This is a genomic window from Pirellulales bacterium, from assembly GCA_036267355.1.
Lineage (GTDB): Bacteria > Planctomycetota > Planctomycetia > Pirellulales > DATAWG01 > DATAWG01.
Genome location: DATAWG010000098.1, coordinates 1 through 115,343, shown reverse-complemented (window position 1 = coordinate 115,343; position 115,343 = coordinate 1). Strand labels below are relative to the sequence as shown.

103 protein-coding genes are annotated in these 115,343 nt (G+C 61.2%); 72 read left to right on the top strand and 31 right to left on the bottom strand.

Annotated features, from left to right (window positions below; all coding sequences use genetic code 11):
* Window positions 1-162: 162 nt before the first annotated feature.
* The 32 genes from VHX65_15415 to fba all read left to right on the top strand — a co-directional run bounded on the left by VHX65_15415 (window position 163) and on the right by fba (window position 21,839).
* Window positions 163-606, top strand: coding sequence for a hypothetical protein (locus VHX65_15415; GenBank protein ID HEX3999939.1), 444 nt, complete (start codon window positions 163-165; stop codon window positions 604-606).
* A 389-nt stretch (window positions 607-995) separates the two neighbouring features.
* Complete coding sequence (gene rpsJ, locus VHX65_15410; GenBank protein HEX3999938.1) at window positions 996-1,304, top strand: 30S ribosomal protein S10; 309 nt, start codon at window positions 996-998, stop codon at window positions 1,302-1,304.
* 250 nt (window positions 1,305-1,554) lie between these two features.
* Complete coding sequence (rplC, locus tag VHX65_15405) at window positions 1,555-2,208, top strand: 50S ribosomal protein L3 (protein ID HEX3999937.1); 654 nt, start codon at window positions 1,555-1,557, stop codon at window positions 2,206-2,208.
* A gap of 111 nt (window positions 2,209-2,319) precedes the next feature.
* Complete coding sequence (gene rplD / locus VHX65_15400) at window positions 2,320-2,985, top strand: 50S ribosomal protein L4 (protein HEX3999936.1); 666 nt, start codon at window positions 2,320-2,322, stop codon at window positions 2,983-2,985.
* A 74-nt stretch (window positions 2,986-3,059) separates the two neighbouring features.
* Entirely contained in the window at window positions 3,060-3,395 is a 336-nt protein-coding gene (gene rplW / locus VHX65_15395) for a 50S ribosomal protein L23 (GenBank protein ID HEX3999935.1), read from the top strand.
* 116 nt (window positions 3,396-3,511) lie between these two features.
* Window positions 3,512-4,369, top strand: coding sequence for a 50S ribosomal protein L2 (gene rplB / locus VHX65_15390; GenBank protein HEX3999934.1), 858 nt, complete (start codon window positions 3,512-3,514; stop codon window positions 4,367-4,369).
* A gap of 129 nt (window positions 4,370-4,498) precedes the next feature.
* A complete protein-coding gene (gene rpsS, locus VHX65_15385) occupies window positions 4,499-4,792 on the top strand; it encodes a 30S ribosomal protein S19 (GenBank protein ID HEX3999933.1) in 294 nt (97 codons plus the stop codon).
* A gap of 137 nt (window positions 4,793-4,929) precedes the next feature.
* The gene (rplV, locus tag VHX65_15380; protein ID HEX3999932.1) at window positions 4,930-5,265 is read left to right on the top strand and encodes a 50S ribosomal protein L22; all 336 of its coding nucleotides are present in this window, start codon (window positions 4,930-4,932) and stop codon (window positions 5,263-5,265) included.
* 78 nt (window positions 5,266-5,343) lie between these two features.
* Window positions 5,344-6,039, top strand: a complete 696-nt coding sequence (gene rpsC, locus VHX65_15375; protein HEX3999931.1) for a 30S ribosomal protein S3 — start codon at window positions 5,344-5,346, stop codon at window positions 6,037-6,039.
* Window positions 5,978-6,394: a 50S ribosomal protein L16 gene (gene rplP / locus VHX65_15370; GenBank protein HEX3999930.1), complete on the top strand. Its 417-nt coding sequence runs from the start codon at window positions 5,978-5,980 to the stop codon at window positions 6,392-6,394. Before rpsC ends, rplP begins: the two co-directional genes overlap by 62 nt.
* 123 nt (window positions 6,395-6,517) lie before the next feature.
* Window positions 6,518-6,736, top strand: a complete 219-nt coding sequence (gene rpmC / locus VHX65_15365; protein ID HEX3999929.1) for a 50S ribosomal protein L29 — start codon at window positions 6,518-6,520, stop codon at window positions 6,734-6,736.
* 30 nt (window positions 6,737-6,766) lie between these two features.
* Complete coding sequence (gene rpsQ / locus VHX65_15360) at window positions 6,767-7,078, top strand: 30S ribosomal protein S17 (GenBank protein ID HEX3999928.1); 312 nt, start codon at window positions 6,767-6,769, stop codon at window positions 7,076-7,078.
* Window positions 7,079-7,214: 136 nt separating this feature from the next.
* Window positions 7,215-7,583: a 50S ribosomal protein L14 gene (gene rplN, locus VHX65_15355; protein HEX3999927.1), complete on the top strand. Its 369-nt coding sequence runs from the start codon at window positions 7,215-7,217 to the stop codon at window positions 7,581-7,583.
* Window positions 7,583-7,942 carry a 50S ribosomal protein L24 gene (gene rplX / locus VHX65_15350; protein ID HEX3999926.1) on the top strand — a complete coding sequence of 120 codons (360 nt, stop codon included), beginning with the start codon at window positions 7,583-7,585 and terminating at the stop codon, window positions 7,940-7,942. Before rplN ends, rplX begins: the two co-directional genes overlap by 1 nt.
* Before the next feature lie 137 nt (window positions 7,943-8,079).
* Window positions 8,080-8,721 carry a 50S ribosomal protein L5 gene (gene rplE / locus VHX65_15345; GenBank protein ID HEX3999925.1) on the top strand — a complete coding sequence of 214 codons (642 nt, stop codon included), beginning with the start codon at window positions 8,080-8,082 and terminating at the stop codon, window positions 8,719-8,721.
* A 255-nt stretch (window positions 8,722-8,976) separates the two neighbouring features.
* Window positions 8,977-9,162 (top strand): type Z 30S ribosomal protein S14, encoded by a 186-nt coding sequence (locus tag VHX65_15340; protein ID HEX3999924.1) that lies wholly within the window; start codon window positions 8,977-8,979, stop codon window positions 9,160-9,162.
* Window positions 9,163-9,433: 271 nt separating this feature from the next.
* Window positions 9,434-9,829 carry a 30S ribosomal protein S8 gene (gene rpsH / locus VHX65_15335; GenBank protein ID HEX3999923.1) on the top strand — a complete coding sequence of 132 codons (396 nt, stop codon included), beginning with the start codon at window positions 9,434-9,436 and terminating at the stop codon, window positions 9,827-9,829.
* Window positions 9,830-9,941: 112 nt separating this feature from the next.
* The gene (rplF, locus tag VHX65_15330; GenBank protein HEX3999922.1) at window positions 9,942-10,490 is read left to right on the top strand and encodes a 50S ribosomal protein L6; all 549 of its coding nucleotides are present in this window, start codon (window positions 9,942-9,944) and stop codon (window positions 10,488-10,490) included.
* 154 nt (window positions 10,491-10,644) lie between these two features.
* The gene (gene rplR, locus VHX65_15325) at window positions 10,645-11,013 is read left to right on the top strand and encodes a 50S ribosomal protein L18 (GenBank protein HEX3999921.1); all 369 of its coding nucleotides are present in this window, start codon (window positions 10,645-10,647) and stop codon (window positions 11,011-11,013) included.
* 173 nt (window positions 11,014-11,186) lie between these two features.
* Window positions 11,187-11,675, top strand: a complete 489-nt coding sequence (rpsE, locus tag VHX65_15320) for a 30S ribosomal protein S5 (GenBank protein HEX3999920.1) — start codon at window positions 11,187-11,189, stop codon at window positions 11,673-11,675.
* A gap of 10 nt (window positions 11,676-11,685) precedes the next feature.
* Window positions 11,686-12,183 carry a 50S ribosomal protein L15 gene (rplO, locus tag VHX65_15315; GenBank protein HEX3999919.1) on the top strand — a complete coding sequence of 166 codons (498 nt, stop codon included), beginning with the start codon at window positions 11,686-11,688 and terminating at the stop codon, window positions 12,181-12,183.
* A 78-nt stretch (window positions 12,184-12,261) separates the two neighbouring features.
* Window positions 12,262-13,650: a preprotein translocase subunit SecY gene (gene secY / locus VHX65_15310; protein ID HEX3999918.1), complete on the top strand. Its 1,389-nt coding sequence runs from the start codon at window positions 12,262-12,264 to the stop codon at window positions 13,648-13,650.
* Between the two features lie 165 nt (window positions 13,651-13,815).
* Window positions 13,816-14,376, top strand: a complete 561-nt coding sequence (locus tag VHX65_15305) for an adenylate kinase (GenBank protein HEX3999917.1) — start codon at window positions 13,816-13,818, stop codon at window positions 14,374-14,376.
* Window positions 14,377-14,387: 11 nt separating this feature from the next.
* Complete coding sequence (gene map / locus VHX65_15300) at window positions 14,388-15,203, top strand: type I methionyl aminopeptidase (protein HEX3999916.1); 816 nt, start codon at window positions 14,388-14,390, stop codon at window positions 15,201-15,203.
* A 175-nt stretch (window positions 15,204-15,378) separates the two neighbouring features.
* A complete protein-coding gene (gene rpmJ / locus VHX65_15295) occupies window positions 15,379-15,495 on the top strand; it encodes a 50S ribosomal protein L36 (GenBank protein HEX3999915.1) in 117 nt (38 codons plus the stop codon).
* Between the two features lie 88 nt (window positions 15,496-15,583).
* A complete protein-coding gene (gene rpsM / locus VHX65_15290; GenBank protein HEX3999914.1) occupies window positions 15,584-15,967 on the top strand; it encodes a 30S ribosomal protein S13 in 384 nt (127 codons plus the stop codon).
* A gap of 143 nt (window positions 15,968-16,110) precedes the next feature.
* Window positions 16,111-16,497: a 30S ribosomal protein S11 gene (rpsK, locus tag VHX65_15285; protein HEX3999913.1), complete on the top strand. Its 387-nt coding sequence runs from the start codon at window positions 16,111-16,113 to the stop codon at window positions 16,495-16,497.
* A gap of 69 nt (window positions 16,498-16,566) precedes the next feature.
* The gene (rpsD, locus tag VHX65_15280; protein ID HEX3999912.1) at window positions 16,567-17,193 is read left to right on the top strand and encodes a 30S ribosomal protein S4; all 627 of its coding nucleotides are present in this window, start codon (window positions 16,567-16,569) and stop codon (window positions 17,191-17,193) included.
* 130 nt (window positions 17,194-17,323) lie between these two features.
* A complete protein-coding gene (locus VHX65_15275; GenBank protein ID HEX3999911.1) occupies window positions 17,324-18,313 on the top strand; it encodes a DNA-directed RNA polymerase subunit alpha in 990 nt (329 codons plus the stop codon).
* Between the two features lie 84 nt (window positions 18,314-18,397).
* Window positions 18,398-19,021 (top strand): L17 family ribosomal protein, encoded by a 624-nt coding sequence (locus VHX65_15270; GenBank protein ID HEX3999910.1) that lies wholly within the window; start codon window positions 18,398-18,400, stop codon window positions 19,019-19,021.
* A 463-nt stretch (window positions 19,022-19,484) separates the two neighbouring features.
* Entirely contained in the window at window positions 19,485-20,408 is a 924-nt protein-coding gene (locus tag VHX65_15265) for a hypothetical protein (protein HEX3999909.1), read from the top strand.
* A 384-nt stretch (window positions 20,409-20,792) separates the two neighbouring features.
* Complete coding sequence (fba, locus tag VHX65_15260) at window positions 20,793-21,839, top strand: class II fructose-bisphosphate aldolase (protein ID HEX3999908.1); 1,047 nt, start codon at window positions 20,793-20,795, stop codon at window positions 21,837-21,839.
* A 340-nt stretch (window positions 21,840-22,179) separates the two neighbouring features.
* On the opposite strand, the gene VHX65_15255 is transcribed toward fba, so the two are convergent.
* Together VHX65_15255 and VHX65_15250 are read right to left on the bottom strand one after the other, a co-directional pair.
* The gene (locus VHX65_15255) at window positions 22,180-23,151 is read right to left on the bottom strand and encodes a hypothetical protein (protein ID HEX3999907.1); all 972 of its coding nucleotides are present in this window, start codon (window positions 23,149-23,151) and stop codon (window positions 22,180-22,182) included.
* 240 nt (window positions 23,152-23,391) lie between these two features.
* The gene (locus VHX65_15250; protein ID HEX3999906.1) at window positions 23,392-26,574 is read right to left on the bottom strand and encodes a YCF48-related protein; all 3,183 of its coding nucleotides are present in this window, start codon (window positions 26,572-26,574) and stop codon (window positions 23,392-23,394) included.
* A gap of 257 nt (window positions 26,575-26,831) precedes the next feature.
* Between VHX65_15250 and VHX65_15245 the strand changes: the two genes are divergently transcribed.
* On the top strand, window positions 26,832-27,629 hold the full coding sequence (locus VHX65_15245) for a sulfite exporter TauE/SafE family protein (protein ID HEX3999905.1): 798 nt from the start codon (window positions 26,832-26,834) through the stop codon (window positions 27,627-27,629).
* A 68-nt stretch (window positions 27,630-27,697) separates the two neighbouring features.
* Here the strand turns inward: VHX65_15245 and VHX65_15240 are convergent, their stop codons facing one another.
* From VHX65_15240 to VHX65_15230, 3 genes are all read right to left on the bottom strand, one after another.
* Window positions 27,698-28,582, bottom strand: coding sequence for a mechanosensitive ion channel domain-containing protein (locus tag VHX65_15240; protein ID HEX3999904.1), 885 nt, complete (start codon window positions 28,580-28,582; stop codon window positions 27,698-27,700).
* 76 nt (window positions 28,583-28,658) lie between these two features.
* Window positions 28,659-28,907, bottom strand: coding sequence for a hypothetical protein (locus VHX65_15235; protein HEX3999903.1), 249 nt, complete (start codon window positions 28,905-28,907; stop codon window positions 28,659-28,661).
* 121 nt (window positions 28,908-29,028) lie between these two features.
* Window positions 29,029-29,574, bottom strand: coding sequence for a sigma-70 family RNA polymerase sigma factor (locus tag VHX65_15230; GenBank protein ID HEX3999902.1), 546 nt, complete (start codon window positions 29,572-29,574; stop codon window positions 29,029-29,031).
* Between the two features lie 425 nt (window positions 29,575-29,999).
* Between VHX65_15230 and VHX65_15225 the strand changes: the two genes are divergently transcribed.
* Window positions 30,000-30,890, top strand: a complete 891-nt coding sequence (locus VHX65_15225) for a class I SAM-dependent methyltransferase (GenBank protein ID HEX3999901.1) — start codon at window positions 30,000-30,002, stop codon at window positions 30,888-30,890.
* A 348-nt stretch (window positions 30,891-31,238) separates the two neighbouring features.
* Here VHX65_15225 and VHX65_15220 read toward each other — a convergent pair whose 3' ends face one another.
* The 4 genes from VHX65_15220 to VHX65_15205 form a co-directional block, all read right to left on the bottom strand.
* Entirely contained in the window at window positions 31,239-32,333 is a 1,095-nt protein-coding gene (locus tag VHX65_15220) for a tRNA-dihydrouridine synthase (protein HEX3999900.1), read from the bottom strand.
* A gap of 159 nt (window positions 32,334-32,492) precedes the next feature.
* Window positions 32,493-33,713, bottom strand: coding sequence for a DUF1501 domain-containing protein (locus tag VHX65_15215; protein ID HEX3999899.1), 1,221 nt, complete (start codon window positions 33,711-33,713; stop codon window positions 32,493-32,495).
* A gap of 37 nt (window positions 33,714-33,750) precedes the next feature.
* A complete protein-coding gene (locus tag VHX65_15210; protein ID HEX3999898.1) occupies window positions 33,751-35,334 on the bottom strand; it encodes a DUF1800 domain-containing protein in 1,584 nt (527 codons plus the stop codon).
* Complete coding sequence (locus VHX65_15205; GenBank protein HEX3999897.1) at window positions 35,331-35,951, bottom strand: hypothetical protein; 621 nt, start codon at window positions 35,949-35,951, stop codon at window positions 35,331-35,333. Before VHX65_15205 ends, VHX65_15210 begins: the two co-directional genes overlap by 4 nt.
* 536 nt (window positions 35,952-36,487) lie before the next feature.
* On the opposite strand from VHX65_15205, the gene VHX65_15200 reads away from it, so the two are divergent.
* On the top strand, window positions 36,488-37,264 hold the full coding sequence (locus VHX65_15200) for a hypothetical protein (GenBank protein ID HEX3999896.1): 777 nt from the start codon (window positions 36,488-36,490) through the stop codon (window positions 37,262-37,264).
* A 783-nt stretch (window positions 37,265-38,047) separates the two neighbouring features.
* Here VHX65_15200 and VHX65_15195 read toward each other — a convergent pair.
* Window positions 38,048-39,466 carry a S1 RNA-binding domain-containing protein gene (locus VHX65_15195; protein ID HEX3999895.1) on the bottom strand — a complete coding sequence of 473 codons (1,419 nt, stop codon included), beginning with the start codon at window positions 39,464-39,466 and terminating at the stop codon, window positions 38,048-38,050.
* Window positions 39,467-39,539: 73 nt separating this feature from the next.
* On the opposite strand from VHX65_15195, the gene VHX65_15190 reads away from it, so the two are divergent.
* The 3 genes from VHX65_15190 (at window position 39,540) to xylA (ending at window position 42,613) form a co-directional block, all read left to right on the top strand.
* Window positions 39,540-39,746, top strand: a complete 207-nt coding sequence (locus VHX65_15190) for a hypothetical protein (GenBank protein HEX3999894.1) — start codon at window positions 39,540-39,542, stop codon at window positions 39,744-39,746.
* Between the two features lie 247 nt (window positions 39,747-39,993).
* Complete coding sequence (locus VHX65_15185; protein ID HEX3999893.1) at window positions 39,994-40,599, top strand: DNA-3-methyladenine glycosylase I; 606 nt, start codon at window positions 39,994-39,996, stop codon at window positions 40,597-40,599.
* Between the two features lie 703 nt (window positions 40,600-41,302).
* Complete coding sequence (xylA, locus tag VHX65_15180) at window positions 41,303-42,613, top strand: xylose isomerase (protein HEX3999892.1); 1,311 nt, start codon at window positions 41,303-41,305, stop codon at window positions 42,611-42,613.
* A gap of 253 nt (window positions 42,614-42,866) precedes the next feature.
* Here xylA and VHX65_15175 read toward each other — a convergent pair whose 3' ends face one another.
* Entirely contained in the window at window positions 42,867-43,391 is a 525-nt protein-coding gene (locus VHX65_15175; protein HEX3999891.1) for a hypothetical protein, read from the bottom strand.
* Between the two features lie 422 nt (window positions 43,392-43,813).
* On the opposite strand from VHX65_15175, the gene VHX65_15170 reads away from it, so the two are divergent.
* From VHX65_15170 to VHX65_15160, 3 genes are all read left to right on the top strand, one after another.
* Window positions 43,814-45,499: a DUF1559 domain-containing protein gene (locus VHX65_15170; protein ID HEX3999890.1), complete on the top strand. Its 1,686-nt coding sequence runs from the start codon at window positions 43,814-43,816 to the stop codon at window positions 45,497-45,499.
* Window positions 45,500-45,552: 53 nt separating this feature from the next.
* Window positions 45,553-47,220 (top strand): DUF1559 domain-containing protein, encoded by a 1,668-nt coding sequence (locus VHX65_15165; GenBank protein ID HEX3999889.1) that lies wholly within the window; start codon window positions 45,553-45,555, stop codon window positions 47,218-47,220.
* 158 nt (window positions 47,221-47,378) lie between these two features.
* Window positions 47,379-47,945 carry a hypothetical protein gene (locus VHX65_15160; GenBank protein ID HEX3999888.1) on the top strand — a complete coding sequence of 189 codons (567 nt, stop codon included), beginning with the start codon at window positions 47,379-47,381 and terminating at the stop codon, window positions 47,943-47,945.
* Between the two features lie 72 nt (window positions 47,946-48,017).
* On the opposite strand, the gene VHX65_15155 is transcribed toward VHX65_15160, so the two are convergent.
* From VHX65_15155 to VHX65_15145, 3 genes are all read right to left on the bottom strand, one after another.
* Window positions 48,018-51,332: a multidrug efflux RND transporter permease subunit gene (locus VHX65_15155; protein ID HEX3999887.1), complete on the bottom strand. Its 3,315-nt coding sequence runs from the start codon at window positions 51,330-51,332 to the stop codon at window positions 48,018-48,020.
* A 74-nt stretch (window positions 51,333-51,406) separates the two neighbouring features.
* Window positions 51,407-55,222, bottom strand: a complete 3,816-nt coding sequence (locus VHX65_15150; GenBank protein ID HEX3999886.1) for an efflux RND transporter permease subunit — start codon at window positions 55,220-55,222, stop codon at window positions 51,407-51,409.
* A 79-nt stretch (window positions 55,223-55,301) separates the two neighbouring features.
* Window positions 55,302-56,672, bottom strand: coding sequence for an efflux RND transporter periplasmic adaptor subunit (locus VHX65_15145; protein ID HEX3999885.1), 1,371 nt, complete (start codon window positions 56,670-56,672; stop codon window positions 55,302-55,304).
* A 203-nt stretch (window positions 56,673-56,875) separates the two neighbouring features.
* Here VHX65_15145 and VHX65_15140 point away from each other — a divergent pair, with 203 nt between their 5' ends.
* The 6 genes from VHX65_15140 to VHX65_15115 all read left to right on the top strand — a co-directional run bounded on the left by VHX65_15140 (window position 56,876) and on the right by VHX65_15115 (window position 61,654).
* Window positions 56,876-57,463 (top strand): TetR/AcrR family transcriptional regulator, encoded by a 588-nt coding sequence (locus tag VHX65_15140; GenBank protein HEX3999884.1) that lies wholly within the window; start codon window positions 56,876-56,878, stop codon window positions 57,461-57,463.
* Window positions 57,464-57,664: 201 nt separating this feature from the next.
* Window positions 57,665-59,104, top strand: coding sequence for a DUF1501 domain-containing protein (locus VHX65_15135; protein HEX3999883.1), 1,440 nt, complete (start codon window positions 57,665-57,667; stop codon window positions 59,102-59,104).
* A 157-nt stretch (window positions 59,105-59,261) separates the two neighbouring features.
* Entirely contained in the window at window positions 59,262-59,525 is a 264-nt protein-coding gene (locus VHX65_15130) for a hypothetical protein (protein ID HEX3999882.1), read from the top strand.
* A gap of 125 nt (window positions 59,526-59,650) precedes the next feature.
* Window positions 59,651-60,577 carry an FAD-dependent thymidylate synthase gene (thyX, locus tag VHX65_15125; GenBank protein ID HEX3999881.1) on the top strand — a complete coding sequence of 309 codons (927 nt, stop codon included), beginning with the start codon at window positions 59,651-59,653 and terminating at the stop codon, window positions 60,575-60,577.
* A 103-nt stretch (window positions 60,578-60,680) separates the two neighbouring features.
* Window positions 60,681-61,070, top strand: a complete 390-nt coding sequence (locus VHX65_15120; GenBank protein ID HEX3999880.1) for a nuclear transport factor 2 family protein — start codon at window positions 60,681-60,683, stop codon at window positions 61,068-61,070.
* Window positions 61,071-61,390: 320 nt separating this feature from the next.
* Window positions 61,391-61,654, top strand: coding sequence for a PIN domain-containing protein (locus tag VHX65_15115; protein HEX3999879.1), 264 nt, complete (start codon window positions 61,391-61,393; stop codon window positions 61,652-61,654).
* A 153-nt stretch (window positions 61,655-61,807) separates the two neighbouring features.
* Here VHX65_15115 and VHX65_15110 read toward each other — a convergent pair whose 3' ends face one another.
* On the bottom strand, window positions 61,808-64,801 hold the full coding sequence (locus VHX65_15110) for a 2-oxoglutarate dehydrogenase E1 component (GenBank protein HEX3999878.1): 2,994 nt from the start codon (window positions 64,799-64,801) through the stop codon (window positions 61,808-61,810).
* A gap of 489 nt (window positions 64,802-65,290) precedes the next feature.
* Here VHX65_15110 and VHX65_15105 point away from each other — a divergent pair, with 489 nt between their 5' ends.
* Window positions 65,291-66,205, top strand: coding sequence for a YihY/virulence factor BrkB family protein (locus VHX65_15105; GenBank protein ID HEX3999877.1), 915 nt, complete (start codon window positions 65,291-65,293; stop codon window positions 66,203-66,205).
* 156 nt (window positions 66,206-66,361) lie between these two features.
* Window positions 66,362-66,952 carry a hypothetical protein gene (locus tag VHX65_15100; protein HEX3999876.1) on the top strand — a complete coding sequence of 197 codons (591 nt, stop codon included), beginning with the start codon at window positions 66,362-66,364 and terminating at the stop codon, window positions 66,950-66,952.
* A gap of 58 nt (window positions 66,953-67,010) precedes the next feature.
* Here VHX65_15100 and VHX65_15095 read toward each other — a convergent pair whose 3' ends face one another.
* Window positions 67,011-67,718, bottom strand: a complete 708-nt coding sequence (locus VHX65_15095) for a hypothetical protein (GenBank protein HEX3999875.1) — start codon at window positions 67,716-67,718, stop codon at window positions 67,011-67,013.
* Window positions 67,719-67,981: 263 nt separating this feature from the next.
* On the opposite strand from VHX65_15095, the gene VHX65_15090 reads away from it, so the two are divergent.
* From VHX65_15090 to VHX65_15070, 5 genes are all read left to right on the top strand, one after another.
* Window positions 67,982-69,850 carry an ABC transporter substrate-binding protein gene (locus VHX65_15090; protein ID HEX3999874.1) on the top strand — a complete coding sequence of 623 codons (1,869 nt, stop codon included), beginning with the start codon at window positions 67,982-67,984 and terminating at the stop codon, window positions 69,848-69,850.
* Window positions 69,851-70,033: 183 nt separating this feature from the next.
* Complete coding sequence (locus tag VHX65_15085) at window positions 70,034-71,839, top strand: ABC transporter permease subunit (protein HEX3999873.1); 1,806 nt, start codon at window positions 70,034-70,036, stop codon at window positions 71,837-71,839.
* Complete coding sequence (locus VHX65_15080) at window positions 71,836-73,107, top strand: ABC transporter permease (protein HEX3999872.1); 1,272 nt, start codon at window positions 71,836-71,838, stop codon at window positions 73,105-73,107. The genes VHX65_15085 and VHX65_15080 overlap by 4 nt, the downstream gene beginning before the upstream one ends.
* Window positions 73,108-73,251: 144 nt before the next feature.
* Window positions 73,252-74,283: an ABC transporter ATP-binding protein gene (locus VHX65_15075; GenBank protein ID HEX3999871.1), complete on the top strand. Its 1,032-nt coding sequence runs from the start codon at window positions 73,252-73,254 to the stop codon at window positions 74,281-74,283.
* A 160-nt stretch (window positions 74,284-74,443) separates the two neighbouring features.
* Window positions 74,444-75,508: a dipeptide ABC transporter ATP-binding protein gene (locus tag VHX65_15070; protein ID HEX3999870.1), complete on the top strand. Its 1,065-nt coding sequence runs from the start codon at window positions 74,444-74,446 to the stop codon at window positions 75,506-75,508.
* A gap of 177 nt (window positions 75,509-75,685) precedes the next feature.
* Here the strand turns inward: VHX65_15070 and VHX65_15065 are convergent, their stop codons facing one another.
* Window positions 75,686-76,660, bottom strand: a complete 975-nt coding sequence (locus VHX65_15065; protein HEX3999869.1) for a formate/nitrite transporter family protein — start codon at window positions 76,658-76,660, stop codon at window positions 75,686-75,688.
* 501 nt (window positions 76,661-77,161) lie between these two features.
* Between VHX65_15065 and VHX65_15060 the strand changes: the two genes are divergently transcribed.
* Complete coding sequence (locus VHX65_15060; GenBank protein HEX3999868.1) at window positions 77,162-77,653, top strand: acetolactate synthase; 492 nt, start codon at window positions 77,162-77,164, stop codon at window positions 77,651-77,653.
* A gap of 62 nt (window positions 77,654-77,715) precedes the next feature.
* Here the strand turns inward: VHX65_15060 and VHX65_15055 are convergent, their stop codons facing one another.
* Window positions 77,716-78,633 carry a hypothetical protein gene (locus VHX65_15055; GenBank protein HEX3999867.1) on the bottom strand — a complete coding sequence of 306 codons (918 nt, stop codon included), beginning with the start codon at window positions 78,631-78,633 and terminating at the stop codon, window positions 77,716-77,718.
* Between the two features lie 188 nt (window positions 78,634-78,821).
* Between VHX65_15055 and VHX65_15050 the strand changes: the two genes are divergently transcribed.
* Window positions 78,822-79,892 carry an FAD:protein FMN transferase gene (locus tag VHX65_15050; GenBank protein ID HEX3999866.1) on the top strand — a complete coding sequence of 357 codons (1,071 nt, stop codon included), beginning with the start codon at window positions 78,822-78,824 and terminating at the stop codon, window positions 79,890-79,892.
* Between the two features lie 178 nt (window positions 79,893-80,070).
* Here VHX65_15050 and VHX65_15045 read toward each other — a convergent pair whose 3' ends face one another.
* Complete coding sequence (locus VHX65_15045) at window positions 80,071-80,982, bottom strand: Ku protein (GenBank protein HEX3999865.1); 912 nt, start codon at window positions 80,980-80,982, stop codon at window positions 80,071-80,073.
* Between the two features lie 179 nt (window positions 80,983-81,161).
* Between VHX65_15045 and VHX65_15040 the strand changes: the two genes are divergently transcribed.
* From VHX65_15040 to VHX65_15030, 3 genes are all read left to right on the top strand, one after another.
* Complete coding sequence (locus VHX65_15040) at window positions 81,162-82,283, top strand: hypothetical protein (protein HEX3999864.1); 1,122 nt, start codon at window positions 81,162-81,164, stop codon at window positions 82,281-82,283.
* Window positions 82,280-83,542, top strand: a complete 1,263-nt coding sequence (locus tag VHX65_15035; GenBank protein ID HEX3999863.1) for a divalent metal cation transporter — start codon at window positions 82,280-82,282, stop codon at window positions 83,540-83,542. Before VHX65_15040 ends, VHX65_15035 begins: the two co-directional genes overlap by 4 nt.
* A 70-nt stretch (window positions 83,543-83,612) precedes the next feature.
* A complete protein-coding gene (locus VHX65_15030; GenBank protein HEX3999862.1) occupies window positions 83,613-84,812 on the top strand; it encodes an FAD-dependent oxidoreductase in 1,200 nt (399 codons plus the stop codon).
* Between the two features lie 270 nt (window positions 84,813-85,082).
* Here VHX65_15030 and VHX65_15025 read toward each other — a convergent pair whose 3' ends face one another.
* Window positions 85,083-86,648: an FAD-dependent oxidoreductase gene (locus tag VHX65_15025; protein ID HEX3999861.1), complete on the bottom strand. Its 1,566-nt coding sequence runs from the start codon at window positions 86,646-86,648 to the stop codon at window positions 85,083-85,085.
* Between the two features lie 144 nt (window positions 86,649-86,792).
* Here VHX65_15025 and VHX65_15020 point away from each other — a divergent pair, with 144 nt between their 5' ends.
* Window positions 86,793-87,881 carry a PA0069 family radical SAM protein gene (locus VHX65_15020; GenBank protein HEX3999860.1) on the top strand — a complete coding sequence of 363 codons (1,089 nt, stop codon included), beginning with the start codon at window positions 86,793-86,795 and terminating at the stop codon, window positions 87,879-87,881.
* Between the two features lie 213 nt (window positions 87,882-88,094).
* Window positions 88,095-89,456, top strand: coding sequence for a replication-associated recombination protein A (locus tag VHX65_15015; GenBank protein ID HEX3999859.1), 1,362 nt, complete (start codon window positions 88,095-88,097; stop codon window positions 89,454-89,456).
* 102 nt (window positions 89,457-89,558) lie between these two features.
* Here VHX65_15015 and VHX65_15010 read toward each other — a convergent pair whose 3' ends face one another.
* Complete coding sequence (locus VHX65_15010; GenBank protein ID HEX3999858.1) at window positions 89,559-91,013, bottom strand: hypothetical protein; 1,455 nt, start codon at window positions 91,011-91,013, stop codon at window positions 89,559-89,561.
* A 363-nt stretch (window positions 91,014-91,376) separates the two neighbouring features.
* Between VHX65_15010 and VHX65_15005 the strand changes: the two genes are divergently transcribed.
* Window positions 91,377-91,820: an organic hydroperoxide resistance protein gene (locus tag VHX65_15005; GenBank protein HEX3999857.1), complete on the top strand. Its 444-nt coding sequence runs from the start codon at window positions 91,377-91,379 to the stop codon at window positions 91,818-91,820.
* 99 nt (window positions 91,821-91,919) lie between these two features.
* Here the strand turns inward: VHX65_15005 and VHX65_15000 are convergent, their stop codons facing one another.
* The gene (locus VHX65_15000; protein HEX3999856.1) at window positions 91,920-93,257 is read right to left on the bottom strand and encodes a Gfo/Idh/MocA family oxidoreductase; all 1,338 of its coding nucleotides are present in this window, start codon (window positions 93,255-93,257) and stop codon (window positions 91,920-91,922) included.
* 431 nt (window positions 93,258-93,688) lie between these two features.
* Between VHX65_15000 and floA the strand changes: the two genes are divergently transcribed.
* Window positions 93,689-94,702, top strand: a complete 1,014-nt coding sequence (gene floA / locus VHX65_14995; protein ID HEX3999855.1) for a flotillin-like protein FloA — start codon at window positions 93,689-93,691, stop codon at window positions 94,700-94,702.
* Between the two features lie 79 nt (window positions 94,703-94,781).
* Here the strand turns inward: floA and VHX65_14990 are convergent, their stop codons facing one another.
* Together VHX65_14990 and VHX65_14985 are read right to left on the bottom strand one after the other, a co-directional pair.
* On the bottom strand, window positions 94,782-95,483 hold the full coding sequence (locus VHX65_14990; protein ID HEX3999854.1) for a metallophosphoesterase: 702 nt from the start codon (window positions 95,481-95,483) through the stop codon (window positions 94,782-94,784).
* 119 nt (window positions 95,484-95,602) lie between these two features.
* Entirely contained in the window at window positions 95,603-96,607 is a 1,005-nt protein-coding gene (locus VHX65_14985; GenBank protein HEX3999853.1) for an oxidoreductase, read from the bottom strand.
* Window positions 96,608-96,909: 302 nt separating this feature from the next.
* Here VHX65_14985 and trxA point away from each other — a divergent pair, with 302 nt between their 5' ends.
* Window positions 96,910-97,239: a thioredoxin gene (gene trxA / locus VHX65_14980; protein HEX3999852.1), complete on the top strand. Its 330-nt coding sequence runs from the start codon at window positions 96,910-96,912 to the stop codon at window positions 97,237-97,239.
* A 402-nt stretch (window positions 97,240-97,641) separates the two neighbouring features.
* Window positions 97,642-99,330 carry a hypothetical protein gene (locus VHX65_14975; protein HEX3999851.1) on the top strand — a complete coding sequence of 563 codons (1,689 nt, stop codon included), beginning with the start codon at window positions 97,642-97,644 and terminating at the stop codon, window positions 99,328-99,330.
* 339 nt (window positions 99,331-99,669) lie between these two features.
* Here VHX65_14975 and VHX65_14970 read toward each other — a convergent pair whose 3' ends face one another.
* Window positions 99,670-100,488: a hypothetical protein gene (locus tag VHX65_14970; protein ID HEX3999850.1), complete on the bottom strand. Its 819-nt coding sequence runs from the start codon at window positions 100,486-100,488 to the stop codon at window positions 99,670-99,672.
* 211 nt (window positions 100,489-100,699) lie between these two features.
* Between VHX65_14970 and bshB1 the strand changes: the two genes are divergently transcribed.
* On the top strand, window positions 100,700-101,389 hold the full coding sequence (gene bshB1 / locus VHX65_14965; protein HEX3999849.1) for a bacillithiol biosynthesis deacetylase BshB1: 690 nt from the start codon (window positions 100,700-100,702) through the stop codon (window positions 101,387-101,389).
* A gap of 91 nt (window positions 101,390-101,480) precedes the next feature.
* Here bshB1 and VHX65_14960 read toward each other — a convergent pair whose 3' ends face one another.
* Window positions 101,481-102,731 carry a DegT/DnrJ/EryC1/StrS family aminotransferase gene (locus VHX65_14960; protein HEX3999848.1) on the bottom strand — a complete coding sequence of 417 codons (1,251 nt, stop codon included), beginning with the start codon at window positions 102,729-102,731 and terminating at the stop codon, window positions 101,481-101,483.
* Between the two features lie 512 nt (window positions 102,732-103,243).
* On the opposite strand from VHX65_14960, the gene VHX65_14955 reads away from it, so the two are divergent.
* The 3 genes from VHX65_14955 to xerC all read left to right on the top strand — a co-directional run bounded on the left by VHX65_14955 (window position 103,244) and on the right by xerC (window position 105,901).
* The gene (locus tag VHX65_14955; GenBank protein ID HEX3999847.1) at window positions 103,244-104,452 is read left to right on the top strand and encodes a hypothetical protein; all 1,209 of its coding nucleotides are present in this window, start codon (window positions 103,244-103,246) and stop codon (window positions 104,450-104,452) included.
* 88 nt (window positions 104,453-104,540) lie between these two features.
* Window positions 104,541-104,804: a hypothetical protein gene (locus VHX65_14950; protein HEX3999846.1), complete on the top strand. Its 264-nt coding sequence runs from the start codon at window positions 104,541-104,543 to the stop codon at window positions 104,802-104,804.
* Window positions 104,805-104,923: 119 nt separating this feature from the next.
* Window positions 104,924-105,901 (top strand): tyrosine recombinase XerC, encoded by a 978-nt coding sequence (xerC, locus tag VHX65_14945; protein HEX3999845.1) that lies wholly within the window; start codon window positions 104,924-104,926, stop codon window positions 105,899-105,901.
* A gap of 145 nt (window positions 105,902-106,046) precedes the next feature.
* Here xerC and VHX65_14940 read toward each other — a convergent pair whose 3' ends face one another.
* The 3 genes from VHX65_14940 to VHX65_14930 all read right to left on the bottom strand — a co-directional run bounded on the left by VHX65_14940 (window position 106,047) and on the right by VHX65_14930 (window position 108,949).
* Window positions 106,047-106,679, bottom strand: a complete 633-nt coding sequence (locus VHX65_14940; protein HEX3999844.1) for a response regulator transcription factor — start codon at window positions 106,677-106,679, stop codon at window positions 106,047-106,049.
* A gap of 324 nt (window positions 106,680-107,003) precedes the next feature.
* Window positions 107,004-107,972 carry a hydroxymethylbilane synthase gene (hemC, locus tag VHX65_14935; protein HEX3999843.1) on the bottom strand — a complete coding sequence of 323 codons (969 nt, stop codon included), beginning with the start codon at window positions 107,970-107,972 and terminating at the stop codon, window positions 107,004-107,006.
* On the bottom strand, window positions 107,969-108,949 hold the full coding sequence (locus VHX65_14930; protein ID HEX3999842.1) for a DUF502 domain-containing protein: 981 nt from the start codon (window positions 108,947-108,949) through the stop codon (window positions 107,969-107,971). Before VHX65_14930 ends, hemC begins: the two co-directional genes overlap by 4 nt.
* A gap of 294 nt (window positions 108,950-109,243) precedes the next feature.
* On the opposite strand from VHX65_14930, the gene VHX65_14925 reads away from it, so the two are divergent.
* The 3 genes from VHX65_14925 to VHX65_14915 all read left to right on the top strand — a co-directional run bounded on the left by VHX65_14925 (window position 109,244) and on the right by VHX65_14915 (window position 113,572).
* Window positions 109,244-110,281, top strand: coding sequence for a DUF1559 domain-containing protein (locus VHX65_14925; GenBank protein HEX3999841.1), 1,038 nt, complete (start codon window positions 109,244-109,246; stop codon window positions 110,279-110,281).
* Window positions 110,282-110,972: 691 nt separating this feature from the next.
* Complete coding sequence (recA, locus tag VHX65_14920) at window positions 110,973-112,001, top strand: recombinase RecA (protein HEX3999840.1); 1,029 nt, start codon at window positions 110,973-110,975, stop codon at window positions 111,999-112,001.
* A gap of 38 nt (window positions 112,002-112,039) precedes the next feature.
* A complete protein-coding gene (locus tag VHX65_14915; protein HEX3999839.1) occupies window positions 112,040-113,572 on the top strand; it encodes a trypsin-like peptidase domain-containing protein in 1,533 nt (510 codons plus the stop codon).
* Window positions 113,573-114,056: 484 nt separating this feature from the next.
* Here VHX65_14915 and VHX65_14910 read toward each other — a convergent pair whose 3' ends face one another.
* A complete protein-coding gene (locus tag VHX65_14910) occupies window positions 114,057-114,722 on the bottom strand; it encodes an MOSC domain-containing protein (protein ID HEX3999838.1) in 666 nt (221 codons plus the stop codon).
* A gap of 359 nt (window positions 114,723-115,081) precedes the next feature.
* The coding region (locus VHX65_14905) for a transporter substrate-binding protein (protein ID HEX3999837.1) at window positions 115,082-115,343 on the bottom strand (262 nt) is incomplete at its 5' end.

Below are 115,343 nucleotides of genomic sequence, written 5' to 3'. Positions count from 1 at the left end.
CTGGCCGAAATTGAGAGAGTAGAACCTTTTCCTGAACGGCTGCCCGAACGGATCCTGCCCGCCGTGAATTCACTCGAATCTATTTGGTTGGCCTATCTTTCCCAACCTTCCGGCGAACGCGTTTTGTTTCGCGCTATTCGGAAGACGAAAGTGCGGCGAATCATGGAGATCGGCATCGGCGATTTGCGGCGTGGGTTGCGAATGATCCGCCTTGCTCGGCGATACCATGCGGCGTCCGAAATTCGCTACATCGGCGTCGATTTGTTCGAAGCCGGACCAAGATCGGAAACCGCGGCGGTTTCGCTTAAGCAAGCGTATCGAATGCTGCGCGCCACCGGCGCCCGGGTGCACCTGATTCCCGGCGACGCCGTGCAGTCGCTGGTTCGCTCGGCCAACGCTCTGCCGGGCAATGAATTGGTGCTCGTCTCTGCGGAACGTGTGGTCGAGCGACTTGGCGAAGCCTGGCACTATATTCCGCGTATGCTGTCGCCCGCGGCAATGCTCTACGCGGCCGAAGCCAACGGTGCAAAAACCGTATGGCGCAAATTGCCGCCCAGCACGTTGCCATCGCTCGCCCCAGCCGCATCTCACCGCCGCGCGGCTTGATCGCCGCAGTTCGCGTCGAGCATTGCGCCGGGTGGCATGGCCACGACTTTGCGTGGGCATGTTGGCCCCATCAAGATTGCGCATGCCCGCTGAAGGCAGCGGGACGTGGCAGCCATCCATCGCGCCACTCGATCCCTTTATCCAAATCGCGTGAGCGGGAAATGGTTGCGCCGAAAAGAAATTTCGCCGTATCGGCCGTTGACAGGCTGCGGCCGAGGTTTTAAGATTGCTGGCTTCCCTAACGGGGGCTTGGTTAGCGTGGGGTGCGTGATGCGTGGCGATATGGTTTCCATGAGAGACCGGATTTGCCCGCGTTCGCCGCGTGCCCAGGCGGTGTGCCGGATTCAAATCCTGAGCGGAGAACGACGGTGGCTGGACACTCGCACGAAATGATTCGCATCCGGATGGAGGCGTACGACCACTCCGTGCTCGATCAAAGCGCGGCGGAAATCGTCGACACCGCCAAGCGGACGAATTCGGAAGTGCATGGTCCGATTCCGTTGCCCACTCGGATCGAGCGCTACACGGTGCTTTCCAGTCCACACGTGGACAAGAAGGCCCGGCAGCAGTTCGAGATTCGCACACACAAGCGGCTGATCGATATCGTGCAGGCGACAGCCAAAACGATCGAAGCGTTGAACAAGTTGAGTTTGCCGGCGGGGGTGGATATCAAGATCAAGGCCAGCGGCCGACATTAGAAAGTAGAAGGCATACTCCGTATGCCGTAGCCCATACTACCGCGGACGGCATACGGAATATGCCTGCCGCGGAACGGGCGGACGACGCGGAGCGAGCCAACTACTCAACATCGGAAGCATTTATGCCACGGAAGCTTTGCGGGTAAGTCGGGGCCGGTTCTAAGAACCTTTGGTCCCCGAGCCTCCCGCGGGCGAGAGCGAGCAGGGAATTCGAGCGATGCCCATTGGATTACTCGGCCGTAAGGTCGGGATGACTCAGATTTTTGACGAAGCCGGAGCCGCCATTCCGGTGACCGTGGTCGAGGCCGGGCCGTGCCACGTGCTGCAATTGCGCACGAAGGACCGAGACGGATACGAAGCGGTGCAGTTGGGCTATCTCGACAAACCCCGCCGCCTTGCCAGCCGCGCCCAGCGTGGCCAAGTCGCCCGCTTGGATAGCAAGCGTGCCAAGGCTCAAGCCAAAGCTGGCGTCGAGCCTCTCGCCAAAGCGGATTGCGAGCCGAAACGGTTTGTCGGCGAGCTGCGCGGTCCGATCGAGGGCTTTTCCGTCGGCCAATTGCTGAAGGTCGACATTTTCAAAGAAATCACGGCGGTCGACGTCACCGGCACGAGCAAAGGCCGCGGCACGTCGGGCGTCATGCGGCGGCACAATTTCAAAGGCCAGCGAGCCACCCACGGCGTGAAAAAGGTGCACCGCCACGGCGGCGGAACCAGCATGAACACGTTTCCCGCGCGTGTGTTCAAGGGCAAACGCATGGCCGGCCGCTACGGCAACGAACGGACCACGAATCGCAATTTGAAGCTGGTGCGGATCGACTCCGAGCACAATCTGCTATTGATTCGCGGCGCCGTGCCCGGCCCCAACGGCGGATACGTATTCGTGAAGCAATCGAACAAGATGTAGGGTGAGGGCGAGGGGATAGGGTGAGGAACTGAATTGCCGCCTTGATCCCAAACGAGAGCCAAATTACCCCCCTAGCCCTAGCCCTAGCCCCTAACCCTAATCCCCCATCGCATGGCCAGCTTGACAGTTTACGATCGAACGGGCAAAGAAGTCGGAACCTACGACATCGATCCGACGGATCTCGCTCCGCGCATCAATAAGCAGTTGCTGCACGATGCCGTGGTGATGTATCAGTCGAATTTGCGGCTGGGGACGGCGCAGACCAAGAGCCGCGGGATGGTGGCCGGCACGACGAAAAAGATGTATCGCCAGAAGGGGACGGGCAATGCCCGGGCGGGCTCGCGTCGCAGCGGCATCCGTCGGGGCGGCGGCCACATTTTCGCCAAATCGCCCCGCGATTGGAGCTACCGCCTCCCGCGCAAGGCCTTGCAACTGGCCACACGCATGGCGCTGGCGTCGAAGCTTCGCGACGGACAGATCACGGTGGTCGATGAATTGAAGTTCGACGCCCCGAAAACTCGCGACATGACGGCCATCATCGGCGCCTTGAAGCACGAGGGCCGCTCGCTGCTGGTGGCCACCGCGGCGCACGATGCGAATGTTTACAAATCGGCCCGGAATATTCCGAATGTCAGCGTCGTTCCGGTCGGCGATTTGAATGCCTGGCTCGTGCTTCGGCCATCGCAATTGCTGGTGACCAAGACCGCGCTGGACAAGATCAAAGAGCAAGCCAAAGCCCTGAACGGCGCCCGGCAAGCCGAGACCGAAAGTGCATGATGCGTCGGCCCCGCCGCTGGACGGCGGGTTTCGCGGCGAATGATATTCGATACACGATTGGAAGCTTACCGACGATGACACACCAATTGACGCCGGCGATGCATGAGACGGCCGCCGAAGGCAAGCTGCACTTGGTGCCGCATCAGATCATCCTTCGTCCGCTGGTGACCGAGAAGGGCGTGCATCGCTCGACACGGCACAATGCGTATGCGTTCGAGGTGAATAAGCTGGCGAACAAGCGCGACGTGCATCGGGCCGTCGAGGAATTGTTCAACGTCAAGGTGGTTCGAGTGAATATTCAAAACCGCCGCGGCAAGCCCCGCCGCAGCCGTTTTCATGCCGGCCGAACCAACGACTGGAAGAAAGCGGTGGTAACGCTCGATTCGGAATCGCGGATCAATTTCTTTTAAGAAGGCTGAAGGCGACAGGCTACAGACGACAGGGACGGCATTTGTTGCCGAACTCGAACTAGACCAAGAACTTTGGAACCTACAGCCTGTAGCCTACAGCCTGTAGCCTAAGAAACATGGGAATTCGCCGTTACAATCCGACTACGCCTGGCCGCCGCGGGGCGAGCGTCAGCGACTTTGCCGATCTGACCAAGGGCGCCAAGCCGCTCAAAGGGCTGACGGTGCGCAAGAAGATGACTGGCGGGCGAAACAACCAAGGCGTGATCACCGCCCGGCATCGCGGCGGCGGTCATAAACGGCGGTATCGCTTGATCGATTTCCGCCGTAATAAAGATGGCGTGGTGGCGCGGGTCGATTCGATTCAATACGACCCGAACCGCAGTTCGCGAATCGCGCAATTGAACTACGTCGATGGCGAAAAGCGTTATATTCTGGCTCCCGACGGGCTGACGGCGGGCGCTCAGGTAGCGAGCGGGCCGGATGCTCCGCCGGCGGTCGGCAATTGCTTGCCGCTAAAGAACATTCCGCTGGGGATGATGGTTCACAATATCGAATTGCAGCCGGGCCGCGGCGGGCGATTGTGCCGCTCGGCCGGATCCGGTGCGACGCTGGTTGCCCGCGAGGCGGATTGGGCGCAGCTCACGCTCCCCAGCGGCGAAATTCGCCGCGTGCCGGCAGCGTGCCGGGCGACGATCGGCTCGATCGGCAATGCCGACCACATGAATGTTTCGCTTGGCAAGGCCGGGCGCAAACGTTGGATGGGCCGCCGCCCGCATGTTCGCGGCACCGCCATGAACCCGATCGATCATCCGCACGGTGGTGGTGAAGGGCGCACGAAGGGTGGCCGGCATCCGGTGAGCCCGACGGGAAAGAGCGCCAAGGGGGGCGGAACGCGAAAGCATCGCAAGCCGTCGAACTCGGCGATCATCCGCCGTCGCAAATCGCGGCGCTACGGACAATTGAAGATTATTTAGCGGTAAACACTCGCCCGTGCTGAACACGAGCCCGAAGCGTAACCGAGGGTGCAGCGGCGTTGGCGCAGCCTCGCCAGTGTTCCGCAAGTAACGTGGCTACACTAATCGAAAAGCAGAGCAGAGCACGGCATGGGAAGATCGTTAAAAAAGGGCCCTTACGTCGATCCGAAGCTGTTCGCCAAAGTGGAAAAGCAGCAGACGACCGGACAGCGCGAGCCGATCAAGACCTGGGCGCGAGCTTGCACCATTATCCCCGAATTCGTCGGCCAGACGTTTTTGGTCCACAACGGCAAATTGCATTTGAAGGTGTTTGTAACCGAAGACATGGTCGGCCATAAGTTGGGAGAGTTCGCTCCGACGCGCACCTTCCGCGGCCACGGCGGCAAGGCATCGAAGGCCAAAGCCGAGCCGGCCGCTAAGTGAGGCGGGGGCTGGCTCGTTTGTCGGCGGGTTGGACGTTGGAATTGCCGCCAAGCGTAATGCCGAAAAATGTGCCCGACCCCTTGAGCCGCAAGTTGAATTAGCGCTTTCACATTCGAGTTGTTCGAGAGTTCATTGCCATGGCCTACACCGCCACCCATCGCTTCGCCCAGATCAGCGCCCGCAAGGTGCGTCCGCTGGCCAATCTGATCCGCGGCAAGCATGCCGACGAAGCGCTCGACATCCTGAAATACATGCCGCACCGCGGAGCACGGATGTTGGAGAAAGTGTTGAAAAGCGCGCTGGGCAACGCGGAAGATCGGCGCTCGGTGAACATCAGCAACCTGGTAGTGGTCGATGCCCGGGTCGACGGCGGCCCGATCGTCAAGCGCATTCAGCCACATGCCCGAGGAATGGCGTTCATGATCAAGAAGCGGATGTCGCACATTCGCGTGTCGCTGGATTCGCTGTACTAATCGCAACCGATCAATTGAGCTTATCGCGGAGATCATGTCAGGCTGGAAAGCCTGACCTACGGAAGGCGAAGAACGAATATGGGCCAAAAAGTCAATCCGGTCGGATTCCGTGTCGGCATCATGGAAGGCTGGAAAAGCCGCTGGTATGCCTCGAAGCAGGAGTTCAAGGAACTGCTGATCGAAGATCACAGGATCCGGGCCTTCATCCACGATAAATACAAGTTCGCCGGCATTCCGAAAGTGGAGATTGAACGAACCCGCGACGAAGTGAAAGTGATTTTGCACACCGCGCGGCCGGGCGTGATCATCGGCCGCAAGGGCCAGGAAGTCGAGCGATTGCAGGGCGAATTGCAGGAACTGTTGGGGCGGCGGATCAACATCAAGATCGAAGAAATCGGCCGCCCGGAAATTTATGCCCAACTGGTGGCCGAAGACATTGCCGAGCAGTTGGCCAAACGGGCCAGCTTTCGGCGCACGATGAAGCGAGCGGTTGAAACGACGATGGAAGCCGGCGCCAAGGGGATCAAGATCCAGTTGGCCGGCCGGTTGGGCGGGGCCGAAATGGCCCGCCGCGAAAAGCAGATCGCCGGCTCGATGCCGCTGTCGACCCTGCGGGCCAAGATCGACTACGGCCTGACGGAAGCCAAAACCGCGCAGGGGCATATCGGGGTTCAAGTTTGGATCAATCAAGGCACGTACGAGGAAGTTGGCCATGGCGCTGATGCCCAAGAGAGTCAAGCACCGAAAAAGCCAAAGAGGACGTATAAGAGGTGATGCGACGCGCGGCAACCGCGTCGTGTTCGGCGATTTCGGTCTCCAGGCTTCGCAGGCCGGTTGGCTCAGCGCGGCAACGATCGAGGCCGGGCGGATCGCGGCCCAGCAGTATCTGCGCAGCGAAGGCCGATTGTACGTGCGCGTGTTTCCACACAAGTCGGTAACCTCGATTCCCTTGGAAACCCGGATGGGAAAGGGAAAAGGGGAGCCCGAGTTTTGGGCGGCGGTGATCAAGCCGGGAACGGTGTTGTACGAGATCAGCGGCGTGACGGAAGAAGCGGCCCGGCTTTGTTTTGCCCGGCTTGCGCATAAGATGCCCGTCCGGGTGCGGTTTTTGCGGCGCCGAGCGAGTTGACAAGACGGCCGAACTGTAATTGGAAAACGAATGATTGCCGGCGATTCCCTCGCTAACGCTTCGGGCTAGTATGCACGACACTAGCCCGAAGCGTTAGCGAGGGACGACTGGCGGAGAGATGACATGGCGAAAGCAGCCGACTTACGCGAAATGAGCGACGAGCAGATCGTGTTGACCTGGAAAGAGTCGGCGGAGCAATTGTTCCGCCTCCGCTTGCAGGCCCAAACCGAGCGGCTCGACGCCCCCAGCGAGCTGCGCCGCCAGCGCCGCCTGATCGCCCGCTGCCAAACAATCCTGAACGAACGCAAAGCCAAAACCGCCGCCGCTGCGTCTGCGTCCTAACCCCTCACCCTCACCCTCACCCTAACTGTCATGCCCAAGCGAGTCGAAATCGGCGTGGTGAAATCGGACCGAGCGAGCAAGACGCGGCGGGTGGAAATCCCGCGGCTGGTGCGCCATAAGAAGTACGGCAAGATCCTGCATCACCGAACCGTGTGCCACGTACACGACGAGAAGAACGAATCCCACGAAGGCGACACGGTCGAAATCATGGAAAGCCGTCCTCGCTCGCGGTTGAAGCGCTGGGAATTGGTGCGGATCGTGACCAAGAGCCGCTTGGTCGACCTGGCGGCAATGAAGGCCGCTTCGAAGTCGGAGAAGACCAGCGAGCCTGGAGCCGGTTGATTCGGAAAGAAACTTCCGCGTGCCCTGACTTTGCGGGTGCCTGCGGATCGATTGACGAAGCACTGGCAAAGCCAGTGAGACGCACGAAGATTGTCGGGCCAGAAAGCCTGAGTGAACGAACAACGGACGATCGATCATGATTCAAATGCAAACTCGGCTCGTCGTGGCCGACAACACCGGCGCCAAGGAAGTGATGTGCTTCAAGGTGCTCGGCGGCAGCAAGCGGCGCGTGGCCGGTCTGGGCGATATCATCGTTTGCAGCGTTAAGACGGTGATTCCCGGCAGTGAAGTGAAAAAGAAGGCCGTGGTGAAGGCCGTCATCGTGCGGTGCAAGCGGCCGACGCGCCGTGTCGATGGCAGCTATATCCGCTTCGACAGCAACGCGGTGGTGTTGATCGACAATGAAAAGAATCCCCGCGGCACGCGCATTTTCGGCGCCGTTGCCCGGGAGTTGCGAGATCGGAATTTCATGAAAATCGTCAGTCTCGCAAGTGAGGTGGTGTGATGCACATCCGCTCGAACGATCAAGTGGAAGTCATTGCCGGGGCCGATAAAGGGACGCGCGCCAAGGTGCTGCGCATTCTCGGCAGCCGGAATAAGGTGGTCGTCGAAGGCGTCGCCCGGGTGCAGAAGCACATGCGCCGCAGCCAACAGAACCCGCGCGGCGGCCGGTTGTCCAAGGAAATGCCGATCGCGATCTCGAACATCATGCTTGTCTGCCCCGTGTGCGGCAAGCGCACCCGGACGGGCGTGCGTACCGAGCAAGACGGCAGCAAGCACCGTTATTGCAAACGGGCCAATTGCGGCAAGAACATCGGCCCGCTTTCGCCCGCCCGAAAGAAAAAAGAAACGACTGCCACGTAGGCCGGGCTTTCCAGCCTGATTTGTGCCCAACTGAAGTCATGCGGCATCAAGCGACCCCGGCAACTTAAAGCAATCCCGCAGCAGCGGTGAGCAAACATCCTTGAAGTCGTCAGGCTGGAAAGCCTGACCTACAATCCATGGACAAGAAACCACCCAAAAAGCCATCCAAGAAAGCCGAAGCCGCTCCCGAAGCGCCGGCCGGAAAGCCGCCGGTTCCCCGGTTGCTGGAAAAATACGAGAAAGAACTCCTGCCGGCCCTGGCCCAGAAGTTCGGCCGCAACAATCGCCTGGCCCTGCCGCGATTGCAGAAGATCATTATCAACATGGGCGTCGGCGACGCGATCACGGAAAAGAAATTTCTGGAAGATGCGGTTGCCGCCTTGGCTCAAATCGCCGGGCAAAAGCCGGTGGTCACCAAAAGCCGCTATTCGATCGCGAATTTCAAGCTTCGCGAAGGAATGCCGATCGGCTGCAAAGTGACGCTCCGCGGTTTGCGGATGTACGAGTTTCTCGATCGGCTGGTGGCGTTGGCCCTGCCGCGCGTGCGCGACTTCCGCGGGCTGAGCCCGGACGGCTTCGATGGCCGGGGAAACTACAGCCTCGGCCTGTCGGAGCAGCTCGTGTTTCCGGAGTTGAATCCGGATAAGTTCACGCGTCCGCAAGGGATGAATATTACGATCGTGATTTCCGGCCACAGCAACGACGAATCGCGCGAACTGTTGCGCGGCTTCGGAATGCCGTTCAAAGTGCCGGAAGCGAAGGGCAAAGGAGCGGCGTGAGACGGCAGATTTGAGGCGACGATTGTCAGTTGTGCCGCTGCTTTGCCGGTGTGCTGGTACGACCGAGGGCGCGGAAGCACTGGCATAGCCAGTGGCACACGGCGCGCGGTTGAAATGGAAGATTTGTTTGGAGTTCACCCTCGCTGACGCTTCGGGCTGGTATTTTTGGCGGCGGAGCGGCGGACACCAGCCCGAAGCGTTAGCGAGGACGAGCGGCGAGTTCACTATCGTACAGAATCGTTGTAAGGGCTCCCCATGGCGAGCAAGTCGAAGATTGCAAAGGCCTTGAAGAAGCCGAAATATTCCACCCGGCTGAACCGGCGCTGTCTGCTTTGCGGACGGCCGCGGGCCGTGTATCGGAAGTTTGGCGTGTGCCGGATTTGTTTCCGCAAGTTGGCGGACCAGGGACACATTCCCGGCGTTCGCAAGGCGAGTTGGTAAACGCGGCGGGGTCTGGCTCATTTTTCGGCCGCTAGAGCCGAAAATCGGCAGGTAACCGCTCCGCCGAAAAATGTGCCTGACCCCTTTGGGGACCCCTCTCCCGCAAGGGGAGAAGGGAGAATGACTGTCCTCTCCCGCAAGGGGAGAGGGGAGAATGACCGTCCGGCCCCTCCAGCAAATGGAGAGGGGAGGATGAGGTGGGTGGCGGCGTGTTGTAGGCAAGTGTGAATTATGTTTTTGAGCGCTGGTCTTGCAAGGGACAATAACCCCCATGATGACTGATCCTATCGCCGACATGCTTACCCGCATCCGTAATGCGGTGCGTGTCGAACGGCCGAGCGTCGATATGCCGATTTCAAAGGTCAAGCGCGGCCTGGCCGAGGTGCTCAAGCGCGAAGGCTACATCTGGGACTGGAAAGAAGTCGAGAGCCAGCCGGTCAATCAATTGCAGATCGAATTGAAATACGGGCCGAACGGCGAGCGCGTCATCCGGCATTTGAAGCGCGTCAGCAAGCCGGGCCGCCGCGTCTTCGCCGGCGCCGCGAGATTGAAACCGATCCTCAACGGCCTGGGCATTTCGATTCTTAGCACGAACCGTGGAGTGATCAGCGACCGCGAGGCCCGCCAGCGGAATCTGGGCGGCGAAGTGCTCTGCGAATTGTGGTAGAAGAAAAAGGTGTCAGGAACCGATTTGCGCCAAGCGAGTCGCGATTCGAAACGAATTTATGCAAATCGGTTCCTGACACCTTTTTAGGGCCCCAGAAAAGAAAGTCACTCGGATGTCGCGGATTGGAAAAGTTCCTGTGGCCGTTCCGGCCGGCGTGAAAGTCGCCGTCGCCGATGGGGCTGTTGCCGTCGAAGGGCCGTTGGGCAAGCTCAACCAAACGTATCTGCCGAACGTCGAAGTGAAGTTCGACGAGCCGGGCAAGCGCGTGCTGGTCACGCGGAAAGACGAAACCCGCCAGGCCCGCGCGGTGCAAGGGCTCACGCGAGCGCTGGTGCGCAATATGGTGATCGGCGTAACGCAAGGCTATGAAAAGAAGCTCGAGATCGTCGGCGTCGGTTATTTGGCCGCGGTACTGAAAGACGTGTTGCAGCTTCGCGTCGGGTATGCCAACGAAGTGCAATTGCCGATTCCTCCGGGTTTGAAAGTCACGTGCCCCGATCAGACACACGTGGTGATCAAGGGGATCGACAAGCAAATGGTCGGCCAATTCGCCGCCGAGGCTCGAGCCGTTCGCAAGCCGGAGCCCTACAAGGGCAAGGGCGTGCGTTACGACGGCGAAGTCGTTCGCCGCAAGGCGGGCAAGGCTGTTACCGGGAAGTAGGGGCACGAGTTGGCGGTTGGATTGTTCCAAGAGGTGTGTGCCGCTGGCAAGCGCAGTCTGCCAGTGTTGGCGTTGGGCTGGCTGTGTATCGGTGGGAGTCGCCAGTGCCACGCGTTGCAAAGAATTCGCTGGATTTATCGAATAGCAAATTGCCATGAATCACGAAAAGGCCATCAATCGCCAACGGACGCGTCGCAGCTTTCGGGTGCGGAAGCGCGTGCGGGGCTCGACCGAGCGTCCGCGGCTGTCGGTGTTTCGCAGCCACAAGCACATCTATGCCCAGGTGATCGACGACGCGCTAGGCCGCACATTGGCCTCCGCGAGCACGAGCGATACGCAACTGCGCGATGGCCTGAAGTATGGCGGCAACAAAGGCGCGGCGGAAGCGGTCGGCAAGGCCGTCGCCGAGCGGGCGGTTGCGGCCGGGATCACGAAGGTTTGTTTCGACCGCGGCAGCGCCCAATTCCATGGCCGAGTGGCCGCATTGGCCGAAGCCGCCAGAAAAGCCGGTTTGCAGTTTTAGATACCTCGATTCGTAGGAATCGATTGGGTGCGGTCGTGCACCCTCGCTAACGCTTCGGGCTAGTATAGGGACACTAGCCCGAAGCGTTAGCGAGGGACACCCAGGCAACAATTCCCATTCATACCTTCGGCCTACAGTCTCAAGCCTGTAGCCTTCCACCCAGCGAGTTTACCGTGGCGAAAGATTCGAGTCGTGGCGGCGAGTTGATTGACAAGGTGATCAAGATCAAGCGTTGCGCCGCGGTGGTCAAAGGCGGCCGGCGATTCAGCTTTGCCGCGATGGTCGTGGTGGGCAATGGCAAGGGGAAAGTCGGCTGGGGCTATGGCAAGGCCAACGAAGTGCCCCCCAGCGTGGAAAAGGCCGTCAAAGACGGCAGCCGCAGCATGTTCGAGTTCCCGATCGAGTCGGGCACGATCCCGCATCGGGTGCTCGGGCAATTTGGCGCCGCCAATGTCGTGCTGATCCCGGCCAGCCCCGGCACCGGCGTGATCGCGGGGGCTGCGGTGCGGGCGGTTTGCGAGGCGTCGGGCATTCACGACGTTTTGACGAAGTGCTACGGCTCGACCAACCCGGTGAACCTGGTGAAAGCAACGGTCGACGCCTTACAAAAATTGCGCACGCGCCATGAAGTCGAGCGCCTGCGAGGAGTTTCGCTGACATGAGATTACTGACATGAAATTGAACGACGTCAATCGCGGTATTCACAAGCACAAGAAGCGTCTGCGGATCGGCCGTGGGCCTGGTTCGGGGCGCGGCAAAACGTCGGGCCGCGGACACAAAGGCCAGGGCCAGTTGGCGGGCTGGTCGGCCAACCCGGTTTTCGAAGGCGCCCGCATGCCGCTGGTGCGGCGAGTGCCGAAGCGCGGGTTTCACAACCAATGGGGCCGCGACGTGGTGTCGGTCAATCTCGGCCGCATCGATGCCGTGTTTGCCGACGGCGAAGCGGTCACTCCCGAATCGCTCAAGGCCAAGGGCGTGCTTAAAGGCCGATTCGAGTTGCTGAAAGTGCTGGCGGATGGTCAACTAACCAAGCCGCTGAAGATCTCGGCACATCGATTTAGCGAAGCCGCGCTGGCGAAGATTCAGCAAGCCGGCGGCGAGGCGATCGTGTTGCCGGAACCGGCCCCGGTGCAAAAGAACAAGATGGCCGCGAAAAAGGACGCGCGGTAATCCGGAAGTGATCTTCCCGGCGAACGAATGCGTCGGGCGGTTTTTCGGTGACTTGGCAGCTAGGGATGGAGCGCAATCATGTTTGATAAAATCCGCTCGATTTTCACGATCCCCGAGCTGCGGAAGAAAATTCTGCTGACGCTCGCGCTATTGGCCATCTATCGGATCGGCTTCGCGGTGCCGCTGCCGATCGTCAATCAGGCCGAGATGCGGCGCGTCTCGGAGCAAGGCGCCGGCACCGGCGGCGTCACCGATTTATTCAACGCCGTGGCCATCTTCAGCGCCAGCCAGTTGAACGTGGTGACGATCTTCGGCCTCGGGATCATGCCGTATATCTCGGCATCGATTATCTTCCAGCTTTTGGGAAGCGTCTGGGAGCCGCTCGAGAAGCTCCGCAAGGAGGGCGAAAGCGGGCAAAAGAAAATCAACGAATACACGCGGTATCTCACCGTTTTCATCTGCCTGGTGCAAACCTGGGGCTACGTGAAGTTTTATCTCCTCGGCAACAACGGCCGATTGGTGAATCCCTATTTCTTCGACCAAGCGACGCAGTCGGTCCATTTCGGCTGGATCGTGGTGACGATTCTCACCATGACCGCCGGCACGATCTTCTTGATGTGGCTCGGCGAACAGATCGACGAATTCGGCATCGGCAACGGCATCAGCTTGTTGATCATGGCCGGCATCTTGGCCCGCATGCCGACCGCGGGCCTTGAAATGCTTAAGGTCACTCGCTTCGAGCTCGGCAGCAGCGGCGGCAAGAAAGGGATCGAGGTGCTGATCGGGCTGATACTGCTGTTTATCGGCGTCGTGGCGGGGGTGGTGTATATCGAGCGCGCGCAGCGGCGCATCCCCACGCAACATGCCAAGCACGTGCGCGGCCGGCGCGTGTTCGGCGGCACGCGCGAATATCTGCCGCTGCGAGTGAATCAATCGGGCGTCATGCCGATCATTTTTGCCAGCAGCTTGCTGTTGTTTCCGCAGATGATTTTCGGCTGGCTCGAAAATGTCAGCTCGGCGACCAAAGGAGAGCCGTCGATTTGGCACGGGATCTGGGAGGGCCTGCACGATTCGTTGCAGCGCGGCAGCTCGTTCTCCTACAACGTCCTTTACATCGTGTTGATTTATTTCTTCTGCTATTTCTGGACGGCGATCACCTTCAATCCGAAGGAGATGGCCGACAATATGAAAGACCACGGCACGTTTATCCCCGGCTATCGGCCCGGACGGCGCACGTCGGACCATTTGGAACGTGTCATGGTGCGGATTACGTATGTCGGGGCCGGCTTTTTGGCAGTCGTCGCTATCATCCCGACGATCGTTGGAAGCCTGATGGGCGTGCCGCCGAATGTGTCCAGCTTTTTCGGCGGAACGGGGCTGTTGATCATCGTCAGTGTTGCCTTCGACCTGGTGCAGCAAATCGACAGTCACCTCATCATGCGAAATTACAAGGGATTGCTGGAATAGAAGCGCGGCTGCGGAGAGTTTAGGCGGGAGCGATGCGCAAAACCGTAAGCGAGTTTCCCTACCGAGCGTGGTCGGAGGCTCGCTTGCGGCTTCGCGCGTGCGGTGCCGAACCGGTCATCGCCGTAAAATTAAACGTTACCCGTGCCGCCTAACCCCCACCCTCGCATGCGAATCATATTTATCGGTCCGCCGGGAGCGGGCAAGGGAACCCAGGCCGAGCGATTGCTGGCCTACCTGAAGATCCCGCACCTTTCGACGGGCGACATGCTGCGGGAAGCGGTTCGCAAACAAACGCCCGAGGGACTGTCGGCGCAGGAATACATGAGTCGCGGCGACTTGGTGCCCGATTCGCTGGTGGTGGCAATCGTCGCTCGGCGGCTGTCGGACGCCGATTGTGCGGCTGGATGTTTGTTGGACGGCTTTCCCCGCACGGTCGCTCAAGCGGAATCGCTCGACGAAATGCTGACGGTTAGGAAGCAGCCACTAGACGGCGTCATAGAATTGCGGGTAGACGAAGAGGCGCTTGTGAAGCGGCTGGCGGCCCGCGGCCGGGCCGACGATCAGCCCGAGGTGATTCGCCAGCGGCTCGTGGCTTATCGCAAGCAGACCGAGCCGCTGTTGGATTTTTATCGGAAACAAGGATTGCTGCACTCGGTCGACGGCCTAGGACAACCGGATGAGGTGTTCGCCCGCATCCAGGCCGTTTTGGACGAGTTGCGGCGGTAGTGAGGTTGGGCGTGGTTACGTTACGGTCGCATCGCGAACTTCTGCAAATGCGCCGCGCAGGCCTCGTGGTCTGGGAGGCGCTGCAATTGGCGGGCGAAGCCGTTCGGCCGGGCGCTACCACCGCCGCGATCGATGAAGTGGTCGATCGCTTCTTTGAATCGCGGCAGGCGACTCCGCTTTTCAAGGGCGTGCCAGGCCGGGTGCCGTTCCCGGCAAGCACCTGCATCTCGGTCAACGAAGAGGTGGTGCACGGGATTCCCGGCCGCCGGGCGCTGAAAGAGGGAGACGTGGTGAGCGTCGACACCGGCTGCCGGCTCAACGGCTGGTGCGGCGATTCGGCGATCACGTTTCCGGTCGGACGCGTGACGGCGGATGTGCAGAAGCTGCTCGACATCACCAGCGGCGTGTTGAATCTGGCGATTGAATTGATGGCCAGCAAGACGCGCTGGAGCGAAGTGGCCCGCGAAATGGCCAGCTACGTGCGCGACAACGGGTTTTCGGTCGTCGAGAATTTCGTAGGCCATGGCATCGGCCAGAAGATGCACGAAGAGCCGCAGGTGCCGAATTTCGTCAGCCCGCAATTGCGGCGAAACAACGATTTTCGCCTCGAATCGGGCTTGGTGATCGCGGTCGAGCCGATGGTGAACATGGGCACAAAGAAAACCAAGGAAATGCCCGACCATTGGACGCAATCGACGGCCGATGGCAAGCCGAGCGCCCATTTCGAGCACACGATCGCGATAACGGCCGATGGCCCGTGGGTGCTCACCGGCCCGCCGACCGCGGAAGAATTGCAGGAGCTGAAATCGGAATCGTCGCGGGCTTAGCGTCGCGAGGGTGCGGTTCGGCGTCGCCGGGGATGTGAAAACAATATCGATTTGGCACGCATTTTGTCGGCCGAAAGCGAAATTCAAAATAAAGGCCCTTGAAGGGTAGAGGGCCAGCGGCGTATATTGAGTCGCTTTGGACCATGACTCGGTTGCGAGGGGAAGGTGAGCGTTTATGAAGGTCCGCGCCAGCATTAAGCGAATTTGCGAGAAGTGCAAGATCGTGCGCCGCCGGGGCGTGGTGTTCGTTGTCTGCAAGAGCGACCCCCGCCACAAACAGCGCCAAGGATAAACCCAGGATAAATCGGGGGCCAACCGCGTTTACGCGTAGCCCCCCGCTTTCTAACCCCTCACCCTCACCCTCACCCCCCTCCGCCCCCATGCCACGTTTGTTGGGCGTCGACATTCCGAGCGACAAGAAGACGGTCTTCTCGCTGCAATATCTGTATGGCGTCGGCCCGCAGATTGCCCGCGAGTTGTGCCATAAGGCGGGCGTCGATCCGCTCGGCCAGGCTCGCGATCTGCACGAAGACGAATTGGCCCGCCTGGCGGCGCTGATGGATAAAGACTATGTCGTCGAAGGTCAGCTTCGCCGGCAATTGTCGCAAAATATTTCGCGGCTTCGCGACATCAATTGCTACCGGGGAATTCGCCATCGTCGCGGATTGCCGGTTCGCGGCCAGCGGACCCGCACCAACGCCCGCACCCGCAAGGGCCCGAAGAAAACCGTGGCCGGCAAGAAGGGCGTCAAGGACATGAAGTAGCAAGGGCAAATGCCGAAGGACGAATGTCGAACGGCAATGCGGAAAAGCGGGTTTAGGGCGACACAACGAACAGAGCTGCAAGACACGCTGAAAGAATATCGATAGCAGGCACGCGCGAGCGATTGCAAAGGTGAGGATCGAATATGGCAGTAGCAAAGAGTAAACGGCGCAAGGCGCGGCGCAATGTCACCGTCGGCATCGCCCATATCAAGGCGAGCTTCAACAACACGACCGTCACGATTACCGACACGAAGGGCGATGCCCTGTGTTGGGCCAGCGGTGGAACCTGTGGCTTCAAGGGAAGCCGTAAGAGCACTCCGTTCGCCGGCCAATGTGCCGCCCAGCAATGTGCCGAGAAGGCGGCGAAATTCGGCGTCAAGGAGTTGGAAGTGCGCGTGAAAGGGCCCGGCGGCGGACGCGAAAGCGCCATTACGGCCCTGCAATCCGCCGGCCTGACCATCAAATCGATCGAAGACGTGACCCCGCTGCCGCACAACGGTTGCCGCCCGCCGAAGAAACGCCGCGTATAGCAACGCAGCAAGCGCACCCTGTGTGCCTCGTCCTAACCCCTCACCCTAACCCCTGACCCTACTTCCCGCATGGCTCGGACTACTGGCCCCGTTTGCCGTTTGTGCCGTCGCGACGGCCTGAAATTGTTTTTGAAGGGATCGCGCTGCGATACGCCCAAATGCGCGATCGAGCGCCGCGATACGCCCCCGGGCATGAATCAGGCCCGCCGCGGCAAGCTCACCGACTACGGCGTGCATCTTCGCGAAAAGCAGAAGGTCAAGCATTACTACGGCGTTCTTGAACGGCAATTCCGGGGGTATTTTGCCCGGGCCGAAAAGGGAAAGGGCAACACCGGCGAAGCCCTGATGATGCTGCTCGAGCGGCGGCTGGATAATATCGTCCACCGGCTCGGCTTCGGCCAATCGCGGGCACAGGCCCGGCAGTTGATCGCTCATGGGCATATCACCGTCAATGGCCATCGTGTCGACATCCCCAGCTACCTGGTGAAGGCCAACGATTTGATCCGCGTCAAGAATCGGGCCAAGAGTCTGCAATCGGTGTTGGCTAACATGTCGGACTTTAATCGTGATGTGCCCGACTTCCTTTCGCGCACCGATGGCCCGGTGCCCGAGGGGCGCGTAAGCCGGTTGCCGACGGCCGAGGATGTTTCGATTCCGGTGCAGCCGAATTTGATCGTCGAATTGTGTTCGAAGTAGAGATTTTTTCGGCTCGGCAAGCGTCTCCGAGCCGCCGCAGCCGAATGCTGCCTGCCGCACCGCCCCGCGTGGGTCCGGTTCGGCGCTCATCGTGCGATTCTTTTACCATTGCCTTCTTGGGAGGCCCGAAATGCATATCCGCTGGCGAGGGCTGGAACTGCCCAGCACTGTCGATTGCGACACGAAAACTCTCTCGCCGACCTACGGCAAGTTCGTCGTCGAACCGTTCGAGCGCGGCTTCGGCGTGACGATCGGCAATAGCCTCCGACGCATCCTTCTCTCCAGCCTGGAAGGAAGCGCCGTCACGCAAATCAACATCCACAACGTCAAGCACGAATTCACCACGCTTCCCGGCATCGTCGAAGACATGACCGATGTCGTGCTGAACGTGAAGGCCCTCGTGGTCAAGAACTACAGCGAAACGACCAAAGTCATCCGCTTGGAGAAGAACAAGCGCGGCGTGATCACCGGGGCCGATATCCAAACCGACGACTCGGTCGAAGTGATCAACAAGCACCATATCATCGCCACGCTTACCGACGATGTGCCGTTCGTGATGGAAATGGTCGTGGAAAACGGCCGCGGCTACGTGGCCTCGACCGACCACAGCCCGAATGTCCAGGAAATCGGCATTATCCCCATCGATGCCTCGTTCAGCCCGGTGGTTCGCGTGCGTTATGAAATCGAGGAAACGCGCGTCGGCCAAAAGACCAACTACGACAAGCTGACGCTCGAAATCTGGACCAACGGATCGATCGGTCCCGAAATGGCGCTCGTGGAATCGGCCAAGATTCTCCGCAAGCATTTGAACCCGTTCGTGCAATACAACGAGCTCGGCTCGCGCGTCAGCGCGGTTGGCCGTGGGGCCGGCGTACTCGGCGAGCCCGCCAGCGAAGCGAAGCTGAACATGAGCCTTGCCGAGTTGAAGCTCTCCGTCCGGGCCACGAATTGCTTGGAAAACGAGAATATCCACACCGTCCGCGAGTTGGTCAGCCGCACGGAAGACCAACTGATGGACGTGCGCAATTTCGGCGATACGACGTTGCGCGAGGTTCGCGACAAGTTGACCGAAATGGGCCTGCGGCTCGGCATGCGCATGCCTGCCACCAGCGGCGCTTGATCCGCGTGTCTGGTCTGCTCGCTGCAAGTTGAAGCAAATTCGAACTGCCCCGATTTTTATCACCGCTTTCCCCCTGAAACTGCCATGCGACATCGCAAAAAAGGCCGCGTTCTAGGCCGTTCTCCGAGCCATCGTGTGGCGCTCTTGCGCAATCTGGCCTCCGCGCTGATCCTCACCGAGCGTGAAGTTCCGCTTGCCGTGTTGCGGTTATCGAACACGCGCAAGAAGGCGCGCGATTTCAGCCCGGACGATAACGAGCCAAAGGTCAAGGGGCGCATCATCACAACGCTCGAAAAGGCGAAGGAAGTTCGGCCCTTCGTCGAGCGCTGCATCACGATGGCCAAGCGCGGCTTGCTGGCCGCAGAGGAAGCACGCCCCTTCGCCACGACGGCCGCCCGCAACACGGACGCATGGCTGGCATGGCGCAAGGGGGAGGAATGGCAGAAGTGGAACCGGGCGATCGCCCCGCTGGTGAACGCTCGCCGCCGCGTGCTCGCGATCCTGCGCGACAAGCAAGCGGTTCGCGTGCTGTTCGAAACCGTGGCGCCGCGATTCACCGATCGTCCCGGCGGCTACACGCGGATCATGCGGCTGGCCAAGCCCCGCTTGGGCGACGCCGGCACCCGGGCGATTCTCGAATTCGTCGGCGTACGCGACCGCGAAACCCAGCGCTCGCAGGCCCCGAAAATCGAATCCGCCGCGACGTAAGTCCTCTCCATCGATCGTCTTTTCGCGATCTCGGGTTTCTTCCGCGTGCCCGGGGCCCCACCGTTGGTTCTAGCACGATCGCGCGATTTACATGTCCGGCCGCCCGCGATCCGTGGCGTCAACAACAAACCCGCAAAGCTGGCGTTGACGGCCATCTCGCTTGCCGATCGCCGCGTGCTTTGGCAAACCACGATCGATCGATCCGGCCTTGACCCGAATTCTTTTGCCGCCGTCACAAGGCTCGGAGGTTGCTCGTCAGAAGGATCTGGAGAACAGCCATGCGCGGCATCAGGCGATTGGGTCGTCAGCGTCGCCAAAATGATCGTGCTAGCTAGGCATCACACATCGATCCCGATCTGCCATTGACCGCTTTGGTCCTCGCATTTACTCTTTGCGACCTAATCCTTTCCGCGGATTTTCGCCCCGCGAGGCATTCGGTTCGACCAAACTCTTCTCGGGTTTCATGCGCAATCTGCTCCTCTGGCGGCTGCTGGCGGTCGTCTGGTCGTGCGCGCCGTTTTTGGCGGGCTGCCGGTGGATCACGCCTGCGCCGGCGGGAAAACCGCTGCTTACGCCCCTGACGCTCGCCACCGATGCCGCCGATCTGGAAGTCGTGCTGTTTCGCGTTCCTGCCGGCGATTCGGAATTGGGCGACACGCTTTGGAACCAGGTGGACGAGCAGGGCTTCTCCGCCGATTTGCGCCGCGAGTTGTCGGCCAACGGCTTGCGCGCCGGCTTGATCGGCGGGCAATTGCCCGAAGTGCTATCGCGCCGGCTCTCGGCCGGCGAGGATCCGACCTCCCCGGCCGCCACCGCCGCTAAAATGCAAGGCGAAGCGCCGGTGCGCCGCTCGCGCATGCAGCTCCACCGCGGCCGGCCGGGAAAAATCGTCACCTCCGGAATCTACGATCAAATCTCGCTGCTGACGCTCGACGACGGCCAACTGCATGGGAAAACCTATCCCAAGGCCCAGGGGCTATTGGTCGTGCAAGTCGATCCGCAGGCCGACGGACGCGTGCGCCTTTCGCTGACTCCGAATTTGGAATATGGCGAGCCTCGCCAGCAATGGGTCGGCGACGATGGCATGTTCCGCCTCGAATCCGGCAGGCCGAAACAAGTGTTCGAACGGCTCAAAACCGACATCGTACTGGCCCCGAACCAAACGCTCCTGCTCAGCAGCATTCCGCAGCGCTCGGGCAGCCTGGGGCATTATCTGTTCACCGAGCCGGGGTCCGGCCGCGTGGAGCAAAAACTGCTGATGATCCGCTTGGCGAAATCCAAATTCGACGATCTCTTCGCCCAAGCCGTCGCTCCGGCCGAACCCAAGCCCGGCAACCCGCCGGCCGATGGGCAAAAGCCGACCGCGATCCCTGTCTCGGTTAAGTAATACCACGAAGCATCTCACGCGGAGTCGCGGAGGACACGGAGAAATAAAGATAATCGGCTTGTCGCACCGTCAGATCGGAAGCGCCCGCTGCGCCACGTATGTCATCCGTCTGCGGAAATAACTTCCCTCCGTTCTTCCTTTCTCCGCGTCCCCCGCGTCTCCGCGTGAGCTGCCTTCGTCTGCCTTCACATGCCTTCGTCTGCCTACGCCTGCCTTCGTCTGCCTACGCCTGCCTTCGTTGCCTGCTCTTGCCGTCTCCCCGGTCCATTGTCGAAGCGGATGCCGGTTGCTTAAAATATGCCGCGGCGGCCCGTTGACGCCGAGCGCGGTGATGCGGAGTCGAGGTTTAGGCTCGGCGATTTTTTGCTTAAGGAGTGATCCGTTATGCCATTGGTTCCCATGCGGTTGCTTTTGGATCATGCGGCCGAGCACAACTACGGCCTGGCCGCCTTCAACGTGAACGACATGGAGCAGATCCAGGCCATCATGGAAGCCGCCGCCGAAACCGATTCGCCCGTGATCGTGCAGGCGTCGCGCGGGGCTCGCAAGTTTTCGCAAGACAATTATCTTCGCCACCTGATGCTCGCTGCCGCCGAGCTGTATCCGAAAATTCCGATTGCCATGCATCAGGACCACGGCAATAGCCCGGCCACCTGCCGCAGCGCCATCGAAAACGGCTTCACCAGCGTGATGATGGACGGCTCGCTGAAAGACGACGGCAAATCGCCCGCCGACTACGACTACAACGTTCGCGTCACGCGCGAAGTCGTCGAACTGGCGCATCGCGTGGGCGTGTCGGTGGAAGGCGAGCTCGGCTGTCTCGGTTCGCTCGAAAGCGGCAAGGGCGAAGCTGAAGATGGCCACGGAGCCGAGGGGACGCTGTCGCACGATCAATTGCTGACCGATCCGGATGAAGCCGAGCGGTTCGTCGCCGACACCGGAGTCGATGCCTTGGCCGTGGCGATCGGCACCAGCCATGGCGCCTATAAATTCACGCGCAAGCCCGACGGCGCCGTTCTGGCAATGGATCGCATCGAGGCCATTCATCGCCGGTTGCCGAATTGCCATCTGGTGATGCACGGCTCGTCGTCGGTACCGCAGGAATTGCAAGATGTGATCAATAAATACGGCGGCCGCATGCCGCAGACGTGGGGCGTCCCGGTCGAGGAGATTCAGCGCGGCATTGCCCACGGCGTGCGGAAAATCAATGTCGACACCGATAATCGCATGGCCATCACCGGCGCGATCCGCAAGGTGCTGGCCGAGCATCCGGAAGAGTTCGACCCCCGGGCGTATCTCAAGCCGGCTCGCGACGCGATGAAAAAAGTTTGTGCCGCTCGCATGATCGCATTCGGCCAGGCCGGCAACGGCGCCAAGATCCAACCGATTTCGTTGGAAGACATGGCCGATCGCTACGCGGTGTTGACCTGATCTCGAAAACACTAGCCCGAAGCGTCAGCGAGGGGCGCCGCTAACAGACGTTCCCTTTCTTCGGTGGTGTCGACTCGGTGTGCCACTGGCAAGCGAAGTCTGCCAGTGGAAGCGCCGCGGGTGGTTGACCTGCATGAGGATCGTCGCCGGCTGGGATCGCAACCGAGTTTGTGAGCAAGCGAATGCGAACTCGCGGCGCCGCACTGGCAGACTGCGCTTGCCAGTGGCACACGGTAGTCGCCAGTGGCACACGGTAGTCGCGAGTGGCACACGGTGCAAGAATACGTCCTGCGAAAGTTCTTCCTCGCTGACGCTTCGGGCTAGTATTCGGACGGCGTGGTTAGCAATTCCGCCAAAGCATGCGGTCGTGGAGGCCGAGAGCACGCTGGGCCGGTTCGATCTCGGTTTTGAAACGCCGAGCATCGAGCGGATAGCCTGCCGTCGGCCGGAGTTCGGGCACTTTTGCGCACCAGAAGCGGTTGAAGGCGAGCATCGCCGCTTCGCGCAGATATTTCGACGCCATCGATGCTACGGCCACCGGCAAATATGTTTCGCCTTGCACTTGGAAGCGAACGTCCACGCGGTTCTCGGCCGTGCCCCACGTGTAGGTGCTCTCGGTGGCGCTTTCCTGGCAAACCTGCACAAGATTGTCGGCAAACTGTTGCTGCAAGAGGGACCGATAGCGAGCCCGTCCGCCATGCCGATCGCAGATCACGCGCACCGGCCGACGCGGCTCGCTCGGCAATTGTGCCATCGCTGCCGCGATCAGTTCGAGGGTGGAGCGCGAAAGCAACTCGGCCTTGTTGCCATGCGACTCGGCCAGATGGTTGAACCGTTCGGGAAACACGGCCCGACTGTAAACTGCCAGCAGCCGCACGCCCGCCTTCGCCAACCCGGCATTCACGGCAGGAACAAGCGATTCCAAGTCCTCCAGCGCGGTGGCGAGCGGCAACGGCGAATTGAAACCGATGTGCCAAGGCAATGCATCCAATTCGCCGGCCAAATGCGGATCGAGCGCATGCCATAATTGCCGCCAATCGGCCGGCGTTCGGGCGCAAAGCGCAAGCGCCGCGAGCACGCCGCGCTCCAAAACGCTCAAGCCGATCGCCGGCGAATAGATCGCTTTGGAATCGGCCCAAGCCACGCGCTTCGCATTGGCCCGATCGGCGCAATTGCACACCACTTTTCGGAGCGGCTTGTACAGTCGATCGTCGGCACAATCGTCGGCCACTTCCCAAACCGTGGCCGATATCACGAGCGGCCCGAGATTCGGTGCGTAACCGGCTTCATCAGTGCCGATGAGAAAGGGCATGGGGAGGAAGGCTGCAGGCTACAGGCTTTGAGGACGGCACGGCAGACCGAGATCACAACGGCCGCATTATAGCCAGGGCCGATGAAACTTGGCGAGGCAATTTCGCCCTCGTGTGCCGTGGGCATGGCGCCCAGCGGTTGCGGCAGGAGCCCGCCGCGCTAGCAAGGGAATCGGACTCACGCTGCCTTGCTGGCGCTGCGGGCTCCTGTTTTTTCGCATGGTCGACTCGCAGTCTGAAAATTATCGCGCGGTGCTCGGGGCGCTTGGTTTCGCGGCGGCGCTGGGCTCAAAGGTCAGAATGCCCATGCCTTCCGGGCGAATCTGTACCGACGCCGGATTCGACCAACTTTGGAAGCCGACCGCGGGTATCGTGCGCTGAAGATTGACGGCCCACGGCTCGTAGCGCGCTCCGGCGCCGGCCGGCGGACGCGCGATCAATTGGTCCCAGGGAATCGCGGCTTCAATGGTCCAGCTTCGCTCGTCGGCAGCATTCGCGACATAACACGTCGGCTGCCACGGCGCGCCGTTCCAGCAACCGCTGCTCACCCAGCCGCGATGATCGATCGACAAGCGATAATAGCTCGTATAGTCGCGATCCGGCGAAAGCAGCAAATCGATTCGATCGTGCGCCGAGAGATCCGCTTGCCGCGGCCGCGGAGATTGGGGCGAATCGTAATGGACCGTCGCCGATTTCTGACACTTCACGGCCAAATAGAGAAATTGAGCGTCGCAAGCCAGCCGGGCCGTGGCATGCCAATCGGTGTCGTCGGCCAGCGGACTGTGCAGTTCGACCGGCTCGGTCCGCTGCCACATCGGGTCGTCGAGCGATCCGTCGAGCCGCGGCCGAGCGTCGACCCTCGCGCAATGCCACACGCGTTTGGGCGCCGGGCCGCGCGGCTCGGCGAGCCAATTTTCCGCCTCGGCACACGACCACCAGGCGTCGTGCGGCCCGGAGCGTATGCCGGCCAAGACGCGCTCCGCTTCGCGCGGCGCGCCGAGCCGACGAAACGCCGCAGCCAGCGGAAATCGCACCGTGGGCTCCGCATACAGCGCGGGGGAAAATCGCTCGATTTGCCGAGCGATTTCGAGCGCCTTCTGCGGTCGGCTTTTTGGCGGTGCACCCGGCTGGCCGCCGGCCGCAACGTCGACAGCATCGGCGTGCGGCGGCGATTGATGCTCGGCCACGCTCGAGGCATACGCCTGCAAAAGCCAGCGTTCGGCGGGGAGGGCGAGCGGATGGCGCGGGTATTGATTCACGAGCAGTTCAAACAATTGCGTGGCCGACTCCCATTGGCCGCCATTCGCATCGTGTTCGGCAAGTTGAAACAACGTTTCGCCGGCGCTCGTGGCATCCATTGCGGCGGTGAGGTCGCCGACTTGCGCGAGCCAGCCGGGGGGCGCGATCTCGGCGGTGCGTTTGAGAATTCCCTGTGCGTTGCGACGTTGCTGTGCGGACCGACGCAACGCGGCGACGACTTCGAGCGCCGGTTGTGGCAACTCGCGGCGAGCTTCGCTGCCCGGCCGCAAGCCCAGCCCGCCAAAGAAATCGCCGAGTCCGGTGCCGGGCCCGGCATCGATGCCCGCCATGTTTTCCAGCGATTGAAACGCCGTCGACGCCGGGGCAGCCGAATAACGCTCGAAGATCAATCCCCGCGGCTGCCAGGTCAATTCAGCCAGCGATTGTCCGAGCCGCGGCGACAGTTGCGAGCTGCCGATATTCACGGAACCAACCGCCCCGGGAGCCAAGGCCGCGAACATCCGTGCGACGGTCCAGGAGAGCGTGCGCTTGTCGAACGCCGGATCGGCGGCGTGTTGAACCGCCTGCACCACCGCGCGTTGCAAAAGCCATTCGCCGGTGCGCGACAGATCATTGTGATCCGATGTCACGACCACGCTCGGCCGCCACATGCGAATCTGCCGCACGAGATACGCGTCGAGCGCTGCCATTCCATCGGCGTCGACGGCCTGATCCCAAACCGCCGTCGTTGCGGGCCGCGGTAGATCGATGCCGGGCTGGCGGAGTGGAAACTGCCACGCGATTTTCGTCCGGGCAATGCCTAGCGACGCGAGCGCTTCTTGCATTCGATCTTGCTGCGAAGCTTCACTCGGCCCATGCGTTTCCACATCGCGGCGATTGATCACTTCGACCGCGCAGAGATAGCCGTCGGCGGCCGATTGGCGAGCGAAGAGCTCGAGCGGCACGTCGCTCGGTTCGCTGAAGATGCCCAAAAGCGCGACGCGCTCGCCCCCGGCTCGCTGCCGCCGCCATGTCCGGCCGCCGTCGTCGCTGGTTTCGATCGTGCCGAGCGCGCCCGCGCACCAGCCGTGAAGATCGTCGAGGAATGTAATCGCGCCGATCGGGACCGACTGTTGCGTGTCGGCCGCGAGCCACGTTCGGCCGCCGTCGGGCGAATGAAACACTCGGTCGCCCGGCGAGCCGGCAATCCAGACTTGCGAACCGCGGACGGCGACCGCGGCGAAATCGAACTGCTGCCGAATATCCCCTGCTGGTGTGCCACTGGCAAGCGCCGTCTGCCAGTGAGACGCTTGCCAAGTCTGTCCGCCATCGCTGGTTCTTTGCACGAGCCCACCATCGCCAACCAGCCAACCGACCATCGGCCCTGAGAATTGCATCTGCCGCACGGTGGTCAATCCGAGCGCCGGGCAATCGATCGCCCGGATCCGACCGTCTCGCACGACCGCCAGCCGGCCGTCGGCAAGTGCGACAGCCCCTTGGCCGACATTCGAAAAACTTCCGGCAACGCAATCGGCCGCATCAGCGGTCGGAAGCGGCGACCATTGCCGGCCGCCGTCGTCGGTAAAGAACAATCCGCAGGGATACAGGGCCGATGCCGGGCCGATCGCGCAGCCACGCGTCGCCGAAAAGAACTGGATGCGCCGCAAGGCCGGCAGCAGAAGCTTGTCGCCCGGCATCCAATGCTCGCCGCCGTCGCGAGTGCGGAGCAGAACACCGCTGGTGACATGGGTGTAGGGATCGGTTCGTCCGCCGGCAGCCCAGCCTGTCTTGGCGTCGGCGAACTCGACGGATTGAAGGCGACAGGCAACCCCCGAGGCTTGCTGCTGCCACAGTCGGCCGCCGTCGGTGGTGTGCCAAATGACGCCCGCATCGCCGACGGCCCAACCATTCTTCGCGTCGGCGAATTCAAGATCGTTGATCGTCGCGTCGTTGCGGTATGAGGCGGCCAGCAGTTCATGGCGCGCTCGATCGTCGTCGGGTGGCGTAGCGGCGGATTGAATGGTCCCCGGCGGAGAATCCGGCAGCGCGACGGGCGCGAGATCGCGCAGCGTGCCGAACGATTCGCCCCGCGGCGAATGGCGCACATCGATCTGGCCAAAGGCCACGCTTGCCAGGGCAGCCAGCAGGCACGCAGCCGCGATCGGCAGCCATCCGTGATGCCGCATAGCGAGTCGCCTTACACGAACCAATCGGGTTGGTTATAGTCGGAGCGCGCGAATTCTATCGGATCGCGGAGAATCGCCCTAGACGAAGTAGCGGGTATCTGCCCGGACGTGTGGCACTGGCAAGCAATCTCACGAACGTGTGCCACTGGCAACCGCAGTCTGCCGGTGTTGAGTGGCGAGTGGTCTCGTCCATCGTGCCGCCGCACTGGCAGACTGCGCTTGCCAGCGGCACACCGTGACCTAACCGACGAGCCGACATGACGTGGAACGATGTCTTGCTGTGTGCCACCGCGATGGCGGCGGGGATGATCAACGCGGTCGCCGGCGGCGGGACGCTGCTGACGTTTCCAGCGCTGTACACCGCGCTCGGCCCGAAATTCGGCACGGCCGAGGCAAGCGTGATCGCCAACGGCACGAGCACCATGGCCCTTTGGCCCGGCTCGCTGGGCTCATTTTGGGGCTATCGCCACGAATTCCGCCAGGCGGGAAACTGGGTGTGGTGGCTGTTGATTCCCTGCCTGGTCGGCGGGCTGATCGGCGTGCTGCTGGTTACCCAGTTGCCGGCGAAAGTGTTCGATGCGCTGGTGCCGTGGCTGATCTTTTCGGCGGCGATGCTCTTCGCGTTGCAGCCACAAATCGCCCGGCTCACCGGAATCGGCAAACCGCACGCTCGGCCTACGCGAATGCGGATGGCCGCGATCCTGTTCTTCCAGTTGCTGGTGTCGATCTATGGCGGCTACTTTGGCGCCGGGGCCGGCATTCTGATGCTCGCAGCGCTGGCGTTGATGGGGCTGCCCGACATCCATGTGATGAACGCCGTCAAGACACTTTACGGAACGACGATCAACATCATGGCCTCGATCGTGTTCATCGTGCGGGGCAAGGTCGATTGGCGGCTGGCGGTGCCAATGCTCGTGTTCGGCACGATCGGCGGCTACGTCGGGGCGAGAATCGCTCGGCGAATCGATCCGGCACGGGTTCGCGGCGCGGTAGTCGTAATCGGTTTCGTGCTCGCGGGCTATTATTTTTACAAACGATTTTTCGGCAGTGGTTAGTGGTTAGTGGTTAGTGGGGCAGACGCTTGCGCGTTCTAACCACTAACCACTACGCAGTAACCACTTCCTCAGCGAATCGCTTCGTTCAGCATTTTCGTGTTCGGAACGCTATGGCGGTTTAGCAATCCGTCTTCATCGGTTTCGATGATTGTTGCGACGGGGCCGACTTCGCGCACGGTGCCTTCCATCCGACCGATGCTCACACGGTCGCCCGCTTGCAGCCGTTGGCGAACGTAGTAGCCGGCCAGGATGCCACCGATCACTTCCCGGCCGCCGAGGCCGAAGGCCAAGCCGAAGCCGATGGCCATGCCGGCAAAACCGATCAGAATCAAGTCGTTCAACAGCTCGAACTTCATGCCGAGTTGCGTCAGGGCGGTGTAGAACGTGAGCACGGCCAGAACGTAGTAGCAGCCGGCCGCCAGATATTCGGCATAGCTGAGGCCCACCCGGTCGGCGCTCGTGGCGACCACGCCGCGCAGAAAGCTGGCAATCAGCAGGCCGCCCACCACGACGACCGTCGCAACCAGGAGCTTCGGAATGTAGATCGCCACGGCCCCCATCGCCGCGGAAACCGCGGGCAGGTCCAAAATCTCGAACGCAGCCATCAAGAACACGCACATCAACAGCCAGAACACGATCGTTCCGACGATCGCCGACACGGTGCGCTTGATGCCCATATGCTGCATCGATTGCGTCAGCCCGCTGCGGTCGGCGGCATGTTGCAAGCCGATTTTTTCGCACAGCAGTGCAATCACTCGGGCCACGAGCCGGGCAATGATATAACCAACCACGAGAACGACCATCATCGCCACCACCCGCGGTGCGAAATCGATCACCTTTTGCCAGGCTTGCTGGAAGCTCGTCAGCAAAGCGTGATTGGATTGTTCGACCGTTTTGGAGACGCCGTCGAACGTTTGTTGGCCTGGAGCCGCATCCGCCAAGAGTTGGAACATATCGGGATCCCTTTCATCAAGTTGCCCGGCCTTCTGGGAGGCCGGAGCGATCGCGCCACGAATTTGGATCGGAAGTTCAAGGCGCAGGCCGCGGCCCGTCGTCGGGCCCCGGCTCGAACTTTCCGGTTAACGTCAGTTTCAAAAGTCCGCCGGCCGCATGGGCCATATTCCACATCGCAAAGCCAAACCCGCGCACCGCCAAATCGGCCAACTGCCCCGCCAACAACCGCTTGTTCAACCGCTGATGCACTTCCGCACTGAATCGCGGCGCCGGCGGCGCCGGCGGAACCGGCAGCTCGGCGAGTTGCTGGAAGAGGCGTTGCATTAGGGTGAGGGGCTAGGGTGAGGGATTAGGGTGAGGGATTAGCGACGCGCGAAACCGCATGCGCGGTGCAAGCGCAAACGGTGTTGATGCGCACTTGCGGATTCGCGCGTGGATTCATTCGTCATTTATCGGGATACATGCGTTGCACTTTGTCGCACGCTCGGCTGATTCGCATCTTGCAGGCACTCACCGACAGGCCAAAGATTTCCGCGAGTTCCTCGTGGCTGTAACCTTCGGCATATTTCAGGATCAATAGGGCCCGGTCTTCTTCATCGAGTACTTCGAGCATCTGCATCAGGTCGAGCGACAGACCGGCATCGGAGGTTTTTCGGGCTGGGGTTTGTTGTTCGATCGTGTCGTCGGCCGCGGGATTTTCGTGGCGGCGGCGGCGAGTCCGGCCACGGCGGATCGTCAGGCACGTGCGAACCGCCAGACCGTGGACCCAGGTGGAGTATTTCGAGCGTCCTTCGAACTTTCCCCGGTTCATGAAGAGCCGGACGAAAACTTCTTGGGCCGCGTCGTTGGCGTCGGTTTCGTTGTCCAAAAGACGAAAGCAGATTTGCCACACGCGGCTGCGAAACCGCTCGACGAGTTCGACGAAGGCCGGCCCATCCGAGCCTTCGCGAGCGGCGGTTGCGGCAAGTTGCTCATCGCTTAGCTCGGTCACGTTCACAACCGCTGCTCCGGTCCGCAACTGCGGCAGATGCCGATCCGTCGGCGATCCGGCATGTTAGTTGCCGAGGCGAGGCGTCCGAGTCACAAAAATCGGCCCGCGGCCTCGTGCCAATTCGCAAACGCTTCGCGTGAAACCATATACAGCCAGAGGGCTGCTGCTATCGCGGGGGCGTATCGAACCAGAATCGCCCAGACGGGTCAAGAGCGGCAAGGCCGGGGGGGAAAGCACGAAACCACGACGAATGACGAAGAAAGACACGGAACCACGGATTACGCGGATGACACGAATGACGAAGGCAGAGAGGTCGTCTTGCCAGCATTGAGTATGATCTGCCGTGGCGGTAGCATCACCATCCGACCGCGGTGAGCCGCGCGATCTGTTCTCGTCCTGCAACCTGTAGCCTTCAGCCTTTTCCAATGCTTCCTCCCGCATCCAGCCTGCCGCCTCCGGCCTCTTTCACCGACGAAGTGCGGCGGGGCGAGCGATTTGCCTTCGGCGAAAATTGGCGAGCATTCTTAGCCACCGTCGACGAGCGGCGGATTGCGCAGGCCGAGCGGTCGCTGGTGACCATGCTGGAATTGAGCACGCTGGAAGGCAAAACATTTGTCGATGCCGGCTGCGGCAGCGGACTCTTTTCCCTGGCGGCACGCCGCTTAGGAGCCCGCGTGCATTCGTTGGACTACGACCCGTCGTCGGTGGAGTGCGCGATGGAACTGCGCCGCCGCTTCTCGCCCGATGAGACCGCGTGGACAATCGAACGCGGCTCCGTGCTCGACGAAGCCTGTCTGCGGCGGCTGGGCGAATTCGACGTTGTCTATAGCTGGGGCGTCGTCCAGCACACGGGCGATATGCACACGGCCATGAAACGGATCGCGATGCTGGTCAAACCCGGCGGCAAGTTGTTCATCGCGGTCTACAACGACCAAGGCCGCCGCAGCCGCATCTGGCGGCGAGTAAAGCAGGCCTATTGCCGATTGCCGCGCCTGCTGAAGCCGCTCGTGACGATTCCGGCCGGGGTATGGCTTTGGGCGCCGTCGCTGATGCTCGATTGCCTGAAGTTGCAGCCGCTACGTTCGTGGCACGATTACTCAAGCGAACGCGGGATGAACCCGTGGCGCGATCTGATCGATTGGGTCGGCGGCCTGCCGTTCGAAGTGGCGAAGCCGGAAGAAGTGTTCGATCTCTACCGCAGCCTCGGTTTTTCGCTCTGCAAGCTAATCACCGTCGGCGGCCGATTGGGAAACAATCAATTCGTGTTCGAACGCCGTTCATGGGACCCGATTGCAAACGATGTTGGCGAAGGCTGATTCGGTGCGTGTGCCACCGGCAAGCGCAGTTTGCCAGTGCGAGCGATCGACTTGCCGCTGCGGCGGCCAATCTACCGGCGCGTGCCACTGGCAAGCGCACTCTGCCAGTGCGAGCGACGCTAGGCAATAATTGCCTTGTGACGTGGCCGTTCGGATAACGCTGGACGATGGGCAAGATGGTTGGTGGTCAACTCGCGGGGCACACTGGCCGACTTCGCTGGCCAGTGGCACACCAATCTGGCCCTGGCCAGTGGCATACCAATCTGGCCGCTGGCCAGTGGCACACCAAATCTGGCCGCTGGCTACCGGCACACATGCAATCTGGTCGGTGGCCGGCTTGCATAAAGGTCACGCCGCTTCGCAGTCGGCGGTTTCGTCGGCTTCCAGCGCCGGATGCTTGCCCGGGAGGTCTTCGGCATACCAGATGTCGAGCACCGATTGCCATTGGCCCGGGCGGCGCAACGCGACGAATGCATCGCGAACTTCCTGCGAGCACGGGTGCAGCTTCGAGTATTTAATGCCGAACTTGCGCATCTGCCGGCCGCACACCTCCGGGCCGTAGATCTGCTCCGCCAGCCGATAATGCTCGGCGATCACCTCGCGCTGCTCGAAAAGCGAGGGCGGTTCGGGAAGCGGCCGGCCGGCAGCCAATGCCCGCGCTTGGGCGAAAATCCAGGGATTGCCTATTGCCCCGCGAGCGACCGTGACGCCGTCGACGCCGGTGGTGCGCATCATGTCGAGGCAGGCCGCGGCGGTGAACAGATCGCCGCTTCCCAACACGATGCGACTGCCGGCGTGCCGCTTTAGTTCGGTCAAAAATTCCCATTTGCTCGGGCCGATGTAGCGCTGTTCGACCGTTCGGCCATGCACAGTGGCGGCGGCAATGCCGCGGGCGAAAGCACCGTCGAAGATCGCGAAGAATCGATCGCGGCTTTCGGCCGAGTCGTCCAGGCCGCGGCGCATCTTGACGGTGACCGGAATCCGCGGCGGCACGGCATCACGCACCCGGCCGACGATTTCCAGGGCCGTATCGACTTGCGAGAGCAAATATCCGCCGCGGCATCGGCCGAGCACTTTTTTCACCGGGCAGCCGAAATTGATATCGATGCTGTCGAAGCCGGCCTCGACCAGCCGCAGCGCCGCGGGGCCGAAATCCTCGGGATTCGCCCCCATCAATTGCCCTCCGACCGGATGTTCTTCGTCGCTGACGCGCAGCCGGCGACGATTCTTCGCCGTGTGCGAGGCTTCGATCAAAAACTGATCGAGCATCACTTCGCAGAGCGTGTAGGGCGCGCCCAACCGCCGCGCGATCACGCGCATGGCCCAATCGCTATAGCCCGAGAGCGCCGCCTGCACGACGGGAAAATCGATCGCAACCGAGCCGATGGCCATCGGACGGACGAAGGCTGGTAAGGAAGCGTTTTCACTGAGGGCGGACGACATGCAATCGATTGTTTCCTAATCGCTCGGCAGCGGTCAACCCCGGCGGACGGCCCGGACAAAGATATCTCACGCGGCGGACGCGGCGGGCTCGTGGTCGCCGCGCCTTCAACCGGCGCCGCGATTGGCATTCCTCAATCCCTCGCCGCAGCTTCGCGTGAGCTACGTCGCCGTGAAATTCAGGTACTTTGGTTTCAGGCCGGGAAAGACGCGGTCGATGGCGGGGTTTTTGAGCCGGCGGTCGACGATTTCCGCGAGAACGTCGCGGTAATCGGTCGTGACGCGAAGATTGCCCTGCACGTCGAGATCGTGGGCCGCCAAGCCGGGCCAGCGACCGTAAACTTTGCCGCCGTGAACGCCCCCGCCGACCACGAGCATGGCCGAGCCCCGGCCATGATCGGTGCCGGCCGAGTCGTTTGGCTGCACGCGACGTCCGAATTCCGACATCGCCACGACCAGCACGCGCCGCATCTGCTCCCCCATGTCTTGCGCGAATGCTTGCAAGCCCAGGGCGAGGCTTTGCATGGGGGGAACGAGAAAATCGATTTGCGATGCGTGGCTGTCCCAATCCGACAGGTCGAGTACCGCGGCTTCCAATCCAACGTCGGCCTTGATCAACTGCGCGACTTGGCTCAGGTGGTTGCCGAAGGTGTCGAAGGGGTAAATGGCCGAATTGGCAGATTGATATCTCGATTTTGCCAACCGCTGGAGCACGGCGATGGTGTCGAACGTTTGGCGTCCGGCTGTCGAAGCCAAATCGGCGCCGCCGGCATACAACGTCCGCAACACGCGCGAAAAGCCAGGATCCCAGCCGGCGGGCACTTCCAGCCGATAATCGCCCAGCGAGTCGAGCGATTGGGCCTCTGCGCCGTGCAAGGCCAACGGAATTCCATGCCCCATCGCAACGGCGCGCAAGGGAGAAGGATTCGAGCCGGGAGCCGTGGATGAAATTCCGGCTGCGTCCGCGGCAAGATGGCGGCCGATCCAGCCGGTGGCAATCTGTTTGCCGGTGGCCCCGCGCTCGATGGCCCGGCTGGCATCGAAATGCGACAGAATCGGCTCTTCCAATCCGACGGCATGAACAATCGCCATCAGTTTTTGACGGTAGAGCGATTCAAGCGGGGCGAAATGGGGATGCAGACCGAAATAATCATCGAGATTGATTAAACCGTTCGCCGAGTGTTTGGACCCCGGCTCCAACGGGCCAAAGCCATGCCGCTGCAATTGAAAAGCGCGATCGCCGAAGGGCGGGATCGTGTAAATCGCATCCATGCCGCCGCGCAAAAAAACTGCCACCAACACATCGCCTGCGGGCCCGGCCGTCGGCCGGAATATCAGGCGGTCGGCGCTGGCGGCGTTCGGCGCTGGCGTATGGAGGGGCATGGGGACTGGTTAGTGGTTAGTGGTTAGTGGGAAGGTGTTAGCACCATTGGAATTGGGGGCTCATCAGCAACAGGGCCAGGCATTGCGACAAGGCGTCGGGCGATAGCGCTCCGGAAGCGCCGGTCGGCGCGTTTAGCGTCGCCAGGGCATCGAGGTTTTCGGCCGCGAGCGGCGTCGGCAAAAGTCCTTCGGAAAGGCGGCGGCAAATGTCGGCCGGCTTCTTGCCGCGCGTCGCGCGCTGCAAGGCGTCGAGATTGATCCACGTTTCGCCGATCTGATTTCGCGCCAGATCGATGGCAAACGTCCACCGCGAAAGAAGGCCGGTGGCCCAATAATTTGCCGCGAGCGGATAGCCGTTCGGCTGCAACCAGGCAAACGGGCGCTGCCCCATCGATTCGAGATATTGAATGATCCCGCTGCCGGAGGTGCGAGCGCCGAGGATCCGCACCGCGGAGATCGTGAATTCGAATGGCCGCTTGAAGATCGGTTGGTCGCCGCGTTGAAATTCGTCGCTGCGCACCAGTTCGCCGACCACTTGGCGGATGTCTCCCTGAGTGCGCAAGAAGGTCGTCGCCAGCCGATCGCGCAATTGGGGCGCCGCGGCACTGAGAAATCGATTGCATAGCTTGCCCGCCACGAAGTGGGCCGTCAGCGGATGGGCGGCGAGAAAATCGAGCAATTGCTCGCCATCGCGCTGGCCCTGCCCGGCAGGAAATCGTTGGCCAAGCACGACTTTTTCGCCGTCGTCGTGCTCGGCCGCGCGAAAGACGAATTGCCCCTCGGAACTGCTGCCGGGCGAGCCGACTGTCCAACCGCTCAGGATGCGCGCGACTTCTTGAATGTCGTGCAGCGAATAGGCCGACGTGTCGCCGAGCGTGTGCAATTCGAGCAACTCACGGGCGTAGTTCTCGTTGAAATGCGGGTCGAGCGGGTCGCGTGAGTTGCGATTATCGACGTTGTCGAGATAAAACAGCATTGCCGGGCTGTGCGACGACGCACCGAGCAGCTCGCGGAACTTGCCCAGCACCAGCGGCCGCATCTGCCGATCGTCGGTCGTTTTCAACCAGCGGCATTCGCCTTTGCCCTGGTTGATGCTGAAATGGTCGCTCCAAAACTCGACCATCACCTCTTGCAGCGAGCGATTGCTGAAAGCGGCGCGGAGCACGGTGGCTTGAACGAGCTCTTGCCGGGTAAGACCGGGACGCGGATCGCGCGTTTTGCCGAGTTTCAGCACCTTGCCGACGATCGGCGAAATCGCCGTTTCCGGCTCCCAGTCCAGTTCGCGATCGTGGGCTTCCTCGGGCGAAGCGTCGAGTGTGTCGAGCCGTGCTAGCGCCGCTTCAAGATCGGTCGATTCGGGAATCGACTCCGGATGAAGCTGCCGCTCGATCCAATCTTGGATCCCCTCGGCCCGCAACCGGGAAACATCGCCCGGGCGCGGCCCGAAGCCCAAGCGATTGAGCACGCGCCATTCGGCGGGCGTTGGAGCGGGCTCGCTCGTCAAGCGATTGAGCCCGTGCTGCGGGTCAGCCCATTCCCAAGGGGCGCAGCCCCCCAGCGACATGGCCCCGAAGGCCAGGGCCGTCCAATGGCCGAATTGTCTGCGAGTAAGTCGTGTCATCGACCCGTGAACAGGGGTTCTTGGCGGCGAGCGGAAGCCGTGCGGGATTCGCCAACGCGAGCCGAACCGAACCCCAGCATACCGCAAATGCCGGCTCCAACGGAAATTAGCCCGACGATCGGCAAGAAGACAAACCACCCGATTAACGGCAGAAAATACGAAACGCTGGTGCAAGACGCGCCATACGTCAGGCACAGCAGCGGCCGATCGTCGCGCATCATCCCGCGGGCGCGGATAGCGAAGATTTGGGAAAAGCCGGCCTCGCCGAAGATAAAGGCCGCAAAGAACGGAATCATCAACAGCCAAAAAAACGCGTTGGTCAGAATCCAAGCGTCGTTATACGTGCGCGTAAACTGGAGATGCACCGACAGATATTCGAGCCAGTCGTCGACTCGCGGCACCAGCCTGGCGCGCAGCAGCGAAAAGCCACCCCACAAGCAAACGGCTGTCAAGAAGCACACCAGCCCCACAAGAAAACTCGTCAGCGGCCGAAGTTCGATCCGCCGCCGGGCACGGTCGACCGGACCAGGAAGCAGAAGCGCAGTCCATACCAGAAGACAGCAATGGGCGACCACAACGCCGAGCACGGTATAGGCAATCGAGTAGACATTAGCCATGAACGGCGGCACCTCAACGTTGAAGATCGCAAACCGCGGGTCGCCGCAAACAGCCAGCTCACGCAGGATCTGGCCGATCGCTTCCAAATGTTGCGGCGAGAAAACGACGCAAGGTACAGCACTTATGATAGTTTCGGTCGAGAAACCTGTCCAGGAATCGGCAGGGAAGTTTGGAGCACGGCCGCATCAGGAAGACCGATTGATAGCTGCTGAACCGGTGATTTTCCCTCTAAAGCGGACCGTCGCACTCGACGCTGCAATACAACAGGACCCCGCCTTAGACGCTTGCCGAATTTCCTTCGTGATGCGGGGAGGCGTCGTCGCCTCGGTAACGCAGTACGCTAAAACGAGAACGCGAGCGGGCGATCCTTGCTTGCTAGCAACGGCCTGCCTAGCATGGACACTTTGTTGCCGCCCTTCGGTCGGGTGGCGGTGGGCTAGGTGGACCGAAGCAATCGCGGATTGCGGTTCGTTGCGGGCTCGCCGGTAAGCTCATTTTGCGCCCAGATCAAATCCGTCCCATCAGAGCCAATCCCATGAACATGCGATTCCTCGCCGTGCCGTTGCTTTTCTGCACTGCCGCCGCCGTTGCCAGCGCCTTTGCCAGCGCCCTTGCCGCCGAACCGCCGGCGATCCCAGCCAAATCGATCGCCGAGAAGCAGGGGCTATTGTTCGAAGACGATTTTAAGGGCAACAGCACCGCAAATCTTTGGCACGACGTTGTCCCGAAATTCGTGGTCGAAGACGGCATGCTCAAAGGTTCGCAGGTGCGCGATAAGAATGTGCCGGCGACCAACGGCAAGCCGGCCATCATGGCCCATGCGGCGGTGTATGGCCTCGAGGTGCCCACCAAAGACAGCGTCGTCGAGGTGAAAATTCGCTTCGCCGGCGCGACGATGATGGATGTGGAATTCGACGATCGCAAATACACCGGCTCGCACTACGGCCACCTCTGCCGGGCCCAGGTGCGGCTCAACGGAGTGACGATCATCGACGAGCGCGACGGCACCATGCGCAACGACATCTACAAGATGAGCGGCGATCCGACCAAAAAGGCCGAGCGCGCCAAGCTGCTCCAAGGCCGCAGCGCCACCTTCCCTACCAAGCTCGAAGCCGAAAAATGGTATACGCTGGTGGTCGAAACCGTGGGCGACGAGATGCGGGTCACCATCGACGGCAAGCCCGCCGGTTTCCTCAAGTCCTCGGGCATCGGCCACGAAACGAAATCCAAGATCGAACTCGGCGTCGCCGGCAAGGACGGATTTTTCAAAGACATCAAGGTCTGGAACGCCGTTCCAGCAGCCGCGCAATAAATCGGCCGACGGCGAGTGCGGCAATCGTCGAACTCGCGGCAGTGCGCAAGAGCAACGGCGATCGAATCCGGCCCATCAGGCCTCGGGGTCGTTTCACCGACAAACAAGTTGGATAATGGCGTTAGCTTTTGCCCAGGCGAAGTGATACCGATGCTAATGCAAAGGTCGCAAAGATGACAGACACATGTCACTGGACGAACCCCAATGCTCGATTCGGAATTGCATTCGCTTTACTGGTATCTCTGCTGATGAGGACGAAAGCAAGCAACGACCGAGAGCTCTATTTCAGGAAAGGGTAGCTATGGCAAAAAGAACTGGCACAATTGAACTGGCAAGCGGCAAGCGTGTTTACATCAGTAAGAATGGACTTTTCGTCGCTTTGCCAGACCAAGAGCGACGAGAGTGGGAACACCCATAATTGGCCCCTGGGCTCATGATTTGCAGTTCCGCGATTGGCAAATTGGCCCCACGCAGCCACGGCTTGGATCGCCGTCCAAGCCTCACGCCCTTGGCTTCTTCGGTCGCTTGCCGTTGCTGCCGCCTTTCGGCAAACAGTCGAGAGAGACGATCAGGAGCGGTTCAATAATCGACCAGGAATCGTCCTCGCCGCCGACGATTACGCGGCGCGATGTTAATGCCACGAAATCTGGGTGCGGAGCAGGCAGCGAGCGACCATCGGCCAATCGGATGGCAAATGGCTCAAACGGTTGCCGATGGAGCGCTTCGCGAACACCGGCCAGATCCATTTTCGTCCCTTTCAGAAGGGCAACATCGAAACAGCGCCTACCACTTCAACCCAAAGGCACCGCCGGTTCCGCGGCCGAGGCCGCCTTTGAGCGGGACCGAGCGCTTCGAGGGCGACGGGAGTGGTGGGGCTTCTTCCTGCTCCGGCTCGGCTTTTTTCTTCGGCTCCGGCCGGGCTTGCAGGGCCTTGAGCGAGAGGCTGATCCGCTGGGCATCCGGATCGACCGACAACACCTTCACCTCGACCTCCTGCCCTTCCGACACGATATCGCTGGCGCGGAACACGCGCTGGTGGGCCAGTTCGCTGATGTGAATCAAGCCCTCGACGCCGGCCTCGAGCCGCACGAACGCGCCGAAGTCCATCAGCTTCGACACCGTGCCTCGCACGATCGACGTGACGGCGTATTTGCTCGCCGCGGTTTTCCAGGGATTCTCCATCAGATCGCGGTAGGAGAGGCTGATCTTGTGCGTTTCGGGATTGATCTTGTCGATCTTCACCCGGATTTTTTGGCCTTCCTTAAGCACTTCATTGGGATGCTTGATGCGGTCCCAACTGATTTGGCTGACGTGCAACAGGCCGTCGACGCCGCCGATATCGACGAACGCTCCGAAATCGCGCAGGCTGCGGACGATCCCCTCGCGAATCTGGCCCGGGGCCAATTCGGCGAGCATTTTTTCCTTCGCCTCGGCTTGCTCGCGCTCGATCATCGAGCGGCGGCTGAGCACCAGCTTGCGGCGCTCCGGATCGACTTCGGTCACGAGGCAAACCATGGCTTGCCCGACAAACTGTTCTGGATGCTCGACCCGATAGGGCGCGATCTGGCTCATGGGAATAAAGCCGCGGAGCTTGCTCACGTCGCACTCCAGGCCGCCCTTGTTGTGCCCCGTGATCCGGGCCTCGACGATCATTCCCTCGGCCACCTGCGACCAATCGCCGACATCGACCGCCCCGCCTACGACCGAAAGCTCGTATAAACTCTCCTCGGCATTGAAGCGAACGACAACGCCTTCCACCACCGTGCCCACCTCGGGCGGAGTAGCGAATTGCCGCGACGGCAACACGCCTTGGTTCGGGCCGCCAAGATCGACGAACACGCTGTCGCGATGCACGTGGATCACCTTGCCGCGCACTCGCGATTCGGGCTCGAGCTGCTCGGCCGTGGCCGAGGATTTGGGCTCGCTTTCGATCAATTCGTCGATCGACATGCCCCCGAGCGACGCTTCAAGTTCGTCGGCCAGCTCTGGAGGCAGTTCGGCGCGGAGATTGGGGACGGCCACTTTTTCCTCTGGCCGCAGCGGCCGCTCGAGCTTGCGCACCGTTTTGCCGGGCGTAAGCTGCATTGGCTTCGGGGCCAGCTCGGGCTGAGCGGTGGCCTGGGATTCGGGCGCCTGCGGTTCAACGACCGGAGTGTCGGTGGCCGGCGCGGCTGCGGTCGTCGTTTCGAGAGCGGTTACCAATGCTGAAGTTGGTTCAGTCGACGGTGTTTCAGCCGCATGCGACTCAGACTGAGGCGGAGCGGCGGGGCGAGGCATGGCTGGAGCGGCCGAAAGTTTGCTCGCCGGCGGCGGACTGCCCGGGTCCGGCGTGCTGAAGACGGTCGTCACGCGCGGCGGAATCCGCGGCGCCGCGACTCCTTCGCGCTGCGTGCCGATCTTGATCCGCGGGCGCAACGGTTGCACGGGTTGCGCCGGCCGCGGCGATGCTGCGGAGGGCGCGGCCGGCGCGATCGCCGGTTGACGCGCCGGCGCTTGTGCGGTTGCTTCGGCCGGGGCGTGGGGGGCGGTGGGGGATGCGCTGCCGGCTCGGGGTGCCGGAACTGCGGAAGGAGTCTCGGCCGGTGCAGGCGAGGTTGCCTGCTCATCGCTGGTCATAAACGTTTTGACTCGTAATGGCGTCGTTGCTTGTGAGATCGAGCGGGGGCGGGTAGTTTACCGAGCAGAACGCCGCCGCGAAAGCGACGGGTTCCGTCCATTCCCTAAACTCTATGACGACGCTCGATCAAATGCAACGCTGTCCCTGGGCCCAAAGCGATTTGATGATCGAATATCACGATCGCGAATGGGGCGTGCCGTTGCGCGATGATCGCGGGCTGTTCGAGTTTCTGATTCTCGAAGGCGCCCAGGCCGGCTTGAGCTGGGAAACAATTCTCAAAAAACGCCCCGCGTATCGTGCCGCGTTCGCCGATTTCGACGCCGAGAAAGTCGCCCGCTTTGGCACGCGAGATCAGGCCCGGCTGCTGGCCGATGCGGGGATCGTGCGGAACCGGTTGAAAATCGCCGCCGCGATTCGCAATGCGCAGGCCATGCTCGAAGTGCGCCGCGAGTTCGGCGCCTTCGATCGTTATCTGTGGCAATTTGCGACTGCCGTAGAGCCGGCTGGCCGGCTGCGGCAAAACGCCTGGCGCGGGATGAAAGACATCCCCGCGCGTTCGCCGGAATCCGAGGCGATGAGCAAGGACCTGTTGCGCCGCGGCTTCAAATTCGTCGGCCCGACGATTTGCTACGCCTTCATGCAAGCGGTCGGCATGGTAAACGATCATCTGGTCGATTGCTTTCGCCATGCGGAGCTTCAGACAGCCGTTCGTGGATGACTTCGTCGCGCCAATTGCCTTCGCGCGAAAAGCGGAGGACTAGTCCGTAAGATCGGCTCGTCGAATTGCGTCTTGAGCGCCGTGCCGGACCCGCAGAATACGCACGGACTGGCCAGCAGCCTCGAAAAGTGCCCATGGAAACTTTCCACGCCTTCGACCGAACAGCCGTTCTCGAATTTTGAAGACCCAACTCCTGCGCGCGAACACGCTAACCGCCGGTACAGCAATGGCCGGATGTGTGCCACTGGCAAGCGCGGTCTGCCAGTGTGATGTGCGAGTTGCTTGGCCCATGCAACGCGGCGATGCACGCCCAGCCGTATCGCGTTTCGGCCGGCTACGATCATTGGGCCATCCGGCACTGCCGCAGCGCTCGCACTGGCCGACTGCGCTGGCCAGTGGCACAGCGGCGAACGCCCCCTCGCCCACGGCCCCTCTCCCGCATGGAGCGAGGGGAAATTGGCGTTGCGCTGGGCCGGTTCGGTTGGTGCCGCGGCCGGCAATTCTAGCAGTGAGTGCCGTCCCGGTTCCCATCCTTGCGTTCGGCATCTTTTTTTGCCACGATAATGCCCGTTCGGGGGTTGTGGGATCACCAAATCGAGCCGCACCGCCCGACGGCAGGTCGCCTGTATCGGTTGTCGGAGGGCAGCAATTCAATTCTCAATCGGTTGCCAATAAGAATCATTTTCTGTCGACGGGAATCCACATGACCGCTTTTGCCGACGTTCAAAAAATTCGCTTCGAAGGGCCAAAATCCAAGAATCCGCTCGCCTTCCACCACTACGACGAAAACGAAGTCGTCGAAGGCAAGCCGATGAAAGACCATCTTCGCTTCGCCGTGTCGTATTGGCACACGTTCCGCGGAACCGGCAGCGATCCGTTTGGCCCCGGCACGATGCAGCGCCCGTGGGAAGGGGCGCAAGACTCGGTCGACAACGCGCTCAACCGGGTTCGCGTCGCTTTCGAGTTCATGGAAAAGCTCGGCAATCGCTTCTATTGCTTCCACGACCGCGATGTCGCTCCCGAGGGAAAAACGCTCGCCGATTCGAACAAGAATCTCGACGCCGTCGCGCGCGTCTTGAAGGAAGAGCAGCAGCGCACCGGAATTTCGCTCCTCTGGGGCACGGCCAACCTGTTCAGCAACCCGCGGTACATGCACGGCGCCGCAACCAGCCCGAATGCCGATGCGTTTGCCTATGCCGCAGCGCAGGTGAAAAAAGCGCTCGAGGTGACCAAGGAACTCGGCGGCTCGGGCTACACATTCTGGGGCGGCCGCGAGGGCTACCAGAACCTTTGGAACACGGACATGAAGCGTGAGCTCGACCATCTGGCCCGCTTCATGCACATGGCGGTCGACTACGCCAAGCAAATCGGCTTCACCGGCCAATTCTATTTCGAGCCGAAGCCGAAGGAGCCGACGAAGCACCAATACGATTTCGACGCGGCCGCCTGCATCAATTTCCTCCGCGCCTACGATCTCACCAAGCACATCAAGCTGAATCTGGAAACCAACCACGCTACGCTCGCCGGCCACACGATGCAGCACGAGCTTGAATATGCCGGTAGCCAAGGCTTTTTGGGCTCGATCGACGCCAACACCGGCGATCTGTTGCTCGGCTGGGACACCGACCAATTCCCGACCGACATCTACCTGACGACGACGTGCATGCTGTCGGTGATGAAATACGGCGGCCTGGCTCCCGGCGGCGTGAATTTCGACGCCAAGGTGCGGCGCGAAAGCTTCGAGCCGGTCGATCTATTCCACGCTCATATCGGCGGAATGGACGCCTTCGCCCGCGGCCTGAAGATTGCCGCCGCGATCCGGGCCGAGGGGGCGCTCGAAAAATTCGTCCGCGAGCGCTACGCCTCGTGGGGAGCCGGCATCGGCGGCGAAATCGAAAGCGGCAAAGCCACGTTTGCCTCGCTCGAGCGATACATGCTCGAAAAAGGCGACATTACGCCGAACACCAGCGGCCGCCAAGAAATGCTGGAAAATTTAATCAACACTTACGTGTGAGGCTTGCGGCTTGAGGCTGTGAGGCTGTGAGGTGAGGTGCGGAAGACCGAACGCATGCGGCCGGTGGCCGCACCAGCCAATCGATGGCGTGTCCGGTCGCCGACGGAATACTAGCCCGATGCGTTGGCAAGGAATTCTAGGCGAAACGCGGAGTCATTCTCCGCCGGCGTCAAAACAAAAAAGGATCAGTCCTTTCCGGCGTGGAAAAGACCGATCCGAAATACGAGGCGTTCGCCCGAATTTAGCCGAACGACTACAGCGCCCGGAAGAAGTTTCGCACCGGCTCGCCCGGCACATAAGCTCGCGGCCGATAGTAAACCGGCACTCCGACGCTTACGCCCACACCGACCGACGGACCATAATAGGCCGCATACGGAGCCGGCGCATAATAGGCCGTCACCGAGGGAGCGTAATAGGACGTCACCGGGGCTGGAGCGTAGTACGACGTGACCGGGGCGGCATAGTAGGCTGGCGTCACTTCGGGTGCATAATAGGCCGTCGTCGCCGGGGCATAGTACGCGGTGCTCGCAGGCGCATAGTACGCGGTGGTCGCAGGGGCATAGTACGCCGTTGTCGCGGGAGCATAGTACGCCGTTGTCGCGGGAGCGTAGTATGCCGTCGTCGCGGGAGCGTAATAGGCCGTCGTCGCGGGGGCATAGTACGTCGCCGCTGGGGCCGCATAGTAGGTCGAGTAGACCACCTGTGCTTTGGCTTCGCTTGCCGCCAGCGCCGCCATGCCGATTCCAAACGCCAGAACTCCACTCAGCAGTCGTCTCATAGAATCCTCCTCCCCCCGAATTCCTTGAAGCGGTAAACGAAGTCCACAATTCAATTATGTCACTCGAATGCTCCGCAGGCAAGCGGCGGCCAAATGCAAGCCAGTAAATTGCATTCGCCCGCGTGGACAGGTTATAAATTGGAAACTCGCGGGGCGCGCCCCGTTTACCAAATGCCACGACTGCGCCGCTATTTGCATACGCGGGCCGGATCTTTAGCCACGCGGAACAGTTGCGAAATGTGAATGCTGTTGCGTGCTAGCATCGGATGGTTGGAGCCCACGCTTTAGCGTGTTGCTCGCGGCACGCTGCAGCGTGAACTCCAACAGGGGGCAACACGCTGCAGCGTGAACTCCAACAGGATCGTCGCCGCTTCTCGACAGAATCTTTTCTCATCTCAAACGGGCACATTGGAGAATCTCAGATGTCTATTCGACGCAGGATCGCTTGCGGCCTGTTCGTTTGCGGGGCACTTGCATTGGCAGTCTGGCAGGCTCACGCTTCGAACCAGGGCCTGACACGGGGCGAAGCGGCATTGCAAGCCGGCCTGGTGCCCGACGACGCCTTCTTTGCCATGTCGGTGCATCCGCGGCGGGTGCTCATGGACAAGCGGCTGGCCAAGTTCGATTTGAAGGACAAGCTCGATTTTGCCGACATGGCCCGGGATGGATTTAATCCCTGGCAAGTGGAAGAAATGGTCTTTTTCATAGGGCCGCCGCAAGCGCCGCAGAAACCGAATTTGCGCAATGACGTGCAGCACGCAATGGTCATCCGGCTCGCAACGGCGACGCCCAAGACCGAGCTGGCCGGAAAAATCCTCAGGCACTCGAAAGTGGAAGAAGCGGAGATCGCCGGGCACAAATATTTCCGCGCCGCGAAAGATCCCGCCAACCCGCAGCGATTCAACCGCGAGCCGGTGATCTGCTTTCTCAGCGACCAGGTTTTCATCGTTGCCGACGAGCCATGGCTGGAAAAGATTCTCACGGCCAAGAATGCCACGTCGCCATTGATCACCGCGCTGGCGACGGTCGATCCCGATGCCGAAGGGACGATTCTTTATGCCAACACCGACGGCGCCAAACAATCGCTTTTGAACGAACTTCCGCCGATCGGCGGCGCGATGCAACCGATTGTCGAGGCGCTTGGCGCGCTGGAATCGGCCAGGTTGTCCGTCTACACCGATCCGCAAATTTCCTTCCGGCTCTCGCTCAGCGGCGCCGACGAGGCCGCTGCCGACAAGTTGGCGCAAGGGGTCAAAGACCTGCAACAGCGCGTCAAGCAGCAATTGCTGCCGATATTGCAAATGGCGCCGCCGCCCGGCGCTCCGGAGGAAACGCGGCAGGCGCAAGAATTGGGCGCGAAAGTCGTCGCCAAAATTGCCGATGGCCTTGTGCCGCAAAAATCGGGCAAGCATGTGACCGTGAAAATCGACGACGTGTGCAGCGTCGAATCGGTGGTCGAGAAACTCATCTTGCCCCAGGCCGCCGCCGAGCGGAAAACTGCGGAACGCTATCGAAAAACGAACAACCTCCGCCAACTCGGCCTCGCGCTATTGAATTGCGAAAGCGCCGACGGCCATTTTCCTCCACACGCGATCTTTTCCAAAGCCGGCAAGCCGCTGCTGAGTTGGCGCGTGTATGCGCTGCAGTATTTGGACGAAGGCGAGTTGTTCAAGCAATTCCATCTCGATGAGCCGTGGGACAGCGAGCACAACAAGCCGCTGATCGCGAAAATGCCCGAGGTTTTCAAAACCATTGGCAGCAAGCCGCTCGCCGAGGGGCACACGCGCTATGTCGTGCCGGTCGGCAAAGACACGATTTTCGACGGCGATAAAGGAGTCTCAGTCTCACAGATCACCGATGGCACGTGGCACACGGTGCTGATTCTCGCGGTCGGCGAGGATAAATCGGTCGTGTGGACCAAGCCCGACGATTTGGATTTCGACCCGCAAAAGCCGCTGGCCGGCCTGGGCAAGATCGACGACGGCGGCATCCCGGCTTGCTTTGCCGATTGCCACGTGCAAAACCTCCGCAAGACGATCGACGCCGAAACCTTCCGCCGCCTCATCCTCCGCAACGACGGCAAATCGATCGACCAGAGCAAGCTTTGATCTTGGCGATCACCTCGCGTTGCCCTACGCCCCTTTCACAACGAGAAATTCAAATGAAGATTTGTCGCTTGCTCCCGCCAAGTCTGATTGTTCTGGCCGCCGTTGGTCTGAGCAGCCTGTACGCTCGCGCGGCTGACGAGCCGCCGGGGCCGACGACCGCACCCATCTGGACGGGCTTGATTCCCGACGACGCCTTTGCCGCGGCGGTGCTTTATCCAAAGCGCGTGTTGACGAGCGAGGCGTTGGCGAAATTCGATATGAAGGGTTTTGCCGAGCAGATGGGGCGCCGGTTCGGCTGCTCGCCGCTCGATGTCGAAGAGGCGGTCGTGCTCATGGCGCCGCCGGCCGAAAGCGGCCATCGAGAGCCGCAGGGGGGCGGCATATTTCGATTGTCCAAACCGATCGACAAAGCCGAACTGCTCGCCGCAATCTGGGGTCCGCGAAAAGCCGAGGAAGCGGAAATCGAGGGCCACAAGTATTACCGGTCGGAGGGCTCCCCGGCGAATTCGGCCCCCGGCGGCGACTTCGGTATCTACTTCCTTGATGAGCGAACGTTCATTTCCGCAGACCTTTCGTGGCTACCCAAGGTCTTCGCCGCGAAGGGGGCCAAATCGCTGTTGATCTCCGCGCTCGCGGGCGTCGAACCCGCCGCCGATGCCACGATCATTTTCACCAACACGGATGCGGCGAAAGCAATGATTACGGGGAATTTGCCTCCACAGGCCTTTCCCGGCCCGCTGAAGCCGGTGAGCGAATTACCCGATCTGCTGCGGGCCGCGAAACTGAGCGTCCGCACGAACCCGGAAATCTCGTTGAAGCTGATGCTCATCGGCAACGACGAAGCGGCAGCCGAAAAAATCGCCGCGATGATCAAAGCATTTCAGCAATTGGGCCAAGCATTTTTGCCGGCCCTGAAAGGCGCGCCCGATGAAACCATGCCGGCCGAACAACGGGAATCGCGCGAGTACGCGACTGCCTTGGCCGCCAAGCTCGTCGATGGGCTCGTGCCACATCAAAGCGGCAAGCAGGTGACCGTCGAAATCGGCAACCTCGGCACGCTCGATGCGCTCGCGGGAAAAGTCGTGATGCCGGCGATCAATGCCGCGAAGGGGACCTCGTTTCGCATGCAGAGCATCACCAATCTCAAGCAACTCGCATTGGCGATGTTCTCGCGCGAGGTCCAGGACCAGCACTTCCCGGCCCATGCCATTTATTCGAAAGACGGCAAACCGCTGCTCAGCTGGCGCGTGTACCTGCTCCCGCAACTGGATCAGATGGATCTGTTCAGGCAGTTTCATCTCGACGAACCCTGGGATAGCGAGCACAACAAGCCGCTCATCGCGAAAATGCCGGCGGTTTTCAAAGATCCCGATAGCAAGCTGGCCGGAGGCCAAACGCGCTACGTCGTGCCGGTCGGCAAAGACACGATCTTCGATGGCGCGAAGGAAATCACGTTCGCAGAAATTCGCGACGGCACGTCGAACACGCTCTTGATTCTCGAAGTCGGCGAAGACAAAGCCGTCATCTGGACCAAGCCCGACGACATGGACTTCGACCCGCAAAAGCCGCTGGCCGGATTGGGAACGATCGGCCCCGATGGCTTTGCGGCGGCACTCGCCGACGGCAGCGTGCATACGATCAGGAAGAATATCGATGCTGAAATGTTCCGCTGGCTGATTCTAAGAAACGACGGGCACCCGATCGATTGGAGCAAATTGTAATCGCGGGCGATGGCCGCTCCCTCAAATGGCTCGCAAAACCCAGGGAAGGCGGGCGAGGCGTTTTCCATTGGAACGGAGAAAGCCCAGGGAAGGCGGGCGGGGCGTTTTCCATTGGAACGGGCGTGGGCCGCCTTCCCTGGGCTTGGAGAATGATTGTTATGGGTGCGATCCTGCCGCCGGATGCGCGAGTTTGGTATCACATCGTGGTTACCACCTACGGCGCTTGGTTGCGCGGCGACGCGCGGGGTTTTCGCACTCGCCACCATCGAGAACATGTCGTCGGCGATTACAAGAATCCGCCACCACCAAGCGAGTTCGCCGAGCTGGAACGGCTCAGCCGCAAACTACTCGTGCAGCAGCCGGTCGTTCTGACGCCGAGGTGGCGGCCGCTTGTCGGGCGATCGCTGTGGCAGGAATTGACACGCTCGGGTGCGTGGCTATTGGCGGCCGCGGTCGCGTCTCAGCACGCGCATCTGTTGGTGAAGCTTCCGCGCGGCCGGCAGCGGCAATTGACAGGTCGAGCCAAGCGATATGCAACACTACTGCTCCACGATCGTGGCTGGAAGGGAAGACTTTGGGCCGTTCGAAGCAAGGCCGTGGAGATTCGCGACCGCGAACATCAGTTGAATACGTTTCGCTATATCATTCGTCACGCCGAGGAGGGCGCCTGGCTTGGCGTTTGGAAAACGGAGGGAGTGGATGAAGGTCCGCCGGCCGCGCCATAAGCCCAGGGAAGGCGGGCCGGGCATTCTCCAATCGAGCGGTCGTGGGCCGCCTTCCCTGGGCTTGGGGCGCCCTCAATCGTCGCGGCGCGATTCGGCCGGCGATTCGCGCAGGTCTTTCATCCACTGCAATACGTAGAAGAACACCGGCGTCAGGAAGATGCCGAATAGCGTGACGCCCAGCATCCCGGCAAACACGGCCGTGCCGAGCGTGCGCCGCATTTCGGCCCCGGCCCCCTCGGCCAACACCAACGGCACCACGCCCAAGATAAACGCGAAGCTGGTCATCATGATCGGCCGCAATCGCAGCTTGCAGGCTTCGAGCGTGGCCTGATGCCGCGGCACGCCCGCCTCACGCTGGGCCTTGGCGAATTCGACGATCAAAATCGCGTTCTTGCACGCCAACCCCACGAGCACCACGAAGCCGATCTGCGTGAAAATGTTGATATCCATGTGGGCGATAATCACGCCCGCAATCGAACACAGCAAACACATCGGCACGACCAGAATCACCGCCAGCGGCAGCGTCCAGCTTTCGTATTGCGCGGCCAGCACGAGGAACACCAGCACTACCGCGAGCACGAACACCAGCATCGCCGTGTTGCCGGTTTCAAGCTGCAGCATCGCCAACTCGGTCCATTCGCTGCGCATGGCCGGATAATCTTCGAGCCCCTTGCGGACGACGTTTTCCGCGCGCGCGATCGCCTGGCCGGAGCTGGTGCCGGGCGCCGGCGAGCCATTGATGGCGGCCGCCGGATACATGTTGTAGCGCACGATCATCACCGGGCCATCGACTTCGTGGGTCGTCAGCAGCGTGTTGAGCGGCACCATGCCGCCGGTCGCATTGCGGATCTTGAGTTGCTTGATGTCGTCGAGCTGCTTGCGAAATTTGGAGTCGCCCTGCAGATTCACCTGCCACGTGCGGCCGAAGCGGTTGAAGTCGTTGACATACAGCGACGCCAGATAGACCTCGAGCGTGTTGAACACTTCGCCCATCGAGACGCCCATCGTCTCGGCCTCGGCCCGATCGATGCCGAGAAACAGCCAGGGAGTATTGGCGCGGAAGCTGGTGAAAAAGCCCTGCAAGCCGCGCGTGCCGTTGCCCTGCTCGACGACATTGTCGGCGATGTGTTGCAAGGCGGGCAAACCGCTGTCGCCGCGATCTTCGACGATGATCTTGAAACCGCCGGCGGTGCCGAGCCCGTCGACCGGCGGAGCGCCGAACACGTTGACCACCGCCCCCGGAATCTCATCCTGCACTTTCTTTTCCAGCCGCGCGGCGATGGCATCGCCCGAGAGCGACGGATCGGTGCGATCGTGGAAATCGTCGAGCATCAGATAGAGGGCGCCGAAATTCGGCGAATTGGCGTTGAGCAGGATCGATTGGCCGGCGATGGCCACGCGATCGCGCACGCCCTTTTCGTTCTTGGCGATCGCCTCGACGCGCCGCATCACCGCTTCGGTTCGCTCGACCGACGCCGAGTCGGGCAATTGCACGTTGACCAGCAAGTAGCCCTTGTCTTGGCTGGGAATGAACCCGGTCGGAGTGTTTACGAAACCGACATAGGTCAGCCAGAGCAAGCCACCGTAGAGCAACAGCACGATCGCGCTGACGCGCAGCGACATGCCCACGACGCGAGTGTAAATGCCGGTGGAATAATCGAAGCCCCGGTTGAACAGCGCAAACGACCAGCCGAGAATTCGATTGAGCGGCGCGGTGAGCGGCCAACCGAGCGCGACGCCGGCCAGCGCGGCACCGACGTGCATCTCCATCCAATCGCTGGAACCGGCCAGCTTGAGCAGCCAAGGGGCCAGAAACTGCCAGCCCGCCCAGCCTCCGAGAGCCAGAAAGGCGATCCGCGGCAACGCCTGATACACGCCCTTTTCCCGCGGCCGCAGCAAAATGGCCGCGAGCGCCGGGCTGAGCGTCAGCGAATTGAAAGCCGAAATCACCGTCGACACGGCGATCGTCAGCGCGAATTGCCGGAAGAATTGCCCCGTGATTCCCGTGATAAATGCACACGGGATGAACACGGCGCTGAGCACCAGTCCGACCGCGATCACCGGCCCGGAAACTTGCTCCATCGCGCGGATCGTCGCCTCGCGCGGCGCGAGGCCGTGCTCGATGTGATGCTCCACCGCTTCGACGACCACGATCGCGTCGTCGACGACGATTCCGATCGCCAGCACCAGGCCGAACAACGTGAGATTGTTCAAGCTGAACCCGATTGCCGCCATGGCCGCGAAGGTGCCGACGATGGCCACGGGCACGGCCACGAGGGGAATGATGGCCGACCGCCAGTTTTGCAGGAACACCAATACGACCAGCGCGACCAGCACGACGGCGTCGAGCAGCGTCTTAAAAACCTCGTTGATCGATTCGTTGATGAAGGGGGTGGTGTCGTAGACGATGCTGTAGTCGATGCCGTGAGGAAATCGCCGCTTGAGCTCGTCCATCTTCGTGCGCACCAGCTTGGCCGTCTGCAGCGCGTTCGAGCCGGGAAGTTGGTAGAGCGAGAGAGCGACCGACGGATGTCCGTTCAGCGTGCAGGTTTGGTCGTAGCCTTGCGCGCCGAGTTCGATCTTGGCCACGTCGCGCATGCGGACGATCCGGCCATCGGCGCCGGTCTTGATGATCATCGCGCCGAATTGATTGGCGTCGGCCAAGCGTCCGAGGGTGGTCATCGTGTATTGAAAAACCTGCCCGTTGGGCACCGGCGGCTGGCCGATTTCGCCGGCGGCGACTTGCACATTCTGCTGCTGCACGGCATTGATCACGTCGGAGGCGGTGATATTGCGCGAGGCCAGCTTGTCGCGATCGAGCCAAAGCCGCATGCTGTAGTCGCGCTGGCCGAGATAGGTGATGTCGCCGACGCCCGGCAAGCGGGCCAATTCGTCGCGAATCTGGATCGTGGCGTAATTGCTCAGATCGAGATTGTTGCGGCTGCCGTCGGGCGAAAACAGATTGATGATCATCAGCACCGCCGGCGATTTCTTCTTCACGAGCACGCCGCGGCGCTGCACCAAGTCGGGCAGCACCGGATTGGCCAGCGACACGCGATTCTGCACCAGCACCTGCGCGATATTCAGGTCCGTGCCCACTTTGAACGTGATCGTCAACGTGTACATGCCGTCGTTGGTGCATTGCGACGACATGTAGATCATGTTCTCGACGCCGTTCACCTGCTGCTCGATCGGCGCGGCCACGGTGTCGGCGACCACTTGGGCATTCGCCCCGGGGTAAATGGCCGAAACTTCGACCGTCGGCGGAGTGATGTCGGGATATTGCGCGATCGGGAGCGTAAACAGCGCGATCGAGCCGCCCAGCGTGACGATGATCGAACACACGGAGGCGAAGATCGGCCGATCGATGAAAAAGCGGGAAAACATGAGACAGGGGCGAGGGGCTAGGGACGAGGGGCGAGTGACAAAGAACTGGGAAGTTGGGGTTAGCCGCGGTTCAGCTAGCTTGCAGTCGGATCCGGATCGGGGTCGGGGTCGACGTCGGAAAACGGGTCGGGGTGGCCGTTGGTGGCCTCACCGTTTCGCTGCGCCTGATGAGAATCGTTGCCGTTCGAAGAATGACCATTCGACGATTGGCCGTTGGAAGGGTGGCCGTTGGAAGGGTGGCCGTTGGAAGGATGGCCGTTCGTGCCGGATGCGGGGGCATGGGCGGTCGCATGGCCGGTCTGCCCGATCGGCGCGAAATGTCCGTTTTGCGCGGATTGCTCGGACCCATTGCCGTCGGCAATCGCGATCGGCGCATCCGCGGCAACGCCATTGCGACCATGCCGTCTTTCCTCGCCCCTCGCTCCGCGCCCCTCGGCTCTCGCCCCTAACCTCTCGCCCTTGGCCCCTACCGTCCGTCGTGTCCAGCGGCCGAATTGGCGAACATAGCCGAGCGCGAACACGCCGAGCAAGACATGATTGATCTTGTGGGCCATGTGCGAATGGAGCGCCGGCGTCGTGCCGACCCAATCGATCACCGAAAAGAACACGGGGGTGAGGAAGATGCCGAAAAAAGTCACGCCCAACATGCCGCTGAACACGGCCACGCCCAGCGCCCGCCGCATTTCGAAGCCCGCCCCCGTCGACCACACCAACGGCACCACGCCGAGGATGAATGCGAAGCTGGTCATCAAGATCGGCCGCAACCGCAGGCGGCAGGCTTCGAGCGTCGCCTCGCGGCGCGACATGCCGTGCTCGCGCTTGTGCTTGGCGAATTCGACGATCAACACCGCATTCTTGCACGCCAGCCCAACCAGCACGACGAACCCGATCTGCGTGAAGATGTTGATGTCGGAATGCTTGATCCACACGCCGATGATCGCGCTCAGGATGCACATCGGCACGACCATGATGATCGCCAGCGGCAGCGACCAGCTTTCGTATTGCGCCGCCAGCACCAGAAACACCAGCAGCACGGCCAGCGTGAAGATGATCATGCCGGTGTTTTCGGCGATCAATTGCAGGAACGTGATCTCGGTCCATTCGCATTTCATCTTCTTCGGCAACACGGCGTCGGATAGATTCTCGAGCGCGGAAATGGCCTCGCCGGAGCTGACGCCCGGCGGCCAATCGCCTTGAATCGTCGAGGCCGGATAGAGATTGTAACGCGTCACGACCAGCGGGCCGCTGGTCAGACGGATGCTGTCGGTCGAACCGAGCGGAACCATCTTGCCGTAGGAATTGCGGACTTCCAGCCGCCGCACGTCGTCGACGCGGTTGCGAAATCTGGCGTCGGCCTCCACGATCACTTCCCAGGTGTGGTCGAAGCGATTGAAGTCGTTGATATATTGCGCGCTGAGATAGGATTGCAGCGTGCCGTTCACGTCGGACATATTCAGGCCCATTGCCTGGCATTGATCGCGGTCCGGCTCGGCGAACAATTGCGGGTAGTTCACGCTGAAGATCGTGAACGTGCTCCGCAGCTTCTTATGGGCAATGTCGATCAGCCGCTGCTCCTCGTCGGAGACCGGCGGCTTCGGCGGATCGGCTTTCGAGGATTGCTCGGCGACGGCCGGCTTGACGGCCGGTTTGACCGCAGCGCTTGTGGCGGCGGAAGCGGCGTCCGGTTGCTTGCCCCCCGCGGATCCAGCGCCGGCGGGATGAGCTGCCGGTGGCGCCGGCGCGGCGACGGCCACCAAATGCTTGGTTTCTTTCTCCAGCACGTTCAAGCCGAGATCCCCGCGGTCTTCGACCATGATGCGGAAACCGCTGGCGTTGCCCAGACCCTGCAACGGCGGCGGACCGAAAAGCATCGCCTTGGCTTCGGGCACTTGCTCGGCAATCAGCTTGGTGAGCCGCTCCTTCACCGCCTCGTAATAGTATTTCGGATCCTGCCGCTGGTCGAACGGCTTGAACATGATGAAAAACTGGCCGGCGTTCGGAGCAGCCACGTTGAGCGTAAACGACATCCCGGAAATCGTGATGATGTGGTCGATGCAGTCTTTCTCGGTCGATTCGACCAGCGCGCGGATATGCCGCACGGCCGCCGACGTGCGCTCGACCGAGGCCGCGTCGGGCAACTGCACCGAGATCAGCAAATAGCCCTTGTCTTGATTGGGAAGATAGCCGGTCGGCATCCGGTTGAAACCCCATTGCGTCAGCAGCAGCAGCCCGCCGTACAACACCAGCACGATCACGCTGCTGCGCAGCATCATGCCGACGATGCGGAGATAAGCGTTGGTCGCGCGGGTAAAGCTCCAGTTGAACAGATGGAAAAACCAGCCGAACGTGAAGTCCAACGCGCGCGCGGGGAGGTCTTTCTTGGCGTCGATCGGCTTCAAAAGTATGGCCGCCAATGCCGGACTGAGCGTCAGCGAATTGAACGCGGAAATAACCGTCGAAACCGACACCGTCACGGCGAACTGCTTGAAAAACGAGCCGGTGATTCCCGAGATGAACGTACACGGCATGAACACGGCCGTGAGCACCAGGGCCACGGCGATCACGGGGCCGGACACTTCGCGCATGGCTTGCACCGTGGCGTCGTGGGGCGACATCCCTTCTTCAATGTGATGCTCGACCGCCTCGACCACCACGATCGCGTCGTCCACCACGATGCCGATCGCCAGCACCAATCCGAACAGCGTCAGATTGTTCAGGCTGAATCCCACCGCGGCCATCACCGCAAACGTGCCGATGATCGCCACGGGCACGGCCACGAGCGGAATGATGGCCGAGCGCCAACTTTGCAGAAACACGAGCACGACGATCGCCACGAGCACCACCGCGGCGAAGAGCGTCCGCACCACTTCGTCGATCGAATCGCGAATGAAGGGGGTCGTGTCGAAGCACAAGTCGTAGCGCACGCCCTGGGGAAAGCTCGCCGCGAGGTCCTTCATCTTCGCGCGCACGCGGTCGGCCGTTTCCAATGCGTTGGCGTAGGGCAACTGAAAGATGCCCATGTTGGCGCAGGGCCGGCCGTCGAGTTCCTCTTCGAGGTCCTCGTTTTGCGGGCCCAGCTCGACGCGGCCGATGTCTTTGATCCGCACGAGCCGGCCATCGGCGCCCCGCTTGACGATGATCTCGGCGAACTGCTCCGGCTCCTTCAGCCGGCCGAGCGTGCTGAGCGTGATCTGCGTTTGCTGGCCCTTGCGAATCGGCGCTTGCCCGATCTGGCCGCAAGCGACTTGCGCGTTTTGCTCGCGGACGGCATTGGTCACGTCGCTGGCGTTCAGGCCCATCGCGGCCAGGCGCTCGGGATCGACCCAGATCCGCATGCTGTAGTTTTCGGTGCCGAAGGGAATCACGTCCCCCACGCCATCGACGCGGCTCAACTCATCCTTCAGATGAATCAAGTTGTAGTTCGACAAGTACAAGCGGCTGTAGCGATTGTCGGGCGACGTGAGCGTGACGATCATCAGGATGTCGGGCGAGCGCTTGCGCGTCGTCACGCCGACCTGGTTCACCACGGCGGGCAACAGCGGCAGCGCCAGATTCACCCGGTTCTGCACCAAAACCTGCGCGAAATTCAATTCCACGCCCGGCTTGAACGTCACCGCCAGCTTATACGATCCGTCGTTGCTGCAACTGCTCGACATGTAGAGCATGTCTTGCACGCCGTTGACGAACTGTTCGATCGGCGCAGCGACCGACTCGGCCACCACTTGCGCGCTGGCGCCGGGATAACTGCATTGCACCTGAATCGTCGGCGGCACGATCGGCGGATACTGCGCGATCGGCAACGTGAACAGCGCCACCCCGCCGGCCAACGTGATCACGATCGACAGCACGGAGGCGAAGATCGGCCGCGAGATGAAGAATCGGGATAGCACGGCAAGGCTACAGGCTTAAGGCTACAGACTGAAGGAACGAGCCGGGGCAACCGGCGAACGGCCCGCAATGCCACGAATGCTACTTCCGCGGCTTCGCCGGCTCCGGATTCGACGATGCGGCTTTGACCGGTTCGGATTTCGATCCACCTATGGTCCGCGCAGTCGGCGCCGCTTGAGCCGGCATCGGAGTATGCGGCTCAGCCGGTGGGGCCGCGCCGCCGGTCAACGACGTGGAATGGGCCGCCTCGGCCTTCGCCGGGGCGGGCTTCGGCGTGACGGGATTTCCGGCTCGAACCCGTTGCAATCCGTTCACCACAACCCGTTCACCCGGGTTCAGTCCTTCGGCAATCACCTGCATCCCTTCGCCATAGGCCTGGCCAACCTCGACCTTCCGATACTGGGCCACGTCGTGGTCGTCGATCACGTACAAGAATTTTTGCCCTTGATCGGTGCCCAAGGCTTCTTCGGGAACGACCAGTGCGTCGTGCGGCTCGCCGATCGGCAAGCGGATGCGAACGAACAAGCCAGGCGAAAGCAGCCGGTCGGCGTTGGGAAAGATGCCCCGCAACCGTAGCGTGCCGGTTTGCTGGTCGACCTGATTGTCTTCGAAATCGATTTTTCCCTTGTGCGGAAAATCGGTTTCGTCGGTCAGTCCCAATTGCACTTCCGGCCGCGTGTCTTGCATCGACTTGACTTTGTTCCTCTCGTTCAAGCGGCGAACCCGGAGCAGCGTGTGCTCGTCGACGAAGAAATAGGCGTAGATCGGGTCTTCGGTGACGATCGTGGTCAGCGGCGTTGTGTCGGCGATGACCAGATTGCCCGGATCGACCATGCGAGCGCTGATTCGGCCGCTGAAGGGAGCGACGACTTTGGTGAACGCCAGATTCAGCTTGGCGGTGGCCATGTTGGCCTTCGAGGTTTCGATCTGCGCCATGCCCTGCTCTTCCGTGGCTTCGTATTTATCGCGATCTTGCTGGCTGATGGCGCCGGGGGTGCCGGCAAGCCCTTTGGCCCGAGCGTTGTCGGCCTTGGCTTGCTTCAGAGCGGCTTCCGTCAGATGCACCTGACCGACCGCGCTGTCGTAGGCAGCCTGATAGGGCCGCGGATCGACTTCGCAAAGCACGTCCCCCTCGTGCACCATCGCGCCTTCGACGAAATTCACCTTGTCGAGATACCCCGACACGCGAGCCCTGATCTGCACGGTGCGAATAGCCTGGGTGAAGCCCGTGAAATCTTCATGGTCGGTGACCTGATGGACCTCGGGAAGGGCGAAGAACACCTCCGGCGGCTTCGGCTTAGCCGCAATATCCTGCGATTGCGCTCGCTCGCAACCGACCAATCCGGCCAGCGGCAAAAGAAGAGCGGCCGATAGAATCGCGGCGGTAAGCCGCAATGCCGAAGTGTTCGGCGGCCGATTATTCGATACCGAATTATTCCCGACCCGTTGCATAGGTTGCATGCTTCGCAATCCAAAAAGTCCGCGGCAATTGGGGCGCGGATCAAGAAAAAACCCGCTCGCGTTGGGGCGGGAACCGTGGTATACTTTTTTAACAAGACTGACCGGTCAGTCACATTATAGCTTCTGCATAGGCCGCGTCTAGCGCAGTATGCTCCCCAAACCGCAACTCTTCTCAACTTCCGTTTGAGCGACGCATGCGAACCCTTACGGCCGGCACTCGGCAGCGAATTGTCGATGCGGCGGCGCGGCTGTTTGCCGAGCAGCGATTCCACGAAGTGCGGATGGAAGACTTGGCCGCCGTGGCCGAGGTCGGCAAAGGGACCATCTACCGTTATTTCAACGACAAGGAAGATCTCTATCGCGGGCTGATCGCGACGGCGGCCGAGCAGATTCTGCAAGAAGTGGATCGCCGGCTTGCGGATGTCGAGCAGCCGCAGGCCAAGCTCGAAGCGATTTTGCAGGCCGCGTTTGATTTTTTCGAATCGCATCCGTATCTCTCGGATCTCTTGCAGCGCGTCGAGGCGTTGAATCCCAGCGACGAAACGTTTGCTTGGACGCCCGTGCGCAAGGAGTTTTCGCGGAGGATTGAAACGATTCTTTCCGACAAGAGCCTGGCAGTGGCCGATCCGTCTTCGTCGGCATTGATGCTGTTGGGCGCGCTGCGGCAAGTGCACCGCTTCGGCAAGCGCCCGCTCTCGCCGAATGTGGTCGAACAAGTGGTGTCGACCTTTCTCTACGGCGCCGCGAACCACCCGCAACGCAAGCCGCGATCCACGCGTTGACCGCGTTTTGCGATGGACTTGTCGGTAGCGCCGCTTATGGAGACCGGCGGCTAGCGCCTTGCCGCTCATGCATTGCCAGCCCAGTTAGCGGCAAGGCGCTAGCCGCCGGTTTCAGTAGATGCAACTTGGCTCCAACGCGGACGTAAGTGATAATGGCGTGAAATCGATTCCGTCGAACCGTTTGACCGCCGAGGCATTGCCATGAATTGCCAATTTCGCCAGATGCTTGGCCACGATCCGGTGCAGGTTTCGCGGCGCTGGTTTTTCCGCGATTGCGGCGTGGGGCTCGGCGCGATCGCGCTGGCTCAACTGCTCGAAGCCGAGGGCCTGGCTTCGACCTCGACGGCGCCCGGCGATCCGCTCGCGCCGAAAAAGCCGCCGCTGCCGGCGAAAGCGAAGCGGGTCGTTTATTTGTTCATGGCCGGCGCGCCCAGCCATTTGGAACTGTTCGACTACAAGCCGCAATTGGCGAAATTCGACGGCACGCTGCCGTCCAAGGAGCTTTTGGCCGGTTATCGCGCGGCGTTCATCAGCCCGACCGCCAGGTTGCTGGGGCCGAAATTCAAATTCGGTCCGAAGGGAAAATGCGGCGCCGAGCTATCGGAGTTGCTGCCCGGGCTGGCCCAGGTCGCCGATCAGATCGCGATCGTCAAATCGATGGTGACCGACGCGTTTAACCATGCTCCGGCGCAGATATTGATGAACACGGGTTCGCAGCAATTTGGCCGTCCGAGCTTCGGCGCCTGGACGAATTATGGCTTGGGAAGCGAATCGCGCGATCTGCCGGGCTTTGTCGTGCTGAATTCGGGCAAGAAGGGCCCGAGCGGCGGCAATTCGAATTTTGGCAGCGGATTCCTGCCCACCGTGTACAACGGCGTGCAATTCCGCAGCGGCCGCGAACCGGTTTTGTATCTCTCCAATCCGCGCGGCGTCGATGCGGCCGTGCAGCGCGACACGCTCGACGCCGTGAAGTCGCTCAATATCGAGCGGCTCGATGTCGTCGGCGATCCTGAAATCGCCACGCGAATCAGTTCGTTCGAAATGGCCTATCGCATGCAAGCGAGCGGCCCGGAATTGGCCGATCTATCGCAGGAGCCGAAAGCGATATTGGAGATGTATGGAGCGGCGCCGGGCAAGCCCTCGTTTGCCAACAACTGCTTGATGGCCCGCCGGCTGCTGGAGCGCGGCGTGCGCTTCGTGCAATTGTTTCACGAAGCTTGGGACCAGCACGGCAACCTGACGCACGATCTGAAACAAAACTGCCAGGACACGGACCGGCCCAGCGCGGCATTGGTCAAGGATTTGAAGCAGCGCGGTTTGCTCGACGACACGATCGTGCTCTGGGGGGGCGAATTCGGCCGCACTCCGATGGCTCAAGGCGGCACCGACGGCCGCGACCACCATCCCAATGCGTTCAGCTACTGGATGGCGGGCGGCGGCATCAAGCCGGGCCTGACGCTCGGACGCAGCGACGATCTGGGCTTCAACGTGGTCGAAGATCGCGTCCACGTGCATGATTTGCACGCCACGCTGTTGCGTCTGTTGGGTTTCGATCACACGAAGCTCACCTACCGTTTTCAGGGCCGCGACTTCCGACTGACCGATGTCAGCGGTACGGTGATTCAAAAACTGTTGGCATAGCCCACAGCCCGCCGCGAGGAATCTTCGGTTTGTTCCTGTGGCATGCTTGGCACCGAGTCTGATAGACCGCCGGGGGCGGTTTTGGTACGCTGGGCGGCGAAAATTGGTTTCCCCACCCGACGGATGCCCAGCATTTCTCTTCACGGACGGCCGCGCCATGCCCGAGTTTTCGAAATACCAGCAGAAAGTCATCAAGCGCTACTACGACAATCAAGGGGCCATTCTGCTGCAAAAGCTCGGCGAGCATGTCACCGAGTTGTATCTGGCCGAGGGAAAGGCCCGCGATCGGCGGTGGAAACTGATTGTCGCCGTGCTCGAGAAGCTCAAAATTCCCGCGAGCCGGATCGAGCATCTGCGGAAGGCCGACAACCCGGCTTTGCTGGCCAAGCTGTTGGAAGAATTGTTGGCGAAGCAAAAGTGATTTTGCATGTCACTCGTGGCGAGGCAGGGGTCAGGCACATTTTTCGGCGGCGACGCCGATCGGTGGCTTTTTCCTCGTGCTGCCGAAAAATGAGCCAGACCCCGAGTCGTTCGAAAGTGATGCGCATGAATTCCAACGCGGCCCAAGCCGATGCCCTGCGGTGGCAGAAATTTCCGGTGCTCGACGACGGGTTCGTCACGTTGGTCGACGTGATGGGCGACGATCAGGCCGTCGTGCAGGCCGCCCGGGTGAGCTATGGCGAAGGGACCCGCAAAGTGTCCGACGATCGGGCCTTGATCCGCTATCTGCTTCGCCATCAGCACACCACGCCGTTCGAGATGGCCGAGCTGAAGCTGTTGGTGCGCGTGCCGATGGATTGCTGGCGGCAATGGATTCGGCATCGCACGGCGAATGTGAATGAATACAGCACCCGCTATTCGCTGGCGATCGAGGCCACTCAAACCACGTCGCCCGACGCGTGGCGATCGCAAGCCGCGACGAATCGGCAAGGAAGCGGCGATCCGCTCGACGTCGAACTCGGCGCCCGGCTATCGGCGAGCGAGGCCGAATTCCAAAGCCAGGCCCGGCAGTTGTATGAACAGCGCATCGCCGCCGGCGTGGCCCGGGAACAGGCGCGAAAGGATCTGCCGCTATCGACCTACACCGAAGCGTATTGGAAGGTCGACTTGCACAATTTGCTGCATTTTCTCGCTTTGCGGATGGATGCGCATGCCCAATTCGAGATTCGCAGCTATGCCACGACGATCGGCGAACGGGTCGTGCAACCGTTGTTTCCGCTCGTGTGGGAAGCGTTTGTGGATTATCGCTTGCGGGCGATGATGCTCACGCGATCGGAGCAAGACGTGATTCGCCGGCTGGTCGAGCAACTCGCCGCCAAAGACAAAACGACGGCCGATGAAGCTGATTTTCTGGCGGCGCAAGATTCGGCGTGGGCCGGCATGACGCGCTGTCGCGAACGCGACGAATGCCGCGAGAAGTTAGTTCGGCTCGGACTGGTGCCGGGCAAGGGTGAGGGCGAGGGGACAGGGTGAAAGACGCGCAACGCGCGAAACCGCAAGCGAGCTGCCAGCCGACGTCTGACAATTTCGCTCGCTTGCGGTTTCACGCGTCCGGCCACCAACCACGAGTTACAAAATGAGCACTACCGACGAACTTCTGGCCATTAACCAACGGCTCTTGGACGCCATCGCCCGGGCGGATTGGCCCGCGTATCAAGAACTTTGCGATCCCGCGCTGACCTGCTTCGAGCCGGAGTCGCGCGGCCAATTGGTCGAGGGGATGGCGTTTCACAAGTTCTATTTCGATCTCGGCGCGGATGGCCGGCCGGTGCAGAACACGATGGCCTCGCCGCGCGTTCGGCTGTTGGGCGACGACGCGGCATTGATCGCCTACGTGCGGCTGGTGCAGCGCCTGGGGGCGGATGAAGCGCCGAAAACTGTCGCGGTTGAAGAGACTCGGCTATGGCAGCGCACCGCGGGAAAGTGGCGGCATGTCCATCTCCATCGCTCGCTGCCGGGCGGATGAGCGGCGGTTTGCCCGATGCTTCTTTGACGGCGCCACGCCGGCACGATATTCTTAGGGCATGGACGAGACAATTCAAGCCGTTTTCGAAAATGGCGTCTTGCGACCGCTAGTTCCGCTGCATTTGCGCGAGCACGAAGTTGTCTCGTTATCGATCGTATCGACGCCGGCGCCCGATACCGCGGGGCCAATCGATCGAATCACAGACGATGAGAAGCAAGCAATAATCGCGTTGCTCGATCAAATGGAGCGGATGCCGGAGAGAAGCCCAGCCGACAGCTTTTCTCACTGCGATCACGACCGAGTCATTTACGGCCTCACGAATGATCTTTGTCGACACCGGCGCCTGGTTTGCGGCCCTCGTGCCGGACGATGCTTATCACTCGGCCGCGGCCGAATTCTTGAGGTCAAATGATGAGGCGCTGGTTACCACCGACTACATCCTTGACGAATTGCTGACGCTTCTTAAAGCACGTGGCCAATTGGCGCGGGCCGAGTTCTTCATCCCGCAGGCCCTAAGCAACAGTTCTCAGTGTGGCGAGGGCTCGAATGGGTCGCGACAGAGGATGTTGTCGCTGCATGGCTAATTTTCCAGCGCCATCGCGACAAAGCGTGGAGCTTCACGGATTGTGTCAGCCTTGCCGTAATTCAACGGCTGGGCGTCAAACGGGCATTTGCGTTCGACGACCATTTTCGGCAATTCGGATCGGTGACCGTCGTCCCATGACGGTCCGCCGGCCTCAGCCTTCTCCGAATGCGGCCATCAGCAGTTGCTCTTGTTCGAGGCGATGGCTGCTGGCGCTGCCGGTGGCGGGGCTGGCGGCGCTTTGACGGTAGATGCCGGCCAAGGGAAGACGGTCGAAAAGGTGATCGCCGAAATTGCCGCGCAAGAATCGCCACGCGCCCATGTTCTCCGGCTCTTCTTGCACCCAGAAGACCGGCGTGCGATCGGCGCAGTTGGCCAGCGCCGCCTTGAGCGGTTCCTTGGGAATTGGATAAAGCTGCTCGATCCGCACGATCGCAACGTCGTCGCGCTTCAGATCCGTCCGCTTCTGCTCCAACTCGTAATAAATCTTGCCGGAGCAGAGCAGCACGCGGTTGATCTTCCGGCCGGCCGGCGCGGCGTCGGGGATCACGCGCAAAAAACTTCCTTCAGCGCATTCCTGCAGCGTGGAAACAACTTTCGGATTCCGCAACAGGCTCTTGGGCGTCATAACGACCAGCGGCTTCCGCCAAACCCGCAGCACCTGGCGGCGCAACAGGTGGAAAAATTGAGCCGGCGTCGTCGGATTCACGACCTGAATGTTGTCCTTCGCGCTCAGCGACAAAAAGCGTTCGAGCCGGGCGCTCGAGTGTTCCGGCCCTTGTCCTTCGAAACTGTGCGGCAATAGCAGCACGAGCCCGCTCAGCCGATTCCACTTGTCTTCGGCGCTGACGATGAACTGATCGATGATCACCTGGGCAGCGTTGCAAAAGTCGCCGAACTGCGCTTCCCACACCACCAGGCCGTCGGGGCAATCGAGGCTATAGCCGTATTCGAAGCCCAGCACACCCGCTTCCGAGAGCGGGCTGTTGTAGATTTCGACCGGCGCCTGGTCGGCCGCGAGATGACGTAGCGGCATGTAGGTGTGGCCATCGTAAACGTCGTGGAGCACCGCGTGGCGATGGCTGAACGTGCCGCGCTGGCTGTCTTGCCCGCTGATGCGGATGCGCAGTCCTTGCACGGAGAGGCTGGCGAGCGCGAGCGCTTCGCCGGCGGCCCAATCGAGCGGCTTGCTGCCGGTGGCCATTTCATGCCGCAGATCGAGCAAGCGGCGAATCTTGGGATGGGGATGGAAATCGGCCGGCGCCCGGGCTTGCTTTTCCAGCAGTTCGCGGAGCATCGATTCTTTCAAGCCCGTATCGCACTCCGCCGCCTCGCGCTCGCGGCCGCCGATATAAAACGCCCAAAATCCGGCGATATCGCTCCGCGGCACATAAGCATCGCTCTTGGCCACCGACAGTTCTTTTTCCAGCCTTTCGCGCTGCAAATTGCTGACATGCTCCGCCTCTTCGCGCGAGATGCCGCCCAGCTCGAGCATCCGATCGAGATAGCTTTCATGCACCGACTTATGCTTCTCGATCGCCCGGTAGAGCTCCGGCTGCGTGAACGCCGGTTCGTCGCCCTCGTTATGCCCGCGGCGGCGATAGCAATACATGTCGATCACCACGTCGCGCTGAAACTCGCGGCGGAAATCCATCGCCAGCCGAACCACTTGCGCCACCGCCTCGGGGTCTTCGCCGTTGACGTGGAAGATCGGAATCTGCAGCATCTTGGCCACGTCGGTGGCATAGGTGCTCGAACGGGCTTCCGACGGGCTGGTGGTGAATCCGATCTGGTTGTTCACGACGACGTGCAGCGTTCCGCCGATCGTATAGGCCTGCAATTGGCTGAGATTGAGCGTCTCCTGAATGATGCCCTCGCCGGCAAATGCCGCATCGCCGTGGATCAACAAGCAAAGCCCGCGGCGGCGCCGCAAATCGTCGACTCGGTCTTGCTTCGCCCGCACCCGGCCGATGGCCACCGGATCGACGAATTCCAAATGGCTGGGGTTGAAGCAAAGCGAGAGGTGCACCTTCTTGCCGCCGGACGTGACCCAGTCGGTGCTATGGCCGAGATGATATTTCACGTCGCCGCGGCCGATATGCAGCTCGGGATCGATATCGGCGAATTCGCGGAAGATTTGTTGCGGGCTCTTGCCCATGATATTGGCCAACACATTCAATCGCCCGCGATGGGCCATCGCCAACACGATTTCATCGGTCCGCTGTTCGCCGGCCCGCTCGATGGCCATTTCCAAGAGGGGGATCAGGGTTTCCGCCCCTTCGAGGGAAAAGCTTTTGGCCCCCAAGAATCGCTTTTGGATGAACTCCTCGAACACGGCCGCATTCGTGAGATGCATCAAAATGCGATACTGCTCGCGGCGGCTCAGCGTGAGCCGATTTTCCGAGCCTTCCATCCGCACTTGCAGCCATTGCCGCACGGCGAAATCGTCCATGTGCATGAACTGCACGCCGATCGACCGGCAATAGGTGTTCCACAGCCGCTCGAGGATCCGCCGCAACGTCATCACCTGCGGGCCTTCGATCGTGTCGGTCGAAAACGTGCGATTCATGTCGGCTTCCGTGAAGCCGTACGTGCGCGGGTCCAATTCGGGCAATTCGGGGCGCGGGCGGCCCAACGGATCGATGTTGGCAACCATGTGGCCACGGACGCGATAGGCACGGATCAACTGATCGACGCGATCCTGCAGGATGGCCACATCGTCGGGCGCGGAAGCGGCGAGCGGTGTGCCCGGCAGGCCGCCGCTTGGTTTTGATAGAGCCGTTGCCGCGCCGGCAGCGCGGACGGCGACCGGCGGAGAAGCAGCAGGCGGCTGGCCGATGCTGGCACGCTTCCGCGGCGGCGCGGCGAACAAGCTGCCGGGCCGGAATTGCGGACCGAGTCGCAGCTTGTGACCATTGCCCGCCAATGCTGAATCGCCATTCGCAACGGCACCATTTTCACCGTGGCCGTTCGCGTCTTCGCGACCGTTGGAACCGGCGCCGTTTGCCAAGCGGTCGCCGCGGCTCAGCTCCTCGAAGTATTGCCTCCAGTCGGGCGAGACGCTATCCGGGTCGCGCACGTAATTGGCATAAAGCGCCTCCTCGAAGGAGAGGCTGAGGCTGTTTACCGGCTGATCGACGTCGTTCATCGGGGGCTCAGTGGGAAATGGGCGAAAATAGCTGCGAACTGGGATCGCTTCTTGTCAGGCGGGAACGCAGCCAATGATTCGCCGCGCCTGGGCGAAGCGCTCGCGGTGGGCATCGAATCTTGCCCGTGGTTCTGGGAACCCGGGGCTCGGGGCTGCGTAGGTTTGACACGGGCTTGCGCCAAATTATATGCCGCGCAAACCGGCCGAGGCGGCGTATTCTCACCACCCCATTGGCATCGATAATCTTAGCGTCTGTAAGATTTTCGTGTAATGCGGAAATTTCCGCAGACGCGTCCAATGCCCCCAGGTATTGGCAAAAGGAGGCACGGGACCACGCGGGCGGATTTCAGCGACCGTCGATCGCAGTTTCACGCTCGTAGGCCTAATCGCTATAAAGACTAGCGTCGTCGGTACAGAATCTGCTATCGCTGAGATGCGTCTTTGTATTTGTCGACTTCTTCACACGCCTCTTTCCCGCTTTCCGCCTCTATGTTGCTCCGTTGGATTACACGCCGATTCTGGCCGAGGCTTTGGGCCGCGGCGAGTAAATGGGTCGAGGACGATGGGCCGACTTGGGCGGCCTCACTCGGCTATTATGCCGCGTTTTCCTTTTTCCCCCTCATCTTGATGCTGATTTCCATCGCCGGTTTCGCGATGAAGTTTTCGCATCAGGCCCAATTAAGGGAAATGCAATTCGTTGAAATCATCGGGCAACAAACCTCGAAGCAGTTGGCCGAGCAGGTCGGCAAATTGCTCAGCGGCGTGAAATCGAATGCCCCCGTCAGCGGGCCGCTCGGCTTGGCCACCTTGGTGTTCGCGGCGATCGGCATCTTTACTCAATTGGAGTCGGCCTTTGGACGCATTTGGCATGTCGAAAATGATCCGAATCAAAAGACCGGCGTTTGGGCCGTCGTCGTCAATGCTCTTTACGTCCGCCTGCGGGCTTTTCTCATGCTGCTGGCGACGGGCGGCTTGGTGTTGCTCGCCTTCATCGCCTCGATCGTCGTTTCGGCCATTGGGCATCATGCCAGCGAAGTGCCAATGGGGCCGACACTCTTTCGCCTTGTCCCGATCGCGGTCGGAGCCGGGTTGAATACGCTTTGCTTCACGCTGCTCTATCGCTTTCTGCCGAAGCGACGAGTGCTCTGGCGGCATGCCGTTAGCGGAGCCCTGGTGGCCGGCATTGCTTGGGAAATCGGCCGGCAATTGCTGTCCCTGTTTCTCATCGGCGGCAGTTATTCGGCGTATGGCGTCGTCGGTTCGTTGATCGTGCTGATGCTGTGGTGCAATTACGGCAGCATCGTGCTTCTGCTGGGGGCCGAATATGTCGAAATCAGTGGGCGCGAAGCCAAAACCGCCGGCGACCGCAGCCAGATGCCCGCAGCGCCAGCTGGGAAGTCTTGAGATAAAATCTGCCTTGCCAGCGCTGCGGGCTCCAAGGGCGGCAGACGGGAGGGTGAGGGTTCGAAAAGCGGAAGTTATTTTTCGGCCGAGCCTTACCAACCGTCGATAGCGACGCCGCCGCGGATTAAACCTTACTCGCGTTCGAGGAGAACGGCCTTGGCCACGATAGAACGGCAATCGTTCCGATTATCCGGATCCTGCCGAAGCTGCGCCAGTTTCTGCATTGCGGCGCTGCTCATGGTGGCGGGATGCGGCGGCGGAACGGCGGCGTGGAAGACGTTTCACGACTCGAAGGCCGGATTCTCAGCCGATTTTCCCGGCAACGTAACGCAGCCCCAGGGTATCGAAAAAGGTGGCGCTGGCGCACCCCAAACCTATCATTTCGAATGCCGAAGTTCGAATGGGCTTACCTACCAAGTCACGTTCACGGCGCAGCACAATTCTTCCAGTGAAATCGCCGCGCGGCTCGATTCGCTGGAAAAACAGATCCTGCCGGTCGACTCGCGATACACCAGTCTGAAAACCAAACGCATCGCGCTAGCCGACGCCAAAGGGATCGAGCAAGTCTATCAGAAAGACACGAAGGACGCCGGCAAGGCTTTTATGCGCGTGCGGACCTTCATCGTGCCCGACGGCGACTACTACGTGACGGTCGATTCCGAAACGAGCGCCGACGCTTATTCGGCCGACGCCGAACGATTCTTGAATTCGTTCAAGCTCGACGCCTCGAGCGATAAGGCGAAGTGATCTCGTGGCTGGGCGACGTGCTGCTTCGCGCAACCCACCCGAGGGCCGAACTCGACCTTCAGCGACCTTTGCCTTGCGAAGCGGGCGCCAGTTTCTTCGAAAGCGTGTCGAGGGCTTGATCGAGATCGACGCCGAAGATGCCGGGAATTGCCGCGTTTGCCGCTGCATTCGGACCGCCGGCTTTTTCCTTGGGCGACCCGAGAATGGTCGCTTTCACCGCTTTGATGCCCGATTTCGCAGCTTGAGATTTTACCATCGGCACCGTCGAGGAGGCAGCGGCTGACTTCGATTGCCAATGCGCATCGTGTTTCACCGTGTCAGCTTCACCGGCCGGCGTCTTGGCGCCTGTTTCGGCGACCGCGCTATCGTCATTTTGCTTCGGGGGTTTGGCGACGAATGTCGGCAGTGGCGGCAACTGGGCGGCCATATCGGTCGCCAGCGACGTGCGAGCGGTCGCCTGCTCGAACCATTCGATCAACTTAGGTTGGTCGTCCTGTTCGCTTCCTGCGGCTTCCCAGTCCTGTTGCAATTTGGCGGCCTGCGCCTGCCGACGATCATACTCGGCGCGATCGGTGCGAAACGTCTGATAGGTTCGGATTCTGAAATCGCGCGCGGCCCGTTCCATATGCCGCTCGCCCTCGGTCGTCGGCGTGGGGAGCTTTTCCGTGGCCGTTGTCGGCTTGGCGTCGGATTCTGCTCGGGCCGAAGCCGAAATTCCGATCCCCATCCCGCCGACCAACACAATCGCCAAGAGATGCTTTGTCATCCGAATGTCCTCGACCGTTGGTAGTCAAGCGAGCCGTGGCCTGTCGCGAATCGAAATCCGTCGGTCGCGCAGTCCGTCGTTGCAAACCTACGTCACAATTCGGCAAGCGCCAAACGCAAGCGAGCAAACAACTTGTCGCTTGACGCTCTGGGGCGCACGGCATAGCATTGGTTTTCGACTCGGCGAAGCAGCAGCGGCGGGCGATCCCGACAAGGTTTGTTAAGGCAACCGGCGACCTGACTTCACTCCGGAGGTTCTTCGACATGAACATTCGCCTTTGGCTGGCCGGCGGCACGCTGGCAATCGCTATCATCGCGGCCGTTGGCTTCTTCTCGTCGACGGATCGCTCCGTTGCCATCGCCGATGAGCCGAGCGCCGCTGCGGCATCACTAAAGCCGGGCAACGGGTTCATGAACCAATCGCCCGTGCCGGCGCCGAACCGGGAGATCGCGCCCGGCGGAAGGGCTCCGGTCGACGACGACACATTGCTGCTGGCTTATCCTGACGACCCGGACACGGTCAACCCGATCACCGCCAACGACACGGTCAGCGAGGCGCTCATGCGCGAGGTCTACGAATCGCTGGCCGAACGCGAATACAGCAATCCCGACGTGTTCAAGCCGATGCTGGCCGAATCATGGGAATACGACGCCGCGAACCGTGAATACACGATCCATCTTCGCAAGGGGGTGAAATGGCAGCCGATCACGCTGCCCAGCGGCAAGGAATTGCCGCCGACCGAGGTGACCGCCCGCGACGTGAAATTCACGTTCGACGTGATTCTTAACAAATACATCGAAGACGCCTCCCAGCGCAGCTACTACGAAGACCACGATGCCGCGGACAAGGAGCATCCGTACAAGATCAAGGTGTCGCTTGTGCCGGGTGACAAATATGCGGTGAAAATCAAATGGCTAAAACCCTATTTTCAAGCCGACGAATTCACGCTCGGCGTCGCCATCATTCCACGGCACGTGTTCTCCGTCGATCGCAACGGCGATCGGATCTCGCTCGATGTCTCGTCGGAGGAATTCGCCAAGGGATTCAATCATCATTGGTGCAATCAGCAGATGTGCGGCACCGGTCCGCTGATCTTCAAGCAATGGAAAAAGAACGAGCGCGTCGTGCTCGAGCGGAATCCCAACTATTGGGGCGCACCATTCTATTTCAGCAAGTTGGTCTATCGCTGCATCAGCAACCCGAACACATCGCTCCAGGAAATGTTGCAGAATCGCTTGGACTGGTCGGCCATTTCGGAAAAGGATTTGTATTTCCAGAGTCTGGATAATCCGAATGTCGTCGCCGGCAAGGTCAAGCCCGTCGCCTACGATTATCCGGCCTACCGTTATATCGGTTACAACGAAAAACGCGAATTCTTCAAAGACAAACGGGTTCGCTGGGCCATGAGCCATGCCGTGCCCGTCGATGAAATCATTCAAACGATCTATCATGGCCTGGCCACGCGAATCTCGGGTCCGTTCTTGCCTGGAAGCCCGAGCAACGATCCCGCGCTGAAGCCGATCGATTTCGATTTGGACAAGGCGCGTGCCTTGTTGGACGAGGCGGGCTGGAAAGTGCCCGAAGGGGAATCGATCCGCAAGAAAACGATCGATGGTTCGCCTGTCGATGCGGCGTTTCAGCTCCTGATTATTGCCGACAGCCCCAGCTTCGAAAGCATCGCCACGATCTTCAAGGATAATTGCCGCAGGATCGGCGTGCGTGTCGAGATTATGCCGGCCAAGTGGTCGCTGATGCTGGACAAGATGAACAAGAAGGACTTTGACGCAGTCATCCTCGGCTGGGCCATGGCATGGAAGGACGATCCCTATCAGATTTGGGATAGCAGCCAGGCCGAGGTGCCCAACAGCTCGAATTCGATCGGCTATCAGAACACGGAAGCGGATAAGATCATCGCCGACTTGCGCGTGACGATGGATCCCGCCAAGCAAACCGATTTGTATCGCAGGTTCGATCGAATCATCTACGACGATCAACCGTACACGTTTCTGTTCGAGGACAAGGCGACGGCCGGCTACGACGCTCGGCTCAAGAACGTCAACTTCTACAAGATTCGACCCTGCATCGACATCCGAGAATGGTATTCGACGAAGCCGCGAATGCTGGGCGAATGAAGCGCGGGGTCTGGCTCATTTTTCGGCCACACTGAGTTCCGAACCTGAATTGATCGTTCCGCCGAAAAATGTGCCCGACCCCTTTGGACCACGGATCGGCCTCGCGCGGCCCGTGAATCGCGATTGACTTTTTGGGCGCCGAGTCCCCGCATGGGCACGTATCTCGTACACCGCTTGCTAGCCATGATTCCGACCTTGTTCGGAATCACGATCGTTTCGTTCTGCATCATGCAACTGGCCCCCGGCGATCCGGTGGCGAACCAGTTGAGCAGCGGCAATGCCCCGCAAGGGGGCGAAACCTCCGAGATGTATGAGCTTCGCAAGCGCGAGCTGCATCTCGACAAACCGCTGGTGTTGAATTTCCGCTACTTCCGCAATTATCGCGATAGCGTCCGCGCCGCCGCGTTCTACGAAGCGCGCTCCAACGAACAGGTTCGCGCCGATTTGAAAGACCTTGCCGCGGCGGAAAAGGATCCGGCCGCGAATCCCCCGGCCGCCGAGCGCTTGAGATTTCTACGGTCGCTGAAGATTCCCGATTTCAAATCGCGGCTCGCGCACCCCGATCAATGGGAACGGCTGCCGCCGCTCATCGAGCATTTTGTCAGCACCTTTTGCAGCGATATCGGATCGGTCGGCGTCGGCCCGGCGATCGCGATCCTCGACGATCCCCAATCGGATATGACGCTGCGAATCGGCGCCGTGCGTTGCCTGGCGCGGATGGTATCGCGGCCATTTGCCTTTACCTATCCGATCCATCCGGTCGAGGAAGAATCGCAGCCGATCATGGATGCTTGGCGCATCTGGTGGAATCGCCATCGAGCGTCGTTGCCCAAGCCGGACGCCGAGGCAACAAAATATTTCGATGAAGCGATGAAGCAGATGGTGATCTCGCGCGACAATCTGTTCGCCCAGATCGACCAGATCGCCGACAGCGATTATTTGCCGGTCGCGCCGGCTTATTTTGCCGAACGGCTGTTGGGCCAGGGCACGCTCGCCGACAAAGTCGCGGCTTCGACGATTCTCAAGCAGCTTGTCCCCGAGCCGCTCAAATACGATTTGCCGATCGACGCGTCGGCGAAAGACGTCGACGAAGCGACGGCCGTCTGGTTGGAGCATTACAAGCTGCACCAAGCCGAATACGAGCCCAGCCTGGGAAAGAAGCTTTGGGCCATCGTAGCCGACACGCAATATGCCTACATGGTCGTTCGGCTAGTCACGTTTCACTTCGGCGAATCGGCGCTAAAAACTCGCGAACCGGTCGGCGGCAAGATTTGGGAAGCCTTTATCGTTTCCGCGCCGCTGATGTTCATGTCGGGATTTCTGATTTATCTGATTGCCGTGCCGCTGGGAATCCTTTGCGGCGTGTATCGCGGCCGAGCGCTCGACAAGGGAATTTCGCTCGGACTGTTCATCCTCTATTCGATTCCGGCATTCGTGGCCGGCATGATGTTCCTGGTGTTTTTCTGCTACGGCGATTATCTGAAATGGTTTCCGGCGCTCGACCTGCATTCGGAAAACGCCGATGCGATGTCGTTCGTGCCCTACATGCTCGACTATTTCTGGCATGCGTTCTTGCCGGTCGTGTGCTTGTCGCTTTTCAGCCTGGCGGCCATGGCCATGTATGCCCGCTCGAGCGTGCTGGACGTGATCAATCAAGACTACGTGCGCACGGCGCGGGCCAAGGGCGTGTCGGGGCCGAAGGTGATCGTCAAGCATGTGATGCGCAATGCGATGATCCCGATTCTCACGCTGTTCTCGAATTTCTTGCCGGAATTGCTCGGCGGCAGTGTGCTCGTCGAATTTTTGTTCAATATTCCCGGCATGGGTCGCCTCGGGCTGACATCGATCGAACAGAAAGATATTCCGACGCTGATGGCCCTGCTCTACATCGAAGCGATCGTCACGTTGATTAGCTTCCTGATTACCGATTTTCTCTATGTCGTCGTCGATCCGCGGATCAGCTTCGGCGGCAAGGGAGACGCGGCATGAGGGAAGGAGAAGCCTATCTCGATATCGTCTGGCGGCAATTCAAGAAGAATCGGCTGGCCTACGTTTGCCTGTGGCTGGTCGGCGGCTTGATGCTGCAGGCGATTTTTGCCCCGCTGATCGCCTCGAATGTGCCGTTCGTGTTCCACGACGGCCAAAAGACGATTTACCCGTGGTTCTACCACATCTTCCATCCGTCGCAGGCCATCGACACCGTGTTCAACATGGCGATGGTGGGATTTCTGCCATGGCTCCTGGTGGCGATTCTCAGCAATTGGTCGGCGTGGCTGGGCGGATGGTCGGGGCGTAAACGGCTGGCGCTGGTGGCGATCGAAGCCTTCGTCGTCTGGGCCGCGATGATGACCGTGGCCTACACCCCAGGGCTGCATCCGGGCGATCCGTATGGCGAACGGGATTTTCCCACCGACGTGTCGCAGAACCCGCAGCAATACCACGGGCTGTTCGCGCCGTTGCCGTTCGGTCCGGCCGAAATCGATTTGCCCTCGCGGCTCCAGCCGCCCCATTTGTCGCCGCATCCGCCCGAGAAAATCACGAAATTCAACGAGCAATATACGCACTGGCTCGGCACGAATTTCAACGGCGAAGATGTGCTGACCGAAATGCTCTACGGCACGCGGATTTCAATGACGGTCGGGGTGGTAGCCGTCAGCATTTATCTGACGATCGGCATCATCATCGGTTCGGTGGCGGGCTATTTCGGCGGCCTGATGGATTTGGTCCTGTCGCGGATCATCGAAATCGTGCTCTTGTTTCCCACGCTGTTTCTCATTCTGACGCTCGTCGCATTGCTCGGCCAAAGCGCGCAAGCCAGCGAGCAAGGTGGCAAGCGGATTTATATCGCGATGGTGGTGATCGGCATCACGGGCTGGACCGGCATCGCGCGCCTGACGCGCGGCGAAGTGCTCAAGCAGCGCTCGCTTGATTACACGCTGGCCGCCCGAGCGCTCGGAGCGTCGCATTGGCGCGTGCTGTTCCGACACATCTTGCCCAATTCGCTTTCGCCGGCCTTGGTGTCGATCCCCTTCGGCATTTCAGGGGCCATCGTCACCGAGGCGACGCTCAGCCTGCTCGGTTTCGGCGCCGAACCGGGTCAGCCAAGTTGGGGCGCGCTGCTGCGCGTGGCTTACGACAACAACCATTCCTGGTGGATGGCCGTGTTCCCCTCGCTGGCCATCTTTTTCACGCTCACGGTCTTCAATCTTGTCGGCAACGGCCTGCGCGACGCCATGGACCCCCGCCTGCGAATATGATTGACAAACTGGTTCCCGGCCCGCCGCTCGCTTGCGGTTTCGCGCGTTGGAACCGCGAAACCGCAAGCGAGCCAGCAACCGTCTTTTGAATTCCGACCTCCCGACCTCCCGACCTCCGTCCTCTCACCCTCACGCTTCCCCCGCATGTCCGACGCCTTGATCGAAATCGAGCATCTCAAAACCTATTTCCACACCGACGAAGGCGTGGTGAAGGCGGTTGATGATGTTTCGCTGCGCATCCCACGCGGCAAGACGCTGGGCGTGGTCGGCGAAAGCGGCAGCGGAAAATCGGTCACCGCGCTTTCGGTCATTCGGCTCGTGGCGTTTCCCGGCCGGATTGCCGGCGGTCGGATCACGATGTATGCCGACGGCCGCCCGCTCGTGCTATCGCAAATGGACGAGCCGGAAATGCGCAAGATTCGCGGTGCCCGGATCGCCATGATCTTTCAAGAGCCGATGACCTCGCTGAATCCCGTGTTCACCGTCGGGCAGCAGATTGCCGAAGCCGTGCGGCTGCATCAAGGCGTCGGGCGGCATGAAGCGCGCAAGCGAGCGGTCGAAATGCTCCGCCAGGTGAAAATTCCCGCCCCCGAGCGGCGCATCGATGAATATCCGCACCAGCTTTCGGGCGGAATGCGGCAACGCGTGATGATCGCCATGGCGCTCTCCTGCCATCCGGCATTATTGATCGCCGACGAGCCGACGACGGCCCTCGATGTGACCATCCAGGCCCAAATCCTCGATCTCTTGCGGCAATTGCAGAGCGAGCTGGGCATGTCGATTTTGATGATCACGCACGATCTCGGCATCATCGCTGAAATGGCTGATGAAGTGGCCGTGATGTATGCATCGAAGGTCGTCGAGCGGGCAGCGGTGAAAGAGTTGTTCGCCCGGCCGTTGCACCCGTATACGGTCGGTCTGTTTCAATCGCGTCCGGAGCCTGGAAAATCCAAGCACGAGCGGCTCAACACGATTCCGGGCATGGTGCCCAGTCCGCTGCACTTTCCCTCCGGCTGCAAATTCCACACGCGCTGCCCCTATCGCCAGGACATTTGCCGCACGGAAGAGCCGGAGCTGCGCGAGATCACGCCCGGCCAGTTCGCGCGCTGCCATTTCGCCGGCGAGATCGATTTTGAAAGCACCAAAGACAAATGGCGTACCATCCCGGCTGAATGATTATAGCAGGCACACTCCGTGTGCCGTTGCCCCAACGTAGCAGGCACACTCCGTGTGCCGTCTGCGGCGTGTTGTGCGCAACGCACCGCGGAGCGCAGACGGCATACGGAGTATGCCTGCTACGTTGACGAACTCTCTCGCCTGAATAGCTCATCCAAAAATGCCGACACCGCTGGTTGAAGCGATCCACCTGAAGCAATACTTTCCCGTGCGCCGCGGCGTGTTGTCGCGCACCGTCGGATACGTTCAGGCGGTCGATGATATTTCCTTTCAGATCGCCGAGGGTGAAACGCTTGGCCTGGTCGGCGAAACCGGCTGCGGCAAAACGACCGCCGGCCGCACGCTTTTGCGGCTCTTGCAGCCGTCGGCCGGGGCGATCCGCTTCGAAGGGCACGATGTCACCCATCTGCGAGGCCGCAACCTGCGCGACCTGCGGCGGAACCTGCAAATCGTTTTTCAGGATCCGTTCGGTTCGCTCAATCCACGCATGACGGTGCAAAGCATCGTCGAAGAAGGGCTGGTGGTGCACGGCGTGGGCAATCGAGCCGACCGCGCCGAGAAAGTGCGGCAAACGCTCGAGCAAGTCGGCCTCGACCCGCGCTACATGAACCGCTACCCGCACGAGTTTTCCGGCGGCCAACGGCAGCGGCTCAGTGTCGCCCGGGCACTGGCGTTGCATCCCCGATTCTTGGTGCTCGACGAACCGATTTCGGCCTTGGATGTTTCGATTCAATCGCAGATTATCAACTTGCTCGTCGATTTGCGCGAGCGGTTCAAGCTGACGTATCTGTTCATTTCGCACGATTTGTCGGTCGTGCAATATATTTCCGACCGCGTCGCAGTGATGTATCTGGGGGAAATTGTCGAGACCGCTCCGAGCAGTCGGCTTTATGGCCAGCCGCTGCATCCCTATACGCAAGCGCTGCTCTCGGCGATACCCACGATGGATCCGGCGCGGCGGCGGAAGCGAATCGTGTTGCAAGGCGATGTTCCCAGCCCGATCAATCCGCCCTCGGGCTGCCGTTTCCATCCTCGTTGCCCGTTGGCGATGGACATCTGCCGCACGACGCCTCCGAGGGAACTGGATTTCGCGGGCCACAAGGTGCGCTGCCACGCCGTCGAGCAACTCGCCTCCAGCACATCCGATCCGGCCGCTCTTTCCGCGGCGATTTCGCAGCAGATGGCTGAAACTCAGAAAAAAGAGCCGAGCCCGGTCGGCGGATGAGCATCTCGACCGGCATTACTCTTCAGGAGTTTAGGCCCAACGGCGCTCGCACTGGCCGACTTCGCCGGCCAGTGGCACACCGACGCGCGTGTGCCACTGGCAAGCGCAGTTTGCCGGTGAGAAGCGCGAACCAATTTTGCAACGCTTGTACGCCCGCCGGAGGCAGCGATAGCCTCGTCAAACACCGGCGGTCTCGGAAGATTCGCTTCCGCGGGTCGAGTGGCTGTATTTCAGGCCGGCCACGAAGATGATGCCGCCGAGTCCGTTGCCGATGGTGGTCCAAAGCAGGAATGGAAAAAATTCGCCCCACGTCGTGTCTTGTCCGGCGAACACGCTCACAAGCACCTCGCCGGCCCCGACAATTGCGTGCGGCAAGCCCACCAATCCGATTGCGGAGGTCACGATCCACACGATCACGATCTGGCTTACCGTGTCGCGGCAGGCGGAAACCAGCCACGCCAGCAGCCCCATCAGCCAACCGGCAAGCCCCGCGGCGATCAGCGTCAAAAGCCACGTTCGTTCGAGCAGGGGTCGAGACATCGCGGCGAAGCCGACTGAATCGATGATCTTGAGCGGCGGCCCGGCGTAGGCCAGCAAGGCCGAAAACGCCATCACGCCCGCCATATTTCCGAGATACACCAACGTCCACAACCGGGCGAGCGATCCCCATCCGGCATAGCCGCTCATCACGGGAAACATCGCCCGCGATGTATGTTCGGTGAACAGTTCCGACCGCCCGACTACGACGAAGATGAATCCGATCGCATACATATTCGCGACCAGCAGGGTCGTCAGGGCTTGGGAAAAATCGTGCCGCACGACGGTCCGCATTGCCGCCATCAACAGCAGGCTAAAGCTGACATCCAGCCCGCCCGACAACGAAGAGAGAAGCAAGCCCAGCGACGGGCGGTGAAATTCTTCCAAGCCGGTGTTCAGTTCATTGAGGAGGATTTGGCGATACGGCTTTTGCGGTTCTTCCAGGGGTTCTTCGGGCAATTCCGAGGCGGCGCGGACTTCAGGATCTGCTTCGTCTTTTGGATCGCGGTCGCTGGGGCGCTCGGGCATTTCGACGATTTTGTTCGTCGGTTCGGGGCGCCTGCGATTATCCGGCTCGTCGGATGTTCGCGGCGGAGCCTCTGGTTTAGGGCTCATCGTTTGCGTGCCCGAAAGGGAAGGGAGTGGCGTTCACGTTTCGCTGGCCGCGGGATGGATGCGATCTGGCCAGCATGAGTGAAGGGAAATCGGAAGTTCAGAGCGCACGAGGGATCGAATCGTTGATGCGAGTCCGTTTTGGGCGAATAAGGGTTTTGGCGCAGGAATTGCATTTTCCGGGCCAAGTCTTGATGGCTTTCGTATAGAATGATTTTGCCCGCGGTTTTTCTTGACAGAAGGAGTTTGCAATATGACTCGGATAATTGGATTCATGTGTTTGGGCTTCTTGGCATTTCTTGGCGTTACGATGCTTCCCGATCTGGCTCGCTACATCAAGATCAGCACGATGTAATTGGAACCGGCTCGCAGGCGGCTCGCTAGGGATGATCCGGCAGAGGGGCCGCCGATTATGTTGACGGCAAAGCGCTGGCCGCCATACAATCAGGCCGTCGTTAGTAACTGGCCCGATTCGATTTTGCTCTCCCGAGGTTACCCGCAGTCATGAGTATTGGCGAAGGAACGGGAACCGGCTTTGCGACAATGCGCGGGCGCAATTATCCGTCGATTCGTCAATTCACTGTTTTTCTCGAAAATCGTGTGGGCCGGCTGCTCGAGGTGATCCGCCGCTTCGAAGGTAGCAAAGTGCGGATCGTGGCTCTCTCGATCACCGACTCCGCCGAGTGTGCATTCGTTCGTTTCCTGCTCAGCCACCCCGAACAGGGGCGGGAAATTCTCGAACGGGCCGGCTTGGCGCTCATCGAAAGCGACCTGATCGGCGTCGAACTTCCGGCCGGCGATCAGGCCCTATTGCATGTTTGCACCGCGCTGCTGCAAGCCGAGGTGAATATTATCCAGGCCTATCCGATTCTGGTTCGACCGCACGGTCGGCCCGCCGTTGCCCTGATGGTCGACAATATCGAGATGGGGCAAGACACGCTCGCCGACAAAGGCTTCTCGATGATTTCAGAAGCCGATCTGACGCAAGACGAATGAGCGCTCGAAGAGGCGCTGCGAAGAGGCGCTGCGAAAAGGCGCTGCGAAGGCTCCCTGGCGATCTATTCGAACAGCCCGTCGGGTAGGCCGATCACGCCGCGCACCACGACGCGCTGCACCGAATCCCACGCAACGATCGTCATCGTCACGGAGCCGTCGGCCGCTTGAACGGCGAAAAGCCCATGGCTGTCGTGCGACAGCTTCATGTCGAACCATTCGGGCACGAGCAGCGCGCCCCCGGTCAGATGCAGCTCGACGATTCCGCCATGCTCCCGCTCGCTCCAAAGCCGAGCGACGAGCCGGGCAAGCGGATGGGCGCCAGCGGGAATCGCTTCGTTGCGGCCAATCAATGACCCGCCGGCTGCCGGCGGGTCGGACAATACCGCGCTCAGCATATCATAGCCTTCCGCGGCATGCCCATTGTCGCCCGAAGCTTCGAGCAATCCTTTTTCAAAGGCGGCGAATTCGTCGATTTCGCTCGGGCCGCCGGCTCTTTCGGCGGCCGGAGCTTCATCGACCATTGGAATGCGGAATGTGGCCTTGCAATGCGGGCACTGCCCGGCGTGGCCTTGCAGCGACTTGGGGGCATTCAGCTTATGCCCGTTTGGGCAGAGAAACATGATTTGTTCGTCGCCGGCGGCGGATTTCGCGGTGGCCGTGCCCGGGGAGTTAGCGGACGCTGCCTCGCCGTTGGCCGCCTCTCGCGCCTGCCGTTTTAGGGCCGATTCGGAAGCGACTCCGGCAGCTGCTTTTGCGGAATCCGATGCGGCCGTTCCGCTTCCCTTGCCGCTTCCCTTGCCGCTCCCTTTGCCGCTGCCGCCGGCCTGGGACGCATCGCCTGCGAGAACATTTTTTCCGGATCCGCCGGGCTTCGGCACGAGCGTGGCCGCGCCACAACGGGGACATTTCGCCATCCGTCCGCCGTTTTCATCCGGGCTGCTTAGTTTGTGACCGTTCGGACACGCGAATTCAATTGCCATCGTCATGCTCGGAGAATTGCGATCGGCAGCCGCCCCAAAGATCGCCGTGCGGCATCCAGGCCTGCCAAATAAGATGGTAGTCGTCTGCTGCTCGGCAGACAACTCCCGCGCGGCGCGTTTGGCTGCCGCGTGCCGCGGAGGCTACGATGGATATTTCGCCGCTTCCGTCTAGATCGCCCCACGATTCTATGAAATCCATCCTTCCACTCGCGGTTCTGGCATTGGCCAGTCTGACGTTCTCCGTCGCTGCTGATTTGGTTGCCCAACCGCCGGCGTCGCGGTCGGCGCCGCGGCCGTCGCTCCAGCGGTTCGAGTTCACGGAAATGCACATGGCCGTGAATTTTCGGATCGTGATGTACGCACCGGACGAAGCTGCGGCCAAGCAAGCCGCCGGCGCGGCGTTTGCGCGGGTCAAACAGATCGACGGCATCATGAGCGATTACGACTCGGGCAGCGAATTGTGCCGCTTGAGCGACACCGCTCCCGCGGCAAAGGGCGTTGCGGTGAGCGATGACCTGTGGCGCGTGCTCGTGCGCGCCCGAGCGAAATCGGAAGCCACCGACGGGGCGTTCGATGTTACGGTCGGCCCGCTCACACGGCTGTGGCGCCGTGCGCGACGCAGCGGCAAGCTTCCTCCGCCCGACGATCTGGCCGCCGCCCGCGAAGCGGTGGGCTACAAGAATCTCGACATGGATTCCGCCCATCACACCGTGCGGCTTGTGAAGCCGAATATGAGCCTCGATCTAGGGGCGATCGCGAAGGGCTATGCGGCCGATGCCGCGCTGGCCGTGTTGCGAGCCCGGCGAATCAATCGAGCGCTTGTGGCCGGCAGCGGCGATATCAGCATCGGTGATCCGCCGCCCGGAAAAGCCGGCTGGATCATCGCGGTCGCTCCGCTCGATGCGACGGGGCCCGCGAGCCGGCATTTGCTGGTGAGCAACGTCGGCGTGTCCACCTCGGGCGATGAATTGCAGCATGCCGTGATCGACGGCAAGCGCTATTCACACGTCGTCAACCCACATACCGGGATCGCCCTGACCGTTCACAGTTCGACGACGATCGTCGGTCCCGATTGCACCGCAACCGACGGCATGGGCACGGCCCTCGGCGTGATGGGGCCGAAGGCAGGAATCGCGCTCGTCGACCGCTTGCCGGGCATGGCCGCCTACGTGGCTCGGCAGGAGGGCGACAAACTGGCCGCCTACGAATCGCATCGCTTCCACGACTTCGAAGTGCCCGATGCGTCGCGAGCAAAGTGATCGACGGGGCTTTGTCTCAAGACATCGACCGGCGGCGTTAGTCGGGCGTAGCCTGCTTCGTCTGTCAAAAAAAACCCTCGCTAACGCTTCGGGCTAGTGTTTCGAGATCAAGCGTGGCAAGGGAAAGCCGCAGCTTCCAGCCTGCCGACACTTAGCCTCAAGCTTCACGGCGTCCCGCTCATGCTCGCCGGCGACGCGGCGTGCGCGATTTGCGTTTGGGCTCGGCCGATTTCGAGCCGCCCGACGATTTCTTCGCATGGCCGCCAGCGCGGGCGACGCTCTGCTTTAGCGCATCCATGAGATTGATCACCTCGCGGGGCTCTTCCTCGGGCGGGCGGATTTCTTCTCCTTTGCGCTTGGCCTCGATGGCCTGTTTGATTTTTTCGCGATAGCGGTCGTGATATTGGCTGAAATCGAAATCGCCCGTCTGCCATTCGCTCACAAGTTCGTCGGCCAGCTTCAATTTTCGCGGTTCCGTTTTGGCTTGGGTGAATTCGCCTTTAATTTCCGACGGTTTGCGGATTTCGGCGTCGTAGTTGAGCATCGCCATCGTGAGCACTCCGCCATACGGCCGGACGAGCGCCAATTGTTCGCGGCCCGAAAACACGACCTGTCCGACACCCCAGCGTTTCTTGCGTTCCATCGCTGCTTCGAGCAGTGCGTATGGCTCGCCCGCGCCGCCGCCGGCGGGCATGAGGTAGTACATCCGTCCGTCGAAATAGATCGGATCGATTTCGTCCGTGGCCACGAAGGCGTCGATCGTCAGCGCTTTTTCGCGATCGGTTCGCAGGGCATCGAGTTCTTCCTTGTCGAACTCGACATACTGGCCTTTGGCAATCTCATAGCCTTCCACGATTTCCTTGTTGGCGACTTCGCCGTGTTCCGGACAGATTTTCGCGTAGTGGATCCGCTGCCGGTCGGGGGCATGGAGCAGGTGGAAATGGACCTCCGCGTTTTCCTTGATTTCGGCATTGATGGCTTGCACCTCGAACGACACAAGGCCGAACCGCAATTGCCCTCGCCAACTCGCGCGAAACTTGGATTTCGGAGCGGACTTCTTCAATTTTCGTCGTTTGCTGACGGCGACCATGATTTCGTTCCCCCTGGGCGTTTTTTCCATCGGCTTCGCAATCCAAAGCAATTTTTGCGCCCGATGCCACAGGTTTCTAGCCTCTCAAACGCACGCGGCATAAGAGTTGCCACCAAGGGATCGCACCAGCTCGGCGACAATTGGCGGCGTTCTCAATGGCTTACCGGTAATGAAATCGAATGGCGAAACAGCGTGGCAACCGCGGTCGTTCACCGGCGCTCGATCTGCTCGAACAGCCCCAACAGGCTGCCAGCGCCGCGTCGCTCGAATATGTTAGCGACGAGCGGCCCGGCATTCAAAGAAAGCGCGCCGGGGCGGGCTTTCATTACTTCAGCCCGACCGGCCACCCTATCCGCAGTTCTACCACACTGGCTCGAATTCAATCGCTGGTGATCCCGCCGGCATGGAATGAGGTCTGGATTTGTCCCTCGGCGCGCGGACACATCCAGGCGACCGGCCGCGACGCACGCGGACGAAAGCAATACATCTACCATCCGCGCTGGCGAACGGTGCGCGACGAAGCCAAGTTCGCGCACATGATTCTATTCGGCTCCGCGCTTCCCTGCATTCGCAGACGGGTCGGCCGCGATTTGGCCCTGCCGGGCATGCCGCGGCAGAAAGTGCAAGCCGCATTGGTGCGCTTGCTGGAAACCACGCTGATTCGAGTCGGCAACGACGAGTATGCCCGCTCGAACGGATCATTCGGCCTGACGACGTTTCGCAATCGCCACGCGGAGGTGGATGGCTCGATGATTCGCTTCCGCTTTCGAGGGAAAAGCGGAAAGGAACATGAAGTCGACATCTCCAATCCCCGCTTGGCGCGGCTCGTGAAGCGCTGTCAGGATTTGCCCGGCCAAGAATTGTTCGAGTATCTCGACGACGACGGCAAGCCGCGGCCGATCGGTTCCGCCGACGTGAACGAATACCTGCACGAGATTACCGGCGAACATTTTACGGCCAAGGATTTTCGCACTTGGGCCGCCACGATTCTCGCCTCCCGAGGCTTGGAGTGCGAAGGGCCGTGTGCGTCGCCCGCGCGGGCCGACCGTGCGGTCGTGGCCGTGGTGAAATCGGTTGCCGCGCGGCTCGGCAACACCGCAAGCGTCTGCCGCAAATGTTATATCCATCCCGCCGTGATCGCAGCGTACCTGGCCCGGCCGGCGACGATTGCCGATTCGAACGGCGCGACCGCGGCCGGCGGCGCACGGCGCAAAACCAAACGCCGATCGCGTTCGGCTGAAGAGGCCGCCCTGCTTGCCTTTCTCCGTCGCCAATTGAAGCAGCAAGCGGGGCACGCATGAACCGGGTCCGCAAGCTTATCAAAATCCTCGGTCCGGGCTTCATCACCGGGTCGGCCGACGACGATCCATCAGGCATTGGCACCTATTCGCAAACCGGCGCTCAGTTCGGCTATAGCCAGCTCTGGACGATGCTGTTCGCGCTGCCGTTCATGATCGCCATTCAGGAGATGTGCGGCCGAATCGGCATGGTCAGTGGCCGGGGGCTGGCCGGGGTCATTAAGAAACATTACTCGCGCAAGATCCTTTATATCGCCGTCAGCCTGCTCTTAGTGGCGAACGCGGTCAACATCGGGGCCGACTTGGGCGCGATGGGCGCAGCGGCGCAATTGATTGCCGGCGGATCGTTGGCGGTCTGGATTTTCGGCATAACGTTCATCACGCTCCTGCTGGAAGTGTTCGTCTCCTACCACACCTACGCGCGTGTTCTGAAATACTTCACCCTTTCGCTGTTGGCTTACGTGCTGACGATGTTCGTCGTGCGGCATCCGTGGGGGGAGATGATCCGCTCGACGCTCGTTCCCCAGGTTTCGCTTTCCAAAGACTATCTGCTCAACATCGTTGCGATTATCGGCACGACGATCTCTCCGTACCTGTTTTTTTGGCAAGCCAATCAAGAGGTCGAAGAAGCCATCGACCAAAAGCGGCTCAAGTCGATGGAGCGCGGCAAGCCACGCTTCGACGAGCGCAATATCCGCCGCGGCCGCCAAGACACGGCCATCGGCATGACGTTTAGCAACGTGATCGCATTTTTCATCATCGCCACGACTGCCTCCACGCTCGGCAAGCATGGCATTACTTCGATCGACACCGCCGCTCAGGCTGCGGAAGCCCTGCGGCCATTGGCCGGACACTACGCTTCCATCATCTTTGCGCTCGGCATTGTCGGCACCGGCCTGCTGGCGGTTCCAGTGCTGGCGGGCTCGGCCTCATATGCGATTGCCGAAGCAGCCGGGTGGAAGGCGGGGTTATACAAGACCTTTTTCCAGGCGCACGGCTTCTACGGCATTATCACGCTCGCCACGCTGCTCGGCTTGATGGTGAACTTCACCGCGATCCCGCCGTTCAAAATGCTGTATTACACCGCCGTGCTCAACGGTATCGCCGCCCCGCCGCTGATGATCTTCATCCTGCTGGTGGCCAACAATCGAGACGTGATGGGAAAATATTGCAACGGGCGGCTGGGAAACATCTTGGGCGTGTCAATCACTGCCGTCATGACGATTTGCTCGATCGCGTTGTTGCTGAGCGTGTTTGTTTGAAGTTCTGCCCGAGGTAGCCGCCGGCTCGTCAATTCGGGTTCTATTCGTACAACTATCTCGGCCATACCGCATGTCACTTCGCTCCGGAATATCTTTTTGGCAAGCGAGCGGGCCGCCCCCGGTGGCGGCCCCGCCCCTGGCCGGCGACGCGAAGTGCGAGGTGTTGGTCGTCGGCGGCGGAATCACCGGCGCGCTCATCGCGCACCGGCTGGTGAAAGAGGGCATCGACACCTTGCTGATCGATCGTCGCGACTTGGGAACTGGGAGCACTGCCGCCAGCACCGGCTTGCTGCAATACGAAGTCGACACACCCCTGGTGGACCTGATCGCCAAGGTCGGCGAAAAAAATGCCGTTCAGGCATATCGCCGCGGCCTGTCGGCAATCGACGAAATCGAACTGCTCACCCAAGAACTCGGCGACGACTGCGGTTTTAACCGCCGGCCGAGCCTATATTTTGCCAGCCACTGGTGGCATACACGGCATTTGCGCCGTGAATTCGACTGCCGCAAATCGCATGGCTTCCAGGTCGAACTATTGGATCGAACTGCGTTGTCCGCGGCCAGCTCGATTCGCTCGCCCGCGACAATTCGCTCGCATGGAGATGCCCAGATCGATCCCTATCGGCTGACACAGGCGCTCCTGAAGGCAGCGCTGCGAGCCGGGCTGCGGGCCCATTCGCACGTCGCCATGCTGCATGCCGACGAACACCCGGCGTGTGTTCAGGTGCAGACGTCCCAAGGCTTGGTCGCGGCGCGGCAAATTGTCTTCGCCACCGGTTATGAGTCGCACTGTTATCTGAAGCACCCGCCCGCGAGCTTGCACAGCACTTATGCGCTGGTGAGCGAGCCGATCACCGATTTCGCGGGCTGGCCCGAAGGATCGCTGATCTGGGAAACTGCCCGACCCTATTTTTACGCCCGGCAAACGCCCGACGGTCGTGCGATGATCGGCGGCGCCGATACCGTGTTTTCGAACGACCATGAGCGCGACCATCTTGTCGAGCGCAAAGCAAGCTCGCTGCAAAAGCGTTTCAAAAAGCTGTTTCCCGCGATCCGTTTCGAGCCGGCCTTCGCATGGGCCGGCACTTTCGGCGAAAGCAAAGATGGCCTGGCGTATATCGGAAAGCCCGCTGGCCGGCCGAACATCTATTTCGCAATCGGTTATGGCGGCAACGGCATCACGTTCAGCATGATCGCCGCGAAATTGATCGCCGACTTATATCACGGTCGCCCGAACGATGAGGCCGCCGTCTTCCGCTTCGGGCGATAGTTTTGTTCCCCGAGCCCGCAGCGCTAGCAAGGACAAAATGTATCCCTCGTTTTCGCCGGCCGACAACACTAGCCCGAAGCGTCAGCGAGGGAGCGCCGCAAAAGGCCGTGGCCAATGGCCTGACAAAAAAGGTAAACCCAAGCCGCGGAGCGCCCTCGCCAACGCTTCCGGCGATGACACACTAGCCCGAAGCGTCAGCGAGGGAGCGCCGCAAAAAGTCGTGGCCAATCGCCGGACAACGAGGTAAACCCAAGCCGCGGGGCGCCCTCGCTAACGCTTCGGGCTCGTGTTTGGAACGCGTTTTGGCCTCTTCGCCGCGGGAGGAAGTTTCACGGCCTCCAACGGCGTTTCTGCCGGGCCTGCGATCACCGACCCATCTGGCTTGAATCGCGAACCGTGGCACGGGCAGTCCCAGGAACTCTCGGCAGAATTCCAATGCACGAGGCAGCCCATGTGAGTGCAAACTGCCGACACCGATGTCAGTTTGCCGGCCGCATCCCGCGAGCAGGCGACCCGCTTGCCATCGATCTTCACGACCTGCCCGCTGCCGCGCTTCACGTCGCGTGTGGAATCCGCTTCGACCGGCGCGAGCCGGTCTTTCAAATAGTAGTACGGGTAGTCGATGTTTTCTTTCAAGTAATCCCAGGCCCCGCCGCGCAGCTTCTTGCGATTGACGGCGAACAACTTCTGCCACGGGTTTTCGTATTTCATCACCGCATCGCGAGCCATCATGCCGGCGAGCGTGCCGAGCGTCATGCCGTTGCCGGCGAAACCGGTGGCGACGAATTGCCGCTCCGCCGTTTCGCCGATCAAGGGCAAGCCGTCGTTGGTCTCGATGACTTGCCCCGACCAGCGGCGATCCACTTCCGCCTCGGGCAACAGCTGCTTGAGGGTGTGGATCAAATCGTCGAAGGGCGCATTCGTATCTTCGGCCTGGCCGGTTTTGTGGTCGGCGCCGCCGAAGATGGCATAGTCGGATTTCGTGCCGCGGTCGATTCGCAAGTAATAATAGGGATCGCTCGTGTCCCAGAGGCTCATTTCGGCCAGCTTGCCGCGGGGAATGTTGGCCCCGACGGCGTACGTCGAATAGGGATAGAGCTTCGTTTGGAAGAGCGTCGCGCTCACCAGTCCGGTAATGCCCATCATCGGCACGTGCGTGGCGATCACCAGATAGTCGCAGTCGATTTCGAGCCCCTCGCTTTTCACGCGAAGCGGATGGGCTTCGATTTCTTTGGCTTCCGTCTCTGCGGAAATCACACAGCCGCCGCCATGCACGGCCTTCGCCAATCCGGCGAGATAGGCCATCGGATGGAATTTCGCTTGATTGGAAAACAAGATGCCGGGCCGGTCGACCAGCGGCGCGGATTTGACAAACCGGGCGTCGAAGCCGAGCTTGCCGGCCAGATTCGCTTCGTATTCGAGTTGCTTCGTTTCGCCGCGATTGCCGTGCAACTGGGCGTGCAAAAATGCCGGTACCCGGCGGAACTGGCAACGGATATTGTGTTCGCGAGCAATCGTTTCGATCGCGTCTATGGCCGCAATTCCACCCTGCCAGAACGCGCGGGCCTGTTGCTCGCCAAAGGTTTTCGCCAATTTCGCCAGCCGGATATCGGTCACGTAGGTGAGATGGGCCGTGGTGCAGGCGGTGTCGCCGGAGCCGATGTGGGTCCGCTCGAGCAAGCAAACTTTCTTGCCGGCCTGTTTGAGAAAAAAAGCGGCCGAGAGCCCGGTAATCCCGCCACCGATCACGACCACATCGAAATGCCCCCCTTTTTTCAGCCGCGGGTAGTGCGGCATGCGTTGGCTTTCCCACGGTGTGCCGGAGGTGATCGCCATGGCATGGCTCCGCTACGGGACGAGGTTTTTGGATCCGGAAGGCTCACGCGGCCAAAAAGCAAATCGCATGCCGCAGGAAATTGCATCCCGAGCGATCGGCTTCTTCGTTTGCCGCGCGATCGATACTTATGTACAGTATATTCAATGCCGCGCAATTCACCAAAACCGAATCCCAAAGGCCGCGGGTCGCATCTGCACGTGCCGAACCGCTTCGAGACGGTGCGACTCGAATTGGACCTCGAGCAATGCCCGTACGATGAAGAACTGCTCGCCGAACTGGATCGCTGCAAAACCGAATATTTCGCCGATCAGTCGAAATCGGTCGTGACGGAGAACGACAGCCCCGACATTTCGTTTCGCTACAGCTTGAATCCCTACCGCGGCTGCTCCCACGGCTGCTCCTACTGCTACGCCCGGCCGGGCCACGAATATCTCGGCTTCAATGCGGGCCTGGATTTCGAAACCCGCGTGATGGTAAAGCTCGAAGCACCGGAGCTTTTGCGGCAGTTTCTCACGCGACCGAAGTGGACGGCGGAAACGATCGCCATGTCGGGCGTCACCGATTGCTACCAGCCAGCCGAACGGCAGTTTCGCATCACGCGCGGCTGTCTGGAAGTGGCCCTCGAAGCACGGCAGCCGATCGGCATCATCACTAAGAACGCGCTCGTGCTGCGCGATCTCGATCTGCTGGGGCAAATGGCATCGATGAACCTGGCGCACGTTTCGGTCAGCATCACGACGCTCGATGCCGAATTGGCCCGCACGATGGAACCGCGCACCAGTACGCCGGCGGCCCGGCTGCGGGCGGTTCGAGAATTGAGTGCGGCTGGAGTGCCGGTGCGGGTGATGACCGCGCCGATCATTCCTGGGTTGAACGACCGCGAGATTCCCGCCCTGTTGGAAGCTGCCGCGGACGCCGGGGCGAAATCGGCGGCCTACACACTGCTGCGCCTGCCGCTGACGGTGAAGCCGGTTTTTTTGGAATGGCTCGAGCGCACGCAGCCGCTGGCCCGCGAGCGGATCGAAGGCTTGATCCTGGCGACGCACGGCGGCAAATACAACGATTCGAAATTCGGCGAGCGGATGCGCGGCAGCGGCGAAATTGCCGAGCAGATCCGCAAAGTGTTCCGCGTTTTTGCCGCCAAGCACCATCTCGACGGCAACCTGCCCGACTACAACCACTCGCTGTTCCGCTCCCCCCAATCTGCATCGGGCCAAATGCGACTGTTCTGAAGCCGCGCATCGCAAACTTTGATCGGCCCCATCGTTGCAGGCACACTCCGTGTGCCGTCGGCGATGCTCTTTGCGCGGCCCGCTGTGTTGCGCCGACGGCACACGGAATGTGCCTGCGACTTTACATGGCTTTACTCTCCGCTCGGCGCTACAATTCTGTTGCGCCTTCTCTCCGCGGCGAGAACCGTTATCACACGAATCAGAACGGCATTTATGTCACTTTTCGAAGCGGCCGAGGGGGCGAATTTTCGGGCGGCCAAACCGTTGGCCGCCCGGATGCGCCCCACCTCGCTCGATGAATTCGTGGGCCAGGAACATTTTCTCGGCGAAGGAAAATTGCTGCGCAGGCTCTTGGGCGCCGATCGGCTCGGCTCCGTCATTTTCTACGGCCCGCCGGGCACCGGGAAAACAACGCTTGCGAGCTTGCTTGCCGGCGCGACGCGGAGCCGCTTCCGGCAACTCAGCGCCGTGGCCAGCGGTGTGAAGGAGCTTCGCGAAATTCTCGACGAAGCCCGTGATCGGCTTGCCGCCGCCGGCCAGAAGACGCTGCTGTTCGTCGACGAAATCCATCGCTTCAACCGCGCGCAGCAAGATGTGCTGTTGCCGGACGTGGAAGAGGGAATCGTGATTCTCGTGGGTGCGACCACGCAAAACCCGTTCTTCGCCATCAATAGCGCGCTGGTGAGCCGCAGCCGAGTCTTCGAATTCAAGCCGCTCTCGGTCGATGAGATCAAAACGTTGCTGCGCCGGGCGCTCGTCGATCACGAGCGCGGGCTGGGGCGCGAGGCCGTCGATTTCGATCCCGAGGCGCTCGAGTTTCTCGCGGAAGTGAGCGATGGCGACGCGCGCCGCGCGCTTAGCGCGCTCGAGGTCGGCGTGTTGTCGAGCAACGAGCGGCCGCTGCGCTTCACCCGAGCGCTGGCCGAAGAATCAGTGCAGCGCAAGGCCGTCGAATACGACAACCAAGGCGACGCCCACTACGATTCCGCCAGCGCGCTGATTAAAAGCATCCGCGGCAGCGATCCGGACGCGGCCCTTTACTGGCTGGCCCGAATGCTCGAAGGGGGCGAAGAAGTGCGATTTCTCACGCGCCGGCTCGTGATCCTGGCGAGCGAAGATGTGGGAAACGCCGATCCGCATGCCCTGCCGCTGGCCGTGGCCGCGATGCAAGCCTGCGAATTCGTCGGCTTGCCCGAATGCCGGCTGACACTCGCCCAAGCGGTAACCTATCTGGCGTGCGCGCCGAAAAGCAACGCAGCGACCATCGCGATCGGCGAGGCGACGGCCGATGTCCGCGAGGGTCGGCTATTGCCGGTTCCGGTCCATTTGCGAGATCGCCATTATCCCGGCGCGAAGCGCTTGGGGCACGGCGAAGGCTATGAATATGCCCACAATGCCGAAGACGCGGTTGCCGCGCAAGATTATTTGGGCGTCGAACGCGAATACTATCGGCCGGTGGATCGCGGCTTCGAGCGCGAGCTGGCCGAGCGGCTAGCGAAGATTCGAGAGAAGCTGAGGGGTTCTCGGAGAGAGTCGCTGTCGTCGGAACCCGACAACGATTCCGCCGGCGCATAAGCCCAGGGAAGGCCGGGGGAGCGGGTAGAGATTGAGGACGGCGTGGCGGCCTTCCCTGGGCTTGGGGGAACCGCTTGGGGGAAGCGCGTGGGGGAAGCGCGGTTAGCGGGCGGCGGCCCAAACGAGGGCGGCGGGACAGGGCTGCAAGAAGCTTTCCAGCAGCGCCGGCTGCGCGGCAAGGTCGAAATGAACACGACTGCCGATCGCCTGATGCCGCTCGACCAAATCGCACTGGTGCTCCGGCTCAACCGCGCAACTGGTCAACGAGCCCGTGGGCTCGATGCGCCAATTCTCGTTCAAATAACCGCGGAGCCGCTGTCCTTTCTGGCCGAGCCACCGGCTGCCGCTCAGTGACAATTCGATCGGCCGCGGCGGACGGCGTTCGGCACTTAAATGGGCGGCCGCGGGCAACACGCCGGCCATCGCGGCCCGACGACCGTCGGGGAGCACCAGGTGTTGGCACAAAAATGCCATGCCACCCCCTTCGGCGTAAATCCGCCGGCCGGAGCAAACGTGGTCGCGAAGCGCTGCATGCAAGCAATGGTTTTCGGCCAATTCATCGATCCGCAACTGAGGCTTGCCGCAGCCGATATAAACGATGTCGCAATCGGACGGCAACGCCTCGTCGTGCAATGGCGAAAAATCCCGAACCGTCGCCCCGAGCTGTTCCAAGGCGTCGAGCGTGTCGGGAAAATAGCCGCGAAACACTTCGTCGTAGGCCACCGCAACGGTCAAGCGCGGTTCACCGGCCGCCGCCGGCCCGCGGCGAACCAATTTCCGCAGTCTTTCCGAGGCCTCGACGCGCTCTCCGGCAGGCAGTGGACCGGGCAGCGGGATAAATCCGTCGCCGTGGTCGATGCTCAGAAAATTTCGTTGTTGCGCCAAATCCAGCAAGGCCGAGGGACGCGTGTATTCCAACAGAGCATCGCCCAGAGATTCGCACAATTCGCGCGAAGGCCGTTCGCCCGGAGAAATCTGGCGAATCGCTTGCCGAAGCTCGGGCGCCGCCGGCAGCGCTCCGATCACCGGCAGCCGCCAAAGCGATTCGATCATCGTTTGCAGCCGATAAAATTCCCCTTTGCTCGCGACGCCGTCGATCAGCAATGCATCGGCCAGCGGACGGCGGGTCGATAAATGATGGTCGGCCAGGCCGCGGACGTTCCAAACGCCCAGGCGCGGCAGCGCCAGCCAATCGCAAAGTGTTCCCAGAGTTCCGCCCGGAGGATCCGCCGAGGCAACCGAAAGATCGCCTTCGACGATGGCCAAATCGCTTTGCCGGGCGACACGAAGGAACGTGTGGCGGCAGAAATCGCGCGTCATCAGCCAGCTATCGAGATGCCGCGGCGCGATGCCTGTGACCACGCTAGCGGCATCGATCTCGGCCAAACAGGCGCGCGGCAAGAAGCTTTGAATTCGCACTCCCTGTCGATCCAGCGAATCGAAGACGGCCCAAACCGCTGGCCGATAATCGGTCTCCGGAGAGACGGAGCCAATTGCGAGGCGGGGCAACCCACTCATGCCGAAGCTCGCCAAAAAGCTGCCGCCCGCGTCGGTCACGTGGGGCACCACGAAAAAAGCCCGATGCGGCTCGGCTCACTAGGCCATTCTTAGCCCCTCCGCGAGGCGAGTCAAGCAGCGCAGGGCGCTTGGCAGCCCAAAATTTCCGGCAACATCCCGCTCTCGCCGGCCGATAGGGCTCGGCCGAAAAATAACTTCTCCACAAGCCCCCTCTCCCCTTGTGGAAGAGGGCAGCGTGAGGGGTTCGAAGAGCGGAAGGTATTTTTCGACCGAGCCTAGGCCGGAGACAGCCATCGCGCCGACTTTATCCCCTCGCATGTCTCGCCGCCACGCGTAAAATGTAAGCGTGTTGAACGGACCATCCTTAACGTCGAACCGGCAATTCATCCCAAGGAGCTCATGATGACCCAACTCGAAACGAAACCTGCCGCGACGCAATCCGAGAAGGTGATGTTCACCGCAAAAGTGCACACGACCGGTGGACGAGACGGCGCGGCGCGCAGTTCCGACGGCCGCCTGGACATCAAGCTTTCCACGCCGGGCGGACCAGGCAACGGCACCAATCCGGAGCAATTATTCGCCGCCGGATGGTCGGCCTGTTTCATCAGTGCGTTGGCACATGTGGCCGCTCAAAGGAAAGTGCCTTTGCCAGCCGACCGGGCCATCGATGCCGAAATCGACCTGGTCACAACCGGCAGTGAATTCTTCCTCCGAGCTCGACTCAATGTTAGCTTGCCCGGTTTGGATCGCGCGGTCGCGCAGTCGCTGCTCGACGCCGCGGACAAGACATGTCCATATTCGAAAGCCACGCGAGGGAATATCGAAGTCGCGATCAACTTGGCCTGAGCCAATGCAAACAAACGGCATCGAGCGACCATTCAAAAAGGCCGGCCGGATTCCTCCGGCCGGCCTTCACGAATAAACCTGTTTGGCGTACATGCCGCATCAGACGACGCGTGTCTTGCCTGGCACTGCAATGGGATAGAATCCGTCAGCATCGGGGAGCGTGGGCGGCGTCGATTGGAAGGTGAATTCCTTCGGCATCACGCTGATCTCCGAATTGATCGCCTGCTCCCAGGTCAGCGGCACGCCCGAATACGTGCACATCCGGCCCATGATGGCCATCATCGTGCTGTTCGCGCCGTTCTCGGCTTCATTGTAGTCGCGATTCTCGCGGATCGCGGCCTGCAGGTCGTCGTGCTCGACTTGATAGGCATTCTTGACCTTCTTGCCGTAGTGCCATTTTTCGCCGCCGGCAATGTCGATCGAGCCGCCGCCGACGTGGGAAGTTCCCTTCGTGCCGTGCGCAAATTCGTCGACGATCGACCAGCAGCCCGGCTGATGCCGGCATTGGCTGAACACGCGCGAGCCGTCGGCATATTCGAATTCGACGTAGTGATGGTCGAAGATCTCGCCGTATTCCTTTCCGGTGCGCACCTGTCGGCCGCCCATGCCGGTTGCCTTCACCGGCAGCGCGCCCTTGACCCAATGGGCGACGTCCAAATTATGGATGTGTTGCTCGACGATGTGATCGCCGCACAGCCACACGAAGTAGTACCAGTTGCGCATCTGGTATTCCATTTCCGTTTGCTGCGGCTCGCGCTTCTTCACCCAAACACCGTCGTTGTTCCAGTAGATGCGCATGGCGGTGATGTCGCCGATGGCGCCGTCCTGGAGCCGTTTGACGGTTTCGATGTATTTGGCATCGTGGTGCCGCTGCAGCCCGACGGCGACCTTGAGGCCCTTTTTCTTCGCTTCTTGAGCAGCCGCCAAGACACGGCGAATTCCGTGGGCATCGGTCGAAACCGGCTTTTCCATGAACACATTCTTATTCGCCTTCACGGCCGCTTCGAAATGGATCGGGCGGAAGCCGGGGGGCGTGGCGATCACGAGCATGTCGATGCCCGAGTCGATCGCCTTTTGATACGCATCGAATCCAACAAAGCGGCGGTCCTTCGGCACGTCGACGCGATCCTTGTGAACGCTCGACAAATGCTTGTGGCTTCCTTCGAGACGATCTTCGAACGCGTCGGCCATGGCCACGAGCTTGATCGGACCGGCCGTGGTGCTGAGGGCTTGCGAGCAGGCTTCGGTGCCGCGGCCGCCGCAGCCAATCAGCGCGATTTTGATCGTCTCATCGCTGCCGGCATGAGCCGATCGGGCGATGTTGAGCGAGCCGGCCAGGGCGCCACCGGCGGCCAATACCGACGAAGTTTTCAAGAAATCGCGGCGCGACGCGCCGCCGGCCGATGCGGCCACGCGATCTGCGGAACTGTTTTCCATCAGAAAAATCTCCAAAGGCGTGTAGATGGGACGGAGGGGAGGGTGGGAGGGGGGCGAGCGATAATCAGCCCCGGCTTCCAATCACTCTAACCACTTGCGACCGCGGTTTCCAGCAGTTCCGCTTTCGGAACTTCCCGCGAGGCGCCTTATGCCCGCCGTCTTACGGTCGGTAGTACGGCCTTCCTTCGTGATGCTGACGGGCCGTCCGGCTCGGAATCATTGTCAGCGTAACGCAGCACGCAAAAGCGTGAACTCCAACTGTTGGAGTCCACGCCTTAGCGTGCCGGGCGGCCGAAAGAACTGGTTCGGCTTGAACACGGGATGGCGTGCTCCATCACCGCGCACCAGCACCTTCCAACTTTCGCTTGTCCTTGCGCGCGGGTATGCTATGGGTTCACATTTCGCACGAATTCACTTGGTAGAGAACCCGCATGGCCCCCTCGCTGCCGATTCTGTTGGCCCAGCAGATCAATGCCCCTCCCTGGATGCTGATCGTCGGCTTTATCGCCGTCGTGTTGGTGTTCGTCGTGTTTCTCGTGGTGATGAACTACGGCAAGCTGTGGTTCCAGGCCTATATGTCGAACGCGCGGGTGACGATCTGGAATCTGATCGGCATGAGCCTGCGCAAGGTCGACGCGCGCGTCATCGTGCAAGCCAAGATCATGGCCTTGCAGGCCGGCATCTCCACCGATCCGGGCAACCAGATCAGCAGCCGCCGGCTCGAAGCCCATTATTTGGCCGGCGGCGATTTGCCGAAAGTAATTCGGGCCATCATCGCCGCGCATCGGGCCGATATCGATTTGGATTTCGATCGTGCCGCGGCCATCGATCTGGCCGGCCGCGATGTGCTCGACGCCGTGCAAACGAGCGTCAACCCGAAAGTGATCGATTGCCCCGACCCGGCCACGAGCCGCAAGACCACGCTCAGCGCGATCGCGAAAAACGGCGTCGAACTGAAAGTGCGGGCCCGTGTCACGGTGCGCACCAATCTACAACAACTGATCGGCGGGGCGACCGAAGAAACGATTATCGCCCGGGTCGGCGAAGGAATCATCACTTCGATCGGCTCGGCCGACAGCCATTTGCAAGTGATGGAGAATCCCGACTCGATTTCCAAAGCGGTGTTGAAGCGGGGCCTCGATGCCCACACGGCATTCGAAATCGTGTCGATCGACATCGCCGACATCGAAGTCGGCGAGAATATCGGTGCCCGGCTGCAAGCCGATCAGGCCGAGGCCGACACGCGCGTGGCCCGGGCCAAGGCCGAAGAGCGGCGGGCGATCGCCATTGCCCGCGAGCAGGAGATGAAAGCTCTGACGGCAGAAAATCGCTCGAGCGTGTTCGCCGCCGAAGCGGGCGTCCCGCTGGCGATGGCCCAAGCTTTCCGCGAAGGCCATTTCTATCAACACGGCGGCACATTGCCCGGCAGCAACGGCGCGACGTAATTCCGTTTACTTGCTTTCAGCCGCCGCAACCCAGCGAAGCCCAGGGAAGGCCGCCGCTTCCGTCCGCCAACGCGCTGGTCTAGCCGGGCCTTCGCTGGGCTTCCCCGGCCCCCTCCCCAAGCCGTCCCGGCCGCCATTGGCGCCGTTGATTCGCTTGCCAGAACCGCCCAGTGGCCGGTTCGAGGCACGTGAGCCAGCCGTCGCCGTAGACCCAGGTGTCGATGCACACGGCATGGCCGATGTTGTTCGGCATCCCGCTTTTTTGCGCCGTATGGCCGCACACCATGATCTTGCCCGAGACGTGCGGCGGCGGGTTATTGAACTTTTCCCAGAACAGCATCTGCTCCGATTGCTTGTCGAGCGGCAATTGCGGATCGGCGTTGGCATGGACGAAGAAATGCGTGTCGATTTCGTAGTAATCGCGGCAGGCGTGCTCAAAAAAATCCCAGTGCTCGGCCGGAATGTCGTCCATGCGTCCGGTGGTTCCTCGTGCGGCATACGAAGCCAAAGTCGCATCGCCGCCGAATGTCAGCCACGACGTTTCCAATTCTTTCGATCCCCGAGCGCGTTCGAGAACCAATTCATGGTTCCCGCGCAGCGGAATCAGCCGTTCGCCCCGCCAGCGGTCGATCAGCCAATCGACGACGGAGCGCGAATCGGGCCCGCGGTCGATATAGTCGCCCACCGTCACCAACAGATCGTCATCGCTAAACGGCACCGCGGCAGCCAATGTCTCCAATGCCGCAAAGCATCCGTGAATATCGCCAACAGCAAGCAGCATGAACGGTCCTAGCTGAGCCTAGACAGGAGAAGCACGCAAGAAGTCTGCGCCGCAACTAGCGCGAAAGAGTTTATTCGAGCTCGACCATGCATTCTGCAAAAACGTCTTATAGAACCACCTTATGGCTGCACGACTATCCGGCCGGTGATTTGTCCGGCGAGAATCGCCTGCATTCGCTCTTGCAAGCCGTCGAGCGGCACCGTCGTGGCCAGCGATTCCAAGTCGGGCAGTTTCCACGGTCCGGCCAGTTTTTGCCAGAGCGCTTCCCGCCGCGGTAGAGGATAAAAGCCCGACTCGATCCCGGCGAGCGTGATGCCGCGCAGGATGAACGGATAGACGGTCATCGGCACGTCGACGCCGGCGGTCAGCCCGCAGGCGGTGACGCAGCCGAATGGGCGTGTCGAGCGCAGGACCGTGTTCAAGATATTGCCGCCGACGGTGTCCACGACGGCGGCCCAGCGGGCCTTGAGCAGCGGATTGTCGGTCCGATCGTCGGCTTCATCGCGCGAAAGAAATCCGGCGGCTCCCAGGCGGCGCAGAAATTCGTGAGCCGACGCCTTGCCCGTAACGGCGTACACTTCGAATCCGGCTTTCGCCAGCAGCGCGACCGCGATCGAACCGACGCCGCCGCTAGCTCCAGTCACGAGCACCGGCCCGGCCGAGGGCGTGATCTTGTGGTGCGCAATCACCTCCAGCGACATGCCGGCCGTGAAGCCGGCCGTGCCGTAAATCATACTCTCCTTGAGCGAAAGCCCGGCGGGCAGCGGCACGACCCATTCGGCCGGCACCCGCGCATATTCGGCATATCCGCCCCAGCGGCTTGCGCCGAAGGCAAAACCGGTGACGATCACAGGCTGGCCGGGCTCGAATTTTTCAGAGCGGCTTTCGACCACCGTGCCGGCGGCATCGATTCCCGGCACATGCGGAAAATTTCTGCTCACGCCGGGGTGTCCGCTGGCCGAAAGGGCGTCTTTGTAGTTCAACGATGAAAACACGACCCGGATCAACACATCGCCATCCGGGAGGTCGCCGAGCCCGCGACTCTCAATTGCCGAACCGAATAATCCATCCGACTGCTGCCGGACGATAAAACAACGGAATGGTTCGGCTGTGGAGGCGTTCATGGGAAACAGGCGCCTGCTGGGAAAGTGGTATGGTTGCCATAGGTCAGCCTTTCTAGGCTGACGGAGACCGAGGATCGTCAGGCTGGAAAGCCTGACCTACTTGACAACGTACCACGGCCCGTGCTGGCATCGCGTTGACAGCGGATAGGTGGCCTTTATAATTTCCACGACGCTTGGATTTTAGCTTGGATCGCAAACTGTGTCAGGAAGCGCGTTCGGCATTTTGGCGCCGAAAAACCCTCCATCACGGTTAGAAGCGAAACGAACATCGGGGCCAGTAACAAGATTGGGAGAACGACGTCATGGCGAACAACGTATCTGAACTGACCGATGCCAATTTTCAAGGCGAGGTTCTTCAATCGGAGCAGCCGGTATTGGTCGATTTTTGGGCTCCGTGGTGCGGCCCGTGCCGGATGATCGCCCCCATGGTCGAAGAGCTTGCCGGCGAAAATCGCGGTTCGTTCAAGGTCGGAAAAATCAATATCGACGACAATCCTCAAGCCGCCCAGAACTACGGCGTCAGCAGTATTCCGACGCTGATGATCTTCAAAGGGGGCGAGGTGGTCGATCGCTTCGTGGGAGTGCAACCGAAAAACCGGCTCCAACAAGCCATCGATTCGGCAAAGAGCTGAACCCGAGCGCCCGGATTCAGCCAAGGGGGGTGAATCGGAGCCGGCGGCCAATCGCATCCGACTTGCCACAGCGCGGCGGCTTGCCCTCTCGCCGCCACCTCTCCAGTCCACCAGGGACGCTCATCTGTCGCGCTCCTCTTGGTACTCGGTTCTCAATTCGAATCAACTGCCGTCGCCAGTTTGCCGATTATGGAAGCTGGCTAAACTTTGACGGGGGGTTGATGCGTTTGAGGACCGACGATGATGTCCGATTCCCGCGGCGATCTGCCAGCATCGGGTGGGGCTGACGAACAGACGGAAACACGACAAGCCGCTAGCAGTGATCGAAAAGCTCCTCGTACGAAGCGGGCCAGAAGGCAATCCGCCCCACGCGATTCGCTCGAAACCGGAAACAAAGTCCGGGTGCGCATCGACGCCGCTCACGCGCTCGGCGACGCCCCGCCGCCAGCCGCTTCGACCACCGATGACACGGCCGCTGCGCCGAGCGCGGAACCGAGCGGCGAACCACCACTCGATTCGCCGCAGGCGCCGCCCGCTGCCGATAGTCCGGCACTCGATTCAGTCTCGGAACTAGCCGGTTCCCAAGCGGGAGCCGATGTCGAATCGCAAGCGGCCTCTCCCGCGCAGCTTGAGTCGATCTCCATCGACAAGCTTCAGCAAATGCAATTGCAGTTCGAGCAGTTGGCGGGCCATCTGCGGGCGCAGCAATACGAACTCGATCGCCGCGAAGCCCAATTCAACTCGCAATTGGCCCAGCAGGAAAACGAACTCCGCACGAGCCGGTTGTGGTTCCGCGAGCGCCAGCAAGAGTTGGCCGACCGCGAAGCTGAATTCGAACAACGCCGACAGCGGGAAGAGGCAGCGCAGCTCGAGCGCTTGACGGAGCGCGAGGCGGAAATTGCGCGGCGCGAGGAGGAACTCGAATCGCAGCGGGCGGCCATCGTGAAAAGTCTTTCCCATCGCGAAGCCGAACTTGCCCGGCGCGAAGCCGATTTCGATTTGCAAGCGGTCGCCTGGTCCAAGGATCGCGCCGAATGGATCGATGCTCAAGCCCGATTCGAGGCCGAGTGCAACGAAGCAAAACAGAAATGGCAAGAGCAGGCCGATGCGCTCGTCCTAAAACATCGCGAACTGGAACTGGAGCGACAAGCATTGGTCGTTCAATCGTCGGCCGAACAAGGCGCGGAGCGACGCGCCACCGTAGAACAGGCTCCGGAACGAGAGTTTGCCGAGGTTCAGCGGGTTCATCGCGAGCTGCAATCAACGCTCGATTCGCTGCGCCAGCTTTTGTCCGGCGAGCCGCCATCCAGCGAGGCAAGCAACAACGGATCGTACGAACCTTCCGATCTCGAACACCTTGCAAGCGAATTCCGCACGGCGATCGCACGCTTACAAGCACGGCAAAAAAATTTGGAAGAGGCCGAGGCGCTATTGTCCGACGGCCAATCTGCCTTGGATCGCGGCCGGCAACAGCTTACCGCCGACCGGCAAACGTGGCAGGAGCAATGCGATATCGAACGCCGCAGGCTCGGCGACGACCGCCGCCGTTGCGAAGCCGATCTGGACAAGAAACTGCGGGCGATTGCCGATCGCAGCGGCCATCTCGAACGGCGAAGCGCGGCCGTCGATCAACTTCGGGCCGAAGTGTTGCGAGCACAGCGGGAAACGCTCGAATTGCGTTTGGCGACCGACGAGATTTGGGCCCAGTTGGCCGGAAGCGTACCGCCACCGGTGCTCACGCAGTCGCTCGCCAGGATTCGCGGCAAATTGGCCGAGCAATATCAACTCGAGCGCGCCGAGTTGGCAGACCAACAAAAGCAGCTCGAAGCATTGGCCGTCCGTCTGGAAGCACAGCACGACAAGCTGCAAAATCAGAAGCAAGCTTTGGAGCGATGGGTGACCGATCGGCGCAACGAGATCGAAGGCCAGGCAAGTCGGCTCGTGACGCAGGAATTGGAAATCGCCCGGCGACAGGCGGAGCTCGAAGAAATCAACGAGCGACAAGAAAGCGAACGGCGGCTCTATGAGGGAGAAATTCGCCGCTTGCTAGGCGAATTGCGCAGCGCTCGCCCAACCATGGCCGCCGCTTGATCGGCAGGGTGCGAGACAAGGGACTCGCAAGCGAATTGCCTGACGCTTCCAAGAGCGACCGGCGGCCGCGACTAAAGTAGCAGGCACACTCCGTGTGCCGTCGGCCACTTGTGCCGTATAGCGGCGGCGAATCGGCTTGCAAACTCGTTCCGGCATGGATCGCGTCTCCTTACGCCGACGGCATTCGGAGAATGCCTGCTACGTAGCAGGCACACTCCGTGTGCCGTCTGCCACTTGTGCCGTATAGCCGCGGCGAATCGGCGTGCAAACTGCTTCCGGCATGGATCGCGTCTCGTTGCGCCGACGGCATTCGGAGAATGCCTGCTACAATACCCGGCGCTACGGGTTCGTATTCGCCGATGGCGTTGCCGCGGACGCGGCCGAGCCGCTCGTCTTCCGAGCGTCGGCCGCTTTGATGGCTTGATCGACGATCGCCATGGCTTGATGAATCTCGTCGCCGCTGAAATAGGGACGCGAGTATTGCGGGAAGTGCGGGAACGTTTTCAGGCTGGCCAAATCGTCCCAGCTCATGTGATTGGCCACGTGCCATGCGGCGGCCTGCGCCGCCCGTTGATCCAACCGGCTGTCGCCAAGCTGGCGGCAAACTTCCTGTAGTTCCGGATCCGAGGTATATTTTTCGGCCGGAACTATCGTATAAGGGACATGCGCGCTCGGCTCGGCTTTGCCATATTCCAAGCAAACGACCGGAAGCTGCAGCTTCACGACTCGTTCGGGCGGGATGCTAAACATCCCCCCGCCGGCGCCGCCGCCCATCCCGCCCATGCCGCCTCCCACGGTTTGATTCTTGTTGTTATTGTTCGTCGTCGTATTTCGATTGTTGCCGCCGGCGTTGTTGCCGCCCAAACCCGCGGCTTGAGCCACCACGGGCATTGCCACGAATGCGTCGGGCAGTTTCACCGTCAGCGGCTGATCCGTGTTGTTCTTCAGGATCACTTGGGCGCGACGCGAATCGTGCGGAATGATGGTTGCCGTCAGATCGCCGCTCTGAATCGCGGCGAAGAAATCGGTCCCGCTGCCGTTCGTAGCGTTTGAACCGCTCGATGCCGAATCGTCGGCAAGCAGACGCGCAGCGGGCAAAAGCATCGCGGTGGCCGCAAGAAAAATCCACAATCGAGGGGTCGGATGCTGCACCATCATGTCAAGGCTCTCCTTTGGGCTTCTTTACGCTCGGCGACTAAGTTGCAAACGAACGACGCAGGGGGGAACCGAGCCACGATCGTCAGGCATCGCAGCCATTGCGACCCGTTGGCCCTTCCGGCATTATTATGCCAACAATCTTGCGCCGTGCGCAATACCGTCCACCCAAAAGAGTGGTTTAGCTTGGTCTGGCATTCCGACGGAGGCTCCCATGCTCGACGTGCTTGTCGTGGCTCCGCACCCCGACGATGCGGAACTCGGCGCCGCTGGGGCGATCATGCAATTCAAGGCCGAGGGCCTTCGGGTCGGGATCCTCGACCTGACGGACGGCGAGCCCACGCCGCATGGATCGCCGGAAATCCGTGCCCGGGAAACCGCCGCCGCGAGCGCGGTGATGGGCCTCGATTGGCGCGAAAATCTTGGTTTGCCGAACCGGAAGCTCGAGGCGACGCTCGAAGCGCGGCATCGGCTGGCGGAGGTGTTTCGCCGAGAGCGACCGCGATGGCTCTTCGCCCCGTATTGGGTCGACGCGCATCCCGACCACGTGGCCGCCACCGAGCTGGTCGAGGCGGCCCGATTCTGGTCGAAGCTCACCAAAAGCGATTTGCGCGGTGAGCCGCACCATCCGGAGCGAATTTTTTACTACTATTGCGTTCACTTGCGGCTCCTGGCCACCCCGGCGGTCGTGCTGGATATTTCGCCACACTGGGACCGCAAGCTGCAAGCCATCGCATGCTACCAGAGCCAATTCGTCGCCGGCCGGCCGCAAACGTCGCCGACATTCTTGGACCGTATGCGCGATCAAGCGGCCTATTGGGGTTGGTCGATCGGCCGCAGCTACGGCGAGCCGTTCGCCGGCCGCGAGCCGCTAGGCGTGCGCGGGATGCGCGAATTCGTTTGAGCCGCCTCGCGAAACCGCAAGCATCCCCCGGCCTCAAGCAGCGGCGTGGCGGTCGCGTGCGGTTTCGCACGCCGGCGACGGCGCTTCGCCGTTACTGCCCGCTCGAGCTGAGTTGCGGAGCGGCGACCGCCGGCGCCGGCGCGCGATCTTCCGTCGGCGCGCTAACGCCGCGCACGACCGCCGCCATGCGCTCCATTTCCGACGCCGGCAATGCCAAGCAATACGGGAGATAGACGATTCGAGGCAGAATCCTCTCGGCCATGACGGCTCGCTGCTGTGGTCGATCGGCCCGCGGCTGCACGACGCACATACTATGGGCCGACGAACCGTCGAATCCCGCTTGCCGTAGCGCCGCGATCAGCCGCGCCGATTCGTCGGTCAGAACAGGAAATACCCAGAATGAATGCTCGGCCGACGCCCAGCCCGGGCTTACCAATGCGGATTGCAATTGATCGAGCAGAAACTGTCCGTTCGCCCCGCGACGCGTGATCTGCTCCGTTGTGAATCGACGGATTCGCCGCCGCATCAACGCCAAAAGCGCTGCGGCCGGCTGACGGCGGATACGCTCGAAAAAGCCCGGACCGGCAAAACCGCGTACGGCGCCGTTGACAAGCTGATCGGGATCGCGGCCGAGCGCCTGCCAACTATGAAACACCGCCGCGTAGGCCAATCGACCCGTAAGAAACTTGATGCCCGCGTATTTCAACACGCGCCGTGCATAGGTCCAGCGGCTGTGCAACGGCTGCTCGGCGATGATCCGCCGCATCGCATCGCGCACGTTGTGGTCCGGCACGCGCAACAATCCGCCGCCGAGCGCCGTGGCTGTCTTGATCGGGCCGAAACTAAACATCGACACATCCGCTTCGGTATCGCCGGTGAAACTTGTGCCCACGAACGCCTGCGCACAATCTTCGACCAACAGCAACCGGTGCTGCCGAGCGAAGGCGGCAATGCCCTCCAATGACTGACGCGTGCCAAACAGATGCGCCACTAAAATCGCCCGGGTCTTCGGCGAAAGTCCCTGCTCGAGGCTCGCCGGATCGATCGCCAAATTATCGGGGTCGATATCCACGGGCACCGGCACGAGACCGTGATCCTCGATGATCCTCAGCATGTCGGGGATCGTGATTGCCGAGACGAGCACTTCGCTCCCGGCCGGGAAATCCATTGCCGAAAGCCAGAGATCGAACCCGCTGCGGACCGACAAGCAGGCCACGGCGTCGCCATGGGCGGACCATAGCCGTTCGAGCTCGGCAGCTTGCGCAGCGCGGCGGTCTGGCAGCAGGCAATGCGCGAGCGCAGCGCCCAGATCCGACCAGCCGATATCAACACGTTTGCGCACCCACATCGCCGCCTCCCGCGGTCACCAGATCATTTGCATCGTCGCCCGTCGTAGGGGGTATTCTCCGCGACGAAGCCCAACCGTGCAAGCACTGTTCGGGTGGAAGCGCTGCTCAGCTCGCGTAAGGCGGTTGCGCCGCCTATTGCGCCGGTGGCCAACCGGTAGCCGCAGCGAATTCCCTTTTGCCGGCATCCCCCGCCCGCCACGCCGGGTCGAGGGCGGCGCTCATCGGCGGTGGCAGCACCGCCGCGCTCTTTAATTCTCGGCCCCAACTGCATCTTGCCAAAGCACTATTCGCCTTCCAAGTGCCAATCTTCTTAACGTGCTGGCGCGAATTACGATCGCAACGTCCGTGCTAGCGCCGTCGGCCATCGAGCGGACCGGTGCGCGACGAGCCCGTGAGATTGACTTTAGCGATGAGGCGGAGTTTGCCGATAAAGCGGACGCCGCACGATGTCGCGCCAATCGCGGCTCGCCTCGTCCCTTATCTCGAACCCCTAGCCCCTCGCATGATGCGACTGGCCATTTTTATCGGCGTCGTCATCCTGCTTGCGGGCTGTGGGCTGCTGCCCGAGGTTTCCAAGCAGCCGACGATCCACAATCCGTTTCCGCAACTGACCAAGGTGGCGATCGCTCCGTTTATCAATCTGAGCACCGATCCCTCGGTGGACGGCCGTGAATTCGGGCTAGCCTACTTTTCGGAATTGCAGTTGATTCCAGGTTTCGAAGTGGTGCCGATCGGCGTTGTAGAAACAGCGATGCGCGACAACCATCTGACGCTGAATTCCGCGTCGGATTGCCGGCGGCTTGCGCAGCTTCTTGGCGTCGATGCCGTGGTGGTTGGAGCGATTACCGATTTCGATCCTTATTATCCGCCGCGTTGCGGACTGCAGGTGGAATGGTATGCGGCCAATCCCTGCTTCCATCCGATTCCGCCCGGCTATGGCCTGCCGTGGGGCACGCCCGCGGAAGAAGATATTCCGCAGCCGCTGGTGCTGGAAACGGAATTCGCGCTCGCCCGCGCACAATTGAAAACGCAGACGCCGCCGTACGAAAGGGAACCGCCGGCCGCGCTGCCCGCGCGCCGGCAATCGCCCGCCGACGATGCCGTGCGATTGGCAAACGGTCAATCGCCGAGTTTTCAAGCCGCCGGCGGTGCAGCCAAAGACGGCGCCGCGACGGGCTCCGTCGGTTCAAGCGTTACTCCTTCGCCGGGCCGCAAAATCGCGACCACCGGCGCTGGCGGTTCAAGCTCGGGCCGCACGATTCTGGCCGGATCGAGTGCGGTCTCGCCCAACGGTTCGACGCTTGCGCCGGTGAAACTTGCCTCGACGACAGCAACGGCGGCAACGCCCGCTGCGATGGTCGCATTTGGGCCGAACGCGCGGCCGGGAATGCCGCCGGATTGGCCCGATCCGAGCGGTTTGATTCCGCCGCCGCCGTCGTGCGGCAAGCCGGAATGCCATCCGACCGACGAACCGGTTTTGCGCCATACGCGAACGTATCACGCCAACGACCCGGAGTTCACTGCCGCGCTGCGCAGTTACGTCACCTTCCGCGACGACGCAAGATTTGGCGGCTGGGCCTCCTATCTACAGCGGAGCGACGACTTTATTCGCTTCTGCTGTCACAAACACATCGCCGAGATGCTCACCGCCCGCGGCGGCGCCGGCCAAACGCGGGTACTGCTGCGGTGGTCGGACGACCGATACATACCGTGAGGAAGTGCCCGCCTCGTGGCGCCGGACATGGACCGTCCGCCGGCAATAGTTTCGGGCGCCGCGCGCCCGTGGAAGGAGCTTACCGATCGTGTCCGGTGACATCAACGTATTGGCATTGGTAAAAGGCACCGAACGGTATGTGTTCCTGTTCGACGACGCGAGCCGCGCCGAAACACTTCGCGTGTTGGGCCGCTATGCCTCGAATCCCGAGCTGAGCTTCACTTGGTACGATGCCGCCGTGCTCAGCCAAAAAGTGCGGCACGGCACGCCGATGAAAGATGCTGCCGCCGCCCCGGGCCCGAAACCGCGATTCAATTTGGCAATGCCCTCCGACTCGGAAGAGACGGGGTAGAAGGAGGGCGAGGGTGAGGGCGAGGGTGAGGGTGAGGGTGAGGGGGCTTCGCCAAATCTAGCAGTGAGCGATTGGATTTGTCGGACACACCGGACACAATCGCGGACGGCACACGGAGTGTGCCTGCTACGTTGACGGACGATGCCGCTGCCGTCGCCGACAACGCCGACGACAACGGCCTGCAGGCCGCGATCGCTCGGTTTCTGAAATTCATGGCGGTCGAGCGAAACGCGTCGCAATACACGATCAAAAGCTACCGCGAAGATCTCGAACACCTCGTCGAGTTCTTCACCGAATCGCAGGGCGATTGCCCGTCGGCGGCGCAACTGACGACCCTCGATCTCCGCGGCTTCGTGGCCACGCTGCACGAGGCGGGCTATGCAAAGACGACGATCGCGCGGCGATTGGCGTCGCTGCGAAGTTTCTTTCGTTTTGGACAGCGCGACGGTTGGGCGGCAACGAACCCCGCCAAGCCGCTCCGCAATCCGCGGCAGCCGCGCACGCTGCCCCACTTTCTCTCGACGGAAGATCTCGGCCGGCTGCTCGAAGCGCCCCCGGCCGACGAGCCGCAGGGGCTCCGCGACCGGGCCATTCTAGAAACGATGTATTCCGCCGGCTTGCGCGTGAGCGAAGTGGTCGGGCTCGACGACGACGACGTCGATCGGGCCGGTTGCGTGATCCGGGTTCGCGGCAAGGGAAAGCGCGAACGGCTCTCGCCGCTTGGCTCGTTCGCGTTCGTGGCGCTCGACCAATGGCTCGACGTGCGCCGCTTAGCCCCCGCGCTGCTGCGAGACAAGAATCCGCGGCTGCCGCTGTTCGTCAACCGCTCGGGAAAGCGGCTTACCACGCGCAGCGTCGGCCGAATGCTGGAAAAATACCTTCGCCAAACCGGCTTGGACCGCCGCACGTCGCCACACTCGCTACGCCACAGCTTCGCTACCCACTTGCTCGACCGCGGCGCCGATATTCGCAGCGTGCAGGAACTGCTCGGGCACAAGAGTCTCGTGACGACGCAGATTTACACGCACGTCAGCACGGCGAATCTGCGCGCGGCGTATGAAAAAGCCCATCCACGGGCGCAGGCCGAAGCGCGGTGATCGCGAGTTTTTTCGCGACGCGCAAAACCGCAGGCGAACTCCGACGCCAACCTGCCACGCCGCGCTTGCAGACAGTGTCTGTCGTTTGCACACGACCGCGCGGGCGCCACACTGGGCCTGCAAAGCAGGGCCCCGAGCTCGGGTTCTACACCAAGCCCTTGCGGACGGCCCATACGGCGGCTTGCGTTCGATCGCTGACGGCGATTTTGCGGAGAATGTTTTGCACGTGTTCCTTCACCGTTTCGATGCTGATCGTCAGCGAGCGTCCGATCTCTTTGTTGCTCAGCCCCAATGCCATGTGGCGGAGAACTTGAGTTTCCCGGTTCGTCAGCGGCACATCTTCGTCGGCGGCGTTTTGTCGAGTTGCCATCGCGCCCGCGACGCGCCGTAGCTCGCCCACTTTCGACGGCGATTCGCCGTTTGCAGCCGCCGTGACCGCCGAGATCAATTCCTGCCGGCTCGAACCCTTCAGCACGTAGTCGCTTGCGCCCAATGCAACCGCCCGGGCCACATAGGTCGGATTATCGTAGGTCGACAGCACGACGATCTTGGTCTCCGGCATTTCGGCACGCAGCTTTTCGAGCGTTGCCAAACCGTCGGCTTGCGGCATGCGAATATCCAACAGCACCACCTGCGGCCGAACCTTGCGAGCCAGCGCAACCGCTTCCTCGCCATCTTTCGCTTCGCCTACGATCTTGATATCCGAGCCGTTGAACAAGCTGATCAATCCCTGCCGAACCACTTCGTGGTCGTCGGCAACCAACACTTTGATACTCATGGTGAATTATCCCTGGAGAAGTAAGGAATCCGCAAAATTTATAAGAAACTGCCACCAAAAGAATAGATCGAACGCAAGCGGCAGGACTCAAAAAGAAGAAAAATACTGCCGATCTAGCGAAAAACCACAGAAACCTCGTGGATTTTGTACCCTGCTGCTCGCTTCGATCCGGCTTGCCCCAAAAGCATGATAGGTGAGGCCGATCGAAATGAGTAGTCCCGCGGAGGGATTTGCGGCAACAAAGGCGAAATTTCCGCAGGGAATTGCGTTTTTTGAACCGAAACAATCGCTGTCCCTTCCTGCGCACCGCGATTCGATATTCGGCTATGCGGGCCGTTCATCACGCGCTGCGAGAATCAAGCTGCCGGCGCCCTGCTCGAGCAATTTCGCGGCCAGGCGGCGGCCTACTTCAATCGCCCGATCGGCGCCAGCTGTAGCTCGAACGTCCGCTTGAAGATTTTCCTCGACGCTCGCGTGCAATCGCTCGAAGCCGTCGCGGCTCAGCACGACTCCTTGCAATCGCATCCTGGCCGTCGAATCAATCGTGGCCAAGGCCCCAATCGGGGCCAAGCATCCGCCTTCGAGCGAATCCAGCAGCGACCGTTCCGCCAGCACTGCGAGGTGCGATGCCGGATGGTCGAGCGCCGCAACGGCCTCGCGGGTGGCATGATCGGCGGCACGAGTTTCCAATCCAAGTGCTCCTTGACCGACCGCAGGCAGCATTTGATCCGGCCCGAGCACCTGCGTCACTCGGTGAGCCAACCCGAGCCGGCGCAATCCTGCCTCGGCCAAAATCAATGCGTCGAATTGTCCCTCGTCGAGCTTTCGCAAACGAGTGTCGACGTTGCCGCGGACCTGCGAAACACTCAGATCGGGGCGAAGATGGAGCAGTTGGCTCTGCCGACGCAAGCTGCCCGTGCCGATTCGCGCTCCGGCGGGGAGCTCCGTTAACGTCGAACCGTCGCGGCTGACCACCACATCCAGTGGCGTCTCGCGCTTAGGCACCGCCGCGAGAATCAGCCCAGGCACAGCCTCGGTGGGCAAATCCTTGAGGCTGTGCACCGCGACATCAATCTCGTTGGCGAGCAAGGCCCGCTGCAATTCCTTCGTGAACACGCCGCGCGTGCCGAGCTGTTCGACCGGAGCGAGCTGCTGAACGTCGCCGCGCGTGGTGATCGGCACCAATTCCGTCCGACGGCCGGCGTCGACAAGCGCATCCGACACCCATTGCGCCTGCCAGCGAGCCAACGGGCTGCTCCGAGTGCCGATGCGAATGGATGGAGCGAAACTCATCGTCCCTCGGCTCCAGGTTGTTGTACATCTGAGAATGGCGGACTTGGCGAATTCGACCCCATCCGTTCGCCGCGCGCCCCTCTCGAGGCAATCGGCTCAGGCAGCTTTACGACCGAAGTTCTCACGGCGTCCTTTCCAATCCTTTCGCGCAGCGGCACGACAACTCCGCAGGAAATGAAGAATTGCAGCGCTTCGTCGATCGAGATATTTAAATCGTGGGCCGCGCTTTTCGGCACCGTCACCACGTTGCCCGTAAAGGGCACCGGCGACCCCGGCACGGCCACCGTCAGACATGGCTCCCCCGCCGCGCCGGCGATGTCGCTCATTCCTTCGCTGGTCACCAACCCGACCGTCCAAATCCCCGCCCGGGGAAATTCGATCGCCACGACGCGCAAATAATGCACGTCGCCGCTATCCACTAGCGCCAAATCGGTCACCTGCTTCACCGAAGCGTATACGCCGCGCACCAGAGGCAACCGCCGCACGAGCGCCTCGATGATGCTCCCCATTCGTGCCGTGAACAGCTTGCCAAGCACATACAACACCGTCAGAAAAACCAGCAAAAACAGCGGCACGACGATCGTCGGCCGTAAATAATGCCGGGAGACATATTGCTCGTAGGCCGAACGTGCATTGGGCGGCAATACCGCCATATCGGCCACCACCTGCTGCGGAACATATTGCCCGCTTTCCAATCGCTCGTACGTGCGGCCATGGATGGTCATCATCGGCTTGCCGCCGGCGACGTCGTCGGGCTCGAGCCGCACGTCGCTGATCCACCAGATGAGCACCTCCCGAGCCCCGACCGTAACCGGCTGCAAGACATACACCTGCACGGTGCTCGCGACCCAAAGGAGCGTGACGACCGTCAACACTGGCGGCAGCACGAGCGCTACGCCGCGAAGCACCGCCCTGCGAAATGGCCGCGGCTTCGACGCAACCGGCTTCGAGCCCTCCGGCTTCGAATTATCCGGCACTAGCGGGAAGGATTGCGGTGCGGAAATTGGCTCTGGCATCCCCATATTGTAGCTACTGTTGCCGATCCGCGCTGGCAATACAACGAAGAAGATAGCGGAGTGGCGGCATGGTCGCCACGGCGCGAACGCGGTAACTCGGCAGCGACCGCGATTTATCGAGACGGTTTTATGCTGTTTGTATAAGTTGTCGAAGATTGCTACACTTTTAATTAGAGCGCGGCAGGGGAAAAACATCATTGCGGGGAGGTCATGGTTGTGCATTGCCAACCGGCACGGTGCCTGGCGCGGCGGCCCGTGAGCCAGTCGCGCCGCGGTTTCACGTTGGTCGAGCTTCTGGTGGTCATTACGATCATCGGAATTTTGATCTCGCTGCTCCTGCCGGCGGTGAACTCCGCCCGCGAACAAGGCCGCCAGACGACGTGCAAGAACAACATCAAGCAATTGGCGGAAGGCTGCATCGCCCACTCGGTGCAGTTCGGATATTTCCCCGGCGGCGGTTGGGGATGGGGCTGGATCGGCGATCCGCAGTATGGGTCGGGCATAACGCAGCCGGGCGGTTGGATTTTTAACGTCCTGCCGTTCATCGACCAGCAGAACTTGCACGACCTGCAACGCGGCCAGACCGGTGCCGCGCTTGCCACCGCGGCCGGACAAATGCTCTCGACGCCGCTGGCCGTTCTGAATTGCCCCAGCCGGCGGGCATTGCAAACCTATCCGACGTGGCTCACGGCCGGCGACAATTTTTGCAGCCCGAACTTCGGCAGCAGCACTCCGCCCTCCGCGGTCGCCAAGACCGACTACGGTTGCAACGCCGGCGACAACGCCGAGGAGCCGGGCGCGGTATGGAACGACAACCAAGGTTCAGCCGACTACAACGACGATGCCGGCCCCGGCAAGTATGCCGATGGAATCAGCTCTAGCGCCATGCAAAGTTGGCAGTCGATTGCCAAAGCATCCACCGGCATTATCTATCCGGGAAGCCAAATCCCTCCGGAGAGCGTCACCGATGGATTGAGCAACACCTACTTGATCGGCGAAAAATACCTCCCGCCCGACGACTACACCAACGGCCAAGACGGCGGCGACAACGAAAACGCCTACATGGGCTTCAATGCCGATGTCGGCCGTTGGGGCGGCCCCGGCCTCGCTCCCTCGCAAGACACGCCCGGCTACAGCAACAACAACATCTTCGGCAGCGCCCATACAAACGGCTTCGGCATGGCCATGTGCGACGGCTCCGTGCGCACGATCGCCTTCACGGTCGATCTCACGACCCACGACCGGCTGGCCAATCGCCACGACGGCCAGCCCATCGATCAATCGAAGTACTAAAGCTTGCTCTCAGAACTCACCGATCCGCACACAAGCCCGAAGCGTCAGCGAGGAAATCCTGACACAAGCCCGAAGCGTCAGCGAGGAAATCCTGAACAAGCCCGAAGCGCTAGCGAGGAAATCCTGACACAAGCCCGAAGCGTCAGCGAGGAAATCCTGCCAGACGTGGCCATCTCCGCTTTGCTTCAACTGCGGGCTGCTGTTTTGCGACCAACCTAGGCAAAATGCCGATTTGCCGGGCTAGCACCGCCGGGCAGTTCATCTGTCATTTGGACGTCGCCAACCGCGAACTGGGCAGAATGCTCGCCGGTCGTGCCGGTTCTTGGCGAAATTCCGCTCGCTTTCTGCCGGCCCCTCTTTAACCACCGCCGATTTGGTACAATCCCGAGAGTGCTGTTTTCGACAATTTAGCAAGCTACCAGGCCACACCCACCGCGCGCAGCAAATTATTTCCACACCTCTATTGCTCGGGCAAGAACCGGCCGATATACTGTTCAAGAGTTCAGTATATCCAGCGGGAGCCCGCGTCGCTGGCGCGAGGCCCCCGTTCTCGCGGCCAGCGCAAGGCAAAGGAGCGTGCCCCATGGTCACCGCCACCAAATCGAATCACCGCATGCCAAAGAAAGAAGCCCCGTCGAGCAAGCCGTCGCGAGCCGAATCGTCGGCCAATTCTTCCGTGTCGGCCAAGGGAATGCTCGATAGCCATCCGGCGCTGAAGAACACGTTGGCACAGATCGAAAAGCAATACGGCGAAGGCTCGATCATGCCGCTGGGCACCAGCGGGCACGGCCAGATCGAAGGTATTCCCACCGGCAGCTTGGCCCTCGACATCGCCTTGGGCGGAAACGGCGTTCCGAAGGGACGGATCATCGAAATCTTCGGCCCCGAATCGAGCGGCAAAACGACGCTCGCCTTGCACATCGTGGCCCGCGCCCAGGCCGCGGGCGGCATCGGCGCCTTCATCGACGCCGAGCACGCTCTCGATCCAAGTTGGGCCAAAAAACTGGGTGTCGAGCTGGAAACGCTCCTGGTCAGCCAGCCCGGCAGCGGTGAAGAAGCGATGCAGATCACGGAGATGCTGATTCGCTCGAACGCGGTCGATGTCATCGTGATCGACTCCGTCGCTGCCCTCGTCCCGCAGCGCGAATTGGAAGGCGAAATGGGCGATTCGCACGTCGGCCTGCAAGCCCGGCTTATGAGCCAGGCCCTGCGCAAGCTCACCGGCGCAATTTCCAAGAGCAAGACCTGCGTGATCTTCATCAATCAGCTCCGGGAAAAAATCGGCGTGATGTTCGGCAACCCCGAAACCACGCCCGGCGGCCGAGCGCTAAAATTCTATAGCTCCTGCCGGATCGATGTCCGCCGCATCGGGCAACTGAAGGACGGCGAAGATGTCATTGGGCAGCGGGTCCGGGCGAAGGTGGTGAAGAACAAAGTGGCGCCGCCGTTTCGCATCGCCGAGTTCGACATGCTCCACGTCAGCGGCATCAGCTACGAAGGCGATGTGCTCGACCTGGCAATGACAGCCCGGCTGATCGTCCGATCCGGGGCATGGTTCCGCTACGGCGAACTGCATTTGGGCCAAGGGCGCGAAAAAGTGCGGGCTTATCTGCGCGAACATCCCGAAGTGGTGCAAGAATTGCGCAACAAGATCATGGAATCGCCCACCCTGGCCACGACTGCCGCTGCCGACGGCGATAGCCAAAACGGCAGCGAGTAAAGTTTGGCGCGACTAAGCTTAGCCACCTGAGGCTTCCGATGCGAAAACACTGCGTCGCATGCTTTCCGGGGATCGCCATCGGTGGGGCAATGTCGCTTGCCGCGATCCTGCTGGCCGCGGCGCCGCTTGCGGCGCAAGGCCCGCCCGGCAAGCCGTCGATCGATCGTGCGACCACCACGGAGCCGTCCGGCGCCCGTGCAGCGCTGGCATTGCAGGATTTGCTGGTCGACGCGATCGCTCGCGGCGAGAAATCGGTGGTGGCGATTTATCGTGTCGACGGCGATGAAGCACCGCGAGCCGACAGTCTCGAAATCTCTCGCAGCTCCGGCCGCCTCGCCCGCGCCACGGCTTCGCCCGGCGATTCCGATTTCATTCCGGACGAGTACGGGACCGGAGTGGTCATCGATCGGCACGGCCTGATTCTGACCTGTTACCACGTGCTTGGTCTGAAAAGTCAGCATTATGTGACGACTTATGAGCGGAAGGTCTATCCGGCGCGAATCAAAGCTGCCGATCCGCGCAGCGATCTGGCAGTGCTGGAAATCAAGGCGGACGATTTGGTTCCGATCAAGCTCGGCAATGCGGATACGCTGAAAAAGGGGCAAATTGTTGTCGCCCTCGGCAATCCGTTTGCCATCGCCCGCGACGGCCAAGCCAGCGCCAGTTGGGGCATTATCGCGAACCTGGCGCGAAAGGCCGGCCCCGCATTTGACTCCGGCAATCGCCCGCTGAAAGACAAGCTTTACCACTTTGGAACCCTTATCCAAACCGATGCCAAACTAAATTTCGGCACGAGCGGCGGGGCGCTTGTGAATCTCAAGGGAGAAATGATCGGCCTGACGACCGCGCTGGCCGCGACCGCCGGATATGAACAGGCGGCGGGCTACGCCATTCCTGTCGATGCCACGTTCCGTCGCGCCGTGGATACGCTCAAGGACGGCCGGGAAGTGGAATACGGCTATCTCGGCGTCAAGCCGGTCAACCTCAACCCGGCGGAGATTCTCGGAGGGGCTCACGGCGCTCGCATCATGCAGGTCGAACCCGGCTCGCCGGCCGAGGAATCCAATCTCAAATTGGGCGATGTCGTAACGCAAGTGAACGGCCGAGCGATCTTCGACGCCGACGAACTGTATCGCGACGTCGGAAGCTTGCCGGCCGAATCGCATGTCGAGCTGATGGTGCTGCGCGATGAGCAGACCACCAAAATACCGGTCGTGCTCGCCAAATATCCGGTTCGAGGCGTGAAAGTGGTCACAAAGCCGGGCCCGAGTTGGCGCGGGATGAGAATTGATTTTGGAACGGCGTTGCCGCGCGACCTTGGCCGAATCGATTTAGGGATTCCCGATCCGGGATCGGCAGTCGTGGTGGTCGAAGTCGAGAAAGGAAGTCCGGCCGCGGCAGCCGGGCTCCAGTATGGCATGTTCATCGGTGCGGTTGGGACAACGTCCGTCCGCACGCCGCGCGAATTTTTTCGCGCCGTGGCCGGCAAGACCGGCGACGTTTCTCTGCGTATGGCAACCACCGCCCTCGGCCAGCCAGACATACGCACAGTAAAGCCGCCGGCACAGTAAAGCCGCCGGCGCTGTAAAGCTCGCGTTTCGAAGATGGCTGCCATGCCCACCGCTTTGCCTGGGCATGGTTGTCGGCTTAAGCTTGGCCGAAAAGTAACTTCTCCGCAGACCCTCTCCCCTTGCGGGAGAGGGTAGGCTGAAAGGTTCAAAAAGCGGAAGTTATTTTTCGGCCGAGCCTTACATGCCCAGGCCGGGCATGTGTGCCACCGGCGGGCGACGAGCATGTGTGCCACCGGCAAGCGAAGTCTGCCAGTGTGTCCGGCGAGGTGGCCATCAACCATCCTGCCCTTTGTCTAGCGGGGCTCGAACGGCCACATCGCAAGATCATGGTCGCTCCGCGGCTCTCGCACGGGCAGACTTCGCTTGCCAGTGCCACACCGCTTGATTCGCCCTTCGCCGATTTCGTCTGCGATCGGCTCGCGGAAACGATCCGTGGGCACGGCACCCAATCTCGAGGTGCCGACGTTATTCTCTGGCAACAACGTCACGTTGTGCTGGTCGTGGCTGGTTCGCAGTCGGCTAATCGTTTGAGAAACTGCTCTCGCCAATCCTGCGACAAAGCCGGCAGATTCAAGGCGCGCTGAATCGCGGCCGGCTCGTCCTTGGCCATATAGATCCGCCGCAGTTCGATGATCGACATCGAATTCTCCGCCCGCGAGACGATTTCGATCTTGTCGCCGGCCGTCACTTCGCCTTCCTTCACCACGGCCATGTAGAATCCGCAGCGTTCGGTTTCCATGAACCGCTTCACCATGGCGGCATCGTTGAAGCGGATGCCGAGCTTCACACACGGCATTCGCGGCTGCGTGGGCATGAGCACGACGGAGCCAAAACGGATATGATCGCCGATGTGAATGTCGTCTTCCAAAATGCCCGAAGACGTGAAATTCTCGCCAAAACTGCCCCAGGGTAGCAGCACGGGCTGGTTCAGCGCCGTTTTCCAAAAATCGTAATGCTCGGCCGGATAAACATAGACGGGCCGGTCGGGACCGCCATGCACCGAAAGATCGACCTGCTTGTCGCCCTCAAGGTTAAGTTTTCGCAATACGATCGGCCCATCGACCGGATACTTAAAAATTCCGGTCGTGTATTCCTTCCCCTTCCAGTCGACCACACGAGGTTGCCCGACGTTGATCGAGATCAGTTTCATAATCACCGCCTGATAATTCCAGAACGACGCCGGGGCCTTCAAGGATCGGCCAAAAAATATCTTCTCAGCGGCTCCCCCCTGCGAGAAAGGGGGCGGCGTGAGGGGTTCGAAAAACAGAAGTCAACGTTCGGCCGAGGCCAACGCAGCCGGTAAACGAAGCAGATTCTGCGAAACGAAACCGTCCAACCGCCGGGCCGGAGTTCGGCCCGGCGGTTGGACAACGATCCGCGTGAATAATCATTCACACATCGGTTAACGCCGCGATCTTCCCGATCGCAATCTCGGCCGATCATCCTGAGCGGCCTGCCCTTCGATTGTTGCTCGCTTGCCGGCGCTCCGCACCGGAGCGAGCGAACGATTTATTCCTTTTTCGGTCCGCCGGTCGGAGCCGGAATCTTTCCGTCCGGATGCAAATATTTGCTATACGCCTGCGGAGCGATCAAGCCTTCGTGTTTATACACGATCTTGAACTGGCCATCTTTTTGAATTTCGCCGACGAAGCACGGCATCCAGGTGTGCTGATTTTCGGCGACCTTGCGCTTACCGCTCGGCGACTCGAACTCCAGACCCAAAGCAGCCGCACGGACTTTGTCGGGATCGAAGCTTCCAGCCTTCTCGCAA

Bases quoted from the DNA above. Each gene is read 5' to 3' on its own strand.
- VHX65_15130 (HEX3999882.1), top strand. From the start codon at position 59,262: ATGCCCGAGTTTTCGAAATACCAGCAGAAAGTCATCAAGCGCTACTAC.
- rpsM (HEX3999914.1), top strand. From the start codon at position 15,584: ATGCCACGTTTGTTGGGCGTCGACATTCCGAGCGACAAGAAGACGGTC.
- rplD (HEX3999936.1), top strand. From the start codon at position 2,320: ATGGCCAGCTTGACAGTTTACGATCGAACGGGCAAAGAAGTCGGAACC.
- rplV (HEX3999932.1), top strand. From the start codon at position 4,930: ATGGCCTACACCGCCACCCATCGCTTCGCCCAGATCAGCGCCCGCAAG.
- rpsQ (HEX3999928.1), top strand. From the start codon at position 6,767: ATGCCCAAGCGAGTCGAAATCGGCGTGGTGAAATCGGACCGAGCGAGC.
- VHX65_15225 (HEX3999901.1), top strand. From the start codon at position 30,000: ATGCTTCCTCCCGCATCCAGCCTGCCGCCTCCGGCCTCTTTCACCGAC.
- VHX65_15155 (HEX3999887.1), bottom strand. From the start codon at position 51,332: ATGTTTTCCCGCTTTTTCATCGATCGGCCGATCTTCGCCTCCGTGTGT.
- rpsD (HEX3999912.1), top strand. From the start codon at position 16,567: ATGGCTCGGACTACTGGCCCCGTTTGCCGTTTGTGCCGTCGCGACGGC.
- VHX65_15145 (HEX3999885.1), bottom strand. From the start codon at position 56,672: ATGCAACGGGTCGGGAATAATTCGGTATCGAATAATCGGCCGCCGAAC.
- VHX65_15015 (HEX3999859.1), top strand. From the start codon at position 88,095: ATGTCACTTTTCGAAGCGGCCGAGGGGGCGAATTTTCGGGCGGCCAAA.
- VHX65_15305 (HEX3999917.1), top strand. From the start codon at position 13,816: ATGCGAATCATATTTATCGGTCCGCCGGGAGCGGGCAAGGGAACCCAG.
- rplB (HEX3999934.1), top strand. From the start codon at position 3,512: ATGGGAATTCGCCGTTACAATCCGACTACGCCTGGCCGCCGCGGGGCG.
- VHX65_15050 (HEX3999866.1), top strand. From the start codon at position 78,822: ATGAAATCCATCCTTCCACTCGCGGTTCTGGCATTGGCCAGTCTGACG.
- VHX65_15060 (HEX3999868.1), top strand. From the start codon at position 77,162: ATGAGTATTGGCGAAGGAACGGGAACCGGCTTTGCGACAATGCGCGGG.
- VHX65_15070 (HEX3999870.1), top strand. From the start codon at position 74,444: ATGCCGACACCGCTGGTTGAAGCGATCCACCTGAAGCAATACTTTCCC.
- VHX65_15200 (HEX3999896.1), top strand. From the start codon at position 36,488: ATGAACATGCGATTCCTCGCCGTGCCGTTGCTTTTCTGCACTGCCGCC.
- VHX65_15205 (HEX3999897.1), bottom strand. From the start codon at position 35,951: ATGGCTAATGTCTACTCGATTGCCTATACCGTGCTCGGCGTTGTGGTC.
- VHX65_15215 (HEX3999899.1), bottom strand. From the start codon at position 33,713: ATGCCCCTCCATACGCCAGCGCCGAACGCCGCCAGCGCCGACCGCCTG.
- VHX65_15170 (HEX3999890.1), top strand. From the start codon at position 43,814: ATGTCTATTCGACGCAGGATCGCTTGCGGCCTGTTCGTTTGCGGGGCA.
- VHX65_15040 (HEX3999864.1), top strand. From the start codon at position 81,162: ATGGCGAAACAGCGTGGCAACCGCGGTCGTTCACCGGCGCTCGATCTG.
- VHX65_15270 (HEX3999910.1), top strand. From the start codon at position 18,398: ATGCGACATCGCAAAAAAGGCCGCGTTCTAGGCCGTTCTCCGAGCCAT.
- VHX65_15035 (HEX3999863.1), top strand. From the start codon at position 82,280: ATGAACCGGGTCCGCAAGCTTATCAAAATCCTCGGTCCGGGCTTCATC.
- VHX65_15005 (HEX3999857.1), top strand. From the start codon at position 91,377: ATGACCCAACTCGAAACGAAACCTGCCGCGACGCAATCCGAGAAGGTG.
- rplO (HEX3999919.1), top strand. From the start codon at position 11,686: ATGAAATTGAACGACGTCAATCGCGGTATTCACAAGCACAAGAAGCGT.
- secY (HEX3999918.1), top strand. From the start codon at position 12,262: ATGTTTGATAAAATCCGCTCGATTTTCACGATCCCCGAGCTGCGGAAG.
- VHX65_15135 (HEX3999883.1), top strand. From the start codon at position 57,665: ATGAATTGCCAATTTCGCCAGATGCTTGGCCACGATCCGGTGCAGGTT.
- rplP (HEX3999930.1), top strand. From the start codon at position 5,978: ATGGCGCTGATGCCCAAGAGAGTCAAGCACCGAAAAAGCCAAAGAGGA.
- floA (HEX3999855.1), top strand. From the start codon at position 93,689: ATGGCCCCCTCGCTGCCGATTCTGTTGGCCCAGCAGATCAATGCCCCT.
- xylA (HEX3999892.1), top strand. From the start codon at position 41,303: ATGACCGCTTTTGCCGACGTTCAAAAAATTCGCTTCGAAGGGCCAAAA.
- VHX65_15165 (HEX3999889.1), top strand. From the start codon at position 45,553: ATGAAGATTTGTCGCTTGCTCCCGCCAAGTCTGATTGTTCTGGCCGCC.
- hemC (HEX3999843.1), bottom strand. From the start codon at position 107,972: ATGAGTTTCGCTCCATCCATTCGCATCGGCACTCGGAGCAGCCCGTTG.
- rpsS (HEX3999933.1), top strand. From the start codon at position 4,499: ATGGGAAGATCGTTAAAAAAGGGCCCTTACGTCGATCCGAAGCTGTTC.
- VHX65_14970 (HEX3999850.1), bottom strand. From the start codon at position 100,488: ATGATGGTGCAGCATCCGACCCCTCGATTGTGGATTTTTCTTGCGGCC.
- VHX65_14990 (HEX3999854.1), bottom strand. From the start codon at position 95,483: ATGCTGCTTGCTGTTGGCGATATTCACGGATGCTTTGCGGCATTGGAG.
- VHX65_15115 (HEX3999879.1), top strand. From the start codon at position 61,391: ATGATCTTTGTCGACACCGGCGCCTGGTTTGCGGCCCTCGTGCCGGAC.
- VHX65_15110 (HEX3999878.1), bottom strand. From the start codon at position 64,801: ATGAACGACGTCGATCAGCCGGTAAACAGCCTCAGCCTCTCCTTCGAG.
- VHX65_15160 (HEX3999888.1), top strand. From the start codon at position 47,379: ATGGGTGCGATCCTGCCGCCGGATGCGCGAGTTTGGTATCACATCGTG.
- rpsH (HEX3999923.1), top strand. From the start codon at position 9,434: ATGATGACTGATCCTATCGCCGACATGCTTACCCGCATCCGTAATGCG.
- VHX65_15250 (HEX3999906.1), bottom strand. From the start codon at position 26,574: ATGCGGCATCACGGATGGCTGCCGATCGCGGCTGCGTGCCTGCTGGCT.
- VHX65_15245 (HEX3999905.1), top strand. From the start codon at position 26,832: ATGACGTGGAACGATGTCTTGCTGTGTGCCACCGCGATGGCGGCGGGG.
- VHX65_15340 (HEX3999924.1), top strand. From the start codon at position 8,977: ATGGCGAGCAAGTCGAAGATTGCAAAGGCCTTGAAGAAGCCGAAATAT.
- VHX65_14910 (HEX3999838.1), bottom strand. From the start codon at position 114,722: ATGAAACTGATCTCGATCAACGTCGGGCAACCTCGTGTGGTCGACTGG.
- VHX65_15120 (HEX3999880.1), top strand. From the start codon at position 60,681: ATGAGCACTACCGACGAACTTCTGGCCATTAACCAACGGCTCTTGGAC.
- VHX65_15075 (HEX3999871.1), top strand. From the start codon at position 73,252: ATGTCCGACGCCTTGATCGAAATCGAGCATCTCAAAACCTATTTCCAC.
- VHX65_15000 (HEX3999856.1), bottom strand. From the start codon at position 93,257: ATGGAAAACAGTTCCGCAGATCGCGTGGCCGCATCGGCCGGCGGCGCG.
- trxA (HEX3999852.1), top strand. From the start codon at position 96,910: ATGGCGAACAACGTATCTGAACTGACCGATGCCAATTTTCAAGGCGAG.
- VHX65_15090 (HEX3999874.1), top strand. From the start codon at position 67,982: ATGAACATTCGCCTTTGGCTGGCCGGCGGCACGCTGGCAATCGCTATC.
- VHX65_15185 (HEX3999893.1), top strand. From the start codon at position 39,994: ATGACGACGCTCGATCAAATGCAACGCTGTCCCTGGGCCCAAAGCGAT.
- VHX65_15240 (HEX3999904.1), bottom strand. From the start codon at position 28,582: ATGTTCCAACTCTTGGCGGATGCGGCTCCAGGCCAACAAACGTTCGAC.
- rpsJ (HEX3999938.1), top strand. From the start codon at position 996: ATGATTCGCATCCGGATGGAGGCGTACGACCACTCCGTGCTCGATCAA.
- rplC (HEX3999937.1), top strand. From the start codon at position 1,555: ATGACTCAGATTTTTGACGAAGCCGGAGCCGCCATTCCGGTGACCGTG.
- VHX65_15020 (HEX3999860.1), top strand. From the start codon at position 86,793: ATGCCGCGCAATTCACCAAAACCGAATCCCAAAGGCCGCGGGTCGCAT.
- VHX65_15055 (HEX3999867.1), bottom strand. From the start codon at position 78,633: ATGGCAATTGAATTCGCGTGTCCGAACGGTCACAAACTAAGCAGCCCG.
- VHX65_14915 (HEX3999839.1), top strand. From the start codon at position 112,040: ATGCGAAAACACTGCGTCGCATGCTTTCCGGGGATCGCCATCGGTGGG.
- VHX65_15045 (HEX3999865.1), bottom strand. From the start codon at position 80,982: ATGGTCGCCGTCAGCAAACGACGAAAATTGAAGAAGTCCGCTCCGAAA.
- VHX65_15140 (HEX3999884.1), top strand. From the start codon at position 56,876: ATGCGAACCCTTACGGCCGGCACTCGGCAGCGAATTGTCGATGCGGCG.
- VHX65_15080 (HEX3999872.1), top strand. From the start codon at position 71,836: ATGAGGGAAGGAGAAGCCTATCTCGATATCGTCTGGCGGCAATTCAAG.
- VHX65_15190 (HEX3999894.1), top strand. From the start codon at position 39,540: ATGGCTGGAGCGGCCGAAAGTTTGCTCGCCGGCGGCGGACTGCCCGGG.
- VHX65_15415 (HEX3999939.1), top strand. From the start codon at position 163: ATGGAGATCGGCATCGGCGATTTGCGGCGTGGGTTGCGAATGATCCGC.
- rplX (HEX3999926.1), top strand. From the start codon at position 7,583: ATGCACATCCGCTCGAACGATCAAGTGGAAGTCATTGCCGGGGCCGAT.
- VHX65_15085 (HEX3999873.1), top strand. From the start codon at position 70,034: ATGATTCCGACCTTGTTCGGAATCACGATCGTTTCGTTCTGCATCATG.
- VHX65_15095 (HEX3999875.1), bottom strand. From the start codon at position 67,718: ATGACAAAGCATCTCTTGGCGATTGTGTTGGTCGGCGGGATGGGGATC.
- rplR (HEX3999921.1), top strand. From the start codon at position 10,645: ATGAATCACGAAAAGGCCATCAATCGCCAACGGACGCGTCGCAGCTTT.
- VHX65_14955 (HEX3999847.1), top strand. From the start codon at position 103,244: ATGCGACTGGCCATTTTTATCGGCGTCGTCATCCTGCTTGCGGGCTGT.
- VHX65_14940 (HEX3999844.1), bottom strand. From the start codon at position 106,679: ATGAGTATCAAAGTGTTGGTTGCCGACGACCACGAAGTGGTTCGGCAG.
- recA (HEX3999840.1), top strand. From the start codon at position 110,973: ATGCTCGATAGCCATCCGGCGCTGAAGAACACGTTGGCACAGATCGAA.
- rplW (HEX3999935.1), top strand. From the start codon at position 3,060: ATGACACACCAATTGACGCCGGCGATGCATGAGACGGCCGCCGAAGGC.
- VHX65_15255 (HEX3999907.1), bottom strand. From the start codon at position 23,151: ATGCCCTTTCTCATCGGCACTGATGAAGCCGGTTACGCACCGAATCTC.
- VHX65_15210 (HEX3999898.1), bottom strand. From the start codon at position 35,334: ATGACACGACTTACTCGCAGACAATTCGGCCATTGGACGGCCCTGGCC.
- rplF (HEX3999922.1), top strand. From the start codon at position 9,942: ATGTCGCGGATTGGAAAAGTTCCTGTGGCCGTTCCGGCCGGCGTGAAA.
- VHX65_15265 (HEX3999909.1), top strand. From the start codon at position 19,485: ATGCGCAATCTGCTCCTCTGGCGGCTGCTGGCGGTCGTCTGGTCGTGC.
- thyX (HEX3999881.1), top strand. From the start codon at position 59,651: ATGAATTCCAACGCGGCCCAAGCCGATGCCCTGCGGTGGCAGAAATTT.
- VHX65_14985 (HEX3999853.1), bottom strand. From the start codon at position 96,607: ATGAACGCCTCCACAGCCGAACCATTCCGTTGTTTTATCGTCCGGCAG.
- rplE (HEX3999925.1), top strand. From the start codon at position 8,080: ATGGACAAGAAACCACCCAAAAAGCCATCCAAGAAAGCCGAAGCCGCT.
- VHX65_15235 (HEX3999903.1), bottom strand. From the start codon at position 28,907: ATGCAACGCCTCTTCCAGCAACTCGCCGAGCTGCCGGTTCCGCCGGCG.
- VHX65_15030 (HEX3999862.1), top strand. From the start codon at position 83,613: ATGTCACTTCGCTCCGGAATATCTTTTTGGCAAGCGAGCGGGCCGCCC.
- VHX65_15275 (HEX3999911.1), top strand. From the start codon at position 17,324: ATGCATATCCGCTGGCGAGGGCTGGAACTGCCCAGCACTGTCGATTGC.
- rpmJ (HEX3999915.1), top strand. From the start codon at position 15,379: ATGAAGGTCCGCGCCAGCATTAAGCGAATTTGCGAGAAGTGCAAGATC.
- rplN (HEX3999927.1), top strand. From the start codon at position 7,215: ATGATTCAAATGCAAACTCGGCTCGTCGTGGCCGACAACACCGGCGCC.
- rpmC (HEX3999929.1), top strand. From the start codon at position 6,518: ATGGCGAAAGCAGCCGACTTACGCGAAATGAGCGACGAGCAGATCGTG.
- fba (HEX3999908.1), top strand. From the start codon at position 20,793: ATGCCATTGGTTCCCATGCGGTTGCTTTTGGATCATGCGGCCGAGCAC.
- VHX65_15025 (HEX3999861.1), bottom strand. From the start codon at position 86,648: ATGGCGATCACCTCCGGCACACCGTGGGAAAGCCAACGCATGCCGCAC.
- bshB1 (HEX3999849.1), top strand. From the start codon at position 100,700: ATGCTCGACGTGCTTGTCGTGGCTCCGCACCCCGACGATGCGGAACTC.
- VHX65_15065 (HEX3999869.1), bottom strand. From the start codon at position 76,660: ATGAGCCCTAAACCAGAGGCTCCGCCGCGAACATCCGACGAGCCGGAT.
- VHX65_15175 (HEX3999891.1), bottom strand. From the start codon at position 43,391: ATGAGACGACTGCTGAGTGGAGTTCTGGCGTTTGGAATCGGCATGGCG.
- rpsC (HEX3999931.1), top strand. From the start codon at position 5,344: ATGGGCCAAAAAGTCAATCCGGTCGGATTCCGTGTCGGCATCATGGAA.
- VHX65_15105 (HEX3999877.1), top strand. From the start codon at position 65,291: ATGTTGCTCCGTTGGATTACACGCCGATTCTGGCCGAGGCTTTGGGCC.
- VHX65_15220 (HEX3999900.1), bottom strand. From the start codon at position 32,333: ATGTCGTCCGCCCTCAGTGAAAACGCTTCCTTACCAGCCTTCGTCCGT.
- rpsK (HEX3999913.1), top strand. From the start codon at position 16,111: ATGGCAGTAGCAAAGAGTAAACGGCGCAAGGCGCGGCGCAATGTCACC.